This is a genomic window from Arthrobacter sp. GMC3 (assembly GCF_002929305.1).
Taxonomy (GTDB): domain Bacteria; phylum Actinomycetota; class Actinomycetes; order Actinomycetales; family Micrococcaceae; genus Specibacter.
In genome coordinates this window covers 57672-173014 of record NZ_PJIO01000003.1, presented here as the reverse complement: position 1 = coordinate 173014, position 115343 = coordinate 57672, and the positions used below count along the sequence as shown (strand labels likewise).

At 62.3% G+C, this 115343-nt stretch carries 107 protein-coding genes, 2 tRNA genes and 1 riboswitch (2 of these 110 cut by a window edge); of the genes, 89 read left to right on the top strand and 20 right to left on the bottom strand.

From position 1 onward, the window contains the following. Positions 1-41, top strand: partial view of a DsbA family protein gene (locus tag CXQ94_RS06915; protein WP_104087622.1) — the 3' end only. It extends 586 nt beyond the left edge of the window; 41 of the gene's 627 nt are visible here — the last part of the coding sequence; its start codon lies off the left edge, out of view; its stop codon occupies positions 39-41. Between the two features lie 315 nt (positions 42-356). On the opposite strand, the gene valS is transcribed toward CXQ94_RS06915, so the two are convergent. Then, entirely contained in the window at positions 357-2978 is a 2622-nt protein-coding gene (gene valS / locus CXQ94_RS06910; protein ID WP_104087619.1) for a valine--tRNA ligase, read from the bottom strand. A 112-nt stretch (positions 2979-3090) separates the two neighbouring features. Here valS and CXQ94_RS06905 point away from each other — a divergent pair, with 112 nt between their 5' ends. The 8 genes from CXQ94_RS06905 (at position 3091) to ndk (ending at position 11283) form a co-directional block, all read left to right on the top strand. Then, entirely contained in the window at positions 3091-3600 is a 510-nt protein-coding gene (locus CXQ94_RS06905; protein ID WP_104088450.1) for a MepB family protein, read from the top strand. A gap of 45 nt (positions 3601-3645) precedes the next feature. Then, positions 3646-3993: a DUF488 domain-containing protein gene (locus tag CXQ94_RS06900; RefSeq protein WP_104087616.1), complete on the top strand. Its 348-nt coding sequence runs from the start codon at positions 3646-3648 to the stop codon at positions 3991-3993. A gap of 9 nt (positions 3994-4002) precedes the next feature. Next, positions 4003-4761 carry an SDR family oxidoreductase gene (locus CXQ94_RS06895; protein WP_104087613.1) on the top strand — a complete coding sequence of 253 codons (759 nt, stop codon included), beginning with the start codon at positions 4003-4005 and terminating at the stop codon, positions 4759-4761. A gap of 118 nt (positions 4762-4879) precedes the next feature. Continuing rightward, entirely contained in the window at positions 4880-5329 is a 450-nt protein-coding gene (locus CXQ94_RS06890; protein WP_104087610.1) for a hypothetical protein, read from the top strand. 396 nt (positions 5330-5725) lie between these two features. Beyond that, entirely contained in the window at positions 5726-8998 is a 3273-nt protein-coding gene (gene ileS / locus CXQ94_RS06885; protein WP_104087607.1) for an isoleucine--tRNA ligase, read from the top strand. Further along, complete coding sequence (locus CXQ94_RS06880) at positions 8999-10381, top strand: folylpolyglutamate synthase/dihydrofolate synthase family protein (RefSeq protein ID WP_104087604.1); 1383 nt, start codon at positions 8999-9001, stop codon at positions 10379-10381. Between the two features lie 3 nt (positions 10382-10384). Beyond that, entirely contained in the window at positions 10385-10816 is a 432-nt protein-coding gene (locus CXQ94_RS06875) for a DUF4233 domain-containing protein (protein WP_104087601.1), read from the top strand. Positions 10817-10866: 50 nt separating this feature from the next. Beyond that, positions 10867-11283, top strand: a complete 417-nt coding sequence (gene ndk, locus CXQ94_RS06870; RefSeq protein ID WP_104087598.1) for a nucleoside-diphosphate kinase — start codon at positions 10867-10869, stop codon at positions 11281-11283. A gap of 77 nt (positions 11284-11360) precedes the next feature. On the opposite strand, the gene CXQ94_RS06865 is transcribed toward ndk, so the two are convergent. After that, the gene (locus CXQ94_RS06865; protein WP_104087595.1) at positions 11361-12011 is read right to left on the bottom strand and encodes a vitamin K epoxide reductase family protein; all 651 of its coding nucleotides are present in this window, start codon (positions 12009-12011) and stop codon (positions 11361-11363) included. A gap of 364 nt (positions 12012-12375) precedes the next feature. Here CXQ94_RS06865 and CXQ94_RS06860 point away from each other — a divergent pair, with 364 nt between their 5' ends. The 18 genes from CXQ94_RS06860 (at position 12376) to CXQ94_RS06775 (ending at position 30509) form a co-directional block, all read left to right on the top strand. Continuing rightward, a complete protein-coding gene (locus CXQ94_RS06860) occupies positions 12376-15603 on the top strand; it encodes an Rne/Rng family ribonuclease (protein WP_104087593.1) in 3228 nt (1075 codons plus the stop codon). Positions 15604-15715: 112 nt separating this feature from the next. Then, a riboswitch (TPP riboswitch) is annotated at positions 15716-15814 on the top strand. After that, entirely contained in the window at positions 15805-17364 is a 1560-nt protein-coding gene (gene thiD, locus CXQ94_RS06855) for a bifunctional hydroxymethylpyrimidine kinase/phosphomethylpyrimidine kinase (protein ID WP_104088447.1), read from the top strand. (Overlaps the previous riboswitch by 10 nt.) A gap of 321 nt (positions 17365-17685) precedes the next feature. Next, complete coding sequence (gene rplU, locus CXQ94_RS06850) at positions 17686-17994, top strand: 50S ribosomal protein L21 (protein WP_104087590.1); 309 nt, start codon at positions 17686-17688, stop codon at positions 17992-17994. A gap of 62 nt (positions 17995-18056) precedes the next feature. Then, on the top strand, positions 18057-18314 hold the full coding sequence (rpmA, locus tag CXQ94_RS06845) for a 50S ribosomal protein L27 (protein ID WP_082357843.1): 258 nt from the start codon (positions 18057-18059) through the stop codon (positions 18312-18314). Positions 18315-18481: 167 nt separating this feature from the next. Continuing rightward, positions 18482-20074 (top strand): GTPase ObgE, encoded by a 1593-nt coding sequence (obgE, locus tag CXQ94_RS06840; protein ID WP_104087587.1) that lies wholly within the window; start codon positions 18482-18484, stop codon positions 20072-20074. A 4-nt stretch (positions 20075-20078) separates the two neighbouring features. Next, positions 20079-21230 carry a glutamate 5-kinase gene (proB, locus tag CXQ94_RS06835; protein ID WP_104087585.1) on the top strand — a complete coding sequence of 384 codons (1152 nt, stop codon included), beginning with the start codon at positions 20079-20081 and terminating at the stop codon, positions 21228-21230. 20 nt (positions 21231-21250) lie between these two features. Continuing rightward, entirely contained in the window at positions 21251-22540 is a 1290-nt protein-coding gene (locus CXQ94_RS06830; RefSeq protein ID WP_104087583.1) for a glutamate-5-semialdehyde dehydrogenase, read from the top strand. Positions 22541-22664: 124 nt separating this feature from the next. Next, positions 22665-22913 (top strand): hypothetical protein, encoded by a 249-nt coding sequence (locus tag CXQ94_RS06825; RefSeq protein ID WP_181034105.1) that lies wholly within the window; start codon positions 22665-22667, stop codon positions 22911-22913. Positions 22914-22926: 13 nt separating this feature from the next. Then, entirely contained in the window at positions 22927-23580 is a 654-nt protein-coding gene (gene nadD, locus CXQ94_RS06820; RefSeq protein WP_104087580.1) for a nicotinate-nucleotide adenylyltransferase, read from the top strand. Between the two features lie 7 nt (positions 23581-23587). Next, positions 23588-25084, top strand: a complete 1497-nt coding sequence (locus CXQ94_RS06815) for a hypothetical protein (protein ID WP_104087577.1) — start codon at positions 23588-23590, stop codon at positions 25082-25084. A 25-nt stretch (positions 25085-25109) separates the two neighbouring features. After that, positions 25110-25565 carry a ribosome silencing factor gene (gene rsfS, locus CXQ94_RS06810; protein ID WP_104087574.1) on the top strand — a complete coding sequence of 152 codons (456 nt, stop codon included), beginning with the start codon at positions 25110-25112 and terminating at the stop codon, positions 25563-25565. A 33-nt stretch (positions 25566-25598) separates the two neighbouring features. Beyond that, on the top strand, positions 25599-26354 hold the full coding sequence (locus CXQ94_RS06805; RefSeq protein ID WP_104087567.1) for a histidine phosphatase family protein: 756 nt from the start codon (positions 25599-25601) through the stop codon (positions 26352-26354). 102 nt (positions 26355-26456) lie between these two features. Beyond that, positions 26457-26529: transfer RNA gene (locus CXQ94_RS06800), tRNA-Ala, on the top strand. 52 nt (positions 26530-26581) lie between these two features. Then, positions 26582-26657: transfer RNA gene (locus CXQ94_RS06795), tRNA-Ala, on the top strand. A gap of 111 nt (positions 26658-26768) precedes the next feature. Beyond that, positions 26769-27485: a FadR/GntR family transcriptional regulator gene (locus tag CXQ94_RS06790; RefSeq protein ID WP_258066819.1), complete on the top strand. Its 717-nt coding sequence runs from the start codon at positions 26769-26771 to the stop codon at positions 27483-27485. Further along, on the top strand, positions 27482-27877 hold the full coding sequence (locus tag CXQ94_RS06785; protein WP_104087564.1) for a YchJ family protein: 396 nt from the start codon (positions 27482-27484) through the stop codon (positions 27875-27877). The genes CXQ94_RS06790 and CXQ94_RS06785 overlap by 4 nt, the downstream gene beginning before the upstream one ends. 84 nt (positions 27878-27961) lie before the next feature. Continuing rightward, positions 27962-29137, top strand: a complete 1176-nt coding sequence (locus CXQ94_RS06780; protein ID WP_104087561.1) for a class I SAM-dependent methyltransferase — start codon at positions 27962-27964, stop codon at positions 29135-29137. Between the two features lie 109 nt (positions 29138-29246). Continuing rightward, positions 29247-30509 (top strand): ROK family protein, encoded by a 1263-nt coding sequence (locus CXQ94_RS06775; RefSeq protein WP_258066816.1) that lies wholly within the window; start codon positions 29247-29249, stop codon positions 30507-30509. 1 nt (position 30510) lies between these two features. Here the strand turns inward: CXQ94_RS06775 and CXQ94_RS06770 are convergent, their stop codons facing one another. Then, the gene (locus CXQ94_RS06770) at positions 30511-30708 is read right to left on the bottom strand and encodes a hypothetical protein (protein ID WP_104087557.1); all 198 of its coding nucleotides are present in this window, start codon (positions 30706-30708) and stop codon (positions 30511-30513) included. Between the two features lie 141 nt (positions 30709-30849). Here CXQ94_RS06770 and CXQ94_RS06765 point away from each other — a divergent pair, with 141 nt between their 5' ends. From CXQ94_RS06765 to CXQ94_RS06720, 10 genes are all read left to right on the top strand, one after another. Further along, positions 30850-31857 carry a MoxR family ATPase gene (locus CXQ94_RS06765; RefSeq protein ID WP_104087553.1) on the top strand — a complete coding sequence of 336 codons (1008 nt, stop codon included), beginning with the start codon at positions 30850-30852 and terminating at the stop codon, positions 31855-31857. A 7-nt stretch (positions 31858-31864) separates the two neighbouring features. Beyond that, positions 31865-32746 carry a DUF58 domain-containing protein gene (locus CXQ94_RS06760; RefSeq protein ID WP_258066815.1) on the top strand — a complete coding sequence of 294 codons (882 nt, stop codon included), beginning with the start codon at positions 31865-31867 and terminating at the stop codon, positions 32744-32746. Next, the gene (locus CXQ94_RS06755) at positions 32736-33224 is read left to right on the top strand and encodes a hypothetical protein (protein WP_104087549.1); all 489 of its coding nucleotides are present in this window, start codon (positions 32736-32738) and stop codon (positions 33222-33224) included. The genes CXQ94_RS06760 and CXQ94_RS06755 overlap by 11 nt, the downstream gene beginning before the upstream one ends. Then, the gene (locus CXQ94_RS06750) at positions 33215-34198 is read left to right on the top strand and encodes a VWA domain-containing protein (RefSeq protein WP_104087546.1); all 984 of its coding nucleotides are present in this window, start codon (positions 33215-33217) and stop codon (positions 34196-34198) included. Before CXQ94_RS06755 ends, CXQ94_RS06750 begins: the two co-directional genes overlap by 10 nt. Next, positions 34195-35214 (top strand): VWA domain-containing protein, encoded by a 1020-nt coding sequence (locus CXQ94_RS06745; RefSeq protein WP_104087543.1) that lies wholly within the window; start codon positions 34195-34197, stop codon positions 35212-35214. The genes CXQ94_RS06750 and CXQ94_RS06745 overlap by 4 nt, the downstream gene beginning before the upstream one ends. 5 nt (positions 35215-35219) lie before the next feature. Then, positions 35220-35954, top strand: coding sequence for a tetratricopeptide repeat protein (locus CXQ94_RS06740; protein WP_104087540.1), 735 nt, complete (start codon positions 35220-35222; stop codon positions 35952-35954). A gap of 363 nt (positions 35955-36317) precedes the next feature. Continuing rightward, complete coding sequence (locus tag CXQ94_RS06735; protein WP_104087537.1) at positions 36318-37289, top strand: methylenetetrahydrofolate reductase; 972 nt, start codon at positions 36318-36320, stop codon at positions 37287-37289. A 59-nt stretch (positions 37290-37348) separates the two neighbouring features. Further along, positions 37349-39664: a 5-methyltetrahydropteroyltriglutamate--homocysteine S-methyltransferase gene (gene metE, locus CXQ94_RS06730; protein WP_104087534.1), complete on the top strand. Its 2316-nt coding sequence runs from the start codon at positions 37349-37351 to the stop codon at positions 39662-39664. Positions 39665-39932: 268 nt separating this feature from the next. Then, positions 39933-41501, top strand: coding sequence for an HNH endonuclease (locus CXQ94_RS06725; protein ID WP_258066814.1), 1569 nt, complete (start codon positions 39933-39935; stop codon positions 41499-41501). Beyond that, complete coding sequence (locus CXQ94_RS06720; RefSeq protein ID WP_104087531.1) at positions 41498-42943, top strand: aldehyde dehydrogenase family protein; 1446 nt, start codon at positions 41498-41500, stop codon at positions 42941-42943. Before CXQ94_RS06725 ends, CXQ94_RS06720 begins: the two co-directional genes overlap by 4 nt. Here CXQ94_RS06720 and CXQ94_RS06715 read toward each other — a convergent pair. Both CXQ94_RS06715 and CXQ94_RS06710 read right to left on the bottom strand, forming a co-directional pair. Then, on the bottom strand, positions 42940-43386 hold the full coding sequence (locus CXQ94_RS06715; RefSeq protein ID WP_104087528.1) for an SRPBCC family protein: 447 nt from the start codon (positions 43384-43386) through the stop codon (positions 42940-42942). The genes CXQ94_RS06720 and CXQ94_RS06715 overlap by 4 nt on opposite strands. Beyond that, a complete protein-coding gene (locus tag CXQ94_RS06710; protein WP_104087525.1) occupies positions 43383-44315 on the bottom strand; it encodes a LysR family transcriptional regulator in 933 nt (310 codons plus the stop codon). Before CXQ94_RS06710 ends, CXQ94_RS06715 begins: the two co-directional genes overlap by 4 nt. Before the next feature lie 144 nt (positions 44316-44459). Between CXQ94_RS06710 and CXQ94_RS06705 the strand changes: the two genes are divergently transcribed. The 10 genes from CXQ94_RS06705 (at position 44460) to CXQ94_RS06660 (ending at position 53463) form a co-directional block, all read left to right on the top strand. Further along, a complete protein-coding gene (locus tag CXQ94_RS06705) occupies positions 44460-45044 on the top strand; it encodes a sugar O-acetyltransferase (protein WP_258066813.1) in 585 nt (194 codons plus the stop codon). Continuing rightward, positions 45041-45601: a TetR/AcrR family transcriptional regulator gene (locus CXQ94_RS06700; RefSeq protein ID WP_258066811.1), complete on the top strand. Its 561-nt coding sequence runs from the start codon at positions 45041-45043 to the stop codon at positions 45599-45601. Before CXQ94_RS06705 ends, CXQ94_RS06700 begins: the two co-directional genes overlap by 4 nt. Continuing rightward, complete coding sequence (locus CXQ94_RS06695) at positions 45598-46863, top strand: MFS transporter (protein ID WP_104087522.1); 1266 nt, start codon at positions 45598-45600, stop codon at positions 46861-46863. Before CXQ94_RS06700 ends, CXQ94_RS06695 begins: the two co-directional genes overlap by 4 nt. A gap of 322 nt (positions 46864-47185) precedes the next feature. Beyond that, positions 47186-47431, top strand: coding sequence for a glutaredoxin-like protein NrdH (gene nrdH / locus CXQ94_RS06690; protein ID WP_104087519.1), 246 nt, complete (start codon positions 47186-47188; stop codon positions 47429-47431). Positions 47432-47555: 124 nt separating this feature from the next. Further along, positions 47556-48032 carry a class Ib ribonucleoside-diphosphate reductase assembly flavoprotein NrdI gene (gene nrdI / locus CXQ94_RS06685; RefSeq protein ID WP_104088424.1) on the top strand — a complete coding sequence of 159 codons (477 nt, stop codon included), beginning with the start codon at positions 47556-47558 and terminating at the stop codon, positions 48030-48032. Between the two features lie 14 nt (positions 48033-48046). Further along, positions 48047-50167 carry a class 1b ribonucleoside-diphosphate reductase subunit alpha gene (gene nrdE, locus CXQ94_RS06680; RefSeq protein WP_104088421.1) on the top strand — a complete coding sequence of 707 codons (2121 nt, stop codon included), beginning with the start codon at positions 48047-48049 and terminating at the stop codon, positions 50165-50167. A 111-nt stretch (positions 50168-50278) separates the two neighbouring features. After that, complete coding sequence (gene nrdF, locus CXQ94_RS06675; protein WP_104087516.1) at positions 50279-51256, top strand: class 1b ribonucleoside-diphosphate reductase subunit beta; 978 nt, start codon at positions 50279-50281, stop codon at positions 51254-51256. 229 nt (positions 51257-51485) lie between these two features. Beyond that, positions 51486-51686, top strand: a complete 201-nt coding sequence (locus CXQ94_RS06670; protein WP_104087514.1) for a helix-turn-helix transcriptional regulator — start codon at positions 51486-51488, stop codon at positions 51684-51686. After that, complete coding sequence (locus CXQ94_RS06665; protein ID WP_104087511.1) at positions 51683-52879, top strand: type II toxin-antitoxin system HipA family toxin; 1197 nt, start codon at positions 51683-51685, stop codon at positions 52877-52879. The genes CXQ94_RS06670 and CXQ94_RS06665 overlap by 4 nt, the downstream gene beginning before the upstream one ends. Positions 52880-52911: 32 nt before the next feature. Beyond that, positions 52912-53463 (top strand): NUDIX domain-containing protein, encoded by a 552-nt coding sequence (locus CXQ94_RS06660; RefSeq protein WP_104087508.1) that lies wholly within the window; start codon positions 52912-52914, stop codon positions 53461-53463. A 20-nt stretch (positions 53464-53483) separates the two neighbouring features. Here the strand turns inward: CXQ94_RS06660 and CXQ94_RS06655 are convergent, their stop codons facing one another. Continuing rightward, on the bottom strand, positions 53484-55118 hold the full coding sequence (locus CXQ94_RS06655; protein WP_104087505.1) for an AMP-binding protein: 1635 nt from the start codon (positions 55116-55118) through the stop codon (positions 53484-53486). A 190-nt stretch (positions 55119-55308) separates the two neighbouring features. On the opposite strand from CXQ94_RS06655, the gene CXQ94_RS06650 reads away from it, so the two are divergent. From CXQ94_RS06650 to CXQ94_RS06640, 3 genes are read left to right on the top strand one after another with little or no spacing between them, the layout of a single operon-like run. Continuing rightward, positions 55309-55854 carry a DedA family protein gene (locus CXQ94_RS06650; protein WP_258066810.1) on the top strand — a complete coding sequence of 182 codons (546 nt, stop codon included), beginning with the start codon at positions 55309-55311 and terminating at the stop codon, positions 55852-55854. A gap of 19 nt (positions 55855-55873) precedes the next feature. Next, positions 55874-56692 (top strand): thioesterase family protein, encoded by an 819-nt coding sequence (locus tag CXQ94_RS06645; protein ID WP_104087502.1) that lies wholly within the window; start codon positions 55874-55876, stop codon positions 56690-56692. Continuing rightward, positions 56689-57402 carry a lipoate--protein ligase family protein gene (locus CXQ94_RS06640; protein ID WP_104087499.1) on the top strand — a complete coding sequence of 238 codons (714 nt, stop codon included), beginning with the start codon at positions 56689-56691 and terminating at the stop codon, positions 57400-57402. The genes CXQ94_RS06645 and CXQ94_RS06640 overlap by 4 nt, the downstream gene beginning before the upstream one ends. Here the strand turns inward: CXQ94_RS06640 and CXQ94_RS06635 are convergent. The 3 genes from CXQ94_RS06635 to CXQ94_RS06625 all read right to left on the bottom strand — a co-directional run bounded on the left by CXQ94_RS06635 (position 57395) and on the right by CXQ94_RS06625 (position 59475). After that, the gene (locus CXQ94_RS06635) at positions 57395-58003 is read right to left on the bottom strand and encodes an MBL fold metallo-hydrolase (RefSeq protein WP_104087496.1); all 609 of its coding nucleotides are present in this window, start codon (positions 58001-58003) and stop codon (positions 57395-57397) included. The genes CXQ94_RS06640 and CXQ94_RS06635 overlap by 8 nt on opposite strands. Further along, positions 58003-59088 carry an S-(hydroxymethyl)mycothiol dehydrogenase gene (locus tag CXQ94_RS06630; RefSeq protein ID WP_104087493.1) on the bottom strand — a complete coding sequence of 362 codons (1086 nt, stop codon included), beginning with the start codon at positions 59086-59088 and terminating at the stop codon, positions 58003-58005. The genes CXQ94_RS06635 and CXQ94_RS06630 overlap by 1 nt, the downstream gene beginning before the upstream one ends. Positions 59089-59217: 129 nt before the next feature. Further along, complete coding sequence (locus CXQ94_RS06625; RefSeq protein WP_104088415.1) at positions 59218-59475, bottom strand: mycoredoxin; 258 nt, start codon at positions 59473-59475, stop codon at positions 59218-59220. Between the two features lie 100 nt (positions 59476-59575). Here CXQ94_RS06625 and CXQ94_RS06620 point away from each other — a divergent pair, with 100 nt between their 5' ends. Then, entirely contained in the window at positions 59576-60301 is a 726-nt protein-coding gene (locus tag CXQ94_RS06620) for an SOS response-associated peptidase (RefSeq protein ID WP_104087490.1), read from the top strand. 10 nt (positions 60302-60311) lie between these two features. Here CXQ94_RS06620 and CXQ94_RS06615 read toward each other — a convergent pair whose 3' ends face one another. The 3 genes from CXQ94_RS06615 to CXQ94_RS06605 all read right to left on the bottom strand — a co-directional run bounded on the left by CXQ94_RS06615 (position 60312) and on the right by CXQ94_RS06605 (position 62881). Further along, on the bottom strand, positions 60312-60851 hold the full coding sequence (locus CXQ94_RS06615) for a hypothetical protein (protein ID WP_104087487.1): 540 nt from the start codon (positions 60849-60851) through the stop codon (positions 60312-60314). Between the two features lie 13 nt (positions 60852-60864). After that, entirely contained in the window at positions 60865-62145 is a 1281-nt protein-coding gene (locus CXQ94_RS06610) for an LCP family protein (protein WP_104087484.1), read from the bottom strand. A gap of 229 nt (positions 62146-62374) precedes the next feature. Continuing rightward, positions 62375-62881, bottom strand: coding sequence for a GNAT family N-acetyltransferase (locus CXQ94_RS06605; protein WP_104087482.1), 507 nt, complete (start codon positions 62879-62881; stop codon positions 62375-62377). Positions 62882-63157: 276 nt separating this feature from the next. Here CXQ94_RS06605 and CXQ94_RS06600 point away from each other — a divergent pair, with 276 nt between their 5' ends. The 9 genes from CXQ94_RS06600 to pdxS all read left to right on the top strand — a co-directional run bounded on the left by CXQ94_RS06600 (position 63158) and on the right by pdxS (position 74811). Then, positions 63158-63526 carry a DUF6504 family protein gene (locus CXQ94_RS06600; protein ID WP_219816994.1) on the top strand — a complete coding sequence of 123 codons (369 nt, stop codon included), beginning with the start codon at positions 63158-63160 and terminating at the stop codon, positions 63524-63526. Continuing rightward, on the top strand, positions 63516-66974 hold the full coding sequence (locus tag CXQ94_RS06595; protein ID WP_104087480.1) for a DNA polymerase III subunit alpha: 3459 nt from the start codon (positions 63516-63518) through the stop codon (positions 66972-66974). Before CXQ94_RS06600 ends, CXQ94_RS06595 begins: the two co-directional genes overlap by 11 nt. A gap of 94 nt (positions 66975-67068) precedes the next feature. Further along, positions 67069-67752: a hypothetical protein gene (locus tag CXQ94_RS06590; RefSeq protein ID WP_104087477.1), complete on the top strand. Its 684-nt coding sequence runs from the start codon at positions 67069-67071 to the stop codon at positions 67750-67752. Between the two features lie 99 nt (positions 67753-67851). After that, positions 67852-69804: a histidine kinase gene (locus CXQ94_RS06585; protein WP_146070243.1), complete on the top strand. Its 1953-nt coding sequence runs from the start codon at positions 67852-67854 to the stop codon at positions 69802-69804. Further along, complete coding sequence (locus CXQ94_RS06580) at positions 69792-70445, top strand: response regulator transcription factor (RefSeq protein WP_104088412.1); 654 nt, start codon at positions 69792-69794, stop codon at positions 70443-70445. Before CXQ94_RS06585 ends, CXQ94_RS06580 begins: the two co-directional genes overlap by 13 nt. A gap of 130 nt (positions 70446-70575) precedes the next feature. Beyond that, positions 70576-72606 carry a threonine--tRNA ligase gene (gene thrS / locus CXQ94_RS06575; RefSeq protein WP_104087471.1) on the top strand — a complete coding sequence of 677 codons (2031 nt, stop codon included), beginning with the start codon at positions 70576-70578 and terminating at the stop codon, positions 72604-72606. Between the two features lie 29 nt (positions 72607-72635). Further along, positions 72636-73166: an HIT domain-containing protein gene (locus tag CXQ94_RS06570; RefSeq protein ID WP_104088409.1), complete on the top strand. Its 531-nt coding sequence runs from the start codon at positions 72636-72638 to the stop codon at positions 73164-73166. Between the two features lie 9 nt (positions 73167-73175). Next, a complete protein-coding gene (gene pgsA, locus CXQ94_RS06565) occupies positions 73176-73802 on the top strand; it encodes a phosphatidylinositol phosphate synthase (protein WP_104087468.1) in 627 nt (208 codons plus the stop codon). A gap of 106 nt (positions 73803-73908) precedes the next feature. Continuing rightward, on the top strand, positions 73909-74811 hold the full coding sequence (pdxS, locus tag CXQ94_RS06560; RefSeq protein ID WP_104087465.1) for a pyridoxal 5'-phosphate synthase lyase subunit PdxS: 903 nt from the start codon (positions 73909-73911) through the stop codon (positions 74809-74811). Positions 74812-75297: 486 nt separating this feature from the next. Here pdxS and CXQ94_RS06555 read toward each other — a convergent pair whose 3' ends face one another. Next, positions 75298-75993 (bottom strand): GNAT family N-acetyltransferase, encoded by a 696-nt coding sequence (locus tag CXQ94_RS06555; RefSeq protein WP_104087462.1) that lies wholly within the window; start codon positions 75991-75993, stop codon positions 75298-75300. Between the two features lie 92 nt (positions 75994-76085). Further along, a complete protein-coding gene (gene asnB, locus CXQ94_RS06550; RefSeq protein WP_104087459.1) occupies positions 76086-78770 on the bottom strand; it encodes an asparagine synthase (glutamine-hydrolyzing) in 2685 nt (894 codons plus the stop codon). A gap of 140 nt (positions 78771-78910) precedes the next feature. On the opposite strand from asnB, the gene pdxT reads away from it, so the two are divergent. From pdxT to CXQ94_RS06505, 9 genes are all read left to right on the top strand, one after another. Then, positions 78911-79612: a pyridoxal 5'-phosphate synthase glutaminase subunit PdxT gene (gene pdxT, locus CXQ94_RS06545; RefSeq protein ID WP_104088406.1), complete on the top strand. Its 702-nt coding sequence runs from the start codon at positions 78911-78913 to the stop codon at positions 79610-79612. A 2-nt stretch (positions 79613-79614) separates the two neighbouring features. Then, entirely contained in the window at positions 79615-80370 is a 756-nt protein-coding gene (locus tag CXQ94_RS06540; protein ID WP_104087456.1) for a YebC/PmpR family DNA-binding transcriptional regulator, read from the top strand. Between the two features lie 3 nt (positions 80371-80373). Then, positions 80374-80961, top strand: coding sequence for a crossover junction endodeoxyribonuclease RuvC (gene ruvC / locus CXQ94_RS06535; RefSeq protein WP_104087454.1), 588 nt, complete (start codon positions 80374-80376; stop codon positions 80959-80961). Between the two features lie 77 nt (positions 80962-81038). Further along, a complete protein-coding gene (gene ruvA / locus CXQ94_RS06530; protein WP_104087451.1) occupies positions 81039-81671 on the top strand; it encodes a Holliday junction branch migration protein RuvA in 633 nt (210 codons plus the stop codon). Between the two features lie 3 nt (positions 81672-81674). Then, positions 81675-82796, top strand: coding sequence for a Holliday junction branch migration DNA helicase RuvB (gene ruvB / locus CXQ94_RS06525; protein WP_258066808.1), 1122 nt, complete (start codon positions 81675-81677; stop codon positions 82794-82796). A gap of 128 nt (positions 82797-82924) precedes the next feature. Next, the gene (yajC, locus tag CXQ94_RS06520; RefSeq protein ID WP_258066807.1) at positions 82925-83371 is read left to right on the top strand and encodes a preprotein translocase subunit YajC; all 447 of its coding nucleotides are present in this window, start codon (positions 82925-82927) and stop codon (positions 83369-83371) included. Positions 83372-83462: 91 nt separating this feature from the next. Beyond that, the gene (gene secD, locus CXQ94_RS06515) at positions 83463-85268 is read left to right on the top strand and encodes a protein translocase subunit SecD (RefSeq protein WP_104087449.1); all 1806 of its coding nucleotides are present in this window, start codon (positions 83463-83465) and stop codon (positions 85266-85268) included. Continuing rightward, positions 85268-86260 (top strand): protein translocase subunit SecF, encoded by a 993-nt coding sequence (gene secF / locus CXQ94_RS06510; RefSeq protein WP_104087446.1) that lies wholly within the window; start codon positions 85268-85270, stop codon positions 86258-86260. Before secD ends, secF begins: the two co-directional genes overlap by 1 nt. A gap of 275 nt (positions 86261-86535) precedes the next feature. Continuing rightward, a complete protein-coding gene (locus CXQ94_RS06505; RefSeq protein ID WP_258066872.1) occupies positions 86536-88797 on the top strand; it encodes a bifunctional (p)ppGpp synthetase/guanosine-3',5'-bis(diphosphate) 3'-pyrophosphohydrolase in 2262 nt (753 codons plus the stop codon). Here the strand turns inward: CXQ94_RS06505 and CXQ94_RS06500 are convergent. From CXQ94_RS06500 to CXQ94_RS06490, 3 genes are all read right to left on the bottom strand, one after another. Then, positions 88794-89378, bottom strand: coding sequence for a hypothetical protein (locus CXQ94_RS06500; protein ID WP_104087440.1), 585 nt, complete (start codon positions 89376-89378; stop codon positions 88794-88796). The genes CXQ94_RS06505 and CXQ94_RS06500 overlap by 4 nt on opposite strands. A gap of 97 nt (positions 89379-89475) precedes the next feature. Beyond that, on the bottom strand, positions 89476-90870 hold the full coding sequence (locus CXQ94_RS06495; protein ID WP_306418894.1) for a DUF349 domain-containing protein: 1395 nt from the start codon (positions 90868-90870) through the stop codon (positions 89476-89478). 198 nt (positions 90871-91068) lie between these two features. Beyond that, on the bottom strand, positions 91069-91869 hold the full coding sequence (locus CXQ94_RS06490) for a peptidylprolyl isomerase (protein ID WP_104088401.1): 801 nt from the start codon (positions 91867-91869) through the stop codon (positions 91069-91071). 283 nt (positions 91870-92152) lie between these two features. Here CXQ94_RS06490 and hisS point away from each other — a divergent pair, with 283 nt between their 5' ends. Both hisS and aspS read left to right on the top strand, forming a co-directional pair. After that, positions 92153-93502 (top strand): histidine--tRNA ligase, encoded by a 1350-nt coding sequence (hisS, locus tag CXQ94_RS06485; protein ID WP_104087434.1) that lies wholly within the window; start codon positions 92153-92155, stop codon positions 93500-93502. Between the two features lie 87 nt (positions 93503-93589). Then, positions 93590-95353 (top strand): aspartate--tRNA ligase, encoded by a 1764-nt coding sequence (gene aspS, locus CXQ94_RS06480; RefSeq protein ID WP_104087431.1) that lies wholly within the window; start codon positions 93590-93592, stop codon positions 95351-95353. Between the two features lie 110 nt (positions 95354-95463). Here the strand turns inward: aspS and CXQ94_RS06475 are convergent, their stop codons facing one another. Beyond that, complete coding sequence (locus CXQ94_RS06475; protein WP_146070242.1) at positions 95464-96756, bottom strand: hypothetical protein; 1293 nt, start codon at positions 96754-96756, stop codon at positions 95464-95466. A gap of 108 nt (positions 96757-96864) precedes the next feature. Between CXQ94_RS06475 and CXQ94_RS06470 the strand changes: the two genes are divergently transcribed. Continuing rightward, entirely contained in the window at positions 96865-97659 is a 795-nt protein-coding gene (locus CXQ94_RS06470; RefSeq protein WP_104088398.1) for a GNAT family N-acetyltransferase, read from the top strand. 3 nt (positions 97660-97662) lie between these two features. Here the strand turns inward: CXQ94_RS06470 and CXQ94_RS06465 are convergent, their stop codons facing one another. After that, entirely contained in the window at positions 97663-98268 is a 606-nt protein-coding gene (locus tag CXQ94_RS06465; RefSeq protein WP_104087425.1) for a Vms1/Ankzf1 family peptidyl-tRNA hydrolase, read from the bottom strand. Between the two features lie 32 nt (positions 98269-98300). Between CXQ94_RS06465 and CXQ94_RS06460 the strand changes: the two genes are divergently transcribed. From CXQ94_RS06460 to nusB, 14 genes are all read left to right on the top strand, one after another. Beyond that, complete coding sequence (locus CXQ94_RS06460) at positions 98301-99761, top strand: replication-associated recombination protein A (RefSeq protein WP_104087423.1); 1461 nt, start codon at positions 98301-98303, stop codon at positions 99759-99761. 202 nt (positions 99762-99963) lie between these two features. Further along, on the top strand, positions 99964-100590 hold the full coding sequence (gene rpsD, locus CXQ94_RS06455; RefSeq protein ID WP_104087420.1) for a 30S ribosomal protein S4: 627 nt from the start codon (positions 99964-99966) through the stop codon (positions 100588-100590). Between the two features lie 159 nt (positions 100591-100749). Beyond that, complete coding sequence (locus tag CXQ94_RS06450; RefSeq protein WP_104087419.1) at positions 100750-101124, top strand: DUF948 domain-containing protein; 375 nt, start codon at positions 100750-100752, stop codon at positions 101122-101124. A gap of 58 nt (positions 101125-101182) precedes the next feature. After that, positions 101183-101419, top strand: a complete 237-nt coding sequence (locus CXQ94_RS06445; protein WP_104087418.1) for a hypothetical protein — start codon at positions 101183-101185, stop codon at positions 101417-101419. Positions 101420-101460: 41 nt separating this feature from the next. After that, positions 101461-104139, top strand: coding sequence for an alanine--tRNA ligase (alaS, locus tag CXQ94_RS06440; protein WP_104087417.1), 2679 nt, complete (start codon positions 101461-101463; stop codon positions 104137-104139). 7 nt (positions 104140-104146) lie between these two features. Continuing rightward, positions 104147-104746 (top strand): Holliday junction resolvase RuvX, encoded by a 600-nt coding sequence (ruvX, locus tag CXQ94_RS06435; RefSeq protein ID WP_258066806.1) that lies wholly within the window; start codon positions 104147-104149, stop codon positions 104744-104746. Beyond that, on the top strand, positions 104739-106097 hold the full coding sequence (mltG, locus tag CXQ94_RS06430) for an endolytic transglycosylase MltG (protein ID WP_104087415.1): 1359 nt from the start codon (positions 104739-104741) through the stop codon (positions 106095-106097). Before ruvX ends, mltG begins: the two co-directional genes overlap by 8 nt. Then, the gene (locus CXQ94_RS06425; protein WP_258066805.1) at positions 106094-106987 is read left to right on the top strand and encodes a shikimate dehydrogenase; all 894 of its coding nucleotides are present in this window, start codon (positions 106094-106096) and stop codon (positions 106985-106987) included. The genes mltG and CXQ94_RS06425 overlap by 4 nt, the downstream gene beginning before the upstream one ends. Before the next feature lie 29 nt (positions 106988-107016). After that, a complete protein-coding gene (gene aroC / locus CXQ94_RS06420) occupies positions 107017-108216 on the top strand; it encodes a chorismate synthase (protein ID WP_104087413.1) in 1200 nt (399 codons plus the stop codon). A gap of 71 nt (positions 108217-108287) precedes the next feature. After that, a complete protein-coding gene (locus tag CXQ94_RS06415) occupies positions 108288-108794 on the top strand; it encodes a shikimate kinase (protein ID WP_258066804.1) in 507 nt (168 codons plus the stop codon). After that, positions 108791-109882, top strand: coding sequence for a 3-dehydroquinate synthase (gene aroB, locus CXQ94_RS06410; RefSeq protein WP_104087411.1), 1092 nt, complete (start codon positions 108791-108793; stop codon positions 109880-109882). Before CXQ94_RS06415 ends, aroB begins: the two co-directional genes overlap by 4 nt. Continuing rightward, entirely contained in the window at positions 109883-110383 is a 501-nt protein-coding gene (locus tag CXQ94_RS06405; protein WP_104087410.1) for a hypothetical protein, read from the top strand. A gap of 118 nt (positions 110384-110501) precedes the next feature. Next, positions 110502-111065 (top strand): elongation factor P, encoded by a 564-nt coding sequence (gene efp, locus CXQ94_RS06400; RefSeq protein ID WP_104087409.1) that lies wholly within the window; start codon positions 110502-110504, stop codon positions 111063-111065. Continuing rightward, positions 111065-111511: a transcription antitermination factor NusB gene (gene nusB, locus CXQ94_RS06395; RefSeq protein WP_104087408.1), complete on the top strand. Its 447-nt coding sequence runs from the start codon at positions 111065-111067 to the stop codon at positions 111509-111511. The genes efp and nusB overlap by 1 nt, the downstream gene beginning before the upstream one ends. Positions 111512-111599: 88 nt before the next feature. Here nusB and CXQ94_RS06390 read toward each other — a convergent pair whose 3' ends face one another. Then, a complete protein-coding gene (locus CXQ94_RS06390; protein ID WP_104087407.1) occupies positions 111600-113024 on the bottom strand; it encodes a PrsW family intramembrane metalloprotease in 1425 nt (474 codons plus the stop codon). 150 nt (positions 113025-113174) lie between these two features. Between CXQ94_RS06390 and pyrR the strand changes: the two genes are divergently transcribed. The 3 genes in view from pyrR to CXQ94_RS06375 are tightly spaced (each overlapping or abutting the next) and all read left to right on the top strand, a layout consistent with a single transcriptional unit that may run on beyond the window. Next, positions 113175-113825: a bifunctional pyr operon transcriptional regulator/uracil phosphoribosyltransferase PyrR gene (gene pyrR / locus CXQ94_RS06385; RefSeq protein ID WP_104087406.1), complete on the top strand. Its 651-nt coding sequence runs from the start codon at positions 113175-113177 to the stop codon at positions 113823-113825. Further along, positions 113822-114835 carry an aspartate carbamoyltransferase catalytic subunit gene (locus CXQ94_RS06380; RefSeq protein ID WP_104087405.1) on the top strand — a complete coding sequence of 338 codons (1014 nt, stop codon included), beginning with the start codon at positions 113822-113824 and terminating at the stop codon, positions 114833-114835. The genes pyrR and CXQ94_RS06380 overlap by 4 nt, the downstream gene beginning before the upstream one ends. After that, a protein-coding gene (locus CXQ94_RS06375; protein ID WP_104087404.1) for a dihydroorotase crosses the window boundary here: on the top strand, positions 114832-115343 show its 5' portion. The gene runs 814 nt beyond the window's last position; the window shows 512 of its 1326 coding nt (coding positions 1-512); it begins with the start codon at positions 114832-114834; its stop codon lies beyond the right edge, outside the window. The genes CXQ94_RS06380 and CXQ94_RS06375 overlap by 4 nt, the downstream gene beginning before the upstream one ends.

The window sequence follows — 115343 nt, the reverse complement described above, 5'->3', positions numbered from 1 at the left end:
AGATCAAGCGCAGCCGGACCGAAGACCCCCAATTCGGGTAGTCGTTACCGAAAAGCCCTGGTGCAAAAACTTTGCACCAGGGCTTGTTTCTGCCCGCGGTCAGGAGCATAATTTTCTTACCGGATCCTTCGGGAAAAGGCTAGAAGGCCCCAGAGATTCAGGAACATAACCGACTGATAATAATTGAGACAACGCCCCGGCGTACTGCTCGATAAATGATGTACCGGAGGCCGGTGACGCGGCAAACGACCTGAAACGCCATGGAGTCAACTAGAACCGTTGATCGTCACGCAGCGGCAAGAAAGTCGAAGCCCCACCGACGGCGAAACGCCGATGGGGCTTCCCCTTTGCCCGGATTACGTCTGTGCAGGCTCCTCAGCGGGTGCCAAGACCACGCCACTGACGCTCAATTCACCATCGCCTTCAGCAATGGTGATCTCCACGGCGTTTGCCGCAGCCCTTAGATCGCCCAAACCGGCCGTGAGCTGCGCGGCCTGCACCACTCCGGCAGTCACCGTTGCCGAAAGTACCTGGGTGCGTTGCTTGACCTTGGCCTCGGACTTGGCCTTGCGGATGCCGCCCAATGCATCACCAACGGTGGCCAGCATGGTGGTGTCGCCGTCGTGGACCTCCACAGCTGTGGGCCACGGTGCTCGGTGGACCGAGCCGGTCCGCCACCAGCTCCAGACTTCCTCCGTGGCGAACGGCAAGAAGGGGGCAAATAGGCGCAGCAGTGAATCCAATACAGTGGCCAGGGCGGCCAGCACGGAGGCCTGCTCGTCTTCGCCCGCGGCACCGTAGGCGCGGTCCTTGATAAGTTCCACGTAGTCATCGGTGAAGTGCCAGAAGAAGCTCTCGGTAATCTGCAGGGCCTTGGCATAGTCATACTTCTCAAACGCGCCAGTCGCCTGGCGAACAACCTCTGCCAACTGGGCCAAAACTGCACGGTCCAGCGGGTTCGTGACACTATCGGCAGACCCAGTCAAAACGTTGGCGTCAGTGGCGCCCAGGTTCAGCACGAACTTGGAGGCGTTGAGCAACTTGATGGCCAGGCGGCGGCCGATCTTCATCTGCGCAATCTCGTACGCCGTGTCGGCGCCTAGCTTGGCGGATGCTGCCCAGTAGCGGACGGCGTCGGCGCCGAAGTCGTTGAGAACGTCGGTGGGGACCACCACGTTGCCCTTGGACTTGGACATCTTCTTGCGGTCCGGGTCAAGGATCCAGCCGGAGATGGCCGCATGCTTCCACGGGGGACTGCCCTGCAAAGCGTCGGCACGCACGGCCGAGGAGAACAGCCACGTGCGGATAATGTCGTGGCCCTGCGGGCGCAGGTCGAAGGGGTAGACCTTGGCGAACAGGTCCTCATCCGTGCTCCAGCCGCCCACAATCTGCGGGGTCAGCGAGGAGGTGGCCCACGTGTCGAGCACATCGGCGTCGCCAATGAAGCCGCCAGCCACATTGCGCTGCTCTTCCGTGTAACCGGGCGCAGCATCCGCAGCCGGATCAACCGGCAGCATCTCTGAACTGGGCAGGATCGGGTGATCGTAATCCGGGTTCGCATCGGCATCCAGCGGGTACCAGACGGGCACGGGCACGCCGAAGAAGCGCTGGCGGGAAACGAGCCAGTCACCGTTCAGGCCGGAGATCCAGTTGTCGTAGCGTGAGCGCATGAAAGCGGGGTGGAAGTTGATTTCCGCGCCGCGGCTGATGAGCTGTTCGCGTCGGGCCTCGTCGCGGCCACCGTTGCTGATGTACCACTGGCGCGAGCTGACGATCTCCAAGGGCTTGTCACCCTTTTCGAAGAAGTTCACGGGGTGCATGATCTTCTTCGGCTCACCGTCGAGCAGTTCGGCGCCAACCAGCAGCTCAACCACTGCTTCCTTGGCACTGAACGCCGTCTTGCCGGCGATGGCAGCGTAGTTGGCGCGGCCTTCCTCGGTGGTGATCCACTCAGGGGTCTCGGCGATGATGCGGCCGTCGCGGCCCATGATGGCGCGGGTGGGCAGCTGCAGTTCACGCCACCAGGTCACATCTGTCAGGTCGCCGAAGGTGCAAACCATGGCCACGCCGGAGCCCTTGTCGGCCTTGGCCAGGGCATGGGCGCGAACCTCAACCTCAACCCCGAACAGCGGCGAGGTGACCTTCTTGCCGAACAACGGCTTGTAACGCTCATCATCCGGGTTGGCGACCAAGGCAGAGCAGGCGGCCAGGAGTTCCGGACGGGTAGTTTCAATGTAAATCTTTGTGCCATCTTCGGCGAAGAACGGGTAGCGGTAGTACGCACCCGCCACTTCGCGGTCTTCCAGCTCCGCCTGAGCAACGGCCGTGCGGAACGTGACATCCCACAAGGTGGGAGCCTCGGACATGTAAGCGTCACCGGCTTCCAAGTTAGCCAGGAAGCCGCGCTGGGAAACTGCGCGCGAGTGATCATCGATCGTGCGGTACGTTAGCGCCCAGTCAACTGACAGCCCCAAGGTCTGGAAGAGGTGTTCGAAGACTTTCTCGTCCTCGACAGCCAGCTCTTCACACAGCTCAATGAAGTTCTTCCGGGAGACGACGTCCCAGTCACGCTGGTTCTTGGCCGGCGTGGCGGGGGGACGGTAGCCCTCGACATAGGAATACGTCGGGTCGCAGCGCACGCCGTAGTAGTTCTGTACGCGACGTTCGGTGGGCAGACCGTTGTCATCCCAGCCCATCGGGTAGAACACGTTCTTGCCGTTCATGCGCTGGAAGCGTGCCAGCACATCGGTCTGGGTGTAGGAGAACATGTGTCCCACATGCAAGGACCCGGACGCCGTGGGCGGGGGAGTGTCGATCGAGTACACCTGCTCCCGGGTGGTCTCGCGGTCAAACTTGTAGGTTCCCTCTTCGAGCCAGCGCTTGGTCAGGGACTCTTCGAGGCCCTCCAGAGCGGGCTTGTCGGGAACGTTGCTTGTGGTGGGTGCGGGCGTGTCTGTGCCCTCAATGTTTTCAGCCATGAAGCGATTCTTTCATGAGATGCCGGGGGAAGCAGATTTTTCCCACTACAACGCTGCCTTGCTACGATGCACGCAACAATTACTCTCCGGCGCGAAGGTGGCAAACCCCCTCATGAATAGCACTGACCGATGGCCCAAGGGATTGCTGCAGGCGACGTCGGAAGTGTTTGAGCCAGCGGCCCTTCATTTTTCATCTCCGGTGCCTGAACCCGAAAGCGCGCAGTATGGCGCCTACGCATTTGCGGTGGGTGGGCGAGCCGCCCAGTTCCGGATGGCCAAGACCACGCCCACCAAGGCTGGGCAATTTGTTACCTTGTGGCAGCGGTCCACGGAAGGGCCGATCAGACCCTTCGATACCTCCGACGGCGTCGAGCTGTTCATCGTCCACGTCACCAACGGCGAACAGCGCGGACAGTTCGTGTTCCCCTCCGATATCCTGGCCCGGCGCGGGGTGCTCTCTGTTGCCGGTAAGGGCGGCAAACGTGCCATCCGGGTCTACGCGCCGTGGGTTGCCACCACCAGTGCGCAGGCGGTGAAGTCCCAGGAATGGCAGGTGGAGTACTTTCTGGAAATGGGTCCGACGTCTGATTTGGCTAGAATTCGCGCGCTGTATGGCGTCTGAATCTGACCCCTCCCGGCGGCCCTGATTCCGGACTACTATGCCCGTATGACCACAGTGCGGATCCTGCGTGTGTATGAACAGCCCGAGCCAGAAGAATTCCGGGTACTCGTTGACAGGCTGTGGCCACGGGGCATCACCAAGGACCAGGTGGATGTGTGGATGAAGGAAGTGGCTCCGAGCACCCAGGCCCGCAATTCCTTTGACCACCAGGCTGAGCGGTTCATCGCCTTTCAGCAGGAGTACCGGGCGGAACTGGCCGCCAACGACGCCGTCGAGAGGCTCCGGGACCTGCTGGAGGTCCACCCCAAAGTGGTCCTGCTCTACGGGGCCAAGGATCCGCTCATGAACCAAGCCGCGGTGCTCTTGGAGTTCCTGAACGCGTCGGGGCGCTAAATTAGATCCATGGTTGAAAACAATTCCAAACACGCAGTAGTCACAGGAGCCAGCACGGGCATTGGCGAGGCCACCGTACGCAAACTTCGCTCCGAGGGCTGGTCGGTGGTGGCGGTTGCCCGCCGTGTCGATCGCCTGGACCGTCTGGCCGAGGAGACCGGCGCCCTGGCCTTTGCTGCCGACGTTACCAAGGACGACGACGTCGAGGCTCTCGTTGCGTTTGTCGCCGACAACGGCGGCCTGGACACGCTAATTAACATCGCCGGGGGAGCCCGCGGCGCAGACACAGTGGGCTCGGCCCACAACGACGATTGGGAATGGATGTTCCAGGCCAACGTCATGGGCACCATGAAAATGACCAAGGGTTTCCTTCCCGCCCTGCGCGAACACCGCCGAGGCACCGTACTGAACCTGACCTCCACCGCCGGGCTCGTCGCCTACGAGGGAGGAGCCGGCTACAACGCCGCCAAGTTCGCCCAGCACGCGCTCACCAACGCCTTGCGTTTGGAAGAAGTAGAAAACAATCTGCGCGTCATCGAGGTGGCGCCGGGCCTGGTGCAGACCGAGGAATTTGCCTTGAACCGACTCGGCGGCGATCAGGCTGCCGCACAAAAGGTATACGCCGGCGTTGCCGACCCCCTCACCGCAGATGACGTTGCCGGGGTGGTTAGCTACGCCGTCGGACTTCCCCATCACATCAACTTGGACCAGATCGTGATCCGCCCCGTGGCCCAGGCCGCCAACCACAAACTCATCCGCAAAATTTAGGGATGACTATTGTCGGCCGGTCAGACCGGCCGACAGTATGTTGGTCACGGCTAGAACTTGAAGGACTAGCCTGAGCCTAAGCTCGGGGTCAGCATAAGCGGATGGGACAAGGAGAATCATGGACGCCGACAAGATTTTCAGACAACGAATTCTTGACGATCCACCAGGCCGGATCATGATCAACAGAGATAAGCTCTGGATCGGCGTCGGATGCTTAGCTAGTGCGTTTGAAATTGCGCAAGAGTTGGGCTTATACATCTACCAGATCGAAGGGTTCTCTTGCGATCGCAGGTTCCTTGTTCCGCAACTTGATGCGATAGTTCAGTTGAACGGAACTATGAACTATTCGGTCCCTGAATCCGGAGACTTAGGAGGCATTATTGCGGAATCCGAAGTTTTGCCCGATGCGCGGATTCTGACAATCAAATGGGATTCACCGGTTGGCACTTGGGAAAGCGTGATCGAGGCGAATACCCAGAAACTTCTATCCTTCGTGGACTCCTTGGAAGAGACAGATGCAAGCTTCTTCGAATTTACAATGATTGACGGGGAATCAGTGCGCGGATGACAGCTTTCGTCGTGCAAATCGATCGTGATCCGCCCCGTGGCCCAGGCCGCCAACCACAAGGTCATCCGCAAATAGGCGCCTGCAGCGGTACTGTTATGCGCCCCGCTGATACTGAGCGTGGCGCATAGCAGTGTTCTGCGCCACGGCCGCCATGACCGGGGCGCATAGCAAGTCCGCTCATCCAGTAGAATGGGCAGCAAAGCGTTGACCCGGCCATCACCGGTGAGCTTCCGGAAGAACCCGCCCCGATCAGGAGTGGCAGTAGAACCGGACGGGTAAGCCCGTCACAGCAGTTAATGAGCGGCCGCACCCGGCAACGGGGACGGTAAGCGAGGTGGTACCGCGGCGCAAGCCGTCCTTGCATCCTGACATGTTCGCCGACCACAGGATGATGTGATGACCCACTTCCCCAAGGCTTCCGCCGCCCATGGACTGCACGCCGAGTCCCACCATGTTCCCGCCTCCGTGAGTTTCCCGAAGGTGGAGGAACTCGTCCTTAAGTACTGGGACGAAGACGGCACCTTCCAGGCAAGCATCGACGCCCGCGACGCCGGGGTGGACGGTTCCAACGAATTCGTCTTCTACGACGGCCCGCCCTTCGCCAACGGCCTGCCCCATTACGGGCACCTGCTCACCGGCTACGCCAAGGACCTGGTGGCCCGCTACCAGACCCAGCGCGGCAAGCGCGTGGAACGCCGCTTCGGCTGGGACACCCACGGCCTGCCCGCCGAGCTGGAAGCCATGAAGCAGCTGGGCATGACGGACAAGGCCCAGATCGAGGCCATGGGCATCGACAAGTTCAACGACGCCTGCCGCTCCTCGGTCATGAAATACGCCGGCGAATGGCAGGAATACGTCACCCGCCAGGCCCGCTGGGTCGACTTCGAGAACGACTACAAGACGCTCAACGTCGAGTACATGGAATCCGTGCTGTGGGCTTTCAAGCAACTCCACACCAAGGGGCTGACCTACAACGGCTACCGTGTGCTGCCTTACTGCTGGAAGGATGAGACACCCCTCTCCAACCATGAGCTGCGCATGGACGACGACGTGTACAAGGACCGCCAGGACCAGACAGTCACCGTCACCTTCCCGATCCTCGTCGGCGAATCCGCCGTGTCGGCCGAGCTCGCAGGCGTCAGCGCCATCGCCTGGACCACCACGCCCTGGACCCTGCCCACCAACCAGGCCCTCGCCGTCGGGCCCGCCGTGAGCTACGCCGTCGTGCCGGTCGGGCCCAACGGCGCCACCGCGACCGCCGAGTGTTTCCTGCTGGCCGCCGACCTGGTCGGCGCCTACGCCAAGGACCTGGGGTACGACGACGCTGCTGCCGCGACCGCCGCCGTCACCGCCACCTACCAGGGTGCCGCGCTGGAAGGCCTGAAGTATGAGCCCCTGTGGGACTACTTCGCTGACGACGAAAAATACGGCACCGCCAAGTCCTGGCAGTTCCTGCTTGCCGACTACGTGACAACGACCGACGGTACAGGCATTGTCCACCAGGCCCCCGCCTACGGTGAAGAGGACCAGAAGGTTTGCGAGCAGTACGGCATCCCCGTGGTCCTCTCCGTTGATGAGGGCGCCAACTTCCTGCCGCTGTTTGAGGGCGGCCCGCTGAACGACATTGCCGGCGTGCAGGTCTTCGACGCGAACAAGACTATCACCAACGTGGTCCGCGACGCCGGCCGCCTGGTCCGCCAGGCCAGCTACGTCCACAGCTACCCGCATTGCTGGCGCTGCCGCACGCCCCTGATCTACCGTGCCATCTCCTCCTGGTACGTGGAAGTCACCGCGTTCAAGGACCGCATGACCGAACTGAACCAGGACATCAACTGGATCCCCGGCAACGTCAAGGACGGCCAGTTCGGCAAGTGGCTGGCCAACGCCCGCGACTGGTCCATCAGCCGCAACCGCTACTGGGGTTCGCCGATCCCGGTGTGGCAGTCCGATGACCCCGAATACCCGCGCACCGACGTGTACGGCTCGCTCGCGGAAATGCAGGCCGATTTCGGCCGCCTGCCGGTGAACAACGAGGGCGAAGTGGACCTCCACCGCCCCTTCATCGATGAGCTGACACGCCCCAACCCGGATGACCCCACCGGCAAGTCCACGATGCGCCGCGTCGAGGATGTCCTGGACGTCTGGTTCGATTCCGGCTCCATGCCGTACGCCCAGGTGCACTACCCGTTCGAGAATGAGGACTGGTTCGACACGCACAACCCGGCCGACTTCATCGTCGAGTACATCGGGCAGACCCGCGGCTGGTTCTACATGCTGCACATCCTCTCCACCGCGATCTTTGACCGCCCGGCCTTCCGGAATGTCATCAGCCACGGCATCGTGCTCGGCTCCGACGGACAGAAGATGTCCAAGTCGCTGAAGAACTACCCGGACGTCTCCGAGGTCCTGGACCGTGACGGTTCCGACGCCATGCGCTGGTTCCTGATGTCCAGCCCCATCCTGCGCGGTGGCAACCTGGTGGTCACCGAACAGGGCATCCGCGACGGCGTCCGCCAGGTCATCCTGCCCCTGTGGAACGTCTACAGCTTCTTCACCCTCTACGCCAACACGGCCAACGAAGGCAAGGGCTACGACGCGAAACTACGCTACGACGGCTACTCCGACACCCTGGACCAATACCTGCTGGCCAACACCGGCGACTTGGTCCGCGAGGTCGGTGCCAAGCTGGACGAGTACGACGTCTCCGGTGCCTGCGACTCCCTGCGCAGCTACTTTGACATGCTCACCAACTGGTACGTGCGCCGCAGCCGTGGCCGCTTCTTCGACGAGAACGCCGACGCGTTCGACGCGCTCTACACGGCCCTGGAAACGGTATGCCGCGTGGCCGCGCCGCTGTTGCCGCTTATCACCGAGGAAATCTGGCGCGGCCTGACCGGCGGGCGCTCGGTGCACCTGACCGACTGGCCAAACGCCGATCTCTTTGTTCCCAACACTGCTTTGGTGGAGCAGATGGATAGGATCCAGCAGATCTGCTCCACCGGTTCCAGCCTGCGCAAGGCCGCCAAGCTGCGCGTCCGGCTGCCCCTGCAGGAACTGACCGTGGTTGCCCCGAACGCGGCAGCACTGAATGGTGGCGCCGACGTGGTGGCCGAGGAATTGAACATTCGCGTCGTCCGCTTTGTTGACGCAGCAGATGCCTCCCCGGAAGAGTTTGGTATCTCCTCCAAGCTGGTGGTCAACGCCCGTGCGGCCGGCCCGCGCCTCGGCAAGAACGTGCAGCAAGCCATCAAGGGTTCCAAGAGCGGTGACTGGTCCGTCACCGACGGTGTGGTCACGGCCGGCGGCCTAGCCCTGGAGCCATCCGAGTACACCTTGGAAACAGTGGTTGCCGAGGCCTCCGACGGCGGTCAAACGGCCGTTGCCATGCTGCCGGGCGGCGGGTTCGTGGTGCTCAACACCGAGCTGACACCCGAGCTTGAGGCCGAGGGTGCAGCCCGTGACATGGTCCGTGCCATCCAGCAGGCCCGCAAAGACGCCGAACTCAATGTCAGCGACCGCATCCGCACCATCATCAGTGCCCCGCAGGACATTGTGGACGCCTTGCACGCCAACGCCGAGCTGGTCAAAAAAGAGACTTTGACGCTTAAGCTTGAACTTATCCCCGGTGACGTTGAAACCACCATCACAGTTGAACGGACAACCGCTTAAATGACGACCGAACACGACGAATTCTCCGTCGAGAGCGTGTATGCGGAGCTTCTTGGCCGCGCACCCGAAAACAAGATGGAACCCCGTCTTGCCCCGCTGTTCCGGGCCATGGACATTTTGGGTGAGCCCAACAAGGCCTTCCCCATCATTCACATCACCGGCACCAACGGCAAGACCTCCACGGCCCGGATGATCGAATCCGGTCTGCTGGCCCACGGTCTTCGAACCGGCCGCTACACCAGCCCGCACCTGAGCCGGGTTACCGAACGCATCAGTATTGACGGGGCTCCCGTTGAGGACGGCACCTTTGTTCGGATCTGGGACGAAATTCGCCCGTACCTGCAGATTGTGGACGCCGAGCTGGAGGCCGCCAACGACGTGCGCCTGACGTACTTCGAGGCACTAACCATCCTGGCCTTCGCGATCTTTGCCGACGAGCCGGTGGACGTGGCCGTCATGGAGGTTGGCCTGGGCGGGATCACCGACGCCACCAATGTGGGCGACGGCCAGGTGGCGGTCATCACCCCCATCTCCCTGGACCACACGGAACTGCTGGGGGACACCACGGCTCTCATTGCCGAAGAGAAGGCCGGCATCATCAAGGAGGGCGCCTTCCTGGTCAGTTCCGCCCAGCCCGCCGACGCCGCCCAGGTCATCCTGGACAAGGCGCGGGAAATGCATGCCCAGTTCCGTTTTGAGGGTGTGGAATTTGGGGTGGAGGCGCGCACCATCGCCGTGGGCGGCCAAATGATCACCCTGCAGGGGCTGGCCGGACGCTACCCGGACATCCTGCTTCCGTTGCACGGCGAACACCAGGCCGAGAATGCCGCCGTCGCCCTTGCCGCTTTGGAAGCTTTCCTTGGAGGCGGCGAGAAAGAACTGAACCTGGAGTTGGTTCAGGAAGGTTTCGGCAACGCCACATCGCCGGGCCGGTTGGAAGTCCTGCGCACCTCGCCCACCATTGTGGTCGATGCCGCACACAATCCGGCGGGCATCGCGGTCAGTGCCGTGGCCCTGCAGGAGTCATTCTCCTTCAGCAAGCTGGTGGTAGTGCTGGGTGTTCTGGCCGACAAGGACGCCGAGGGAATCCTGCGCTCACTCAAAGAAGCGTATGGGGATGAAGCCGCGGAAATTTGCCTGACGCAATCCAATTCGCCGCGGGCAATCCCGGCCGCCGAGTTGGCTGAAATCGCCTTGGAGCTGGGCTGGGATGAGGACGACGTTCACATCGCCGAGAAGCTCGACGACGCCATCGAATGGGCCGTGGAACGTGCGGACGCCAACAATGACCTGGCCGGTGGGGTCCTGATCACCGGTTCCATCACCGTTGTGGGCGAAGCCCGGATCCTGTTGGGCCGCCCTGGCGAAAAGGAAGAGGCCTAAACGATGGCGAAACTGACAAAGGCGCAACGCGAGTGGCGCCCCGGCATGCCCAAAAAGCTGCGGTCAACCAAAACGATGTTCGCCTCCACCGTTTTGCTGCTGGAAGCTTTCGTGGCGTTGTTCCTTGGCCTGGCCCTGTTCGGGCTCAACGGCAAAAACCCCGTGTATCTGGTGGTTGCGGTGGTCATGGCGGTACTGTTCGTTGCCGCCTGCGCGTTCATGGGTAAAAAATGGGGAGCGGCGTTCGGCTGGATTTTGCAACTGCTACTGATTGCCGGTGGTTTCTGGGAGCCATCGATGTTCATTGTGGGCATCCTGTTCGCCGTCTCCTGGTGGTACGCCTTGCACGCCGGTTCCCGAATTGACCGGGACAACCGGGAGCGGGCCCGCCAGCAAGCCGCCTGGGATGCCGCCCACCCCGAGGCCGAAGTCTAAACCCGTAGACTGGTCTAGGAAACCAATCCAAACGATTTAGTGGAGTATTTGTGAGCATTGAGCGCACCCTTGTCCTGGTCAAGCCCGACGGCGTGGCACGCAACCTTTCCGGGGGCATCCTGGCCCGCATCGAAGCCAAGGGCTACACCCTGGCCGAGTTGAAAAAGGTCAACGCGACCCGCGAACAGCTGGAAGCCCACTATGCCGAGCATGAGGGCAAGCCCTTCTACGAGCCGCTGGTGGAGTTCATGCTCTCCGGCCCGGTTGTGGCAGCCATCTTCGAGGGCCACCGCGTTATCGAGGGCTTCCGCGCTTTGGCCGGAACCACCGACCCCACCACGGCGGCACCGGGCACCATTCGTGGCGATCTGGGCCGCGACTGGGGCCTGAAGGTCCAGCAAAACCTGGTCCACGGCTCCGACTCCGTTGAGTCCGCCGAGCGCGAGATCGGCATCTGGTTCGCCTAAGCGCTAGCTAACAAAAAGTAAGGGCACCTCCCGTGTGGGAGGTGCCCTTACTTTTTGTTCCCTGGGGGCCAGGGGATTTAGGCGTTGGAGCCGATGATGACGTGCATGAACTTGAAGAAGATGGCGGCCAGAACCCCCACGTAGGCCAGTCCGACGATGACCCAGGCCCATTCGGTGAGGAACTTGGTCAGGGCGGCGGGAGCGGAGAAGACCCCGTGCTGGAGGTTTCGCACGGTGATCCAAATGAACAGCGGGATCATCACGGCCCACACGACCATGCAGTAGGGGCACAGGATCGCCAAAATGTACACAGCCTGGGTGAAGAACCAGCACACCAGGGCAAACCCTGCGGTGATCCCCACCTGCATGGCAATCCAATACCAGCGGCTCAAATTCGCTCCGGCCAGCAGCACCACTCCCGTGGTGATGATTATGACGAACGCGGCGACGCCGATGAACGGATTGGGGAAGCCGAAGATGGCAGCCTGCGGGGTTTTCATGACATCGCCGCAGGAAATCCAGGCGTTAATGTCGCAGCTGACCTTGGCATCTGGATTGGTATAGAGGTGGAGCCGTTCCAGCACCAGCGTGGCCGAGGCGAGCCAGCCGATGGCGCCGGCAATAATCAGGAACCAACCAAATGGTTTGGCCCGCACCATGGCGGGCAGCTTGGCTTCGGAGGGTGCGCTGGAGGCAGGCATGGTGGCCTTTTCTGTTCGGGAGCTCATCGTGTCCTGATTCTAGCGCGGCAAACTTGGCGCGCCGTGCCCAAAACGCCGCCGCAGAACAGGTGCGTATGAGACAATGAGGGTGGCTGATGGACGATCCACATGCGCCCTTCGGTCCAATGGCACGCCCACGGGACGGCCGGTGACGACGCTGAAAGTCATCCCAGCCATCCACCAGAACCGTTCCACGCAGATTTCGTTGCGAAGCGGCGCACCATTGGCTTTCTAGAGCTTGCGCACCCAGAAGTTGGTGCCGCCTGGAGAGTAATTAGACGACTTCCGTCAACGCCTGCGGGTGTTGACACATCTGCCGTAGTCGGCACCCGATGTGGGGGTGTTGCAACGGTGCGAAAGTACGCCCTCAATGGTTAATGAAATACCTGTCAGCGAATCATCCGAGAACACAGCTGCCTCCAGCACGACGGCGGCCCCCGCCAAGGTGAGCCGCTCACGTCGCGCCTCCTCCAAGGTCATGACCCCGGCCAGTACCGAAGCTGCCGCGTCCGAGACACTCATCCCCGCTGTTGAGGCGGCCCCGGCCAAGAAAGCACCCGTGCGCCGCAGCCGGGCCAAAAAGGCCGCCGAGCCAGAAGAGGCGACACTGTTGGACGCTCTAGTTGAGCCTGCGGCCGTATCTGCCGACGCTGCTGTCGAGGCACCGCCCGCGGCCCCCGTCAAGCGCGCACCGCGCCGCCGGGCCACTTCACCGGTGACCGCCCCGAAGGCCAGTGTTCCTGAAGCTGCCGTGTCGGCGGAAGCTGTGGCCGTTACTGAGGCGCCTGCCCCCGCCAAGAAGGCCCCCGCGCGTCGCCGCACAGCCAAGAAGACCGACGTGGTTCCCGAGCAGGAGCAGCTGGTTCCCGAGGTGGCCCCCGGTGCGGCCGTTGATGCCGTCGCCAGTGAAGCAGTCGCGCCCGCACCCAAAACTACTCGCAGCCGTCGCAAGCCGGCAGTGAAGGCAGCCCCGCCCGCCGGCGAACCCGCCGTTGCAGAGGCTCCCGCCCCGGCCGAGGAACTCAACCAGGAAACCGCCCCAGAGGCACCAGCCGTGTCGGATTCGCTTTTCCTGGCCCCGAACACCGGCATGTCAGCGCTATTCCTGGCCCCGGATCTCAGCCTGGCCGTCCCCGCCGCGACAGCTCCCTCAGTTGAGGGTGCCGACAGTCACGAGTCGGCGGAGTCGGATGAATCCTCCGGTGACCGCCGTGGCCGTGGCCGGAACCGTGGACGCCGCAGCGGCAACAAGGCCCCCGAATCCAGCGAGGCCCCGGCCCGGGACGTTCTGGGTGAGGACAGCGAAGACCACGACGACGACGGCGTAACCTCCCGTCGCCGTCGTCGCCGCCGCCGCGGAGACCAGGACTTGGAACTGACTGGCGGCACTGATGAAGACCCGCCCAACACAGTCACCAAGGTGCGTGCCCCGCGTACCCCCGCCGAAACCAGCACCTCCAGTGACAGGGTCACGAGCCTGCGCGGTTCTACCCGCCTGGAAGCGAAGAAGCAGCGCCGCCGCGACTCACGCGATTCCGGCCGCCGCCGCACCGTGATCACGGAGGCGGAATTCCTGGCCCGCCGTGAATCGGTGGACCGTGTCATGGTGGTGCGCCAAAATGACGAGCGGATCCAGATCGGCGTCCTGGAGGACGGCATTCTGGCAGAGCACTTCGTCTCCAAAACGCAGCAGGACTCGTTGATCGGCAACGTCTACCTGGGTAAGGTCCAAAACGTGCTGCCCAGCATGGAGGCCGCCTTCGTTGATATTGGACGCGGCCGCAACGCCGTGCTGTACGCCGGTGAAGTTGATTGGGACGGTGCCAACCTCAACGGCCAGCCCCGCCGTATCGAGAACGCACTGAAGTCGGGTGACTCAGTGCTGGTGCAGGTATCCAAGGACCCCGTGGGCCACAAGGGCGCCCGCCTGACCAGCCAGATCTCACTGCCCGGGCGCTACCTTGTGTACGTCCCCGGTGGTTCCATGACCGGAATTTCCCGCAAACTCCCCGACGTCGAGCGCAACCGTCTCAAGCGAGTCCTGAAGGATCACTTGCCGGAAAATGCCGGTGTCATTGTGCGTACCGCCGCCGAAGGTGCCAGCGAAGAGGAACTGACCAACGACATCAACCGGCTGCGTGCCCAGTGGGAAGGCATCAGCACGCGTGCCACCTCGCACAAGACGCTGGCCCCGGAGATGCTGTACGGGGAACCCGATCTGACCATCAAGGTGGTCCGTGATGTTTTCAACGAGGACTTCACCAAGCTCATCGTCTCCGGTGAGGAAGCGTGGGACACCATCGAGGCCTACGTAACCTATGTAGCCCCGGACCTGCTTGACCGCTTGGAAAAGTGGAGCAAGCCGGACGACATTTTTGCCGCGCACCGCATCGACGAGCAGATCTCCAAGGCACTTGAGCGCAAGGTCTTCCTGCCCTCCGGCGGCTCGCTCGTGATCGATCGCACCGAGGCCATGACAGTGGTCGACGTCAACACTGGCAAGTTCACCGGATCCGGCGGAAACCTCGAGGAAACGGTCACCAAGAATAACCTCGAAGCCGCCGAGGAAGTGGTCCGCCAGCTGCGCCTGCGCGACATTGGTGGCATCATCGTGATCGACTTCATCGACATGGTTCTGGAATCCAACCGTGACCTGGTGCTACGCCGCATGGTGGAGTGCTTGGGCCGCGACAGGACCAAGCACCAGGTGGCCGAGGTCACCAGTCTTGGCCTAGTCCAGATGACACGTAAGCGCATGGGCACCGGCCTGCTGGAAGTCTTCGGCGAGCAGTGTGAGGCGTGTGCGGGACGAGGCATGGTCACCCATGAGATCCCCGTTGAGCACCGCCGCGTCCACACGGTTGCTGCCGAATCGCACCAAGCCCACCAGGCCCATGCGGTCAAGACCGAGCACCGCGAGAGCGAGCGCACGGCCAACCGCTCCACGCGCAGCGAACGCAAGCGTAACCGCAACCGTTCACAGTCCGGGCAAGACGGCGAGAACACTGAGTTGGCCGAATCGGCCGACACGCACGTACCGCACGCACCCGTTGTTGACGAAGCGGCCGAAGCGGAGCGGGCCCACAAGGCCACCGAGGCCCGGGCCGCCCTGGCCAACATTGCCGCCGCGGCCGCTGCCGCGCATCACGATGTTGAGCCTGTCCCGGTTCAGGCACTGCCCACCAGCGTGGGCGACACAGCTACGCTGACCCTTGGCGGCGAGGCCATTGAGTTGCCGCGCGGCCACCACCACGACGCGGCCACGCAAGCCGACCATGCCGAACAGCTGGCCGAACTCGCCGTCGCCCTTGACCAACTGTCAGGGAATCACGGTGAGCACGGGGGCAGCCACGACGACAAAGAGCCGCACACCTCAAACCGCCCACGTTCACGGCGTGCACGGCGCAACCGCAGCGCCAGAAGCGCCCAGGGTGGGTCAGAGATGAGCGTGGAAACCTCGAGCGGCGCCACAGCCGGACAGGGCTCGGTGCAGCACAGCAGCGCCGCCGTCGTCATTGCCCCGCAGGTAGCAGCGGAAAAGAAGGAAGCCGCGCCCATCATCATGTTGGGTGTGGGCGTACCGGCCTCCGAGCTCTAACACAGGACTGCGAACTAGGTACCAGTAACTGCTCATTCAACGTATTTTCAGTTGGGCGAGAACAGTTACCGGTACCTAGTTTTCTTTAAGCGAAGAGTGCCGGGCTAGGGTGGAAACCGACACGGGGTGCCAGGACAATCGGTCCGGCTGAGAAAAGACCCGTTGAACCTGCCCGGTTAATTCCGGCGAAGGGATGTCCATTTGCGCTCCGAGACTTTAGCCCTGCCCACTTTGATCCCATCTCTGGCCCGACCCACCCACCCTCGGATACTGAGCATCGCCGGCTCCGATCCCTCGGGCGGGGCCGGCATCCAGGCCGACATCAAGGCCATCAGCGCCCACGGCGGCTATGCCATGACCGCCGTCACCGCCTTGACGGCACAAAACACGCAGGGCGTCCATGACGTCCACGTCCCGCCAGCGGCATTCCTCACACGCCAGCTGGAGGCCCTGAACGAGGACATCGCCATAGACGGCGTCAAGATTGGCATGCTGGCCAATGCCGCGGTGATCAAGGCGGTGGGGGACTGGTTGGCCAAAACCCGACCGGCCGTCGTCGTGCTTGACCCGGTCATGGTGGCGACCAGCGGTGACGCCCTCATGGACGACGACGGGCGCCTGGCCCTCCTTGGCCTGCTCGAGCACGCACACCTAGTCACACCAAATCTGCCCGAACTGGCAGTCTTGGTGGGGGAGCCGGAAGTCGAATCCTGGGAGGCGGCCTTACGCCAGGGCAAGAAACTTGCCGTTGAACGCAATGTTCGGGTGTTGGTCAAGGGAGGGCATCTGGTCTCCGACGTCTGCCCCGATGCACTTATCAGCCCGGATGGCTCGCTCGTGGAGTTCGCAGGGGAACGAATTGAAACCGCCAACACGCACGGCACGGGTTGCTCGTTGTCGGCGGCTGTGGCCACCTTGCAGGCGCAAACTGGCGACTGGGTGGAGAGCGTGGGCCGGGCCAAGACCTGGCTCACCCAGGCGCTGAACACCTCCGATTTACTCGCTGTGGGGCAAGGGCGGGGTCCACTCAATCACTTCCATGCACTGTGGGCCACCGCTGCGCCGGAGGCTGATGTGTTCAGCCGCGGCCTGTGGGACGACATTGCCGGACATCGGGCAGCCATCTTTGAACTGGACTTCATCAAGGAACTATTGGCCGGGACACTGCCGCAGGAACATTTTGTCTACTACTTGGCACAGGACGCCCACTATCTCGGCGCCTACTCGCGGGTCCTGGCACACGCCAGCGCCCTGGCACCCACCGAAGATGAACAGCGATTTTGGGCCAAGGGCGCACAGAACTGCCTGGCAGTGGAATTGGAACTGCATAAGGAATGGCTGGACACGCACCCATCGCAGGGCGATATGGGGCCAGTGACCAAGCACTACGTTGACCACCTGGCTGCGGCTGCCTTCGGTGGCAGCTACGGCGAGGTGGTGGCCGCCGTGTTGCCCTGCTATTGGTTGTACGCCGAGGTCGGCAAGGAGTTGCACTCCCAGTATTTGGCAGGCGAGGTGGCCGGGTCCGGGCCAGCGCAGGCCCATCCGTATGGGCGGTGGCTAGCCACGTATGCCGACGATGAGTTTGCCGAGGCCACCAGAACCGCCGTCGGTATTGCCGACGCCGCCGCCCGACGCGGCTCGGCGCAGGAACGCCAACGCATGAGGACAGCCTTCATTCACTCGGCCCAGTACGAAGTTGACTTCTTTGACGCGCCCCGCCTTCATGTCCGCAATACAGGGGAATTGACGCAGCAGTGATTAACACCACGGCTCCCAGTCGCACAAGACACGGCGCGCCGTGGCTATATGGGAAACTGTTGGTGCCAAAGCACGCTAAAGTGGTGGTGCACGGTTCCGTTGAGCGGGGTTGGAACGGGTGGATGAAAGTCCGCCATCACCTAATCCCAGTGGCACGGAATCAGTCTCATTTGCGGCCGGGGCAAGAGTTAGCGTATTCTTGATCTTCGGTGCTTACGCCAACACTTAGGGCAACCACTCCATGGTAGAACTCCATTGAGGTCCACGGCGTTGAGGCACATTAATTCTTTGTAATAAACGTCGAGAGAAGTGAGTTCCCCAGTGGTGTACGCGATTGTCCGCGCAGGCGGCCGTCAAGAAAAGGTTTCCGTCGGAGACTACGTGACCATGAACCGCGTCCCCGGTGGAGTTGGCAGCACGCTTGAGCTGCCCGCTTTGCTGTTGGTTGATGGTGAGAAAATCACCACCGCCGCAAAGGACCTGGCTAATGTAAAGGTTACGGCTGAGAAGTTGGAGGATCTTCGTGGACCGAAGATCGTCATCCAGAAGTTCAAGAACAAGACCGGCTACAAGAAGCGTCAGGGCCACCGTCAGGAACTGTCCAAGGTCAAGATCACCTCGATCGCGTAATTTACGCCTCGTACGTAGATCCTCTTATACAGTTACTTTTAGTCAAAAGGTAGGCATTTTCAATGGCACATAAAAAGGGTGCGAGTTCCACTCGCAACGGTCGTGATTCAAACGCTCAGTACTTGGGTGTAAAGCGCTTCGGCGGTCAGGTTGTCAAGGCAGGCGAAATCATCGTTCGCCAGCGCGGCACCCACTTCCACCCCGGTGAGGGCGTTGGTCGTGGCAAGGATGACACACTGTTCGCACTGGACGCAGGTGCTGTCGAATTCGGTCAGCGCCGCGGACGCCGCGTCGTGAACATCGTCGCAGCTGCGGTCTAATACCAAAGTTTTTGACAGTGGAGCGGGCCGCCTGGCCCGCTCCACTGTGTTTTAACAGCAGGGTGTTTTAGCAACAGGCCGGCACCAGGCCTTGGTCCCCTTCAGCGGACTAGAATAAGTGTGCAACTGCAGTGTGAATCAAAGTAGTACTAATCAAGGAGAATCCATTGGCCAGCTTTGTTGACCGGGTTGTATTGCACGTATCCGGCGGGACAGGCGGCCATGGCTGCGTCTCGGTAAAACGCGAAAAGTTCAAGCCCCTGGGTGGTCCCGACGGCGGTAAGGGCGGCGACGGCGGCAACGTCATCTTGCGCGTGAGCGCCCAAACCACCACACTCCTTGACTACCACCACGCCCCCCACCGCCACGGCACCAACGGTGGCCCCGGCATGGGTGACTGGCGTGACGGCAAGATCGGTGAAACCCTCATCCTCAACGTGCCCGACGGTACCGTTGTCAAGGACAAGGCCGGCAACGTCATTGCCGACCTGGTAGGCGAAGGAACCGAATTTGTTGCCGCGGCCGGCGGCCAGGGTGGCCTGGGTAACGCCGCCCTTTCCTCCCAGAAGCGCAAGGCCCCCGGCTTTGCCCTGCTCGGTGTTGAGGGTGACGAACGGGACATCGTCCTGGAACTGAAATCCATTGCCGACATCGCCCTGGTCGGTTTCCCGTCAGCTGGTAAGTCCTCGCTGATCGCCGCCATGTCTGCTGCACGGCCCAAGATTGCCGACTACCCCTTCACCACCTTGATCCCGAACCTTGGTGTGGTGCAATCAGGTGACGTCCGCTTCACCATTGCCGACGTTCCCGGCCTCATCGAAGGTGCCAGCGAAGGCAAGGGCCTGGGCCACAACTTCCTGCGCCACGTAGAGCGCTGCGCGGCCCTGGTGCACGTTCTGGACTGCGCCACCCTGGAAGCGGACCGCGACCCCATCAGCGACCTTGCCGTCATCGAGCGCGAGCTTGACCGCTACGCCGTGGACATGAGCTTTGCCGGGGCCGACGGCGAGGTTGTCCCCTTGAACGAGCGCCCCAAACTGGTGGCCCTGAACAAGGTGGATTCCCCCGACGGCCGCGACATGGCCGAATTTGTCAGGGGAGACCTCGAAGCCCGCGGCTACCGCGTCTTTGAAATCTCCGCCACCAGCCACGAGGGCCTGCGCCAGCTCGGCTATGCCATGGCCGAGATTGTCCAGAACGCCCGCGACCTCATCGCCAGCGCCCCGCTCAAGGCCACGCCTGTGGTGTTGCGCCCGCGCGCCGTGAACGAGACAGCCTTCACCATCCGCAAGGAAGAGAAGAACCTGGAGCCCTTGTACCGTGTCTTGGGTGAAAAGCCCGAGCGTTGGGTGCGTCAGACAGACTTCCAGAACGAGGAAGCAATTGGCTACCTTGCCGACCGCCTGGCCAAAGCTGGCGTGGAAGCGGGCCTGTTCAAGGCCGGTGCCACCCCCGGCGACACCGTCATCATTGGTGAAGACGGCGGCATGGTCTTCGACTGGGAGCCCACCATGATGGGCGGTGCCGAGCACCTGGCAGCACCGCGCGGCACGGACTTGCGCCTGCTGGACCTGGGCGATCGCCCCACCAGGGCACAGAAGCGTGAAGAGCAGCAGGACCGCCGCGACGCCAAGGCCGCTGCCCGTGCCGAACTCGAGTTGGAGCGCAAGGCCGGTATCTGGACCGAATCCACCAACCCCAAGCACAGCAAGGCTGCCGTCATTCAGGCAGAACTGGACGCTGAAGGTGGTGCGTCCTAGCAGGATGGTCTCACACGGGGAAACCGGTCTGGCCGCAGGCCGTTCGCGTTCTGCGATCGCCACTGCCGCAAGGATCGTAGTGAAGGTGGGCTCGTCGTCGTTGACGAGCGTGGCCGGCGGGATTTCGGTACCGGCACTGAACAGTTTGGTTCAGGTATTGGCCGAACGCCGGCTCGCAGGGACCGAGGTTATTTTGGTTTCCTCCGGCGCCATCGCCGCGGGCCTGCTGCCGCTGGGCCTGGCCCGGCGCCCCAAGGACCTGGCCACGCAACAGGCTGCCGCCAGCGTGGGCCAGGGACTACTCATGGCCCACTACAACCACGCATTCCTTGGCCACGGGGTCACAGTTTCCCAGGTGTTGCTGACGGCGGAGGACCTGACCCGCCGGCACCAGTACGTCAACGCCCACCGTGCCCTGGAGCGGCTGCTGCATCTCGGGGTGGTCCCGATTGTCAACGAAAATGACACCGTGGCCACCCATGAGATCCGTTTTGGTGACAACGACCGCCTGGCCGCCCTGGTGGCCCACCTGGTCAAGGCCGACGCCCTAGTGCTGCTCTCGGATGTGGACTCACTCTACGACGGCCCGCCGTCGGAAGGGGCACAACGGATCGCCAACGTTGATTCCCCCGAAGACCTTGAAGGCATTGTCATCGGAAGTGCCGGCAAGGCCGGAGTGGGCACCGGTGGCATGGCAACCAAGGTTCAAGCGGCGCTCATCGCCGCCGAGACCGGTATCCCGGCCCTAGTCACCTCCACCCAAAACGCCGCGGCCGCACTGGCCGGCGAGGACGTGGGAACCTGGTTCGGTATCAATGGCAATAAGCGCCCCGTCCGCATGCTGTGGCTGGCGCATCTAGCGGATATTCGCGGCAGGCTGGTGCTCGACGACGGCGCCATCCGGGCTGTGAGCGAACGGCACAAGTCGCTTCTGCCGGCTGGCATTGTCTCCGTCTCCGGTGACTTCGAGGCCGGGGATGCCGTGGAGATCGCCGATGCCACCGGCCACGTCATTGCCCACGGCCTGGTGAACTACCCCTGTGGCGACCTGCCGCAAATGCTGGGGCGCTCCACCAAGGACCTCGCCAAGGAACTGGGCCGCCAGTATGAACGCGAAGTGGTTCATGTTGACGACCTGGTCCTGCTGAACAACTAGGCGTGCCTTACACTTAAGCCATGACCGAGCAGATTGTTGAACAAAACGCAACGCAGGCGGCCGACGACGTTAACGCCATCCTGACACGGGCACGCCACGCCTCCCGCCGCATGGCCGGCGCCAACCGGGCGTGGAAAGACAAGGGCCTGCGAGCAATAGCCAAGGCGCTCGTGGCCGAGCAGGATTTCATCCTGGCTGCCAACGCCCGCGACGTGGCTGCCGGCAAGGTCAACGGCACCTCCGCGGCCATGCTTGACCGGCTCACCCTGACCAGCCAACGGGTCCTGGGGCTGGCAAGTGCGCTGGAGAACCTGGCTTCCCTGCCGGACCCGGTCGGCAATGTGGTGCGAGGACAGACTCTCCCCAACGGCCTGCGCATGCGACAGATCAACGTCCCCATGGGCGTGGTGGCAGCCATCTATGAGGCACGCCCCAACGTCACGGTCGACATCGCCGGACTGGCACTCAAAAGCGGAAACGCCGTGGTTCTGCGCGGCGGAACAGCCGCCGCCCACACCAACGAGGCCCTGCTAGGGGTGCTGCGCGACGCCCTTGATTCGGTCAGCCTGCCAGCTGACGCCGTACAGTCGGTAGACAAGTATGGCCGCGAAGGCGCCAACCTGCTCATGCGGGCTCGCGGCCAGGTGGACGTGCTGATTCCCCGCGGCGGGCGTGAACTCATCCAGACGGTGGTCAACAACTCCTCAGTGCCTGTCATTGAAACCGGCGAAGGCAATGTGCACATCTTCATTGACAGCAGCGCCAAAGAGGAAATGTGCGTTGAGATCTTGCTCAATTCCAAAACCCAGCGACCCAGCGTTTGCAACACGGTGGAAACACTCCTGGTACACAAGGATTCCACTGTCCTGCCCGCCGTCCTGAAGGCCTTGAACAACGCCGGTGTGAGACTTCACGTGGACGAGCGCGTTCTAGCGGTGCTCCCCGCAGGCATCACCGGCTTCCCCGCAACGGACGCCGACTGGGCCACCGAATACATGGACCTTGATTTGGCAGTGAAGATGGTCGATTCGCTTCCGGAGGCTATTGCACACATCCGCACGTGGAGTACCGGTCACACCGAGGCGATCCTGACGAATGATCTCGCCAACGCCGAGAAATTCATTGCCGACATTGATTCTGCGGCGGTCATTGTCAATGCCAGCACCCGATTCACCGACGGTGGCGAGCTTGGACTGGGCGCCGAGGTGGGCATTTCCACCCAGAAGCTGCATGCTCGCGGGCCCATGGGATTGACCGAACTGACTACCACAAAGTGGATTGTTCAAGGCGAAGGCCAGATCCGCTTCTGATTCCTGGCTGCGGGTCGGTGTGCCAGTCCAGGCAGATACCACGTACCATTAGAGGGAATCCAAGCCGTTTTTGGCCAGGTGGCAAATATTTTGTGCCCGGCCGTTTACCCATAGGGGAGAAATCATGCTGACCCAGCTCGCCGGCGTCGTCCTTGCCGAAGCAGCCGCACACGAAGAAGCAGCGCCGCTTATTGCGCCGCCGTTCGTCATTGGCGCGGTGATGCTGGCAACACTGTTGCTGTTGATGTTCATCTGCGTTTCCTTCATGAACCTGGGCAACCGCCACGCGGCCGTCGATTCCACCGATGATCCGCACAAGCAGCACACCAACAAGCACGGCCACCACGACGACTCGGCGTCCTCCCATCACTGATGCGACAATTCTGATGCCAGCCTTGGCTGGCACCAGAAAGCGTCTCCGTGTTGGAGTCATGGGTGGAACGTTTGATCCGATCCACCATGGTCACCTTGTTGCAGCCAGCGAAGTTGCGAGCGTTTTCAAACTTGACGAGGTCATTTTTGTCCCCACAGGGGAGCCGTGGCAGAAGGCGAAGCGGAAGGTCAGCGAGGCCGAACACCGGTACCTGATGACCGTCATTGCTACCGCAGCGAACCCCCGGTTCACTGTCAGCCGGGTGGACATTGACCGTCCCGGTCCCACCTTCACCATCGACACCTTGCGTGATCTAAAGCGGATGCGTCCGGAAGCTGAGCTGTTCTTCATTACCGGAGCAGATGCGTTATCCGCCATCATGTCCTGGAAAGACAACGATGAGTTGTGGGAATTGGCACACTTTGTTGGTGTGACGCGGCCGGGACATGTGCTCGACGACTTGGGTCGATCCGACGTAAGTTTGTTGGAGGTGCCTGCCATGGCAATCTCGTCGACAGATTGCCGGAAGCGTGTAAAGGAATTGAACCCCGTCTGGTACCTGGTCCCGGACGGCGTGGTGCAATACATAGCAAAGTATGGACTGTATGTTCAAGCAAATGGCGAAACGGACGCACGTGTCCTGCCGGTGAATTCTAGTACTGAATGAGTAAGTGATGAGCAAGGAAACGGACCCGGTCCGCAGTCGCAGAGAATTGCGGTCTGCCAAGCCGGAGCAAGCAACAGGCGCTGCGGGATATCCGTCAGTGCCGCTTGTGCCTGCCCCGGTGGCCCCCGCCACCGACAGGCATGGCCGGCGCACCTCCATTGCCGCACCGGCGCCAACACCGGCTCGTGATGTGCCAGCTGCGGTGCCTATCCCCGTTCAGGCCCCGGACGAGCCTGCCATAGCAGTAGCGCCTGCACCGCTTGGCCAAGCGGCCAGCGATGGTGTGGTGCGGGAGAGGTCCTCGCAAACACGTGCCCGCGACCGTGCCGCCCTGCGTGCCTACAAGGAACTCCTTGATTCCGGAGCGCCAGCGGCCGAGGAACTTCCCTCCCGCCGTGCCCTGCGCCAGGCGCAGCTGGAAGCCGAACGGGCACCCATCACCAGCGTCAACCCGGTGGTGCCACCAGCTTCGATCCCGCCCGTTAAGGCAACTACTCCGCCCGTCCAAGCACCTATTCCAGCCGTGGCTGAGCCCACGCACCCGGAACAGCCCCGTCAAGCCAAAGCCGTTGCGGCACCGTTGCCGCCCAAGCAGGCGCCCAGCACGCCCCCAAGGCCGAGCCCCTCAGCAGCCCCGAGCATCGCTTCGGCGCCAGAGTCCAGCCGGTCCCGGGCAGGCCGGCGCGTAGCGCCTTCACCGGTTGACGCAACAGCGCCCGAGGCTGAGAACGCCTCAGAGAACGCTGCGGTTGCAGCCCCGCAGGCTCCTGGTGCGCAACCGCCGTCGCCGGTTAACTATCCGCCGACCTCCGGACTTGTCCCCGGCGGTTCCTACCATCCCGTTTCTGCCGGACCACCCTCGCTGGCCAGCCAAACGCCGAGCACCGCCGAGCTGGCGGCATTGGCGGAACAACGCGCCCAGGCCGAACGGACAGCCATCTTGAACCAGCGCGCCGCGGCGCGCGAAAGACTGGCCCAGGAAAGCGCCAAGAGCCGGCGACCCGCCAGCGACCCCACGGCGACGAACAACCTTGCCATGGTCACGCCACTGGAATTCGTGGAAGTGCCAGGCCTGGACCGGCCCGTTCTGCGCCCGCCGGTGACCACCCACGTCCCGATCGTCCCGCGCGCGCCCCGGCAAGGACACCCGTCGCGAAACCCCCGCGCCGAACGCTTTGACGCGGCACTGTCCGCCAAGGCGGGCCATCGACCTGGCCCTGGTACCCGCCCACTCACGGGTGGGCGCAGCAACACGCTCAAGCGTGCCGTAGAGTTGGTCGCCGTCGTCCAAGCGGAGGAGCCGGCCCTGACAGAGGCCGTCACCAGGACGCAAATGCCACCCATCCCTGCCGAATACGCTCATGGGCTTGAACCCTTGGATGCAGTCACGGCCGGCTTGGGCAGAACCCAGCGCAACATGCTCATCCAATGGGGCAGCATCATTCTTGGCGGCGCGGCATTCGTCGTCGGCGCCGTCGTATTTATCACCGGGCTAGTTCGCTAGTGCCGGGTCTATCAAAGGAACGCTAGTGACCGCAACAGAACATTCCATCGACGTAGTTCGCGCAGCAGCGCGGGCCGCGTCAGAGAAATTGGCACAGGATCTGATTGCCCTTGACGTGAGCGAGCGTCTGGCCATCAGCGATATCTTCTTCATCGCCTCGGCGTCGACGGAGCGTCAGGTCAACGCCATCGTGGACGGCATCGAGGACGAACTGCACAAGTTCGGCATGCGCCCGGTCCGCCGCGAAGGACGATCAGGAGGCCGCTGGGTCCTGTTGGACTACGCCGACATTGTGGTGCACGTCCAGCACGAAGAAGACAGGATCTTCTACGCACTTGAGCGCCTCTACGCCGACTGCCCCGTCATTGACCTGCAGCTGCCCGAGTCGGACCCGTCCGTCAGGCGAGCCACTGCAGAAGATGCCGACGACGCCGAAGCAGTAGCTGCCGACGCGGCCGCTCAGGTTGCCGACGCAGAGTAGATCGCTCACGCGACGAGAGAAAGTTGCTAGACCATGATTGGTTCCGCTTCAGCCACGTCGTCAATTTTGCAGCCCGCCGGCTTACGCCGGCGGGTTATTTTTTGGCGGCACGGACGCACCTCCTGGAATGCGGCACGGCGTTTCCAGGGCCAAAGCGATATTCCCTTGGACGAGGTGGGCGAACTCCAGGCCGGGCGCGCGGCAAGACTATTAGCCGGAAAGCTGGCCGGTGGCCAGGGCACCCCTAATGCTGGTGTGAGGATTCTCTCATCGGATTTGTCCCGCGCACTAAGCACGGCCGGGGCGCTGGCCAAGCTGACCGGTGGCGAGGTTGTGGTGGATGCACGCTTGCGTGAAACGTTTGGCGGGCAGTGGGAGGGCCTGACTTTCGAGGAGATCGAAAAGTCCTTCCCCGTGGAGATTATGCAGTGGTCCAGGGACGAACCTCAGGTGCGAGCCGGCGGGGGAGAGACCCGGCTTGAAGTGGCCGAGCGTATGGTGGATGCCATTTTGGAGAGTGTTTCCACGCTGCCCGAAGGCGGCACCCTGGTGGTGACAACCCACGGCGGGGCTACCCGTGTGGCGCTGGCCAAGCTCATGGGCTTGCCCGAACACCTGTGGCAGACCTTGTCAGGGCTCTCCAATTGCCACTGGTCCGTTGTCGAGGCCGCCCATGCGCACTCGACGGCGGCCCGCGACTGGCATTGGCGGCTGACAGAACACAATGTCGGAACCCTGCCCCAGCCCTATGAATCGCCCGAGGACTTGGCCGAACCTGTGGAGGATTAACGCCCTGGGATTCCTCGATTTGGCACCGGGCCAAAACGTGTTCTAGGATAGACGAGTTGCTCCGGCCAAGACCGAAAGGTCAAGGGAAAAAGTAATGAGTTTGGGGCTGTGGCGCAGCTGGTAGCGCACCTGCATGGCATGCAGGGGGTCAGGGGTTCGAGTCCCCTCAGCTCCACGAAACACACCAGTGTTTTGTGGTGGTTTTAGAAAAAGAATAAAAATGTTTTGGGGCTGTGGCGCAGCTGGTAGCGCACCTGCATGGCATGCAGGGGGTCAGGGGTTCGAGTCCCCTCAGCTCCACCAAAACAAAAAGAAGTCCGTATCAAAGCCGCAAGGTTTGATACGGACTTCTTTTTTTATTTCCAGCACCCGAGCAAAGTCCGGCGCCGCGGCAAAGGATGCCAGAATGGAACTGTGCCTACCCCAGAAACCCCCATCCGCAGCTACGAGGCGGTGCTGCAAGCCATCGAAGCAGACCTCAAGGACGGCAGGATCAAGGTAGGGGACCGGCTGCCCGGTGAGCGGGCGCTGGCCCTCATGCACGGCATTTCCCGCGCCTCAGTGCGCGACGCCATCCGCATCCTTGACGTCATGGGCGTTGTGCGCACCGCCGTGGGGTCCGGTCCCAGCGCAGGTGCCGTAGTCATCGCCAACCCGTCGGCCGGACTCGGCTCCACCTTGCGCCTGCACATGGCCACGAGTCACTTTCCTGTCGCCGACATTGTGCAAACCCGCATCATGATTGAAAGCTGGGCCGCCAGGGAAGCCGCCGGAGCGGATCACGACGCCGGAAAGCTGGCACACCTCCACGAACTCCTCGCCGCCATGGACAGTAACGTGCTGGGCAGGGAAGCCTTCCACTCACTCGACGCGGAATTTCATGTGCTGCTGAGCTCGCTGGCAGGCAACGCCGTGGTCACCGCCATGATGGAATCGCTACGATTTGCGGTGCAAGGCTATGTCAGCGATTCCATCGACAGTGACGACATGTGGGAGGGCATCGTTCCGGTCCTACGCACCCAGCATGGGGAAATCATGGCCGCCGTTCTAGCGCACGACGGCGATGGCGCGGCGACGGCCCTCTCGAACCACATTGTGTGGTTCCACTCCCAGACAAGGCAACTCCCATGAACCCAACTCAACGCTGCCCCTGCCAAAGCGGCGACACTTTTGGCGCTTGCTGCGGACGTTTCCTGGGCGCCGTGGGCACCGCTTTCCCGCCCACGGCCCAGGCACTGATGAGATCACGCTTCACGGCCTTCGCCACCAACGACGCGGACTACCTGCTGGCTACCTGGCACCCGGAACATCGGCCTACGGAGCTGGAGTTGGATCCGGAGCAGCAGTGGTACCGGCTGGACATTCTCGACACCAAGGCCGGAGGCCCGCTGGACACCGACGGCGTGGTCACCTTTCGCGCCCACTACAGGTATCACGGAGCCAGGGAGAGCTTTACAGAGACGAGCAGTTTTGTGCGCACCGGACGGCAATGGCTCTACGTTGCGGCCCTCTCGCTAGGGTAAGCATGGGCCGCCGTTGCTTTGCCGTGTCCGGGCCCGGATAAGCTTGACGGGTGCCTCGCAGTCGGGGTTCGACGAAAGGGCACCATGAACGGCATACAGGACTCCGAACCCGGAACCCCGGACCTGGCAGGATTCGATTTTGCACAGTTGCGCCGTTTCCCGGACATTGAGGCCGAAAACCTCTTTGCCCACGACGCCACCGATGAGCTGATCCTCACGAGTGCCGGTTCGGCCCTTGCACGCATCTCCGACGGCGGTTCTCTGGCCATTGTGGGGGACCGGTACGGTGCGCTGACCCTGGGCTCGGCGGCGCTCCACGGACTCGCCGGGATCAGAGTGAACCAGGACGGCCTCTCCGGCGAGCTGGCCCTGGCCGCCAACGCCCAACGCCTAGGGCTCGAGGGAACGTTCAGCTCCCAGCCCCTCACCGCCGAGCTTTTCGCAGGTGCCAACGTAGTGCTCTGGCAACTGCCCCGCAGCCTGGATGAGCTGGCCGAAACGGCCGAGCTCATCAGCGCCAACGCAGCGCCCAACGTGCAGATCGTCGCCGGGGGACGTGTCAAGCACATGACATTGGCCATGAACACCGTCCTCGGGAACTACTTTGAGCAGGTCGTTCCGGGACGGGCCTGGCGGAAGTCCCGGCCACTGGTGGTGACCGGCCCACGAGCGGACGCGCCGGCGTCGAGCTTCCCGCGCAGCGAATTCAATCAAGCCCTAGGCCTGACCCTGTGCGCCCACGGTGCCACGTTTGCCGGCACCAAACTGGACATCGGCACCCGCTTCCTCCTGGACTTCGAACCGGACATGCTCCCAGGCGCCACCACCGCCATCGACCTTGGCTGCGGAAACGGTGCCATTGCCGCCGCTCTGGCAACGGCACGGCCGTCACTTTTGGTCACAGCAACAGACCAGTCGGCCTCGGCCGTTGCTTCCGCGACGGCGACGGCGCACGCCAATGGCCTGGGTGGGCGGGTTGCGGCCGTCCGTGACGACGCTATGGCGGGATTCGAGCCTGCATCGGCCGAACTCATTGTGCTCAACCCGCCCTTCCATGTGGGCGCCACGGTTCACGCTGGCATCGCCTTGAAACTCTTTGACGCCGCCGCGCGAGTACTGGCACCGGGCGGGGAGTTGTGGACTGTCTACAACCGGCACCTGGACTACCGGGCACAGCTGGAGCAGCGGGTTGGACCCACCACCATTAAGGGTCGCAACAGCAAATTCACGGTGGCCCTCTCACGCAAGGCAAAAAGCTAAGCCAGAACCGTCGTGGCGTACATGCGCCCGTCAGATGCCAGAGTAATGTATCAGCAGGCATACGCAGGATGTGCGGTGCCCAATCCCAGTCGAATTTTTCAAGGAGATCATGTTGGCTGTTCCCGAGGGTGGATTGCTGCAACGCCGTCGAGGCACCAACCTACCCAAGATGGGTGATTTCAACCAGGCCGTCATCCTTGATTCCATCCGCCGTTCCAAAGAGGGGCTGAGCCGGGTGGAATTGGCCGGCTCTGCCGGGCTGGCAGCACAGACTGTGTCGAATATTTGCCGCAGGCTCTTGGATTCCGAACTCATCATGGAAGCCGGCAAGGAAACGTCCGGTCCGGGCAAGCCACGAACTATTTTGCGGTTGAACCCCCAGGGCATGTATGCGATCGGGGTCCATATAGATCCGGCGCTGACAAGTTTCGCACTGGTGGACGCCGTGGGAACTGTTTTGGATTCCAAGGAAATACCAACAGACTTGGCCAACACCCCAGAGGTGGCCATCGTCGCCATGGGCGCAGAAATTAAGGCCATGATCGTCCGGGCGGACATTGATGAGCAGCGCATCGCCGGTGTGGGCGTTGCCACTCCCGGACCCGTTGATGTGGCGCGTGGAATGGTGGTCGAGCCCCCGCACATGCCCGGCTGGACCCGGGTGCCTTTGCGCGACATCTTGCACGAAACCACCGGTCTGCCGGTGGTGATGGACAAGGACGTGACGGCTTCTGCGGTAGCCGAGTCGTGGACAGGTTCCGCCTGCGCTGCGAACTTTATCTACATTTACATTGGCACGGGCATCGGTTCTGGACTGGTCATCGATGACCAGGTGGTTCGCGGCGCATCAGGAAACGTGGGAGAAATTGGCCACATCATGGTGGATCCCGACGGCCCGGAATGCGACTGCGGACGCCGGGGCTGCATCAAGGTGACCTGCATGCCTGAGACTCTCGTGGCCGAGGCACGGGAATTGGGCGTATTGGCGGCCGCTGACCCGCTGAACCCGACCCTGCTGCCTCAGGATGTCCGCGACCTTGCCGCGGCGGCTGCCAACGGTAACAGCGCCGCAGCAGGCATTCTTTCGCGCTCCGCCTACCGTATGGCCAGCGCCGCGTCGGTGCTGACCAACTTCTTGGATGTTGAAAGGGTGGTGTTCGGCGGACCGTTCTGGCCGGAACTTTCGGCAACCTATCTGGCGCAGGTGCCTGAGCTGCTGACACGCTTCAGTGTCACCACAAACGTCCATTCCGTGGACGTTGTCGGCACACGGGTGAATTCCGGCGAGGAAGCCTTTGGGGCCGCCTGCCTGGTCATGGAAAAAGCGTTCAGCCCCAATGCCGCCCAGCTGCTGCTGGACGCCAAGGCTTAACTCAATCCACGCTCTCCACCACCTTGCCGAAGGGGATTCGCTCATCCAGGTGTGCCTGCACGCCGTGGGGTAGGACAACGATTCGAACGCCAAAGTTTTGATCGGCCGCCGATTGCTGCAGTATGGGCTTGACGGTGTCGACGAAGGCCTCGTCCTTGCCCTGCAGGTACGTTTGGTATGCCTCTGGTAACTGATTCATGCTCACACCCTAACCCGGGTGCGGCGGCCTGGACAGGGCCAATGGGAAGTTCTCCCCATTGCGGTGCGGTAGCCGATGAAGTGGACTGGTGTGTAGGGTCTGCCGACCCGTATTTTTCTTGAGCCATGGAAAGGCCACTCCTTGTTGCAAACGAGCACGTCCCCTCGGATCGAACCCGGAGAACTCGCGAAGGTGCAGCAAATCGTTGCCAGCATCTCGGCCAGTTTCCAGGCCAAAGTTGTGGGCCAGGGCCGCTTGCGTGAAACTTTGCTGGTCTCTTTAATGACGGGTGGCCACGTGCTGCTCGAATCGGTTCCCGGCCTGGCGAAGACGACGGCGGCGCAAACTCTTGCCGACTCGATCAGCGCCGCGTTCCGCAGGATTCAGTGCACCCCGGACCTGCTCCCCAGCGACATTGTGGGGACACAGATCTACGACGCCGCTCAGGGCACGTTTGTGACGCAGCTGGGCCCGGTGCACGCCAACATCGTGTTGTTGGATGAGATTAACCGTTCCAGCGCCAAGACGCAGTCGGCCATGCTGGAGGCCATGCAGGAACGCCAAACCACCATTGGCGGGCAAAACTATGCCCTGCCTTCCCCTTTCCTGGTACTGGCCACGCAAAACCCGATCGAGCAAGAGGGCACCTACCAGCTGCCCGAGGCGCAGATGGACAGGTTTATGCTCAAGGACGTCCTGGACTACCCCAGCCCGGAGGAGGAGGCGGAGATGATTCGGCGCATCGATGCCGGCGTCTACGCCGCCGAGGCGACCCCCACCGCCGTCGCCGGTTTGGCGGAGGTGCGCATGATCCAGCGCACCGTCAAAAACGTCTACCTTGACCCCGCACTGGTGCAGTACATTGTGGGCCTGGTCTACGTCACCCGAAACGCCGAAAAGTACATCGACCCGGCACTGGCGTCCTTGATCGAATTTGGGGCCAGTCCCCGCGCCAGCATTGCCTTCTCCCAGGCCGCCCGTGCCTTGGCACTGCTATCCGGGCGTGACTACGTCATCCCGGAGGATGTTAAGGCCCTGGCGACCAGGGTCCTGCGCCACCGCATCATCCTCGGATTCGAGGCCGTTGCCCAAGGCATTGCCGTGGAAACCATCATCGAGGCCATCGTCGGCTCAGTTCAGACTCCGTAGGAAATTTGTGACCTCCCTTCTGATGGCGGTGAAGTCAAAGATGTACATCTTTGCCCACCGCAAAGCCCGCGGCATGCTCATCGGCGAGTACGCCTCAGTATTCCGCGGCCGCAGCCTGGACTTTGACGACCTTCGTTCCTACGTCCCGGGAGACGACGTCCGCGACATCGACTGGAAGGCCACGGCCCGCGTGGGGTCCCCTTTGGTCAAACGCTATGTTGCAACGCGGCGTCAGCAGGTTCTCTTTGTAGCGGACACGGGGCGGAACATGGCCGCCACGGCGCGCGGCGGGGAAACGAAGAAGGACCTTGCCGTCATGATTATGGGGGTGATCGGCTCCCTGGCTCTCGGACACGGCGACTCCGTCGCCCTGGTGCATGGAGATGCCCGGGCGCAGGAGGCGCTGCCAGCAAAGGGCACCGAGGGCCATCTTGAACGGTTGCTGCGGATCATCGATGCGGTGTCCCTGAAATCGGGGTCCAGCGATCTGGTGGCCGCCCTGGAGTATGCCGCCGCTCACTACAAGCAGCGGATGCTGCTGGTTGTCATCGCCGATGAGCTGGCAGTCCAGGAGCGGTGCGCGAAGGTCCTGCGCCGCCTAGGTGCCCAACATGAGATCCTGTGGGTGCAAATTGATGACGTCCAGCTCGCCGGTGCTCAGGCGCTTCGCGGCCCCGGCCAGGACGTGGCCGCGATGGACACCGTATTGACACTGTTGGCCCAGGATCCCGGTCTGGTCGGCGACTACGAAGCAGCCACTGCCGCGCGGGCACAAGCCTTGGCGGACCTCCTGCAGTCGGTGGGCATTGTCATGACCCGTATTGGGCACACCGAACAGGTAGTGGGCAACGTTTTTGCGCTGCTGGAAAGGCACCGACGTGCGCACTGAAGCCATAGTGACTCAGGGGGAATTCTTTGCTCCCGTGGGCTACTCCGTTCTCTGGCCGATACTGGGTGCTGCGCTCGTGGTTCTCAGCCTGGGCTGGGTCGGGTGGATCTGGATGTCCACCCGCCCGGGCAACCATGCCGAGGTCCCCGGGTTCGTTGCCCCCCGAAACCCCGACACCGTGCGCACCAAATACCTGACACTAATTTCTGCCGTGCAACACCAGTACGACGCCGGCCGGCTCGGTGGGCGGGCCGCTCACCAAGAACTAAGTGCGGCAGTGCGCTCCTTTGTCTATGAAATGACAGGGGTGCGGGCCCAGCGCATGACACTTGCCGAACTGCGCGAACGGCAACTGCCGTTGCTGGCCGACGCCGTGGCTAGCTTCTACCCCGCAGAATTTGCCACTCACCACCACGCCGAACCACAGCTGCATGTGGCCGCCGAGCTGGCAAGGAATGTGGTGCGCTCATGGCGTTGACATACTGGTGGGTACTCCTGGCGGGTGCCGCCGCCATGGCCGCGGTCCTGGTGTGGATTTGGCGGCATCCATGCCGGTCGGCGGACAGCACACCTATTGCCCATGCCGACAGGTTGACGGCGCTGCCGTCCTACCAGAAAGCACTGGCACATCAAAAGCGTTGGCTGGCTGTCGCCTTGGTCAGTGTGCTGGTCCTGGCAGCGTCCTTGCTCATGGCGGCGGCCCGACCCGTTTCCGAAAGTACCAACATTCCCGAACAGAAGAACCGTGACATCATGCTCTGCCTAGACGTTTCAGGATCCATGATCGACACGGACGAAGCTATCGTGGGGGTCTTTGCCGAAATGGTGACGGCGTTCAAGGGTGAACGGATTGGCCTGACAATATTTGATTCAAGTGCCGTCCAGGTTTTCCCGCTCACCGACGACTACGAGTTCGTGGCGGAACAGCTGAAAAACGCCAAGTCAGCCATGAGTGGATCGGCGGACAGCTTTGACTTTTTCGATGGCACCTATGAAGCCAATGGGTCCTCGCTCATCGGCGACGGCCTGCTCAGCTGCGTCAACGGCTTCCCCGGTGAGGGCGAAACCCAGCGCTCCCGTTCCGTCATTTTTGCCACGGACAACATGCTCTCCGGCAAGCCGATCTTCACCTTGCCCGAGGCAGCAGCGGTGGCTGCGAAGGCCAAGGTGCGTGTCTATGCGCTGAACCCCAACGACTTTGGCAGCCAGCAGAACCCGATGGAGGAAGCCCTTGAACTGAAGACCGCTGCCACCAGCACCGGAGGGCTCTACTATGCCTTGGACTCCGGGGAGGCAGTGAATTCGATAGTACACAAGGTACAGGCGACCGAGGCAGCGAAATTGCAGGGCGCTCCCGTCAAATCATTATCAGACCATCCGGGACTGCCCTTGGGATTGGCCCTGCTGGCGCTGTTTGGCCTGGGTGCGGCAGTGTGGAAGGTGCGCCAATGAGTTTCCTCCCGATCCTCCCGCCCTGGCTCTTTTGGCCCCTGGCGGCACTACTTCTGGGCGCCGTCGCGGTCCTTGCACTCAAGGGAGCCACCTCCCCAGCGGCCCGCCAGGCGCGCTGGCGCTTTGCCGCCGCCGTCCTGCTGGTGGTCATTGCCGGTGCCCGGCCCGGGATGGCCGGGGGCAACGCACCCGTGGCTTCGACGGAGCTGAATGTGTTCTTTGTGGTCGACACGTCGCCAAGTTCGGCGGCCGAGGACTACGACGGCGCAAAGGACCGCCTGACGGGGATGAAAAGCGACATCAACGCCATCGCCGCCGAACTGGTCGGTGCCCGTTTCTCGCTGATCTCCTTCGACAGCAAGGCCAAGACGGTCCTTCCGCTGACAACGGATGCCACGGCATTGCGGACCACGACGCAAGTTCTGAGCGTCCGCTCGGTGTACGCGTCCAAGGGCAGCAGCGTTAGCAGTGCCCGAGGAGAACTGGCGGACCGCTTGGCAGCCGCGGCAAAAACCCATCCGGAACGCCCGCGTCTGGTTTTCTACTTCGGCGACGGCGAACAAACGTCGGCGAAACCGGCGGAGCCCTTTGACAAGGGAATCGAGCTCATCGACGGCGGAGCCGTTCTTGGCTACGGCACAGCAGCCGGGGGCAGGATGCGCGAGGCTGGGATCGGTGGTGACGGCCCTGGGCCTTTCATCGTGGATAAGTCAACGGACGATTATCGGGCGGCGGTATCGAAGCTGGATGAAAAAACTCTGCAGAACATTGCCGCGCAGTTGGGCGTCCCCTACATCCACCGGGAGAACCCTTCGCACACTTCGACGCTCATGCAGGACGCATCGCCGCACGCGGCAAGCCACGTTGACGCTGCGGCCGGGGACAAGGCTGGAGCCGGAAGGCTGGAATGGTACTGGGTGTTTGCCCTAGCCGCCTTCGGCCTGGCCCTGTGGGAACTGCTGGTGTACGGGCGGGCTTACAGTGAACTGCGCCGCAAACGGGAAGCGTCATCATGAGAAGAATGAGCGAAATGGTCAGTGCGCCAGGGAACAAACGGCGTCGGATGCTGATGTGGTCCGCGCCTGTGTTGCTGATCGTGTTGGTGCTGGCACTAAAATTGCTCAGCCTGCCCGTTTTTGCCGGACAAGGGGCAAGCTCCTTTGCCGCCAACCAGGGCGACGGAACCATTCGCGCGGCTCACGGCATGGGGACCTTCAACGTTGTGGAACGCTACAAGGCCCCGTTTGCCCTCGGAGACGGGTTCGCTCTCAAGGGCGATTTTGAACAGGCAAGGGTGAACTTTGCGAAGGCGTTAGACCTTGCCCCACCGGCGGAGTCCTGCAAGGTCAGGGTAAACCTGGTCCTCAGCCTGGAGCAGTTGGGGGATGCGAAGACCAAGGCCGGGGATCCGGCGTCGGCCCGTACGTACTACGACGACGGCGCCGCCGTGGTGGCAGCGGCACCTCAGGGCTGTTTCCAGCCGCAAGGCGAAGGCAACCAAGATGGCGAAGGTGACAAACTCAAGGCCGCCTCCGAGAGGTTGGCGCAGAAACAGCAGCAGGGTGAGGATCCCGCACAGGGTGACGGTCAGCCAGGGGAGTCGCAGGCCCCCACGGAGGACCAGTCTCCCTCCCAGGACAAGATGGACAGGCTGGCGAAGCAGGGTTCGGACGCGCAGAAGGAACGCACCCAAAGCCAGAAACTCAAGGACGACTACGCCGAGGAAGCCCCCGAGGAGTACTCGAAGCCCTGGTAGCAAAATCAGCGACTAATTCGGTGAACACGCACCCTTGGGTTGTTTCATAGTTCGAATTGATGGTCATATTCGGTAAAACGGCGTAGTAATTCTGTATCGATTTTGCCTCACACGTATTTGTGCGCGTAGTGTGAGGAGCACGTTAGTTCCTCAACGTGTGTCAGCGACCCCGGCTCTTCTGGGGTGTGGGTGCCCCCATGTGGGCCTGACATTTGCTGGCGGAGCTCGTCCATAGCGAACCTCTTTTCATGATGGTTCCCTGCGACGACGCCCGCCCCCGCCTCAAGAAAATTTACCGTGCGCGCCAAGGGTGTTCTAGACGCTGCTGGCACGGGCCGGTAACCCATCGTCAAGGATCAGCAAATGTCCCCACCCAGCCTTATACAGGCGACACCTTCCAGCGGCGCCGGTGCGCCCATCGCCCTTTCCTATGAGCTCTTCCCTCCCCGCAATGAGACCGCCGCGGTATCCCTGTGGGACACCATCCGGGAGCTTGAATGCACCAATCCCGACTACGTTTCCGTCACCTACGGCGCCAATGGCAGCAACCGGGACACGGCCGTGGAACTCTTGAACCGGATACTCACGGAAACTTCACTGCGCCCCTTGGCGCATCTGACCTGTGTGGGAAATACCGCCGACGAGCTGGCGGACATCATTTCCGAACTCCTGGACCACGGGGTTCGTGGCATTCTGGCGTTGCGTGGAGACTTGCCCAACGACGCCCCGGCCGAGCCGAGAGCCGGGTCGCTGGCCTATGCCCAGGACTTGATTGAGCTGATTCGACGGGTTGAACAGCGACGGTCCGCCCTGTTGTGCGCCGGCAAGGTTGCCATCGGCGTTGCCGCCTACCCCACGAAGCATCCGGAATCACCGAGCGTCGAACATGACGTTGAGGTGTTGCTGGCCAAGCAGCGCTCAGGCGCCGATTTCGCCATCACGCAGGTGTTCTTCCACGCCTCCCAGTACAAGGACCTGGTCACCCGGGCCCGCCGTGCAGGGGTCAGCATCCCGATCATCCCCGGCGTTATGCCTCTCACCAGCCTGCGCCGCGTCCAACGCCTGGGTGATTTGACAGGCGTTGCGCCCGATCCCTCCCTCCTGGATGCCTTGGGGCGGGCCGATGATGCTGCGCAGAGCCGCCGTATTGGCGTTCAGGCCACCGTAGAGCTGGCCCGGGACGCCCTCGACGCCGGTGCACCCGGCATTCACCTGTACACCTTCAATGAACACGCCGCCGCGCTGGATGTGCTGGACAAACTCCAGTTACTTCGCCCCGGAAGGCCCCCCGTGGGTCGCCGCCTCGGCGCCACCAAACAACTTGTGCAGGCCTGAGTACTTTTCTCGCACCTGCTGTAGACATCACACATCAAAAAAACCGCAAAGGACTTTCCATGTCGAACACCCCCGCATTTCCCTCCGCTTCGCTACTTGGCTACCCGCGCATTGGTCGCCGTCGTGAATTGAAGAAGGCCATTGAGGCGTTCTGGGCCGGCAAAATCGATGAAGCCGCATTGGACACCGCCGCCAAGGAAATCCAGCTTGTCACGGCCCGCCGCCTCTCGGACCTGGGCTTGAACGAGGCAGCCGCGATCCCCGGCACGTTCTCCTACTACGACCAGGTTTTGGATGCCACCACGCACATCGGTGCCGTCCCCGCCCGCTTCGGCGATCTGCGCAACGCCGCCGGCGAGCTGGACATCAACGCCTACTTCACCCTGGCACGTGGCACTGTGGAGCAGCAGCCGCTGGAAATGACCAAGTGGTTCGACACCAACTACCACTACCTGGTGCCCGAAATTGGTCCGGAGACGAACTTCTCGCTCACCTCCAACCGGATTGTGGAGCAGTTTGAATTCGCCAAGGCCAACGGTTTCATCACCCGCCCCTACCTGGTGGGCCCCGTCACCTACCTGCTGCTGAGCAAGGCCTCGGATGAGGCCCCGGCCGGATTCTCCCCGCTGTCCCGCCTTGAGGACGTTCTGCCCGTCTACGTTGAACTGCTGGCACGCCTGGCCTCCGCCGGTGCCACCTGGGTCCAGCTGGATGAGCCTGCACTGGTTGCCGACCAGGATGTTCCCCTCGCCGAGATCCAGGCCGCAGTGGCCCGCAGCTACGAGGTCCTCACGGCTGCCAGCGAGCGCCCGGCCATCTTGGTCTCCACCCCGTTTGGTGCCTTGAGCGAGTTGCTTCCCACTTTGGCCGCCTCCAACATTGAGGCCTTGCACATTGATGCGTTCAAGGGTGCCCTCCCCGCTGCCGAGGAGCTGGCGTTGCTGGCTGGCAAGACCGTTGTTGCCGGTGTGGTTGATGGGCATAACATCTGGCGCAACGACTTGGCTGTTTCGGCCGCGAAGCTGGACGCTCTCAAGGCTGCCGGGGTTGCCGTGACGGTTTCCACCTCCACCTCAACCCAGCACGTCCCGCACGACGTCGCCGAAGAGACCCAGCTCTCCGACGAGTTGCGCAGCTGGTTGGCTTTCGCTGACCAGAAGGTGGCAGAAGTGGTGACGCTGTCCGCTCACCTGGGAGACCCGGCGTCGTCCGCGGCGGCTATTGCCGAGGCCTCAGCCATCATCGCTTCGCGCGCAGTTGCCTCCGGTGTTAAGCGCCCCGAGGTTCGCGACCGTCTGGCCGCCCTGACCCCGGCCGACTTCAACCGCTCCGAATATTCGGTCCGTGAAGCCGCACAGGAAGCAGCACTTGACCTGCCGCCGCTGCCCACCACCACCATCGGCTCCTTCCCACAGACCAGCGAGATCCGTTCGGCTCGTGCCCGCGCCAACAAGGGCGCCATCACCTCCGATGAGTACACCACGCTGATGAAGGATGAGATCAAGCGTGTTGTTGACCTGCAGGAAGAACTCGACTTCGACGTCTTGGTGCACGGCGAGCCCGAGCGCAACGACATGGTCCAGTACTTTGCCGAGAACCTCGAGGGCTTTGACGTCACGGTTCACGGCTGGGTCCAGTCCTACGGCAGCCGCTGCACTCGTCCCTCGATCCTGTGGGGCGATGTAACCCGCGAGAAGGCCATCACCGTGGAGTGGGCAGAATACGCCCAGTCACTGACGAACAAGCCGATGAAGGGCATGCTGACCGGACCGGTAACGATCCTTGCCTGGTCCTTTGTGCGTGACGATCAGCCCCTGGGTGACACGGCCAACCAGGTAGGCCTGGCCCTGCGCGATGAGATCACGGACCTGGAGGCAGCCGGCATCAAGATCATCCAGGTCGACGAGCCCGCACTGCGCGAGCTGCTGCCCCTGCGCAAGGCAGACCAGGCGGCCTACCTGGACTGGTCGGTGAACTCCTTCCGTCTGTCGACCGCCGGCGCCGTGGATGGAACCCAGATCCACACCCACCTGTGCTACTCCGAGTTCGGTGTCATCATCGACGCCATTGACGGCTTGGATGCCGATGTCACCTCCATCGAGGCCGCCCGCTCCCGCATGGACGTCGTCAACGACCTTGAAGCCCACGGCTTTGGCCGCGGCGTAGGCCCCGGCGTCTACGACATCCACAGCCCCCGCGTCCCCGGCCAGGCCGAGGTCTCCGAGTTGCTCGGCACGGCCGTCAAGCACGTTCCGGCCCGCCAGCTCTGGGTCAACCCGGACTGTGGCCTGAAGACCCGTGGTTACGCCGAAACCGAGGAATCCCTGCGCAACCTGGTCAACGCCACGAAGGAAGTACGCGCGCAGCTGGTCTAGTCCCCATCTGCTCCCTAACCTCGTTCCTCGGTTAGGGTCCCTCGCAGTTGTGGGCCCATCCACGCACTCCCGTCCGACGGCGGGTCTTGCCTCTCACCCGGGAGACAAGACCCGCCGTTCGGCGTTTAAGGGGTCTCCTCATCCCTCCACTGGCCCACCCAAACGCAAATTAGAACACATGTTCTAATTTGTATCTTGCGTCGAATTTGGTGGCGACTAGCGTTGGGAATCAGGGCATGAAAGCCGCAAGTGAGTCCTCTAGGGAGTAATGGTGAACGCACCGGAGTGGGTGGAAGGTGGGGGAAGTCCCGGGCTGCGAGCGCCGCTGCCCCAGGAGACAGGCCTGGCTGCACGCTTTGCACTCCGGTCCGCCACTGAGGCTGTAGAGCGCTCGCGGGAGTTCATAGACGGCCTATTGCTTAGCTTCGACGCCCCTGTGTTCGACGCCGTCGACGAAGAACTTGCTTCGGCGCAGACTTGCCTAGATCTGGTACCCAAGGGCGCTGCGCCCACTTTGGTGGATAGCAGTACGCGGGAACCCGCTCTGGCACACTCCGGGGCCGCCCTGATAGGGGCCATTAGGGAGTTGGAAAATGTTAAGAACGCGGCCGCAGCCGCGCAGGCCAAGGCCGAGGTCTTGTTTTCCATCGTGGAGCGGGCCCGCCAACTTCATGCTGGAGTTAGGGGAGAAGCGTTGGGAAAGGGGACGGCAGCCCAAATAGCCTTGGCACGACGCGAGTCCCCTTTTGCTGGCACCCGCCTCCTAACATCGGCGATCCGTGTGGTGCGCGAGTTCCCTCAGGTCTTGGCTGCATGTACATCAGGTGTTCTCAGCGAACATAGGGGGCATATCATCGCCACCGAGTCGGAGTTCCTCTCACCGGAGCAACGTGCACGCATTGACATGGAGCTGACAGCTGATCCAGAGGTCCTGGAGACCATGGGAAACAAACAGCTTGCCTCGGCAGTACGGGCCATGGCGTACAGGATGGAGCCAGCCGCTTTCCTGAAGAGAATAACCAAGGCGGAGTCACAACGTTGTGTCACCCTGCGCCCGGCGGCGGACGGGATGACATACCTATCGGCCATGCTGCCATTGCGGCAGGGGGTAGCTGCCTTGAAGTCCCTCACCCTTGCAGCTGACTCTGCCCGCGCCCAGGGGGACGGCAGAAGCAAAGGCCAGCTTATGGCCGACGCACTGGTACACCGGCTCGCCCACCACCTGCCATGCCCCAGTGCAGAGGGGCTTCAACCCGCGGGTAGCAGTGAACCACTTAGCGCCACAACAAGGGGTGACTGTCTCTCCACCCGGGAGGCGGAGATCCACTTGGACCTCATTATGACCGACCATTCCCTTTTTGACGGAGCGGCCGAGCCAGCAATTCTCACCGGCTACGATCCCATCCCGGCACCGGCGGCACAGCGGATGATCATGAACACGGCTGGGCAAGCGCAGGTATGGCTAAGACGCCTCTATACACACCCAGGCACGGGAGAGCTCGTAGCCATGGACTCCAAGGCCAGGCACTTCCCTGACGGCATGAAGAGATTCCTCTTCGACCAAGGCCAACTCTGCGCCACCCCGTGGTGTGATGCGCCCATACGGGAGTATGACCACATCAAGTCATTCGCCGCCGGGGGAACGAGCACACTAAGTAACGGCCAAGGACTATGCCAAGCGTGCAACCTCATCAAAGAAACACCCGGCTGGGCAAACGCCCCAGACGGTACACTCACCACACCAACAGGCCACCAGTACACCGCCCCCAAACCCGCACTCCCTGGAATGAGTCGTGACGGGAACAAACAGCACTCAAGGAGTAGATTGGGGCCATGAGCGCACAGGAAACGGACATCACAGCAACAAATAGCATTCCAGCAACGGTGGACGCCGCACGGCAACTCTTCACCACAGGGACCACCAAGCCCCTTGACTGGCGGCTCAGCCAACTCAAAGCCATGAACCGCATGCTGACAGAACACCGCGACGACTTCACTGCGGCGCTCGCAGCCGACCTCGGCAAACACCCGGCCGAAGCCTGGCTGACCGAAATCGGCTTCCTCACCGCCGAGATAGCCCATACGGTCAAACACCTGTCCTCATGGCTGGCTCCACGGAAAGTTCCCGTGCCACTGGCACTCATGCCAGCCAAAGCCGCAACAGTCCTGGAACCCCTGGGCCTTGTCCTTGTCATCGCACCCTGGAACTACCCCATTCAACTTCTGCTGGCACCTGTCATCGGTGCGCTCGCAGCCGGGAACGTCGTGGTGGCAAAACCCAGCGAGCTGGCCCCTGCCAGTTCCGCGGTTCTGGCCAAGCTCATTCCCCAGTATCTGGCGGGGGCGGTGAGCATCGTGGAGGGCGGCGTGCCGGAAACCACCACGCTGTTGGAACAACGCTTTGATCACATCTTTTACACCGGCAACGGGCGGGTGGGTCGGATTGTCATGGCTGCGGCTGCGAAAAATCTCACGCCAGTAACCCTGGAGCTCGGTGGAAAGTCACCGGTCTACATTGATGACACCGTGGATGCGCGTGCCGCCGCGGCCCGAATCGCGTGGGGCAAATTCATGAATGCCGGACAAACCTGTGTGGCGCCGGACTATGTCCTAGGAACAGATACTGCCCTGGCGCGCCTGGCCGACGAGCTTCCCGGGGCCATCGCGGATCTCTACGGACACGAGCCCGCCCATAGTTTGGCCTACGGGCGCATGGTCAATGACGGCGCCTTTTCCAGAGTGGCCGGCATGCTGGCGGTGGACTTGCAAGAGGACACCGGCTCGGCACTCATTGCCGGTGGTGCAACAGATGCCGCCACCCGGTACATCGAACCGACCGTCATGCACGTCGACGCCGAATCTGCCGTCATGGAAGGTGAGATATTTGGGCCCGTCCTACCGCTTGTGACGGTGGAATCGGCACAGGGGGCCATTGACTTCATCAACGCCAGGGACAAACCGTTGTCCCTTTATGTCTTCAGCGAAAACAAGGAGGTACGGCAGGCATTTACAGATCAAACGTCGTCGGGCGCGTTGAACTTCGGTGTGCCTGTGGCACACCTGAGCGTCCCGGGACTGCCCTTTGGTGGGGTGGGGGAGAGCGGTATGGGGAGTTATCACGGCAAGCATTCCATCGACACGTTCTCGCACCACAAGGCAATCCTGGAGAAGCCGCTTTCCCCGGACACTCTCTCCCTGATCTACCCGCCTTTTGGTGCCATCACCAAACAAATCATCAAGCGGTTCGTGGCGCCGGCTAAGAAGTTTCGGAAAGACTAGTCCGCCCGGCAAAGGTAGTCGTTGCGGGTAGCGATGAGTCGCTGGAGGTACTTGGCCAAAATAAGCCGCTCCACAAGCCTGCCCAGCGGCCCAAAGGGTGCAGTGAACGAGATGTCATCGGTCATCGTGGTGTAGCCATTCGCCGCGGTGAAGCTATGCTCGTGGCGGAAGTCCTTGAAAGGGCCCCTGGTCTGCTGATCGACGAAGGTGTGGGGCGCATCAAGCTCAGTAATCTGGCTCGTCATGCGGAACTTGATGCCAAAGTGGCGGGCCTGCCAGGTGACAGATTCGCCCAGACCAATTTCACCGGCCGTTACACCACCAATGGCGTCCTCCTTTGACGTCGCCATGGAGGCCACATGGTCGTCGATGTTCAGCGAACGGTGAAACAAAGTCTCCGCTGGCAGGGCGCTGGTGGATTTGAGCTGAAAGTGGACGCTCATGCTGTGTCCCTTACCGAACTGGTCCGGGTAAGTTCGTCCAAAATACCAGCCAGTTGGTCAACGAAAACCTCGATGCGGGCCGTGCGCTTGTCATTGATCAGCAGGGCAAAGATATTCCTGGCCAGCCGAATCTCGGGCACATCCAGCACCACCACGTTCTCTGGGCGGTGTGTCAGTGCCAGTTCCGGGACTAGGGCCGCGCCCAGGCCCACCGAGGCAAGCTGCAGGCTCGCATTGAAGTCGTCGCTGTAGGCCGCAACGCGGGGGTGCAGATTGCAGCTGGCAAAAAGCCGTTCAATGACGGTGGCGTCGCTGGTCCCGGGGTGATGCATGATCCAGGGCATGTCCGATAACTGTGATGCGGCAACTTCGGAGCCGGCCTGGATGCCCCAGGCCTTGGGGAGGACCACGCGAAAGTTGTCATCACCGATCCACTGCCGGTTGATGGTGTGAGGCCAAGCCAGTCCGGACTGACCCACTTGATACACCAGTGCCACATCAAGATCACCGCCGGTACGCAGGCCGGCGATAGTTTGCTGGGGTTCGCCCACCGAAACATGAAGGTTGATGCCCAGATCTGGCCATTGAGGACTGCGCAAGAGCCGGGGGAGGACATAGGTGGCCAGTGAAGGAAAGATGCCCAGGCGCAGTTCCTGGCTGGTGCCCTCCTGGGTGCGGGAACTGGCGGCCAGAAGGGCGTCGATGTCGGTGAGGACTTTGGCGCCGTGGCGGCTCATGACCAAGGCCGCGTCGGTGGGCTGAACACTGCGGGCTGAGCGGTGAAAGAGCTCGACGCCGGTGTCCCGCTCCAAGGCAGACATTTGCTGTGAAACGGCCGACGCCGTGTACCCCAACTGTGTTGCAGCCGCGGCAAATGATCCCCTGCGGACCACCTCCAGCAGGGTTTTCAGGTGGATCGGGTTGATCAAAACGGGCTCCTTTGCGGAACGGTTAGGTACTCCTGCAAGCATAGGCGGCCCAATACCCGGCCATACTCAGGCGTAAAAGATGAAGACACGCCTCCTATTGTGTACATTTGTACATAAAACTTTTCGTACCGATGGAAGAACCCTATGAACCAGACCCCTGAGCCCCACGACGGACGCAGCATGCGAGAGCGAATGGAAGCAGGCGACCTCTACATCGCCGATGACCCGGATCTGGCCAAAGCCGCCCAGCGGGGAATTCGTTTGGCGGATGAATACTCACGCACGTGGACGGCCAACCCGGAAGGAGCGAAGGAAATCCTTGCCGAACTGCTCGGCTCCTGCGCCCCTGATGTGGAAATCCGCCCGCCGCTCTACGTGGACTACGGCAGCTACATCACCATTGGAGCCGGCACCTTTATCAACTTCAACTTCACCGCGTTGGACGTAGCACCGATCACCATCGGAAAAGACGTCATGGTAGGGCCCAATGTGCAGCTTCTGACACCCACGCACCCAGTGGATCCCGTATTGCGCAGGGCTAAGTGGGAGGCGGCCCAGCCCATCACCATTGCAGACAATGTCTGGCTGGGTGGGGGAGTGGCGGTACTGCCCGGGGTCACCATAGGCGAAAACACTGTGGTGGGTACTGGTGCTGTGGTAACCCGTGATCTGCCAGCCAATGTGGTGGCAGTCGGGAACCCGGCCAGGATCGTGCGGGAAATACCGTGACCGGGGCCAGTCATCCCCTGCGCCGCCACGAACCCGACCGACGTGAGCGCCTTATTGATGTGACCCTTGATGTCATCGCTGAGCACGGTGTTGCAGGCACCACCCACCGAAAAGTGGCTCAAGCCGCAGGGGTGCCGCTGGGTTCGATGACCTACCACTTCAATGGCCTGGACGACCTCCTCGGTGCGGCGTTCACGAAACTAGCCAACACGACGGCCGACGGCTTCGAGGTGGCACTAGCGGGGGCGAGTGACAAGCAGCAGGCTTGTGACGCCGTCGTCGGCCTCATCACCGGCGATTTGCTCGGTGCGCGGCGCAACTCACTACTCACCTACGAGCTGTACGCCCTCGCTGCCCGGCGCCCTGAGCTGCGCGAAGTCACTGACGCCTGGATGGCACGAAGTCGGGTGGCGTTGGGGCGGCATTTTGATGAACGAACGACGATCATGCTGGACGCTTTGATTGAGGGACTTTCCCTCCATAGGGTGCTGGCGATTTCTCCGCTGTCCTACGAAACCGTCCGTGAGGCGGTCAATAGAATGGTTGGCACCGCATGACCTCTACACGTGAGCTGCGCCGGGCACGCTTCGCCGTGGCAGCATTGTTTTTCACCAATGGTGCCCTGTTCGCCAATTTGGTTCCACGCTACCCGGCCATCAAGGAAGCCCTGGGGCTATCGAATGCCGAGTTTGGTCTAGCCGTGGCGGCGTTCCCTGTCGGCGCACTGGCCGCCGGCCTAGCCTCCGGAATGCTGATCAGACGCTTCCGCTCGTCAAGGGTGGCCGTGGCAGGCACCGTCTTGACCGCCGTGGGCATCATGCTGGCAGGGGTGGCGCCTTCGGGCATCATCTTTGCCGCTGCACTTTGCCTAGGTGGAGCCATGGATGCCATCACCGACGTTGCCCAGAATTCACACGGGCTGCGTGTCCAGCGAATGTACGGCCGGTCCATTCTGAACTCCTTCCACGCCGTGTGGAGTGTGGGGGCGGTGGCTGGTGGACTCATGGGTGCCGGTGCAGCAGGGCTGGGCGTTCCCCTCGGCTTACACCTTGCGGTGTCCGGGGCACTCTTTGCCGCCGTCTCGCTGTCCTGCCTGCGCCTCTTGCTGGCCGGGCCGGAACCGAGAATGGTCGACGCCGTCAGCCTTGACGGGTCGGCAGCATCGAATAGCATTTCGGCGCGGCAGCCGTGGAGGCGGCACAAATACCTGATCCTGATGGCGTTAGTGGTGATCGCTGCAGGAAGTGCACTAGTGGAAGACGCCGGCAGCACCTGGTCCTCGGTGTACCTGTCGGTGAATTTGGACGCTCCGGCGGCCCTGGCCGGGCTGGGCTTCGTTTCGCTGGTGGGGGCTCAGTTTGTGGGCAGGACGTTGGGCGATAGACTCGTGGATCGCTTCGGCCAGCGAAAAGTGGCCCAAGCCGGTGGCCTGATTGTGAGCGTTGGTATGGGCCTTGCCCTATTGCTGCCCAGCGTGCCCGGGACTATTGCTGGCTTTGCCTCGGCCGGGCTGGGTGTGGCCACGTTGGTGCCCGCAGCTATGCATGCAGCCGACACTGTGCCGGGGCTGCCAGCCGGGACCGGTTTGACGGTGGTGAGTTGGCTGATGCGTGTGGCTTTTCTGCTCTCCCCACCCATCGTCGGAGCCCTTTCCGACGCGACCTCCTTGCGTGTGGGGCTGCTGGTGGTGCCGTTGGCGGGAATCTTGGTACTGGTCTTCTCCCCGGTCCTGGCCGGCCGTCCTGTGCGAAACGCCAGCACTACGGCCACTATGGCCGACACGCCGGAGCCGCCCGACACGCCGTCCTTAATTAAGTGAGGAAGTACTCCACAGGCTGTGGATAGCTAGGGGTTAAACCTTGGATTTTCGCCCTTTTAACTCTTTAAAGCTGTGGACTACCGGTGCATAAAATGACATACTTGTAATACATCATGTTGGGGTCGCTTCCGGCGGCGTGCACTACATGTAGTATCAAATACATCATTTCAAGCAATTCGGGCCAAGGCCTGAAACGCTGGCGAGGCCATAGCGGAAGCTGTCCGGCCCCTCCGACAGTGAGCGGCCCTGTGGGGTCGCAAAAAGCTAACTCGAAGCAGTGCTTCTACACAGAATTTTCTTCAGAAAAAAGGGGATCTCGATCATGACCGTTACGGTTTACACCAAACCTGCATGTGTTCAGTGCAATGCCACGTACCGGGCTTTGGACAAAAAGGGTGTCACCTACAAGAGCGTAGACATCTCCACCGATCCCGCCGCATTGGAACACGTACTGAGCCTCGGCTACCAGCAGGCCCCCGTGGTCATCACCGACGCAGATCACTGGTCGGGATTCCGCCCGGATAAGATCGCTGAGATCAATCAGGAATCGGCCTCGAACGTAGCCTGATACTCCCACGGGCCACGGGCCCAACGGATTACAGGACATCACGTGCCGCTAGTGCACGGGTGGGGCCAACGCTCACGGGGTTGGCCCCACAGCAGCAAGCGAGCCCGGTTAGGAAGCGATGAAAATGAACGTCATTGCGCCAACATCAGCTGCCAGTCAGGTTGCCGGGCGACGCACAACTAGCCGTTTGATCTACTTTTCCTCCACCTCCGATAACACCCATCGGTTTGTGGAGAAACTCAACATGGACGCGGCGCGGTTACCGGTCTACACCCATGAAGACACACTTATAGCTCAAGAACCCTATGTTTTGGTCCTTCCCACGTATGGCGGGGACTCCGGACACGGGGCAGTACCAAAGCAGGTCATCAAGTTCCTCAACATAGAGAGGAACCGGGACCTGATTCGTGGCGTCGTCGGCGCCGGAAACACGAACTTTGGTGAAACGTATTGTCTGGCCGGGGACATTATCTCGGTCAAATGCCAAGTACCGCATCTCTACCGTTTTGAACTCATGGGCACCTCTGAGGACGTGGCCCGCGTTCACGAAGGATTGGAAGAATTTTGGACACGATTGTCTCTGAACCAGGCTCAACTGTGAAGGCGTCCAAGGACATGCCTGCCGCGTGGGAGGGCCTGGGATACCACGAGCTGAACGCCATGCTCAACCTTTACAACTCCAAGGGTGAGATCCAGTTCGACGCCGACCGCGCCGCAGCCCGCCAGTACTTCTTGCAGCACGTGAATAACAACACCGTGTTCTTCCACGACCTGGAAGAAAAGCTGGACTACCTGGTGAAGAACGAGTACTACGAGCGCGAGACGCTTGACCAGTACACGATGAACTTCATCCGTGACCTGTACAACCATGCGTACAAGAAGAAGTTCCGCTTTGAAACCTTCCTGGGCGCGTTCAAGTTCTACACGTCCTACACGCTGAAGACCTTCGACGGAAACCGCTACCTGGAGCGCTACGAGGACCGTGTCTGCATGGTTGCCCTGCACCTGGCCCGCGGCGACGAGGCCTTGGCCATGAAGATGGTTGACGAAATCATCGGCGGACGCTTCCAGCCAGCCACCCCCACGTTCCTGAACGCTGGCAAGCGCCAGCGTGGCGAGCTGGTCTCCTGCTTCCTGCTGCGCATCGAAGACAACATGGAGTCCATTGGCCGCTCCATCAACTCCGCTTTGCAGTTGTCCAAGCGTGGCGGCGGTGTGGCGTTCGCGCTGACCAACATCCGCGAAGTGGGCGCCCCCATTAAGCAGATCGAGAACCAGTCCTCCGGCGTCATCCCCGTGATGAAGCTTCTCGAGGACAGCTTCTCCTACGCCAACCAGCTTGGCGCCCGCCAGGGTGCAGGGGCTGTGTACCTGCACGCCCACCACCCGGACATCAACCGCTTCCTGGACACCAAGCGCGAAAACGCTGATGAGAAGGTCCGCATCAAGACCCTTTCGCTCGGTGTTGTGGTGCCGGACATCACCTTTGAGCTGGCCAAGCGCGACGAGGACATGTACCTGTTCTCCCCGTACGACGTCGAAAAGGTCTACGGCGTTCCGTTCTCCGACATCTCGGTCACCGAGAAGTACTACGAGATGGTTGACGACGCCCGCATCAAGAAGACGAAGATCAAGGCGCGCGAGTTCTTCCAGACCCTCGCCGAGATCCAGTTCGAGTCCGGCTACCCGTACATCATGTTTGAAGACACGGTGAACCGCGCCAACCCGATCGATGGCAAGATCATCATGAGCAACCTGTGCTCCGAAATCCTTCAGGTTTCACAGCCCACCACGTACAACGATGACCTGTCCTACGACGAGACCGGCAAGGACATCTCCTGCAACCTTGGCTCGCTGAACATTGCCAAGGCCATGGATTCACCGGACTTCGGCAGCACCATCGAGACCTCTATCCGTACGCTGACGGCTGTCTCTGACATGTCCAACATCACCAGCGTGCCGTCCATTGCCAAGGGCAACGACCAGTCGCACGCCATCGGCTTGGGCCAGATGAACCTGCACGGTTACCTTGCTCGGGAGCGGGTCCACTACGGATCCGAAGAGGGCCTGGACTTCACCAACATTTACTTCTACACGGTGGTGTACCACTGCATCCGGGCGTCCAACCTGATCGCCATGGAGACAGGCACAACGTTTGCCGGCTTTGAGAAGTCCAAGTACTCCAGCGGCGAGTTCTTCGACAAGTACACCGACGGCGAATGGGTTCCCCAGACTGCCAAGGTTGTTGAGATGTTTGACGGCATCCACATCCCCACCCAGGAAGACTGGCGCGAGCTGAAGGCTTCCGTCATGGAGCACGGTATCTACAACCAGAATCTGCAGGCCGTCCCGCCCACAGGCTCCATCAGCTACATCAACAACTCCACGTCCTCGATCCACCCGGTGGCCTCGAAGATTGAGATCCGCAAGGAAGGCAAGCTGGGCCGCGTGTACTACCCGGCCCCGTACCTGACCAACGACAACCTGGAGTTCTACCAGGATGCCTACGAGCTTGGTTTCGAGAAGGTCATCGACACCTATGCTGCCGCCACGCAGCACGTGGACCAGGGCCTGTCCCTGACGCTGTTCTTCAAGGACACCGCCACCACGCGTGACATCAACAAGGCTCAGATCTATGCCTGGAAGAAGGGCATCAAGACCATTTACTACATCCGTCTCCGCCAGCTCGCGCTGGAAGGGACCGAGGTTGAGGGTTGCGTTTCTTGCATGCTTTAGCACCACACAACTGAAGAGTACGACGGCGGGTGCTTCCCGCCGTCGTACCTTCGGCTTAAGATTGATCTGGCCCGCGCGGCCACCAAGATTTTTACAAGGAGAGAAGCAGTCATGACACCGGAGAAGCTGAAGTTGGCGAGCCATGTAACGGCCATCAACTGGAATCGGATTGAGGACGAGAAGGACGTAGACGTCTGGAACCGCCTGGTCAACAACTTCTGGCTGCCGGAAAAAGTGCCGCTGTCCAACGACATCCAGTCCTGGGCCACGCTGACGCCGGACGAGCAACTGCTCACCATGCGCGTGTTCACGGGCCTGACTCTGCTGGACACCCTGCAGGGTACGGTGGGTGCGGTCTCGCTGATTCCGGACGCCATCACCCCGCACGAGGAAGCTGTCTACACGAACATCGCGTTCATGGAATCGGTGCACGCCAAGAGCTATTCCTCGATCTTCTCCACGCTGTGCTCCACGAAGGAAATCGACGAGGCTTTCCGCTGGTCGGTTGAGAACGTGAACCTGCAGAAGAAGGCTCAGATCATTGAGTCCTACTACTACGGCGACGATCCCCTCAAGCGCAAGATTGCCTCCACCCTGCTGGAATCCTTCTTGTTCTACTCGGGCTTCTACCTGCCCATGTACTGGTCTTCACGGGCCAAGCTGACAAACACCGCCGACCTGATCCGCCTGATCATTCGCGATGAGGCAGTTCATGGCTACTACATTGGCTACAAGTACCAGAAGGGTCTTGAGGGTCTCTCCGAAGAGCGCAAGGCGGAGCTGAAGGAATACACCTTCGAGCTCATGTTTGAGCTTTACGAGAACGAAGTCCAGTACACGCACGACCTCTACGACTCCGTTGGCCTGGCCGAGGACGTCAAGAAGTTCCTGCACTACAACGCCAACAAGGCGCTCATGAACCTAGGCTACGAGGCCATGTTCCCGGCCGCTGTGACGGATGTGAACCCGGCTATCTTGTCGGCGCTCTCACCGAACGCCGATGAGAACCACGACTTCTTCTCCGGCTCAGGCTCCTCCTACGTGATTGGCAAGGCCGTCAACACTGAGGATGACGACTGGGACTTCTAACTCCTTGCACTTGATGCGCGCAGTCCGACCAATTTGGTGGGGTTGCGCGCATTTTTTGTTAAGGCATAGTTGCTGATATCGGCAATATCTTACCGATCTGCCCCAAGTGCAACCCGTGAAGGTGGCATGAAGGTGTTTTCGGCAGAATATTGCCGAAAGTGCGTGGATGGTGCACAATTGCGACTAGTGATGCCGTAATCGGCATTATCTTGCCGCCTGGAGGAGTGTCGTGGATAGTATTTCAGCCGTAGCTGCCAGCATTCGCAGTGCGCGCAAGAATGCAGGCCTGACCCAGGAGGACCTAGCCAACCTCGCTGAAACCTCCGAGCGCACCATCCGGGCGATAGAAACGGGGACCGGCAACCCGTCCCTGCGAGCCGTGGTGGCTGCGGCCAACGTTCTGGGGCTTCGCCTGACGGTCGCCGAATGAGCCAGGATCTCCAGCACCTGAAGCTTGTTCGTGAAGCCGACGTCTACAAGGCCGGAACCTTGGCGGGTATGCTGCAGCGTACCGAACAAGGCGGCGTACGGTTCTCCTACAGGGACAGCTACCTTGCTAACAACAAGACACCCGTGGCGTTCTCCCTACCCCTTTCGGCAGTGGCGATCGAGACGCAGAACGGGGCATTGCCGCCGTTTTTCGCAGGCTTGCTGCCCGAGGGGCACCGGCTGACGGTCTTGAAGAATGCGGCCAAGACCAGTTTCGACGACGAGCTCTCGCTCCTGCTGGCTGTTGGGGCTGATGTGCCCGGCGATGTTCAGGTGGTTCCGGCAGGTGTTGCGCCGACCGAGCCCGAGCCGCTGGCCGACACCTCGCGTCCAGAGGAACTGGACTTCGCAGCGTTGTCGAATTCCGTAGACTTACACGGCCTGCCGGGTATTCAGGACAAAGCCAGCGCATCCATGCTCACCACACCTTTGGCCATGCGGGGAATGCGGTACTTGCTCAAGCTGGACCCGGCCGAGAATCCGCATCTTGTCGTCAATGAGGCTGCCCATTTGGCCGGAGCCAAGGGACTTAAGGTTCCGGTGGTGCGCGGCAAGGTCATTAGTGACCGAAACGGCCAGGCGGGTCTGCTGGTGGAACGCTTCGACCGGGCAAAGGGCGTGGGGGAGAGTTGGCTCCGATTGCCGTTGGAAGACGGGACTCAGGTTCTGGGCTTGCCGCCGGCGTCAAAGTACAGCGTTGCCGCCGAGGATGTTGCCCTGGCCTTGGCGCGGCAGTGTCAGGCTCCTGTGGTGGCTAAGCGCAACATATATTTGCAGTTTGTCTTCGCGTGGTTGAGCGGCAACGGAGACCTTCACGCCAAGAATCTTTCGGTCCTTGGCGGCTTGAGCGGTGCTTTCGTGATGGCCCCCATCTATGACGTGCCCTGCACACTCCTCTATGGCGATAACACTATGGCCTTGTCGATCACCGGAAAGTACAAGAACCTGAAGGCGAGGCATTGGGCGGAATTTGCTCAGTCCCTTGGCCTGCCCGAGAAGGCTGCGGCCGCTGCCAACAAACTGGCCCTGAACGCCGCCACGTCCATCTCGCTGGAGGACCTGCCATTTAGTGGTTCACCGCTCCGAGGTGCACAGCGGGAACTGCGATTCAGGCGCACGGAATTCATGGACTAGCATGCCTTTGCATTGTTGATACCGTTGACGCCATGGACCAGGACAATTCCCCCAAAGGATCGACCTCCGCGGCAGCCCGATTCATTCGTGATGCAGCTGCTGCTGTGCGTCCCGGGACCTTTCTCGGCCCGCGCGACCCCGGCGATGCCTGGGTTGACGGGGAACAAGGCAAGTTCTGGGGAAAGTTCGGCTCGGCCGGACTCCTGGTTTTCGACGTCGGCCGCGGAGTCTTGCTGCAGCATCGGGCCGTCTGGTCCCACCATGGTGGAACGTGGGGGCTGCCTGGCGGCGCCCTCCATCAAGGTGAAAGCGCAGTGGACGGAGCCCTGCGCGAAGCGTGGGAAGAGGCCGGAGTTCCGCGCGAAAACGTTGAGCTTCTCTTCACCTCCGTCTATGACGTGGGGTATTGGCGGTACACAACAGTTGCCGTTGCCGCCATCACGCCCTTTGAGGCGGTCATCAGCGACCCCGAGAGCCTAGCTCTTGAATGGGTACCGCTCGACGCCGTCGCAGCACTGCCACTGCACCCGGGGTTCGCCGCGGCCTGGCCGGAACTTAACAAGCGTCTGGAACTGGACGTCTAGCCCGATTCGATTGCCGAGTTTCAGGAACCCAAGCCGAGCAATTCCACCGTTGTTGCTCGCATATCCATCTTGCGCACCTTGCCCGTAACCGTCATGGGGAAGTCGTCCACTACCAGAACGTACCGCGGCACCTTATGACGGGAGAGGTGGCCCTCGCAATAGGCTGCCACGGCGGCCTGGTCAAGCGGTGCCGCGCCCGGTTTCATCATGATCCAAGCGCACAGTTCCTCACCGTATTTTTCATCGGGCACCCCCACGACCTGAACGTCGGCAATGTCTGGATGCTGGTACAGAAACTCCTCAATTTCGCGCGGGTACAAGTTCTCCCCGCCACGGATCACCATGTCTTTGATCCGCCCCACAATGTTGACGTAGCCGTCCTCGAACATGACCGCCAGATCGCCGGTGTGCATCCACCGCTCCGCGTCAATGGCGCCGGCCGTTTTCTCAGGATCGTTCCAGTACCCGAGCATGACCGAGTACCCGCGCGTACAAAATTCGCCGGGGGTGCCGCGCGGAACCGTGAGACCGGTGGCAGGATCCACAATCTTGACCTCAAGGTGCGGGTGCACACGGCCCACGGTCTCGGTCCGGTGCGCCACGTCGTCGTCGGTCTGGGTCTGCATGGACACCGGCGAGGTTTCCGTCATGCCGTAGGCGATGGACACCTGTGCCATGTGCATCTGCGTCATGCACCGCTTCATGACCTCCACAGGGCACGGGGAACCGGCCATGATGCCTGTCCGCAGGCTGGAGAGATCGTAGCTGGCAAAGTCGGGCAGATTCAGCTCTGCAATGAACATGGTGGGAACGCCATATAGCGCGGTGCAACGCTCCTGCTGAACAGCTGCCAGGGTGGCCGCCGCATCGAAGGACGCCGCGGGAATGATGATGGTTGCGCCGTGGGTGGTGGCCCCCAAATTGCCCATAACCATGCCAAAGCAGTGGTAGAACGGAACAGGCACGCAGAGCCTGTCCTGCTCTGTGAATTTGATGGTCTCGGTCACGAAGTAGCCGTTGTTCAGGATGTTGCGATGGCTCAGGGTCGCACCCTTGGGGTAGCCAGTAGTTCCCGAGGTGTACTGAATGTTGATGGGATCATTGGCGTCTAGCTGCTCCATGGCGCGTTCGACGGCGTCGGAGGAGATCGCCACTCCTCCCGCCACGAGTGCATCCCAGGATTCGCTGCCGATGTAGACAACGTCCACCAGCTCCTCGCATTCGGGGCGGACGGCGTCAATCATGGCTGCATAATCCGAGTTGCGAAACACGGGCAAGGCCACCAGCATGCGCATGCCCGACTGCTGAACGGCGTACTTGAGCTCGTGGGTCCGGTACGACGGGTTGACGTTCACCAGAATGGCCCCGATCTTGGCCGTGGCGTACTGGATGAGTACCCATTCGGGCACATTGGGCGCCCAAATGCCCACGCGGTCGCCCTTGACTACCCCGGCGGCGAGCAAACCGCGGGCCAGGGCATCGACGTCGTCGTTTAACTGCGCATAGTTCCACCTGCGACCGGAGGGAAGGTCCACAAGAGCTTCCCGATCCGGGAAGCGGCTAGCTGTCTTGGCAAAGTTGGCACCAATCGTCTCCGCCAGCAAGGGAGTGGAGGATGGGCCGGTGGTGTGGGAAGCCTGAACATCGTTGGTCATGCAACGATGTTAGCCCCCATCAGGGCTTCTGTGGGGTATCCCACAACTTTGGCCGTGCATACTGGACAGGGAGGGTTCTGGAGGCTCAGATTAGGGCAACCTCGCCTATCTTCGGTACGATTAGGCAAGACTAATAGCTCAGCATTCTGTGGCTAATTTATTTTGATTACCCAGGGGGTAGTACTCGCTCATGATGGACAGCATCCTCTCCCTCCCGTTTGCTTGGGCATTTCTGATCCTGTTCGTCATCGTCATGCTGCGCTCCAATGGCACTTACTGGGCCGGTCGTGGCATCGCCGCCGGTGGCCGTAAAACCAAAATGCAAAAGTACCTTGACTCCCCGGCCGTGCTTCGAGCCGAAAAAGTCATTGCCCGCTGGGGTGCACCGGCTGTCAGCGTCAGCTTTTTGACCATTGGGGTCCAGACGGCCATCAACATGGCGGCCGGCTTGGGTCGAATGCCCCTGCGCCGTTACATTCCCGCCACTATTGTTGGATCCATTGCCTGGGCCTGCATCTACGCCACCATCGGCATCGCAGCCTTCGAAGCCGCCCTGGCCGCAGCGGCGGGTTCACCGCTAGCCCTGATGGCTTTGGTGTTGTCCGTCGGAGCGGTTTTGCTTGGTGTCCACCTGTTCCGGGTGTCCCGCCGTCGCAAGCTGGACAAGAGCGCCTTGGATGACTGCCCCGTGATGAATCCTGCCCCCATCGTGGCGCCCTCGGTGACTAACCCCTAACTGACGTAGAGTCGTAGGCATGCAAGATACCACCACAAAAACTCACGTGGACGTGGAGTCCTACTACCGTCATCTGGGCGGGAACCGCTTTGCTTCCACCGGCCATGCCCAAGGCGCATGGAACACCCATGAGCAGCACATGGCCCCGGTCACCGGCATCATGGTGCGGGCATTAGAGGATTTTGCCCCGCGTGAAGGCATGCGACTTGCGCGCTTCAACTTTGACATCCTCGGATTGATCCCGGCGGGGGCGTTCACGATCGAAACCACCGTGTTGCGCCCGGGCAAGACCATCGAGTTGCTTCAAGCCGAGTTGGTGGCGGACGGCCGCCCCGCCGTCCGGGTCACGGCCTGGCGTCTTGCCACCTGCGATACCACCGCTGTGGAAGCCTATGAGGATGAACCTTTTGGGTCTTGGGAGGAGTCCGAGCCCTGGGACGGTATGACGATGTGGCCCGGCGGTTTCATCAAGACCCTCGAAGGCAGGGCGCTTCCCGGTCACAGGCCCGGCCGCGGACGCGTCTGGCTACACAGCGCCCACGCCATGGTCGACGGCGAACCCTCCTCGCCGCTGGTGACACTTTTGGGGCTTGTTGACTGCGCCAACGGGGTAGCTGCCCGCCTATCGCCAACACCAGGCGGATACATGTTTCCCAACGTCGATTTGACCCTGCACATCCACCGCGAACCGGTCGGCGACTGGCTGGGTTTGGACACGCGTGTCACGCTTTCCGGTGACGGCATCGGCCTGACCTCCTCGGTCCTCCATGACGTCAACGGCCCGTTTGGCCGTGCCGAACAGATCCTGACAGTGCGACCCCTGCCGCCGACCGCATGAGCCAGTTTCTGGCTCCACACCTGGCGGTCCACAGGCAGAGCGTGTCCCTGGGTGCCGAGGCCGACCTCAACCATGGTTTGGAGTTGCTGGCCCAGGTGAAGACCGGCCAAACCCCGGCCATGCTGCGCCTCTACCGCCCGGAACCCACGGTGGCGTTTGGCCAGCGTGACACGCGGCTGCCAGGCTTCGCGGCGGCAACCCGAGCCTCGGCGGACAGGGGTTTTGCGGCCACCGTGCGCAAGGCTGGGGGCCGTGCGGCGGCGTACCATCAAGGCACGCTGATCGTGGATCACATTCAACCCGACGCCGACGCCATGGTCCTGGCGAAGGCCCGTTTCGGCTTCTTCGGCGACTTGTTCACAGAGGCCCTGCGTTCCGTGGGCGTCGACGCGGGCGTGGGCGAAATTCCTGGCGAATACTGCCCCGGCGAGTACAGCGTCTTTGGCCGCAACGCCAGCGGTACCCCGGCTGTGAAACTGGTGGGGACCGCACAACGGGTGGTTGCCGGGGCCTGGCTATTTAGCTCGGTGATTGTGGTGGAGAACTCCGCCCCCATCCGGGAAGTCCTTGTCGACACCTACGACGCCCTGGGCCTGGCGTGGGATCCCGCCACCGCCGGTGCCGCCGAGGACCTGATCCCCGGCGTCACCGTTGACGCGGTGGAGGCAGCCGTTCTGGCTGCCTACGCGCGGCACACCTCACTTAGCTGATTCCCGGCGCCTCTGCCCCGATAGTGGTGGAATCGCCGTGGCCGGTTTTGACAAGCGTCTCCGCCGGAAGGCTCAGCAGCCGCTCTGTGATGGATTTGATGATGGTGGGGTAGTCGCTGAACGAGCGTCCGGTAGCCCCGGGGCCACCGTTGAACAAGGTATCGCCGGTGAAAACCGTACCCAGGGACTGGGCGTAAAAGCAGGTCGAACCGGGCGAGTGTCCGGGGGTGTGCAGGGCCACTAGGGTGGTACCTCCCACGGTAAAGCTGTCGCCGTCGTTGATCGGCCCGTCAGGGGTGTTTTCCGGGAAAATGGTCTCCCACAACATTTGGTCTGCCGGATTCATGAGCACGGGCGCCTTGGCAAGGTCCGCGAACTGCCGGGCGAAGCGAATGTGATCGTCGTGCCCATGAGTCAGCAGGACAGCCTTGACGGTTCGGGTCCCCACAGCCTGCGCAATGGCCTCCGGGTTATGGGCGGGGTCAATAACGTACACCTCGGCGTCGTCACCGACCAGCCAGACGTTGTTATCAACTTCCCAGGTTCCGCCGTCCAGGGAGAAAGTGCCGGAGGTGACCAGCCGCTCGATCCGAGCCGCCACTAGAGTTCCACCACCGAACGCAACACGGAGCCCTCCGCCATTTTCGCAAAGGCTGCTTCAATGTCGTCGATGGTAATGCGTTCACTGACAAAGGTGTCCAGGTCCAGCTTGCCCTGCTTGTACAGCTCCACCAGCATGGGGAAGTCGCGCGACGGCAGGCAATCCCCATACCAGGAGGATTTCAGGGAGCCGCCCCGGCCAAAGACGTCAAGCAGCGGCAGTTCCAGCTTCATTTCCGGCGTGGGCACCCCCACCAGGACCACTGTGCCAGCCAGGTCCCGGGCATAGAAGGCCTGCGTATAAGTTTCGGGACGTCCGACGGCGTCAATCACCACATCGGCACCGAACCCGTTGGTGAGGGCCTGGATTGCGGTTACTGCGTCCTCCACCGAGGAATCAACCGTGTGCGTTGCACCCAGGGCCTTGGCCGCGGCAAACTTCTTGGGGTCGCGGTCCACGGCAATGACGGTGGTGGCGCCGGCCAACGCGGCACCGGCAATGGCCGCGGCACCTACGCCGCCGCAACCAATCACGGCCACGGTGTCACCGCGCTTGACGCCGCCGGTGTTGATGGCGGCCCCCAAACCGGCCATGACGCCGCAGCCGAGCAGGCCCACGGCCGCCGGGTCGACGTCGTCGTCCACTTTGGTGCACTGCCCGGCCGCCACGAGCGTCTTTTCAATGAACGCGCCGATTCCCAGGGCGGGGGAGAGCACGGTGCCGTCCTCCAGCGTCATTTTCTGGGTGGCATTGGCTGTGTTGAAGCAGTACTGCGCCTGGCCCTTGGCGCATGCGCGGCAGCTGCCGCACACCGCGCGCCAGTTCAGGATTACCCGGTCGCCCGGGGTCACATTGGTGACATCGGGCCCCACGGCGCTGACCACGCCCGTGGCCTCATGGCCCAGCAGGAACGGGAAGTCATCGCTGATTCCGCCTTGTTTGTAGTGCAGGTCGGTATGGCAGACGCCGCTGGTGAGGATATCCACCAGGGCCTCGCCCGGGCCCGGGTCCGGGACAAGCACGGTCACCAGCGTGACGGGGGCGTCCTTGGAAAGCACTACGGCGCCTTGAACCTTATGAACCATTTTTACGCTCCTTGAAGTAACGAATTGCTTGCTACTTGTCTATCACGGAGTGCTTAAAAGCATGTCGCCGCACCAACACTTCCTGATCGGAGGTGGTGGTGCGGCGACGTACCAAAAAATGGGGGGAGCCTAGACGCCCAGTTTCGCCATGACGTCATTCAAGGACGGGTTGGTGGCCGAGGAGCCGTCCGGGTAAATGATGGTGGGAACCGTCTGGTTGCCGTCGTTGAGCTTCTCGACCAGCTCAGCTGTGCCGGGAGTGTCCTCAATGTTGATTTCGGTGTAACCGATCCCCTTGGCTTCAAGCTGCTTCTTCAGACGCTTGCAATATCCACACCAAACGGTGGAGAACATGGTGATGGTGCCGGCTTCGGGGGTGTATTCCACGTTTTTGCTCCTAGGCATAAGTTTTTTGGTTCCTTAGAGACAACGCTACCGGCTGACCCGGCTATTCCCACCTTTGTGGCAGCCGTGACAGCATGGAGGCATGTGCGGACGATACGTGATGGCCAAGGCGGTTGGCGACCTGGTAGCTGAGCTGGAGGCGGAGGCGGAAGCCAGCCTGGAGTTGCGGGCCTCCTACAACGTGGCACCCACCACGGATGTGCCGATCGTCCTGGAGCGCCTGGTCGACGGCGTGGTGCACCGGCAGGTCCACGTGGCCAAATGGGGTCTGGTGCCGCGGTGGGCCAAGGATGCCGCCGTGGGTGTGCGGGCATTCAATGCCAGAACTGAGACGGTCCTGGACAAGCCCACCTTCCGGGCAGCCATCAAATCCAAGCGCTGCGCCGTACCCGTGCAGGGGTACTACGAATGGAAGAAACTGCCGGACGGCAAGTCCAAGCAGCCCTACTTTGTGCACAGCGACGATGGCGCGCTGATCACCTTTGCCGGGTTGTATGAGTGGTGGAAAGATCCTGCAAAGCAGGACGGTGACGATGACCTGTGGCTGCTTTCTTGCAGTATCTTGACCATGCCGTCCCCGCCCGACGGCGAACTGGCCACCCTGCACGACCGCCTGCCTGTGCCGTTGACCAGGGAGGGAATGGTGCAGTGGCTCGATCCGGGCGCGGGAGACCCGGCGGCACTGCTTAATATGGTGCTGGCGCAAGCTTTTGGGATCGCAGCCCAATGGCAGTTGGACGCCGTTGGGCCCGAGGTTGGCAATGTCCGCAACGACAGCCCCGAGCTGATCATGCCACTCCACGGATAGTTGCGTAGAGCTAAACAACCGCGAAAAAACAGAGGGCCACGGCGGCGGCCGCCAGCGCCTCGTGACTGCCCACCGTTGCGCGGATCTTCCCGCCAACAGCGTCTTTGGGCATGGCAAATGTTCCCAAGAGCCACGCCGCAGCGGCAAAGACCAAGGCCACGGCCGCGAACATGTGCAACATGATGCTGCCCAGCTGCCCGCTGGGCCCCAAGGCGTGGGTGCCGGCAAGCGAGAAAGAGATCCACAGGGCGGTGCCGGCAAACAGCAACCTGTAGGCGGCCGCGCCCCGGCCGGAGCCAGACGCGGGAGTGGGTAGCTCCGCCTTGCGCGGTGCCACCAGACGCCACAGGAACCACAGCCCGCAACAAGCAATAGCCCAGATGGCGCCCGCCTCCGCTGGCCACTGCCAGACGATAAGTGCCGGTGCCACGGCTGCCACGGTGAGCGCCACGGCGTCGACCCTGGCGGGGAGTGGGCCCGCGCTGAGGAGCCGAGCGACGCCGGCAAGAATCGCGAGTGATAAAACGGCGGCCAGAATTACGGTGGTCATGGTGTGTCCGGCCTTACTTCACACACGGGATGGAGCCGCCCTGCAAGGCACCCGTCCAGTCGGAATAGGTGGATGGCGCAGTGCTGGGTGCGGGCGTTGCCGCGGTGTCTGGTGCGGACGTCTGTGGGGAGGCGGGTGCGGGGGTTCCGGCGGCGGGGGAGGCATCCGGCGTCGGAGTAGGAGAAGGTGCTGGCGAGAGAAGCTCCTGGACCGTGGCCTGAACATCGGCCACGTCGACGGTGTTGATTGACTCCCCCGACGGGGATGTACCGAATCCGGTGATGGGCAAGGTGGTGAAGGAGATGTTCCCACCGGTGATGGACCCCGCCTGCTGGATGAGCTCAATGAGATTCAGACCCGAATCCACCACGATGTTCTTGCTCACGGCGTTCAAAACCGATTCCATCTTGGGGATGTCGGTAAAGGTGCCCGCCTGCTTGAGCTGGTGGAGTAGGGATGCGATGAACGCCTGCTGGCGTCGTTCGCGATCGAGGTCGGAGAATTCATAGCTCGGATCGGTGGTGTCCCTGCGCTGGCGGACAAATGCCATGGCCTGCTTTGCATCGATTTGTTGCAGGCCCTGCTTGAAATCGGCGCCCGAGTAGGTGTCCTGCGTGGCTTTGTTCACGCAGACGGTGATGGGCGCAACGGCCTGGGCCACCTCATAGAATCCGGCCATGGTCACCTCCACAAAATGGTCAATGTACACACTGCCCAAAAAGGCCGAAACGGTCGCCAGTTCGGCCTTGCGGCCGGCGTCGCGCGCCTGCTGGTACGTGGCGTCGTTGTCGGGCTTCCCTGCGGCTATCAGGGCTGTTTGCTCGGCGGCCAGCCCGTAGCCGTAGGCTTCCTTGATCTTCGCCGCGAAGGACTGCCCCGGGATCCCCTCAATCTGAACGTAGTCGTCCCGAGGAATGGAGATGGCCGTTGCCTTTTGGCCGTTGGCGGGGATGTGGATCAGCATGAGGACGTTGGCGTTGTAACCGCCGATGCTCTGGTCCCCGGCGTCGAGGGCGTCATAGAGCGAGGCCGACAGCGGTTTTCCCTGTTCGTCGACACGGGAGTCCAGGCCCATCACCAAGATGTTGGTGTCCTTGCTCAGCTTGGGCACCCCGGCCAGGCCGCTAAGCGCATTGGAACGCTTGACGTTGTTGTTCGCTTGTACGGCAACAAATACAACATAACCGGTGACCGCCAAGGCGATGGCCGCCAGGGCCGCCAGGACGGATAAGGTGATGCGCCGACGACGTTTCCGCGCGATGTCACGGGAAACAAGTTGCTCGTACAAGCTCAAGGGTGTGCTCCTCGCCGCGTCCCCCAAGCCGCATTGTCCGTGCCGGCCTGTTGCCGACCCTCGACCATGCTCACATGCATCGCTGGGAAAATCGGCCCGCGGAGGGTGTTCCTTGGCAAAGTCCCAGCCGATTCACAGCCTGGGGCGGGTTTGTGGTGTCACAAAAAAATCCCGTGGGCGCGCCATTGCACTGACGCCCACGGGATTGAAATTGAGCCGCTGCTTGGCTTTAGTCTTCGTTCTCCTCGGGAGACCAGCGACGGAAGTCCAAGGATAGGTAGAGGGCAAGGGCTGCGGAGTTGGACTCCTTGACACGCAGGGCCACATCTTGCTGGCCTTCATTGAAAAGCGTGTCCATGGTGGCCAGCACAAGATCCTCGGCCAGGCCGCGGCGGCGGTGCTGGCGGTCGGTAATGAGCTCAATAATGAACGGGGCGTCGGGTGTGTCGTCGCCGATCGCGTGCTCAACCACCAGCACGGCCGCCACGATTTTGCCGTCCTCGTCCAAGGCAACATGGGAGGCGCTGTCGAGGAACTTCCCGTACTTCCCTGCCATGGAAGCCTTGATGTCCTCGATGGCGGCCTGCACGGAATCACCGGCGACACCTGGCTCATAGGCGGTGAAGTAGAGCTCGCCCAGACGGGGCAGATCGGACTCTTTAGCCGACCGGTACGTTGTTTTTAGTTCCCGTTCAAGGGGTGCGGTTCTAGCGATGAGGGTGACCATGTCAGTCATGGAACGCTCCTTAAAATCGTTGAGTCGCCAGCAGCGTAAGTTACGTCGATGACTATAAGGCCATGCTAGACGTCCCACGCCCTGACAGCTATCTGCATAACGCAATGTGGAGCTGACTAGTTCCCGCTCTTTGCGAAATTCTTCCCAATTGGCGGCTTTCTTGCCGCGTGATGTGAGCGTACACTTAAATCTCTTAGAATATATATTCTAATTAACCAATAGGCCTACGTACATAATGTGCGTTGAAGGGGCCGTGGGCGGAGGTGACGGGCGCGGATGGGCACCTTTAGCGACGGTATTGATGTGGTGCAAACCGCGGCAGGGACGCCCCTGCACCTTCTGTGGCAGGGGCGCTCCTACACGCTCGCCGCAGAGCCATTGCGCTGGTACGAACGGCGCAATTGGTGGGACGAGGAGCTCCGGGCACCCCTAGGAACCGGCGTGGGACTGGTTGACCGCGAGGTTTGGCGGGTCCAGGTACGCCGTGACGGCGCCCCGCCCGGGACAGCGCTCTTGACCTTGGACCTGGTGAAATACCTTCCGGCTGAGCGTTGGCGGGTCATCAAGGTCCATGACGCGATCCATGAAGCGAATGAACCGACTGCGGCAAATAATCCAGAGGAGGAACAAGGGTATGGTGCATAGCTTTGTGCACCTACATACTGCCTCCGCGTATAGCGCCCACTACGGTGTCTCCTGGCCCGAGGAGTTGGTGCAAGCAGCCGTTGCGGACGGTGCCGACGCCGTGGCGAACACCGACAGGGATGGCCTCTATGGGGCAATCAAACATGTCAAGGCGTGCATGGCTGCCGGGGTTGACCCCTTGCTGGGGGTGGATCTGGCAGTTTTGGAAGCGGTCGAGGGAGGTGCAGCAGGGCGGGGTGCGGGTCCGCAGGCCTTGGTGGAGTGCGGAAGAGTCGTTATCCTGGCCCATGGCGGGCAGAGCCTGGCCGCGGGTGCTGGCTATGCGGCGCTCTGCCGGCTGATCTCCTCCGCCCACGCCCGGCCCAGGGGACCGGTGGGGCTCACCCTGGACGAACTTGCGGCAGGGGTGCTCGATCCACACACCAAGGCGCCGGCGTTGACGGTTTTGCTGGGCCCTTTCTCGGACGTGGGCCGGGCCATGAATGGGCGCAGGTACTTACTGCCCCGCAGCAAATTCCGGGCCTGGAACGCCGCCATGCCTCCCGGCACCCTGGCGGTGGAGATACTGAGCCATCTCAGTGCACCCGGCACGCCACTGAGTACTACGCACGCAGTTCGCCTGCTGAAACTGGCCGAAGAGTTTGATGTTCCGGCGGTTCTCAGCAATGCCGTGAGGTACGGCAGTGCAGAGGATGCCCCTACCGCTGACGTTCTAGATGCGGCAAGGGCAATCGCACCGTTAAGGCACGTTGATGACCTGCAGCCCACGGGTCAGGGGTGGCTAAAGAGCGCCGAGCAAATGCGTAAGATTGCCCGGGAAATCCTCCATCAAGGCGGTTTTGGTACTGCCGAGCTGACCCAGCTGTGGACCAACACACACCAACTTGCCGACAAATGCCGGCTGGATCCCACCACGGATCTGGGCTGGAAAAAACCCACCACACCGGAAGCCTCGGTTCTGGGCCTGACCCAGGAACCAGCCGCCGAGTTGTGGCAGCGCACCAACGCCGGCCTGAGCCACCGCTTTCCGGGGCTCAGGGGCAAGGAACTTGAGGATGTCCGGGTCCGGCTCACCACCGAACTGGACACCATCAACGAGTTGGGCTTTGCCTCCTACTTTCTCACTGTCGCCGAAGTGTCCGAGATGATCCGCACCATGGGGGTGCGTCGGGCAGCGCGAGGTTCCGGGGCGTCGTCGTTGGTGAACTACTTGCTGGGGATCAGCGCCGTAGACCCCATCGCCAATGACCTTCTCTTTGAAAGGTTCCTCTCCCGGGACCGCTCCACCTTGCCGGATATTGACTTGGATGTGGAAAGCGCCCAACGCCACAATGTGTATCACCGCATTTTTGAGAAGTTTGGCTCCCAACGTGTGACCTTGATGAGCATGCAAAACGGTTACCGGGCCCGCGGCGCCGTGCGGGATGCCGGTCTGGCCCTGGGCATGGAGCAGGGGGAAATTGACGGGATTGCGAAGGACTTGTGGCGGTTCTCGGCCAGCTCCTTCAGGGAAGCCATGGCGGAGAAACCGGAACTGCGTGACTTTGCCGCGCGGGTGGAGAGGAACCGGATGGCAGGGATGGGGGAGGGCCAGCTCGATCTCCTGGTGGACTTAACCGAGCGGCTGGACAGGCTGCCCCGGCATATTTCCATGCACCCGTGCGGGGTGATCCTTGGAGATTCGCAGTTGTTGAACCGCACCCCCGTCCAGGCGAGCGGCATGGGACTGCCCATGAGCCAGTTCGACAAACACGATATGGACGCCATGGGCATGCTTAAACTGGACGTCCTTGGCGTGCGTATGCAAAGCGCCATGGCGTATGCGGTCCGTGAAATCATTCGCCTGCACCCCTCCAAATCCGATGTGGTGGAGGCAGGAAACCATCCTGTCGACGCTGCGGGAGAGGGGCCAGCCTATGTTGGCGAGGGCGGCCACATTGACCTTGATGCCATCCCGCTCGACGACGAACCCACCTTTGAGCTGATCCGCAGCACCCACACGCTTGGCTGCTTCCAGATTGAATCCCCTGGCCAGCGCGAACTTGTGGGGAAGATGGCGCCGCGCGAATTCAACGATTTGGTCATTGATATTTCCCTGTTCAGACCTGGGCCCATGAAGTCGAACATGGTCAAACCCTTCCTGGAAAACCGTGCAGGCTTTGCCCCCGCACGCTATGCCCACCCAGATCTCATACCTGCGCTACAAGAGACGCATGGGGTGACGGTGTTCCATGAACAGGTGCTGCACACCTTTCACATCATGACTAAATGCTCACTGTCGGAGGCCGACGAACACCGCCGCAGGCTTGGCAACCCGGCACAGGAACCGGCTGTGGAGAAAACCTTTCGAGACAAGTCCACCGCGAACGGCTACAGCCAGGCTGTCATCGAGGAAGTGTGGGAGACGCTGAAGGCCTTTGGCAGCTTTGGTTTTTGCAAAGCCCACGGCGCAGCCTTTGCCGTGCCCACCTACCAGTCGGCCTGGCTCAAGGCACACCACCCGGCAGAGTTCTTAGCAGGACTGTGGGAGCACGATCCTGGCATGTATCCGCGGCGCCTGCTGGTGACGGAGGCCAGACGCATGGGAATCCCCATCCTGCCCCTTGACATCAATGCCAGCACCGGCGAGTACCGGGCCGAACGAACCGTCGGGGACGTGATTGGCATCCGGCTGAGCCTAGCCGACATCTACGGGCTCTCCGGCGCCGAACTCAAGCGCATCGTGGCACACCAGCCCTATGACTCCCTGGCCGATCTGCGCGACAGGGGCAAGGTGTCCCGGCCCATCCTGAAACGGCTGGCCCAACTGGGTGCCCTGGACTCCCTGCAGCGCCAGGCCCAGGGCATCAGCGGCAACACGGCCAACCGGGCGGACCTGGTGGCCCACGTCAACAGCCTCCCCGCCGCCACGCCCAGCCGCCGGCAGATCATGGAGGGACAGCTGCACCTGCCGTTGGGGGAGCTGGAACTGGGCGGCCTCCCGGCGCTACTGCCAGCCCTCACCCCGGCCGAGACAGTGCGCACGGAACTGGACCTGCTCTCCCTGGATGCCAGCGCCCACCTCATGACCAGCTACGGACCGCTGCTGGCACGGCTGGGGGTGACGACGTCGGACAGGCTGCTGGGCCTGCGCAACAACAGCGAGGTTCTGGTGGCCGGAGTGCGGGTGGCGACCCAAACCCCGCCCATGCGAGGAGGCAAAAGGGTGGTGTTCATCAGCATCGACGACGGCACCGGCTGCGTCGATGCCACGTTTTTCACGGAGGCGCAGGACAAATCCGGGCCGCTGCTCTTTGGCACCCGCATGCTGCTCATCCGCGGGCTGACCCGGCGCACCGGCCCGCGCGGCATCAGTTTGCAGGCACTAGAGGCCTGGGACCTCTCCGCCACGGACACCCTGCCCCTGCCACCCGTGGCCGCGGCCTGGGGCCCAGCTGAACTGCACTGACGCGAAAATCCCGTACCTGCACGGATGCCCTGGCGGCTTGCACGGAGCATGCTCAAAAGTGTCCAATCCGATCATTCAGGGGTAAGGGAAAATCATGGCAAGCTCAACAGCACTCGCGGCACCAACACTCCGACAGCGAACGATTCTTGGCCGCTGGCCCACGGCCGTGGCCTTGGTCCTGGCGCCACTGCTCATCGCCGTCTCCGACGCCGCCTACGCACTGGCCACCGCCAATGGCGGCAGCGACACGACGGGCCCGGACACGGTGGCCCTGCTGCAGGCGCACCCCACACTAATCATGTGGGCCACTCAGGCAGCCCTCCTTGCCTGCCTGTGCATGGTCCCGGCGGCGTTCGCCTCCGGTCACCTTGCGCTCTCCCGGGCACCGAAGCTGGCCGTCACCGCCGCCTGGATCATGGGCCTTGGCTACATTGCCTACTTTGGGGTGGTGGCAACCACGTTCATGGACCTCGCGGCAGTGGCCCAGGGCACCGCACTGGATTCCTTCGCCGCAGCCATCGACGCCTCCCAGGATTCCGGGGCCTCGATCTGGATCTTCGGGTTGTTTGTGGTGGGCAATCTGGTCGGCACGCCCTTGCTGGGTGCGGCACTGTGGCGGGCCAAGGTGATCCCGGTCTGGGCCGCCTGGCTCATCATGGCGTGGCCGTTGTTCCACATCACGGGCTTGGCGGTGGGGGTCGAATGGTTTGAGGTGACGGGTGCGCTGTGTATGGCTGTGGGCTTCTTCCAGGTGGCCCGCAAGGTCCTGGGCAGCTGAACCATGCCCGGACCTGCCGTCCGCGTGGCGTCAATGCCGCACTTGTCAATGAGGCATTCGCCAGTGACGCCACGTGGGCGCATCTTCTACACTGGGCCCATGGCATGGCCACGGGTGGTCACCTGGATTGCCCCGTCACTCGCACTGTTCGCGGCAGCGGTGGCGGGCACCGTTGCGTTTGCAGCTGGCGTCGATGCCGGCTGGCTCGCCGCCACCTTGTTGTTGGGCCTGCCCGGGCTGGTGTTGGGCCCGCTCATCGCCAGAAGCCGCCCCCACGACGCGGCGGGGGCATTTTTGGCGGCTGCCGGGCTGGTCCTGGTGGTGGTGGGCGCGGGCAACGTCGTCATGGCGGCAGGCCTGGCATCTCCGCAGGATTTTGGCAGCACCGCCGTCCTGGTGGCCACTATGTCCCAGGGCATTTGGATGTTCCTGTACGTTCCGTGGGCCCTGGTGTTGCTGTGTTTCCCCGCGGGTCGCATCGAGGGGCGTACCCGGTGGATCGCAGCGGTGCTGGTGGCCACGGCCGCCGTCTTCACCCTGGTGGCGCCCTGGGCCGGCCCCTACGATGAGCCGGTCACGGAGCACTTCAGGATCCTGCCGCCGGCGGCCTGGGCGCCTGCCGTGGGCTACCCCCTCGTGGGCCTGTTCATGGTGTGCTTGCTGCTGTGCGCCGTCACCATGCTGCGCCGCTACCGGCACGGCGACGGCCGCACCCGCGGCCAGATCCGCTGGCTGGCCGTAGCCGCCGCAGTGGTCCCGGAAACGTTGCTCCTGTGCTGGATCGGTGGGCCAAGGGAAGGCGGGGGTTTGCTGTTAGGCATCGGCCTGAGCGCCATGTACACCGTGGTGCCTGCCGCCGTCGCCGTGGCACTGTTGCGGGCGGACGCGGTAGTTTCCGGCTCCCTGCCCGTCCGGGTGGCGGCAGGCTTCGCCGGTGCCGCCACGGTGGGTGGGCTTGCGGCCCTGGCCGGATTCCTTTTCAAGGGAAAGGAACCGCTGACCGCCGCCACCGTGGTGGCAGCCGCTGCCACGGTGCTGGTCCTGGTTTCGTGGCACCAGTTGAACCATGTGCTGGGACTGTGGCTTGATCCGGAAAACGAGCATGTCCTTTCGGCTATCGCCAAGCTGCAGTCACGCATTGCTGCGGGGGAGGCCGTCCCTGAGGAGTTGGCTGCCGTATTGGCCTCCGCGCTCGGGGATCCGGGATTGCAGGTGGGCCTGGTCCCGCTCACGGGCGACGGCGGCACAGAACTGTACGGGGTGGCCGGCCTGCCGAGCGAAGCGGGCCAAGCGGCCCCCATCATCTTGGGCCGGCAGGTCATCGGGGCGGTGCGCTCCTCCAATGGCGGCCCGCGCCGCGAAGCCCTGGCCGCGGCGGCGCCCATGGTCGAACTTGCCCGCCACCGGCAAGCACTGGCGGCCGCATTGGCGGAGGCCCAAGCGGGCCGCGAACGTATTGTGCGTGCCGCCCACGAGGAACGCCGCCGGTTGGAACGTGACCTGCACGACGGCGTCCAGCAGCAACTCGTGGCCCTGGGCCTGTCTCTGCGGCTGATCCAGCGGCACCTGCCCGCTGGGGCGTCCGATGCCGCTGCGGCACTGGACGAGGGCGTGGATGATCTGGCGGCCGCGATTGCGGAAATCCGCCGCATTGCCAGGGGACTGCAACCGGGCAGCCTTGACGACGGCCTGTCGTCGGCCCTGCGACAACTTGCCGGCCGCCCGGGTGCCCCCGTTGGCCTGGAACTGTCCGGCCCCCTCGAGGCAGCCCCGGAAATAGTGCGTGCCACTGTGTATTTCGTTGCCAGTGAGGCCGTGGTCAATGCGAGCAAACATGCCAGCGCCACTCGCGTCCAGCTCAGGGCCGAGGGTCACAGTGGCGGGGTCTGGTTGCATGTTAGCGACGACGGAGCAGGTGGGGCCGTGGCCCGGGCCGGCGGCGGGCTGGCCGGTCTGGCAGACCGGGTGGCCGCCCTGGGAGGCACGTTCTCGCTATTGAGTCCGCGCGGCGGTGGCACAGTAGTGGAGGCGTGGCTGCCATGCGACTTGTAATCGCCGAGGACTCCGCCCTGTTCCGCGACGGCTTGTCCAGGCTGTTGGAAGACACCGGACACAAGATCGTCGCCGCCGTGGCGGATGCAGACGCAGCCCAGAGCGCCGTCCGTGAGCACCAGCCGGACGTCGCCGTCCTGGACGTGCGCATGCCGCCGTCGAACCGGGACGACGGTGCCTTGGCGGCCGTCGTATTTCGGAAGGAATTCCCCACCTTGGGACTGGTCCTGCTTTCCCAGCGGATCGAAACACGGTACGCGGCAACGCTCGCCGTCGCAGGGTACTTTGGCTACCTGCTCAAGGACCGCGTCCTGGACGTCGCCGACTTCCTGGATGTGCTGGAGCGTGTCCGGGACGGTGGCACAGCCCTTGACCCGGATGTGGTCCAGGCCCTGCTGACGGCGGGGCGCAACGACAGCCGGCTGTCCGCGCTCAGTCCGAGGGAACGCGAGGTGCTCAAACTGATGGCTGAGGGGCGCAACAATGTTGGCATAGCGCGGCGGCTGGTGCTCACCGAACGCACAGTGGAAACACATGTGGGCAGCATCCTGGCCAAGCTTGGCCTCTATGGCGGGGAGACCGACCACCGCCGGGTACTCGCCGTCGTCACCTATCTTCAGGCCCTGCGTGACGGCCACTAGCGTCCCTGCCAGGGTTGGACTGGGTTGGTCGGGGGAGCTGGCATGCCGTGTTGGTTGCTGTGCCGGTGAACCGATACCATCAAAGAGGCTCACAGCAACCCCCGTATGTTGCTTAAACATGGAGCCGTACATGACAAATCAAGGAGTTACCGTGCCAGTGGATACACAGATCACCATTAATGTCGAGGGCGTTGCGACCACGGTGGCCACCGGCACCACCGGCGCGGAACTGTTCTTTGAACGTCGCGAGGTCGTTGTTGCCCGCGTTGACGGGGTCTTGAAGGACCTGGACCAGCCGCTGGACGATGGCGCCGTCGTTGAAGGTGTCACGATTGACTCCCCGGACGGGCTGAACGTGCTGCGCCACTCCACAGCCCACGTCATGGCTCAGGCCGTGCAGCAGCTGCGCCCCGACGCCAAGCTCGGCATCGGCCCGTACATCACCGACGGTTTCTACTTCGACTTCGACGTGACCGAGCCCTTCACGCCCGAGGATCTGAAGACCCTTGAGAAGATGATGCTCAAGATCGTCAACCAGAACCAAAAGTTCGCCCGTCGCGTGGTCTCCGAGGATGAGGCCCGCGAGGCCATGGCCAACGAGCCGTACAAGCTGGAACTTCTTGGCAAGGCCTCCGACGCCGACGCCGCAGGTGAAGGTGTCAACGTTGAGGTCGGCGCCGGCGACATCACGATCTACGACAACATCGACCGCAAGAGCGGCGACGTGTTGTGGTGTGATCTGTGCCGCGGCCCGCACCTGCAAAACACCAAGCTGATCTCCAACGCGTTCGCACTGACCCGCAGCTCCGCCGCCTACTGGCTGGGCAACCAGAACAACCAGCAGCTCCAGCGCATCTACGGCACGGCATGGCCCACCAAGGACGCGTTGAAGGCGTACCAGGAGCGTATCGCTGAGGCTGAACGCCGCGACCACCGCAAGCTCGGCGTCGAACTGGACCTGTTCTCCTTCCCCGACGAGCTGGGCTCCGGCCTGCCCGTTTTCCACCCCAAGGGCGGGATCATCCGCAAGGAGATGGAGGACTACTCCCGCAAGCGCCACGTTGAGGCCGGCTACGATTTTGTCTACACCCCGCACATCACCAAGGCAAACCTGTATGAGGTCTCCGGCCACCTCGACTGGTACCGGGACGGCATGTTCCCGCCCATGCACGTAGATGCGGAACTGAACGAGGATGGCACGGTGCGCAAGCCCGGCCAGGACTACTACCTCAAGCCCATGAACTGCCCCATGCACAACCTGATCTTCCGCTCTCGCGGACGGTCCTACCGTGAACTGCCGCTGCGCCTTTTCGAGTTCGGCTCGGTGTACCGCTACGAGAAGTCAGGTGTGGTGCACGGCCTGACCCGTGTGCGCGGCATGACACAGGATGACGCCCACATCTACTGCACCAAGGAGCAGATGAAGGATGAGCTCACCGAGACACTGAACTTTGTCCTGTCCCTGCTCAAGGACTATGGCCTGAACGACTTTTACCTGGAGCTCTCCACCAAGGATCCGGAAAAGTTTGTGGGAGAAGACGCAGTGTGGGAGGAGGCAACTCAAACTCTGGCCGACGTCGCACGCGAATCCGGGCTTGAGCTCGTGGCCGATCCCGGTGGTGCCGCGTTCTACGGCCCCAAGATCTCCGTGCAGGCCAAGGACGCGCTGGGCCGCACTTGGCAGATGTCCACCATCCAGCTGGACTTCAACCTGCCCGAGCGCTTTGAGCTTGAGTACCAGGCCGCCGACGGCACCCGCCAGCGTCCCGTCATGATCCACCGTGCCCTGTTCGGCTCCGTGGAACGCTTCATGGGTGTGCTGACCGAGCACTACGCAGGCGCATTCCCGGCCTGGCTCTCACCCGTTCAGGTAGTGGCTATCCCGGTCGCAGAGGCGTTCAACGACTACATGTTCGACGTCGTCGCCCAGCTGAAGAAGGCTGGCATCCGTGCCGAGGTGGACATCTCCAGCGACCGCTTCCCGAAGAAGATCCGTACCGCCAGCAAGGACAAGATCCCGTTCGTTCTGATCGCGGGCGGGGACGACGCCGACGCCAACGCGGTTTCCTTCCGCTTCCGCGACGGCAGCCAGGACAACGGCGTGCCCGTCGAAGAGGCTGTTGCCCGGATTGTTGAAGCAGTCAGGAACCGCACAGCGTGAGTGAACTCGGTGGGGCGTCCGGGCCGGTGATGGATGATTTTGAACTCCCAGGAGTTCCTGATGCGTTCCAACGGCTCTGGACGCCGCACCGGCTCGCCTACGTCAAAAGTGGTGAGCAAGTCACCGGCAGCCACGACTGCCCCTTCTGTGAGGCGCCGTCCCGCGACGACGAGCAGTCGCTGATTGTTTTCCGAGGCGAGCTTGCCTACGTCGTGCTGAACCTCTTCCCCTACAACCCCGGGCATCTTCTGGTGTGCCCCTACCGTCATGTCCCCGACTACACGGACCTGACGGTGGCCGAAACTGCCGAGTTTGCGGCACTGTCCCAGCAGGCCATGCGGGTTTTGCGGGCCGTTGCCAACCCTTCCGGGTTCAACCTGGGCATGAACCAAGGGGTGACAGGCGGTGCCGGCATTGCGGCCCACCTGCACCAACACATTGTCCCGCGCTGGGGTGGCGACGGAAATTTTCTGCCGATCATTGCCGGTACCAAGGCCATCACCCAGACGTTGGGCGACGTGCGCGAGCAAGTGGCCACCGCCTGGAACACCGTCGAATAGGGTTTATTGATGCTCAACAAGTACGCCCGCGCGCTCTTTGCGGCCATCTTCACCCCGGTTGCTGCGCTATTGGTGCGCCTGAAGGTTTCACCCGACGCCGTGACCATTATTGGCACGCTCGGCGTTGCCGCCGGCGCCCTGATCGGCTACCCCCTGGGTGAACTTTTTTGGGGCACCGTGGTCATCACCATCTTTGTTTTCTCCGATATTATTGACGGGCTGATGGCGCGCCTGCTGGGCCGCTCCGGCAAGTGGGGTGCGTTTCTTGACTCGACCCTAGATCGGGTGGGAGACGGCGCCGTTTTCGCGGGCATCGTCATCTGGTTCTACACCGGTGGAAACAACCACTTCATTGCCGCCATGGCGTTGACGTGCCTGGTTCTTGGTTCCATCGTCTCCTACGCGAAGGCGCGGGCCGAAGGCTTGGGCATGACCGCCAACGTCGGCATTGCCGAACGGTCCGACCGGCTCGTGGTTGTTTTGGTGGCGACCGGGCTGGTAGGCCTGGGAATTCCCCAAGCCGTGCTCGCCGTCGTACTGGTCCTGCTGGCGATTGCCAGCCTGGTGACCATCTTCCAACGGGTGGGCACGGTGCGTCGCCAGGCGCTGGCACAAGCGGTGCCGAACGGACAGTAACACTCGTTTTTCTCCCCTCTGGGCCCCGGAATAGAATGAGCGCACCCGTGAAACATGTCACGTTTTCGGGTTTCCACTAGTTCGTTCCTTCCCAGAGGGGTTTTTTGTGTCTACAAGCGATGTATCAGCGGTGACTGGCAGCAGCAGGGTAAAGCGCGGGATGGCCGAGATGCTCAAAGGTGGCGTTATTATGGACGTCGTCAACGTTGAGCAGGCCAAGATTGCCGAGGATGCCGGTGCCGTCGCCGTCATGGCCTTGGAACGAGTCCCTGCGGACATTCGCGCCCAGGGTGGAGTGTCCCGTGCCAGCGATCCCGACATGATTGACGCCATCATTGCCGCGGTGTCCATCCCCGTGATGGCCAAGGCTCGCATCGGGCATTTTGTCGAAGCCCAGGTTCTGCAGTCCTTGGGTGTTGACTATGTTGACGAGTCCGAGGTCCTGACCCCGGCCGACTACGAGCACCACATCGACAAGTGGAACTTCAAGGTTCCCTTCGTCTGTGGCGCCACCAACCTCGGCGAGGCCCTGCGCCGCATTAATGAGGGTGCCGCCATGATCCGTTCCAAGGGTGAGGCCGGCACAGGCGATGTCTCCAACGCCACCGGTCACATGCGCAAGATTCGCGCCCAGATCGCCAAACTGGCTGCACTGCCGGAAGACGAGCTGTACGTTGCCGCGAAGGAATTGGCAGCCCCGTACGAACTCGTCAAGGAGATTGCCGCGACCGGCAAGCTCCCCGTGGTCCTGTTCACCGCCGGTGGCATCGCCACCCCGGCCGACGCCGCCATGATGATGCAGCTTGGCGCCGACGGCGTCTTCGTTGGTTCCGGCATTTTCAAGTCCGGCAACCCGGCCCAGCGTGCGGCCGCCGTCGTGAAGGCCACCACCTTCTACGATGACCCCTCCGTCATTGCCGAGGTCTCCCGCGGCCTGGGCGAGGCCATGGTGGGCATCAACGTCGCCGACCTCCCCGAGCCGCACCGCCTGGCCGAGCGCGGCTGGTAGCCGGTACCAACGCCGTATCACTTTTGGTGGGTTTTCGTCAGACGCGGTATCACCTTTGGCGTGTTTTTCGGGAACGCGGTATCACTTCATGAGCAAGCAGGTGAGGGAGATTCATTTCTCCCTCACCTGTTTGCGTTGGTGGCCATTTTCGCAGCACCCGGACTCGAGGATTGTCCCCGTAGTCCAACCTTTTGCTGGACTGCTGATTTACCCGGCCAAGCCAGTGAAGAACGACGACGAACCCCTGCTGTGTGCCTGTCTGCTTTTACAACAAACCGCTCCAGACCCAGTACGGCACACAACCGCAGACGTTTGCCTCTCCGGCCGAAAACGCGAATGTGGCCGCGGTCAAGGAAACCGTGCGGGGATCACCGGGCAAGTTGCGCCGTTACCGTCCTGATACGGCGTCGCCCAAAAATGCGCCAAAAGTGATACGGCGTCGCCTTAAAGTGCGCCAAAAGTGATACGGCGTCGGGGGTGGGGCGGCTACCTGGGCAGGTGATACCACCACGTCTGGCCCTTGCCGATGAGTTCGAATCCGTAGTTCCTATAGAGCCGCTGTCCCTCTGGCGTGGCGTTGAGCAGCAAATGTTCGGCACCGGCGTCGAACGCGGTTTCCGAGAGTTTGTTCAGCAGCTGTGTCCCCAGGCCCTGACGGCGGTGTTCCGGGGCCACTTCCATGTCAAAGATGCCCGCCAGATTCTTCTTGCGCTCGTTGGGGGGCATGAAGACGTACGACTGCCCGGCCACTTCACCATCAACCCGGGCCGTGGCAAGCCACGCCTGACGGGGTTCCAGAACGCACACCGCACCGGCAGGGTTGTTGACGCTCACCCTGGAATCGCCGTCGACCGAATCCACGATCCGTTCCAAATCCAACGGAAGCGTCATCCACCAGGGCTGCCAACCGGGTTCGAAACGGTAGTCGGCCAGCATGGTGCCCTTAACGGCCGCATTGAGCCACACGCCCACCACGGTGGCGCCACGCCGTTCAGCCTCGGCAAGAGCCGGAAGCAGCCCCGTTTCATTAATTTCGGTCGGGAACATGCAGAGCATCTCCCGGGTCCGAGGCAGCCACACCCATTCCATCCGGTGCGTGCTAAATGATCGCCCGCCAGTAGCTTCGGCAACTGCCTTGAACCAGGCATGTTGCGTTCGCTGGCAGTCGGCAAGGGTGACCATGGTGAGTCTCGATTCTGGTGGTGCGGAGGGTGTTAACGATGTCAGGCGCGGCACAGGGATCACGCCCCGTGCCGCGCCTGCGCGCAATGTGACTATTTTTGGGTGAAGACCAGCGACATGGGTGTCGTTTCGGTCGTCTGGCCCTGCGGGTTGTCACGGAAGATGTCTTGCAGGACGGTCTTGGACAGCTTGGTGTCGTGGCCCAGGGCCACCACGCCAAGGTCGTTGGCGTCCATGATGGCTGTGCCGGCAAAGGTGGCGGCGTACTCAGCAGGCACCAGGTCCCGCACCAAGGCACTCAGGCGCGCTGCGACGCCGTCGGGGTCTAGGGGGGCGTACTTCACCGAGTGGGTGGAGGTGCCCACCTGGTAGCCGGCGGCGCCGTCGATCGCGTTGATGTTGTGACCCACAACCTCATAGAACACGCCCGATTTACCCTGCAACTTGCCCAAAACGCTACGGGCGGAGGCATACATGATGCGCGGCAGGCCCACCTCGTCGATGGCCAGCTGCATGGACCAGGGGCTGGCCAGACCAATACCGCCGGGGTTGCGGGTGACGAACTTGCTAAAGAAGCGGGCGGCGCCGCTCACCTTGATGTCCCAGACCGGGATGGAGCGGCCCTGTGTCATGGCCACGATCTTTTCCGAGACAAACAAGTACCACGGCGTGTCGGCGGTCGCAGCAAGGTGCTCGGCACCGGCGTCGGGAAGCCCGTCGAAGAAGCGCTTGATGTACGTCATCACGGCCGGGTCAAAATCGGTTTCCTTGTAGAAAACCTCTGTACGCAGCGGGTAGCGGCGGAACGTGCCGGCGTTATCCGGAACCGTGATGTCCAGGGACTTCTCGGCGTTGGGCACGTAGTCGCTCTTGCCAATAATCCCGGCTTTAACCTCGGGCTCGTCGAAGAATTCGCGCAGCCACAGCTCGGTGTTGATCAGGCGCCAGAAGACCATGGTGGACCCGGCGGACTTGCCGCTCAAGTATTCTTCGAACGCGTAAATGACGGCGTCCTGGTTCCAGTACGGGCGGGACCCGAAGGAGGAGGACAGGAAGATCTCGTAGATCTTTTCCTTCATCAACCCGAACCATTCGGCCTCGGGGGTGGTGAAGCCGATCTTGTTGCGACGGTTGCTGATCATCTCGGGCAGCAGATCGCGGGTGGCGTCACGCAGGATGCGCTTGTTCCAACCGCCCTTGATGATGGACTCATCGGAGAGGCTGAAGAGGAACTTCACCACTTCCTTGTCCAGGAACGGCACGCGGCCCTCCAAGGAGAAGCGCATGGTGTTTTTGTCCTCGTAGCGCAGCACTGCCGGCAGGGACTTGTGGAAGAGGTCGTCAATGAGACGCAGCTTCAAGTTGTCCGGGATGTTGGAGAACGTCTCAGACTTGTACTGGGCCGTGAACTTCTTGTTCAACAGGGGAGTGATCCCGGCGGCCTTCTTGAAGGTCAGGGCTCCCTGAATGCGGAAACGGGCCAGGCGGAACAGGATGTCCGAGCTGGAAACCAGTTCCTTGGCGAGCTTCGCGTTCTGGCCGTTCTTCTTGAGCTGGCGCAGGTACGCGAAGTAGTAAGGGATGTAGCCGGCCATCATCTCATCGGCACCCTGGCCGTCGAGGAGCACGGTGACGTGCTTGGAGGCTTCCCGCATCACCTGGTACTGGGCGTACGGGCCCGAGGAGATGATGGGCTCCTCCATGGTGCGCACAAAGTCCTCCAGGTCCTCAACAAATTCGGAGGCCTGCGGGCGGATCTTGTGGCTGATGACGTTGCCTTCGCAACGGGCAAGCACGGCGTCGGCGTACTTTTCCTCGTCATTGAGCGAGTTCGGGAACACCGCGGAGAACGTCTGCTGCTGGGCCCCGAGGGAGTCCGTGGCGGCCGCCTTTTCCTGCATCAGCTTGTTGATGGTAACCACGACGGCGGATGAGTCCAGTCCGCCTGACAGGGCGGTACCCACGGGGACCTCTGACTGCAGGCGCAGGCGGACACCCTCGGTGAACCGTTCCCGGTATTCGTCGATGACGGCCTTGGAGTAAGGGGTTTCAATCTTGGCCAGTTCAGCCAGTTCTTCCTTGAACCGGGTGTACGGGCTGATGGTGATGGTGCCGGCCGGGCCGGCCTCGGTGTCCACCGTGTTCAGCACCAGCTTCTCGCCGGGCATCAGCTTGTGCACGCCCTCGAAGAAGGTCTCGGCCTCTTCGTCGTGGATGCGGAACTGCAGGTAGCGGAACAGGATCCGCTCGTTGACGGCGGTGTCGATCTTGGCGGCAGCCAGCAGCGGCTTGATCTCCGAGCCGAACAACAGGGTGGGCGCTTCGGGTGTGCCGGAGGTTGCGTAATACAGCGGCTTGATGCCGAAGTGGTCGCGGGCCAAAACCAGGCGGTTGTTTTTCCGGTCGTGGATGGCGAAGCCAAACATGCCGTTGAACTTATCGAAGGCCGCGTCGCCCCATTCCTCGTAGGACTGGAGTACCACTTCGGTGTCGGACTTGGTGGAGAACGTCCGTCCCAAGGCCTCAAGTTCGGCGCGCAGGTCAAGGTAGTTGTAGACCTCGCCGTTGTAGATTAGAACCGTTTCGCCGTCGGCGCTGTACATGGGTTCCTGGCCGTGGGCCACATCGATGATGGACAGGCGACGGTGCGCCAATCCCACGTTGCCATGCGTGTAGATGCCCTCACCATCGGGGCCGCGGTGCACAATGCACGCGTTCATCTCCTGCAGGAGCGTTTCATCCGCTCCATAACCGTAGTAACCGGCGATTCCGCACATACTCGCTTACCTCATCTTTAGTACGTCAGTCCTCGGTCAATGCTACCGGCTTGTGGCTTGGCAGCCTGCCAAGCGTCGCGGCGCGTAAGAGATGTGCACTGTGTGAGATTCCGCCCACCTATGATGGAAAAGTGAGTGAGATCAACCCAGAAAACCAAGCGTCCAGTACACGCAAACAACCACTGATCGGCATTTTGGCCTTGCAGGGCGATGTCCGTGAACACGCCCGGGCCGTTGAGGCTTGTGGCGCTACCGCGGTCAGTGTCAGACGCCCGGGCGAACTCGCCGCAGTGGACGGGCTGATCCTCCCTGGCGGCGAATCGACCACCATCGACAAACTCACCCGCATCTTTGGCCTGCGCGAGCCGCTGCGGGAGCGAATTGCCGCCGGTCTGCCGATCTATGGGAGCTGCGCCGGCATGATCCTGCTCGCCGACGAGATAGCCGATCCCGCCAAGGACATGAACGGAACCGCCCAACAAACCCTTGGCGGCCTGGACATCACCGTCCGCCGCAATGCCTTTGGCCGGCAGGTAGATTCCTTTGAAACGTCACTGGACTTTACCGGCCTTGCACCAGCTGGAGAGGTCGAAACGCCCGTCCATGCCGTCTTCATCCGGGCGCCCTGGGTGGAACGGGTTGGCCCCTCGGTGACGGTACTGGCCAGTGTTGAAGTGCCCGGTGCGCAACACGCCGAGGCGCAAAACGCTAGAATCGTTCCAGAAGTCCGTGCGGTAGCCGTTCGTTCACAGCATTTGCTGGCCACCTCCTTCCACCCGGAAGTGACGGGTGAGCGCCGCATCCACGAACTGTTTATCCGAATGATTAAAGGAGAAGCGTAACCATGTCAGGCCACTCCAAATGGGCAACAACCAAGCACAAGAAGGCGATTCTTGACAGTCGTCGCGCCAAGTCGTTCGCCAAACTGATCAAGACCATTGAAGTTGCCGCCCGCGGTGGCGGAGCCGACCTTCAGGGCAATCCGGCCCTGGAACTGGCCGTCTCCAAGGCCAAGAAGACCTCGGTCCCGGCCGACAACATTGACCGTGCCATCAAGCGTGGCGCGGGCCTGCTTGGCGACGCCGTGGACTACCAGACCATCATGTACGAGGGCTACGGTCCGCAGGGCACCGCCATCCTGATCGAATGTTTGACGGACAACAAGAACCGCGCAGCCTCCGAGGTGCGCCTCGCTGTGGGCCGCAACGGCGGCAACATGGGAGATCCCGGGTCGGTCGCCTACATGTTTACCCGCAAGGGAATTGTTGGCCTCCCCAAGAACGGTCTCACCGAAGACGATCTGCTCATGGCCGTCCTGGATGCCGGCGCCGAAGAGGTCAAGGATGAGGGCGAGAACTTCGAGATCATCTGCGATACCGCCGACCTTCCGGCCGTGCGTGCGGCGTTGGCCGAAGCTGGCATTGAGTACGAATCCGACGAGGCTGGTTTTGTCCCGTCCATGCAGGTTGAACTCGACGTGGACAACGCCCGCAAGTTCATGAAGCTCTACGACGCCTTGGAAGATTTGGACGATGTCCAGAACATCTACTCCAACGCAGACATCAGCGCCGAAGTTCTTGCGGCGCTTGAAGAGGACTAGCAACTGCGTGTTCTCGGCGTCGACCCCGGCCTGACCCGTTGCGGTCTGGGCGTGGTCGACGTCGCCCCCAACCGTACGGCCACCCTGGTGGGCGTGGGCGTTGTGGGCAGTTCCCACGAATTACGCTTGGACGCCCGGCTGCTGGTGATCGCGGATGCGATCGACCAGTGGCTGGAGGCGTTTAAGCCCGATGTTTTGGCGATCGAACGGGTCTTTGCTCAAACAAATCTGAGCACAGTCATGGGCGTCGCCCAGGTCTCTGGCGTGGTCATGGTTGCAGCTGCCAGACGCGGAATCCCCGTGGCGATGCATACGCCGTCGGAAGTTAAGGCCGCCGTGACGGGTAATGGCCGGGCGGATAAGGCCTCGGTCACTGCCATGGTCACCCGCATTCTGCGCCTGCCCGAACCGCCCCGGCCCGCCGATGCGGCGGACGCCCTGGCCCTGGCCATCGCCCATGCCTGGCGCAGCGGAAACGCCTTCTCTCCGGAGAAGACGGGCACGACGTCGGCGCAACAGTTGTGGCGCGACGCAGAGACTAAGGCGAAGGTCACCAAGAACAAGGAAAAGCCAGGAACGAAGTGGAACTAGTTGTTCGTATGTATGTTCGATACACTGGGGTGTAGCTTGGTCGGTAGTTCGGTAGAGGCATGTCAGGAGCATTTGCAATGATCAGTTTTGTTCGCGGACCGGTGGCACACCTTTCCCTCGCCCAGGCCGTGATCGACGTCAACGGTGTCGGCATGTTGGTGCATGCCACCCCGAAGACGCTTGGCGGCCTCAGGGTGGGGGAGGAGGCGACCCTCACCACGTCCATGATCGTCCGCGAGGATTCGATGACACTGTACGGTTTCGCCGATGCGGGCGAACGCGAAGTATTCGAGGTCATGCTCAGTGTCAGTGGCATCGGTCCCAGGCTGGCACTGGCCATCCTTTCCGTCCTGGAACCCGAGAGCATCAGGATCGGCGTTGCCAACGGGGACGGCAAGGCATTTACCAAGGTACCTGGAGTGGGCCCCAAGGTCGCCGGACGCATAGTGCTCGAACTCAAGGGGAAGCTCGTGCCCACAGGAGTCGGGGTTTCGCCGGCGCCCGCTGCTGTCGCCATGGAATGGAAAGATCAGGTGGTGGCCGCCATGACAAGCCTGGGCTGGAATGAGAAGGACGCGCTCAAGAGCATCGATGCGGCGCTTGCCGCCGAGCCGGAGCTGGAGGAGAGCCACAACGTGGCCGCGATCCTGCGTGCAACCTTGCGCTGGCTGGGCCAGGACGGCGCCCGCCAGTCAAGCCGGGTGCGCTAGTCAATGGCCACCTCAAACGATGATGGCCTGCTGCCCGGGCAGATCACCCTGGGAGCCGGGGCCTCTCGTCCAGGCGCCGAGCTGGCACCCGCGCCCGAGCCCGAGGAGCGCGAACTTGAGGCCGCACTGCGTCCCAAGAACCTTGATGATTTTGTAGGTCAGGAGCGAGTTCGAAAACAACTCTCCCTGGTCCTGGCGGCCTCCAAGATTCGTGGCCGCAGCGCCGATCACGTACTGATGTCCGGCCCGCCGGGCCTCGGTAAGACCACTCTGGCCATGATTATCGCCGCCGAAATGAATGCGCCGCTGAGGATCAGTTCGGGCCCCGCCATTCAGCATGCGGGCGACCTTGCGGCCATCTTGTCCTCCTTGTCCGAGGGGGAGGTCCTGTTTCTGGATGAGATCCACAGGATGTCCCGCCCTGCAGAGGAGATGCTCTACATGGCCATGGAGGACTTCCGGGTCGACATCATTGTTGGCAAAGGGGCTGGTGCCACGGCGATTCCCCTGGAACTGCCGCCTTTTACCTTGGTAGGTGCCACCACCCGGGCTGGCCTGCTGCCGGGTCCGCTGCGCGACCGGTTCGGCTTCACCGGACACCTGGAGTTCTATTCGGTGGCTGAACTTGAACTGGTGTTGCGCCGTTCGGCCGGCATGCTCGATCTGAAGCTGACCAGTGCCGGCTTTGCCCAAATTGCCGGGCGATCACGCGGAACGCCCCGTATCGCCAACCGCCTCCTGCGACGCGTGCGCGACTGGGCCCTGGTGCACGGTGTTGAAACCATCGACGCAAGTACTGCCTCCGCAGCACTGGACATGTACGAAGTTGATGCCCGTGGCCTGGACCGCCTGGACCGGTCCGTACTCACGGCGTTGGTGAACAAGTTCAACGGCGGCCCCGTGGGCCTGTCCACCCTGGCCATTGCGGTAGGGGAGGAACCCGAAACGGTTGAAACCGTGGCCGAGCCGTTCCTGGTCCGCGAGGGCCTGCTCGGGCGGACACCCCGCGGCCGCATTGCCATGCCTGCCGCATGGGACCACCTTGGCCTGAAGATGCCAGGGAACGCTGTCGCTGCAGCCATGCTTCCATTCAATGATGAGGACTGCGACCCGCGCGACGTCTAAAGGAGCGGAAAATACCGATGGGGTGGGCTTTACACCTCATACCCAGCTTTACCCACTAGACTGATATGACATCCGGCACGTCTTCGCTGCCCGGCAACCACTGTTGATCACCATGATTGGAAATTGTTGTGACCCTGAGTAGTATCTTGGCCGAAGGTACGGCCCCCGCGTCCGGCGGTATTCAGCCCATGAATTTCATCCTTTTTGCCTTGTTCGGTGTCGTCATCTTCATGATGTTCCGCAAGCAGAAGAAGACCAAGGCTGCCGCAGAGGAGAAGCGTTCCAAACTTGCTCCCGGCGTTGACATCATGACGAACTTTGGCCTGTTCGGCCACGTCGTTGCCGTTGATGCAGAAAACAACAAGTTGCACCTGGAAGTATCTCCGGGTGTCACGGTGGCAGTTCACAGCCAGACCGTCGCCAAGATCATCGAGCCGGAGACGGAAGGCATCGACGCCACCGTCCCCGACGACGTCTCCTCACTCACGCTCGACCTGAGCAAGGACGACACCTCGAAGGAGTCGGCCGAGGAAACCTTGGCTCGCCTGAACAAAGACAACAACAAAGACAACTAGCCTTATTCGGGTTGGCGACTGCTGTGGCGCATGTACTGGCCCCAGCAGTTTTGCCATGTTCATTACCCGTGACCAATAGAAGGATCCCTTGATGGCACGTACCGGCCCAACGAAGGTCGCCCGCAGGACACTGTTCGCGCTTTTGGCGCTCATTATTGTTTGCATCATCACCATCGGCGCCGGCGTGCTCTCCGGTGCCACGTCTTGGGCCCCCAAACTCGGTTTGGACCTCGAGGGCGGCACGGAGATGATCCTCACGCCTAAGGCTGAAGGCACCACCTCAATTAGTGCCGACCAGTTGAACCAGGCCGTGTCCATCATCCGGCAGCGTGTTGACGGTTCGGGTGTATCTGAAGCCCAGATCACCACCGAGGGTGGCAAGAACGTGGTCGTGCAGATGCCTGGAACGCCGACCCAGCAGGAACGCGACCTCATCACGGCCTCGGCCAACATGAACTTCCGTGCCGTCATTGTCTCCAGCAACGCCCCGGCAGGTGCCGTGGCCAAGACCGCGCTGACCCCCGCGGACCAGCTCAGTACCTTTGTGGCCGCCAACGTGCTGACTCCGAACCCGGATCCCACGGCAAAACCTGCCAACGGCAGCGATCCGAACTGGATCACCGCGGCGCTCATGACGCAGTACGAGGAAACCAGCTGCATTGCCCCGGTGACAGAGCTTCCCACAAACTCCGATCCGGCCAAGCCCATCGTGGCCTGCGAGTCGGACACTGGTGCCAAGTACATCCTCGGACCGGTGGAGATCCCCGGAAAGTGGATCAAGACCGCTTCCTACGGTTTGCAGCCCGGCGCCCAGGGTGTCACCACCAACACGTGGGCGGTCCAGCTGACCTTGATCAGCCCTGAAGGATCCAATGCTTTCAAGGCCGTCACTCAGCGTCTGAACGCCAAGTACCTGGCCAACCCCAACGATCCCCAGTCGCGGTTTGCGATCGTCCTTGACGACAACGTTGTCTCGGCTCCGGCGTCGCAGGCGGTCATCACCGACGGCCAGTCCTCCATTACGGGGAACTTTACCGAAGCCAGCGCCAAGGCACTGGCAGACCAGTTGAAGTTTGGCGCCCTGCCCATCAGCTTCACAATCCAGTCAACGGAGACGATCTCCGCAACGCTGGGCCTGCAGCAGTTGGAGATGGGCCTGCTTGCCGGCTTGATTGGTTTGGCCCTTGTGGTCATCTACTCGTTGTTCCAGTACCGGGCACTTGGTTTTGTCACCATCTTGTCTCTGGTCATTGCAGGTGGCCTGACGTACTTGGCCATCGTGCTGCTGGGCTGGACCGAGAACTACCGGCTGTCCCTAGCCGGTGTGGCGGGCATCATTGTCTCCATCGGTCAGACTGCCGACTCGTTCATCGTCTACTTTGAACGTGTCAGAGACGAACTACGCGACGGGCGCGGCCTAGCGGCCGCAGTCGACAATGGCTGGCATCGTGCAAAGCGAACCATCCTGGCCTCCAAGGCCGTGAACATCCTGGCGTCCCTGGTGCTGTACTTTGTCTCTGTGGGCAACGTCAAGGGCTTTGCCTTCACTCTCGGCCTGACAGCTGTGGCCGACTTGATCGTGGTGTTCATGTTCACCCACCCGATGCTGTTGCTGCTGGCACGCACCAAGTTCTTTGGCGAGGGCCACCACTTCTCGGGTCTGGATCCCCGCCAGCTCGGTGCCATTCCGCTGTACCGTGGCGCAGGACGCTTCCGGTCCCCTGAGGACACACTTGCTGTTGCAACGGGCAAGAACGCGCGTGCCGCAGGCGAGGCCGAACGCAGGCAAACCATTGCCGAACGCCGTCTGGCCGCCAAGGAAGCCGAAATGGTGGGCAGTAGGGGAACCGGGGCCGTCAAGCCCAAGTCCGGCGATGACGCCAAGGAGAGCAAATAATGAAAAGTTTCGCCACATTCGGCAACGAGCTCTACACCGGCGAGCGGTCTTACCCGTTTGTTGCCAAGCGCAAGACCTGGTTCACTATCACCGGCGTGCTGATTGCGCTCTCGGTCCTGATCCCGATTCTTGTCGGAGGCTTCAACTTCGGCATCGAGTTCAAGGGCGGTTCGCAGTTCACGATCTCCAACGTTTCCAATACGAGCCCCGCAATCGGCCAAAGCGCCGTGGCAAAGGCTGTGCCCGGCGCGGATGCCATCGTGACGAACCTTGTTGGCAACACCATGCAGGTCCAGACCAACATGCTCAGCGACAAGGACACCGTCACGGTCGCTGACGCGCTCCAGACTGCCTACGGTGTGACCGTTAAGGATGTTACCTCGACGTTCGTTGGGCCTTCCTGGGGTGCCGACGTTTCGCGGCAGGCCATCATTGGATTCATAGTCTTTGTACTGTTGGCCACCGTCCTGATGGCCCTGTACTTCCGCACCTGGCGGATGTCAGTTGCGGCCGTCATCGGCCTGCTAGTGGTCATGATCGTCACGGCGGGAGTCTACGGTGCCTCGCAGTTTGAAGTCTCGCCGTCGGCCATCATCGGCTTCTTGACCATCTTGAGCTATTCGCTCTACGACACGGTGGTGGTGTTCGACAAGATCAGGGAAAACACGGCCGACATCACGTCCTCCACGCGGCGGACGTTCGGTGAGGAAGTCAACCTGGCGATCAACCAAACACTCGTCCGCTCCATCAACACCATGATGGTTGCCGTCCTGCCGGTTGGTTCCATCTTGTTCATCGGTTCGCTGCTGTTGGGTGCAGGCACACTCCAGGATCTGTCCCTGGCCCTGTTCATCGGCATCATCGTGAGCACCTTCTCCACGGTTTTTGTAGCCGCACCCATGTATGCCTGGTTGCGTCAGAACGAGCCGGCCCTGGTGAAGCAGGCCAAGAAGGTCCAGGCCCGCCGTGCCGCGGAGACAGTAGCCGCCTAGCATGTGGCAGTAGCAGTAATAGGGAAGGTCGGGATCTACGGATCCCGGCCTTCCTTTATTTGGTCACAAGCGCCTGGGCGCCGGGATTACACTAGGTAGATGCTTGAATCATGTGCCTCACAGGACCTTTTGATTAAAGGAACTGAGGGCACAAAGGGACCAGAGGGAGGTGATGCGTTGTGAGCGATCCAGCACCGTCGCATGAGGTTTTGGCGAACGATGATTCAGTGCAGGGCGCCGCAGGCGATCCGCCCAAGGAGCAGGCTCGCCGAGCCGTGGACGTGCGCCCCACCTTCCCGGGGCGCCGAGAGCGGACGAGGTCCCGGCTGGCGCGGCTGACGGGGTGGTCAACGGAAAGCTACTCACCTATTCTGGAGCCCCTGCTTCGGATAGTGCGGGCCAACAACCCCAAGGAAGACTTTGACCTCATTCAGCGCGCCTTCACGGTCGCCGAAAAGTACCATGAGGGTCAGAAGCGCAAGAGTGGCGACCCCTACATCACCCACCCGGTGGCCGTTGCCACCATCCTGGCCGAACTTGGCTTGAGTGGGGCGACCCTTGCCGCAGCCTTGCTCCATGACACGGTTGAGGACACGCCCTACACCTTAGATGAATTGCGTGCCGAGTTCGGCGACGAAATCGCCAAGCTCGTCGACGGCGTCACCAAACTGGACAAGGTGGAGTTTGGGGAGTCAGCCCAGGCCGAGACCGTCCGTAAAATGGTGATCGCCATGGCCCAGGACATTCGGGTGCTGGTCATTAAGCTGGCCGACAGATTGCACAACGCGCGGACCTGGAGGTTCGTTTCGGCGCAATCTTCTGGAAAAAAGGCCCGCGAAACTCTGGACATCTTTGCCCCGCTGGCCCACAGGCTGGGTATGAACACCATCAAGTGGGAATTGGAAGACCTCTCCTTCGCGGCCCTGTACCCCAAGGTCTACGAAGAACTGGTGCGGATGGTACAAGACCGCACACCCGAGCGGGAAAAGCACTTGAGCGTCATCCGGCGTCAAATCAATGAGGATTTGAAGACCGCCAAGATCAAGGCCGAAATCACCGGTCGTCCCAAGCACTACTATTCGGTGTACCAAAAAATGGTGGTGCGCGCCAAGGACTTCGACGACATCAATGACCTGATGGGCGTGCGAGTCCTGGTTGATACGGTGCGCGACTGTTATGCAACCCTGGGCGCCATCCATGCGCGCTGGAACCCGCTACCGGGCCGGTTCAAGGACTACATTGCGATGCCCAAATTCAATATGTACCAATCACTGCACACCACGGTGATCGGGCCCGACGGGAAACCGGTAGAAATTCAGATCCGCACCCATGAAATGCACCAGCGGGCGGAATACGGTGTGGCAGCCCACTGGAAGTACAAAACGGGCAATAAGGGCCCGGTGTCCGGCCAGGAGGACATGAACTGGCTGCGCACCCTGGTCGACTGGCAGCAGGAAACCTCGGATCCCAATGAGTTCTTGGATTCCCTGCGGTACGAGATGAACGCCCGCGAGGTGTTCGTCTATACGCCCAAGGGGCAGGTGATTTCGCTGCCGGCCGGTTCCACGCCCGTCGACTTCGCCTACGCCGTGCATACGGAGGTGGGCCACCGCACCATTGGTGCCCGTGTCAACGGCAAACTGGTGCCGCTCAACAGCGAGCTCGAACACGGCGACACCGTGGAGATCTTCACCTCGAAGGCTGAAGGGGCCGGCCCCAGCCAGGACTGGCAGAATTTTGTCAAAAGCCCCCGGGCCAGAAACAAGATTCGGCAGTGGTTTAGTAAAGAGCGCCGTGAGGAGTCCATAGAAAAGGGCAAGGAACTCCTCACCAAGGCCATGCGCAAGCAGAATCTGCCGCTGCAAAAAATGATGACCCATGACGCGTTAATGGCTGTCACCCAGCATTTCCGCTATGTCGACATTGCCGGGCTCTACGCCGCGGTGGGTGACGGACACACCTCGGCCCAGGCTGTTATGGAACGCCTCCGCGACGTGCTGGGCGTCAACGATGACATTGAGGACGTGGCCCCTCCTCTGGATACGCACGTTTCCAACACCCGTTCAAGGGTCTCGGACTCGGGGGTTATTGTTCATGGGGTTGGGGAAGTCTTGGTGAAATTGGCACGCTGCTGCACACCGGTGCCGCCGGACCCGATCGCCGGCTACGTCACCAAGGGATCAGGTGTGTCCGTGCACCGCAAGGATTGCCCCAACCTATTGCACCTGGAGAAGGAACCCGACAAGCTCGTGGACGTCGAATGGGCACCCACCCAGTCCGGGGTGTTCCTGGTGGAGATCCAGGTGGAGGCGCTGGACCGCAAGAGCCTGCTCTCGGACGTCACCAGGGTCCTTGCCGAAAGCCACGTGAACATCCTGGCCGCCAGCGTGAACACCTCACGTGACCGTGTGGCCCTGTCCCGCTTCGCCTTTGAAATGGGCGACCCGAAGTACCTGCACCACGTCCTGAACGCTGTGCGCCGCATTGACGGCGTCTACGACGTCTACCGGACCTCGGGGACACAACGCCGCGTCTAGGTTCCGCCTAGACCGAGCATATTTTCTACCAGCAGTTGCGCCCGTCTTTTGCCCGGTAGGTGAACGGTGTTTGCCAACGCTGTCCGGACACGGCCCAGCGGGCAGCCCAATTCGGGGTGGACTGCCATGGCAGCAAGCACGGCCCGGGCCGATGCAGGCTGTTCATGGATGGCCACGTCCACGGCGGTCCGCACGGCGGTGGTGACTAGCGCCCCGCCAAGGCGGACGACGTCGAACTCCTCAAGGTGTACCTCGTGCAGGACGCAACCGCTGCGTGGGGGCAGGGCCGTGCTGCGGTGACGGCTACTGATAGCCACCGAAATTATGGCCGGCGGGGGAGCACAGCCGTACACCCACGCCGCACAAAGACGGGCAAGGGCCGCCCGTGCGGCAAGTCCTGCAGGTATCTGGTGCGCTAGTGCGGCAGCGCGCAGGGCGGGGGATTCGGGCTCTGAGACCGCACGAAACGCCTCGCCGAACACCTTGACCACGACCCCATCCAGGGCCATGGCGGACAACTCGGAAACAGTGAACTCGCTTCCGGGCGTCAAAATCCCTGTAGGGGCTGGTGAAAAGACCATGCTTTCACCTTGCACCCAAGGTGGGGCGATAAAAAAGACCCCCGGGCGCGGATTGTGGACAACCCGCGCCCGAGGGCCCGAAAGTGCAAAAAACGTCTTAGCTGAAGTCTTCCGCTGCCTTGCGAATCTGCTCAAGCCACAGCTCGCGTGCTGCCAAGGCTTCGCTGGCCTTGGCGACCTTGCGGGCGTCCCCGGCCTTTTCTGCTTTGGCGAGATCCTCTTTCAAGGAGGCAATGGTGGCTTCCAGCTGGCTCAGGGCGCTGCTGGTGCGTGCCTTGGCTTCCGGGTCGCTGCGGCGCCAGTTGTCCTCATCGGCTGCCTTGACGGCATCCTCAACCTTGCGGAATGAGGCTTCAACCCGCTGCATGTCGGCCCTGGGTACCTTGCCAGCTTCCTCCCAGCGGTCACGAATGGACTGCAGGGACTTCTTCACGGAGGCGAGGTCTTTGATGGGCAGCAGTGACTGTGCCTCGGTGAGTAGCTCTTCCTTGACCACCAGATTGGCGCCAAACTCCTCGTCGATGGCGTCGTTGGCGCTTTGGCGGGCTTGGAAGAACTTGTCCTGAGCGGCACGGAAACGGTTCCACAGCGCGTCGTCATCCTTGCGGCTGGCACGCGGTGAGGCCTTCCACTGGTCCATCAGGCGGCGGTACTCGCCTGCGGCAAAGCCCCAGTCGGTGGATGTGGCAAGTTCCTCGGCGGCGGCAATCAAGGCTTCCTTGGCGTTTTTGGCCGAGGCATTGTTGTTATCCAGCTGCGAGAAGTAGGCGCGGCGGTGGCGGTCGAAAATGGTGCGTGCGCTACGGAAACGCTTCCACAGCTGCTCCTCGGTGGCCCGGCCAAGGCGCATGCCAGATTTCTGGGCCAGCTTCCACGCCTCGAAGAGCTCGTTCATGCGGGCGCTGCTCACCTTCCACAGAATGCTGGCAGGGTCCTCGCCGGCAATAGTTTCGGCTTCGGCAACAATGGCTTCACGGGCGGCAAGCTCAACCGAACGGGCGGCTTCATGGCTTGCACGCTCGTGAGCCTGCAACGCCTTGATGTTTTCCTCCAGGGCGTCAAGGCGGCCCAAGGCGGCGTTGACGTCGCCCACCGAGTTCCGCTCGCCCAGCTGCTCACGCAGGTGGGCGACCGTCTTGGTCATCTCTGTTGTGGCGGCCTTGGCATCAACGCGCTGCTCCAACAAAGCGATCGCGGCAGTGATGTCCTCAAACTTGCGGGCAAAGTACGCTAACGCGTCATCCTTGCTGGCGCCGGGGTACTGCCCGACAGGGAATTCCGCACCGTCGAGCAACAAGAAGACATGGCCGTCTTCCTCGGCGCGGCCAAACTTCGCGGCCTCTTCCAAATTCACTGCCGGGATCACTGCCGCCGGTGTTGGCGCCGGGGCTGCTGCGGGAGCCGCTGGGGCCTTGGGGCGGGCAGCAAACGCGGCCGGTGAGGGGGACGGAGTCGACGGCGCTACCGGCGTCGTCTCTTCCACCTCGCTCACAGGGACTTGTACGTCTGTAGCGTCCTGTCCAAGGTCAGTGATGGGCGTTGTTTCGTCGGATTCTTGACTGTGTGTCACCGCTAAAAGTCTTTCGCTGGAGGGAAATCTGGCAGGTCAATAAGCAAATCGATGTGGCCAGGATCGCGGGTGCATTTTCCCGGCGCGCAGGTGCGGCGCCGGGAAAGGTGGCCAATTCATTTAGTTCAGCGTAAACGAGTCTATCGTCACCGGTGTCTTAGGCGCACCGTCGGTGGCGCCGTTTGTGCCAGGGACAATGCCGCCGGCAGCAATGCCGGTGACGACGTCCAGGCCGCTGGTGACTTTTCCTACGATCGTGTACCCGCCGGTGTCCTGGGGCAGGACCGTGTCCTTGAAGGTGATGAAGAACTGGGTGCCGTTGCTGTAGGTGGAGGCTCCACGGGCCACGGCGATGGTCCCGGCCGGGTACTTGCCGTCGGTTGGGGAATTCTCAACCGGGCCCCACTGGTAATTAGGATCACCGTTTCCGTTCCCGTTCAGGGAACCGCACTGCAGAACACCAAAGTTGTCGGAATCGGCGAGCCTGTGGCAGTTCTTGCCGGCAAAGAAGTTCTCAGCCGCCAAGGACTTGAAGACTGCTGCCGCCTGCGGAGCGGCCGTTCCGTCGAGGCTGACGCCCAACGGCTGCCCGTTCAGGGTCAAGGTTCCGGTGAGGGTCTGCCCGGCCGCCGTGTCCGCGTTCGGAACCGTGGGGCTGTTGGTTTCCACAGTGGTGGGGCTGGCCGAGGCCGACGGCGATGGTGTGGAATCGGGTGCTTCGCTGGCGGCGTCGGTCTTGGAGCCGGCAAAGACTGTCAGCGCCAGCACGGCGGCAACGGCAACGGCGACCACTATGGCGCACACGGCGATCACGTTATCGCGCTTGCGCCGGGTTACCTGCGTTTGGTGCAGCTCCTGGTTGGCGCGCATCCGTGCGATGCGGGCTTTCGCCTCGCGGTCATCCTTTTTGCTGTTAGCCAACGTCCAGCTCTCCATCGTTTCTTCAAGGGGGTGGGCCCGGACAACCGTATTTGTTGCAGGCGCTCGTTAGGGGCAGCCAGAGAAACCTTATAAAATGGCAGCCGGATGTCAGTTTACCCACGTATGTGATTTAGGCAGTATTTGTTTTGCACATGAGTCGCTGACACCCTGAACAGCGCACCACTTACTTTTTTTGCAGGCACCCAGGTTTTGCAGAAGCCACGTTTATGTTGGCTTTTTCGAAAACGCTTCGGGTGCACCAATGTTTAGGAGAGCACCACCGATGGCACGCAACGCCTCCCTGTCAGGTTTCCCCGAGTGGCTTCCTCAGGAGCGGCTGGTGGAGCAGCATGTTCTTGACACGCTGCGCCGCACCTTCGAACTTCATGGATTCAGCTCCATTGAGACCCGCGCGGTGGAAACTGTCGGCCACCTTCTGCGTAAGGGTGAGATCGACAAAGAGGTGTACGCGCTGTCCCGTCTCCAGGACGACGACGGAAACGCCGCCGGACCCGGGGCCAAGGATGACCCCAATCAGCTGGCCCTGCACTTTGACTTGACGGTGCCCTTTGCCCGTTACGTTGTCGAAAACGCCGGTTACCTGTCCTTCCCCTTCCGCCGGTACCAGATTCAAAAGGTCTGGCGCGGGGAACGGCCCCAGGACGGGCGATTCCGTGAATTCACCCAGGCTGACATTGACGTAGTGGCCGACGGCGAGTTGCCCTTCCGCTATGACGTGGAACTTGCGCTGGTTATTGCCGAGGCGCTCTCTGCGCTGCCCATCCCGGCGTTCAAGCTGCGCATCAACAACCGCAAGCTGGCCGAAGGTTTCTACCGCGGAATCGGCCTTACGGACACGGCCGGTGTGCTGCGCAGCATCGACAAATTGGAAAAGATCGGTGCCGAGAAGGTTGCACAGCTGCTCAAGAACGAGCTGGGCGCCACCGACGAGCAAGCCGCGAAAGCGCTGGCCCTGGCCTCCATCCGCACCGAGGACACCTCCTTTGTTGGACTGGTGCGCGCCCTGGGCGTCACCGATGAGCTCATGGAAGAAGGGCTCAACGAGCTTGAGCAGGTTATTGCGGCGGCCGTCAAGAGTGCGCCCGGCTCTGTTGTGGCCGACTTGTCGATCGCCCGCGGCCTGGACTACTACACCGGAACCGTGTACGAGACGGTTTTGGTTGGGCACGAAGCATTGGGTTCCATCTGCTCAGGCGGACGCTACGACGCTCTGGCCTCCAAGGGCAACCGCAAGTTCCCCGGCGTCGGGCTGTCCATCGGTGTCACCCGCCTGGTTGCGCGAATCCTCAGCCAGGAGTTCGCCCAGGCCTCACGCAGCGTTCCCACAGCCGTTTTGGTGACGCTGGTTGATGAGGACAGCTGGGCTGACGCCCAGGACATCGCCGCCTCCTTGCGCGCCCGCGGAATCCCCACGGAGGTTGCGGCCAAGGCAGACAAGTTCGGCAAGCAGATCAAGTACGCGGACAAGCGCGGCATCCCCTACGTCTGGTTCACCGACGACGACGGTGCCCACCAGGTCAAGGACATCCGCACCGGCACGCAGGTAGCTGCCGACCCGGCCACCTGGATGCCGCCGGCCGAGGACCTCACCCCGCAAATCGTCCTCGCGTAGCTGACCGCTCAATCGCGGTAAACTTCTAGACAAACTCTTCTTGCGGCCCGGAACCATGGGCCGTTCATCACCATTGAAAGGAATGCTGTGCTGCGCACACATGACTTGGGCTCCTTGCGGGCTGAACATATTGGCCAGACTGTCACTCTCTCGGGGTGGGTTGCCCGCCGACGCGACCATGGCGGCGTGGCGTTCCTTGACTTGCGTGACGCTTCGGGTGTGGCCCAGATTGTGGTGCGTGAGGAAGCCGTATTCCACGCACTGCGCAACGAATATGTTTTGCAGATCACCGGCACGGTTTCCCGCCGTCCCGAGGGCAACGAGAACCCTGCCCTGGCCACAGGTGAGATTGAGGTGATGGCGGATGCCGTCGTCGTGCTCAACGAGGCTGCGCCGCTGCCGTTCCAGATTGATGAGCATGTTGAAGTTGGTGAGGAAGCGCGCCTGAAGCACCGCTACCTGGACCTGCGCCGTCCGGGCATGCAGCGCAACCTGCGCCTGCGCTCCGAGGCCAACCGTGTGGCACGCAACCTGCTGCACGAGCAGGGCTACACCGAGATCGAAACCCCCACGCTGACGCGCTCCACCCCCGAAGGTGCCCGCGACTTCGTGGTGCCTGCCCGTTTGGCTCCGGGTTCCTGGTACGCGCTTCCGCAGTCCCCGCAGTTGTTCAAGCAGCTGTTGCAGGTGGGTGGCTTCGAGAAGTACTACCAGATCGCCCGCTGCTACCGCGATGAGGACTTCCGTGCGGACCGCCAGCCGGAATTCACGCAGCTGGATATCGAGGCAAGCTTCGTTGACCAGGACGACATCATCGCCTTGGGCGAGAAGATTGTCTCGGCCCTGTGGCAGCTGATCGACGTCGAAATCCCGTTGCCGATCCAGCGCATGACCTACCGCGACGCCATGGCCCGCTACGGTTCCGACAAGCCCGATCTGCGCTTTGGCCTGGAATTGACCGAGATGACGGAGTTCTTCAAGGACACCGAATTTGGCGTTTTCAAGGCTCCCTACGTGGGCGCAGTGGTCATGCCCGGCGGTGCCTCACAGCCCCGCCGCCAGCTCGACGCCTGGCAGGAATGGGCCAAGCAGCGCGGCGCCAAGGGCCTGGCCTACGTACTGGTCAAGGAAGAGGGCGAGCTGACCGGCCCGGTTGCCAAGAACCTCACGGACACCGAGCGAGCCGGGCTGGCCGACGCCGTCGGTGCCAAGATCGGCGACTGCATCTTCTTCGCCGCCGGAGAGATTTCCCCGTCGCGCGCACTCCTGGGTGCCGCCCGTGTTGAAATCGGTCACCGCACCGGCCTGATCAACCCGGCCGACTGGGCCTTCGTATGGGTTGTTGACGCGCCCATGTTCGAGCCTGCTTCCGACGCCGTTGCCTCCGGTGACGTGGCCGTTGGGGCTGGCAAGTGGACCGCCGTGCACCATGCGTTCACCTCGCCCAAGCCCGAGTTCATGGACACTTTCGACACCGACCCGGAGTCGGCTCTGGCGTTTGCCTACGACATCGTGTGCAACGGCAACGAAATCGGTGGCGGTTCCATCCGTATCCACCGCAACGACGTCCAGAAGCGTGTCTTTGAGGTCATGGGCCTGAGTAACGAAGAAGCAGAAGAGAAGTTCGGCTTCCTGCTGGAAGGCTTCAAGTTCGGCGCCCCGCCGCATGGCGGCATCGCCATTGGCTGGGACCGTGCAGTCTCCCTGCTGGCCGGCGTGGATTCCATCCGCGACGTCATCGCGTTCCCGAAGTCCGGCGGCGGCTACGACCCCCTGACCCAGGCACCTGCCCCCATCACGGCGCAGCAGCGCAAGGAAGCCGGCGTTGACTTCAAGCCGGAAGCCAAGTAGCACCCGCTCCACCTGAAAATGCCGGCCTCCCGATACGGGGGGCCGGCATTTTTGTGCCGAGTGTACAGCTGATGCGACGTCCGGGGTGGGAAGTCGCATCAGCTGAACACTCACCGCGACTGAGGTGATCGCCCCTCGGTGGTGAGCCCCGAGAGAGCGGGCGCCAGCGCTGGAACTGCCCGGACGACGTCGGACTTGGCACCAAGTGCGCTGACTGTCCCGCCAACCGTGACCGAGTCAAGGGCGCCTTCGAGATCCATGGCTGGGACGCTCGGACCCTCGGTACGCACGTCGCCGCCAACGTTGAGCGTGCCGATTCGCCCACCCGGTTTGACGCTCAACGCGATGGCTGAGAGTGGCAATAGCACGCCCTTGACCAAGGATTCACCGGTGCCGCCTTCTGTGCGCAGATCTCCGCGAATCCTCAGCACCGGCAGGTCCCGGCTGACTTGCACGCCCATAGAACCGTCACCGTGCGTGATGATCGTCTCAAACACGGCCTCCTGCAGGGATCCGTCGTAGACGTTGAAACCGCGGGCACCCTGCCCAAAAGTTTCCACGGCAGCGTTGACGGTGAGCGTGCCGATGTCGCCAAAATTCACAAAGCCTATGCCGCTGGGGCCGTAGGAGGTGACGGCCGCATCGGCCGTCCAGTTGGTGACGGCACCCCAGTTGTCCAGCACCATGTCGTTCTGCCCGTACGTGGTGGTAGTCCCCACGTTCCGCACCTGGGCCACGTTGGCGCCGCTGATGACGAACACGCCGCCGCTGATCAAGTCCGGTGTCCCCGGGGCAATTCCACCGTCGGAATACACCTCGTTGGTGGTGAGTAGCTCCACCTCAACGGTTCCGCCGTCGGCCTTTCCTGAGCCATCCTGGTGCCCGCCAACAAACACGCCGCCGCCATGGACGGGCTCCTGCGCCGTCCCGGCGGATATGTTTTCTAGGCGGGCGGTGAGAACCACGGCAGGATCGGGCTGGCGGTTCCAGAGGGTAAACGCCCCTTGTAGGGCCTCCACGCCAAATCCCGTGGGGCGGTGGAAACGCCCGCGGGTGTCGGCGGCTGTGACGTGGACGCCATCGGCCACCACCCTGCCGGAGCGCACATTGCCGTCGGCGGCGAGGTAGACCTGGCCGGTAGTGGTGACGTTCTTCAGCGTCAGGGTGCCCAGATCCGTCACGGTGGTGTCGTTATAGATGGACACCTCGTGAGGAGAAGTGGTGATGGTGACATCCTGCACCGTGTTGTTGGTGGTCAGCCGCAGTCCCTTGGCGCCGAAAGTAAGCATCCCGCCACGCAGTGAGACTCCCGGTGGAAGAGTCACCGACGGCATGCCCCGAAGTGTCCCCGCCACATCAATGTTCAATGCCCCCGCCGCGAGTGCCTGAGTCAACTCGCTCACGCTTTCAACCCGATTCCAGACCATGTTTTTCCACCGTTCCAGTTCTCGATGCCGCTGTTGCAAAACACCATACCGCTGGCGGCTGGAAATTCTCCGTAGAATATGCCCATGAGTATTCCTGCAGTTACCGACTTGGACACCCTGGAAGGCCTCATGGACCTGGCCTGGCCGGCCCTGGAAACCTCGACGGCGCAGGGGTGGCTGCTGCGCTCGGCCGGATCGGTGACCCAACGTGCCAACTCGGTATGGCCGCAGACTTGCCCGGCCGATCTCTCAGGAGCCCTGACGGAGGCCACCAACTGGTATGCCGCCCGCCGCCAGCCGGTGATCTTCCAGCTCACGCATAGGCCAGAAAATGCGGCCCTTGAGGATTTCCTGGATGGCCACCACTATTCCCGTCAATCGGAGACCATCATCATGACCGCGGGCGCAGGTTCTCGGAGGCAAGTTGACCCCGAGCACCGTATTGTTCTTGACGACGCGCCGTCGCAGGAGTGGCTGGAGTTGTGGTGGAGCATTGACGGCAGGGGAGGCGCCCCCGAGAGGGCAATTGCCAGGAGCATCATGCTCGGTGCGCCATCCGTCTATGCCTCGGCCATCGACGAGCAGGGCCGAACGGTGGGCACCGGCAGGCTGGCCCTTCCGGGTACGGATGCAGGTCTCGGATGGGGTGGCATTTACAGCATGGCGGTGCACCCGGCCCTCCGCCGCCAAGGCGTTGCGGCCTCGATCGTGGACGCGCTGCTGGCTGCCGGATCGGACGCCGCTCGGAGCGACTATTGGCTGATGGTCACGGCCGCGAACACCGGGGCGCAGGAACTCTATGGGCGCGCCGGATTTGCCGAGCTTGGCCGCTACCACTACCGCCAGGCGCCACTTCGCCGCGCCCCCAGCGCCTGCTGAAAGTTACTGGGGCGGGTCGGTGATCCGGATCCGGACGGCACAAAAATCTGCGGCGGCTTTTTGCAGGACAGCCATATTGGGGTCGGCGACTGCCAGCGGAGCGAGGCGCGGCCGGTCGGCACAGGGGCGCAGCCCCTGTGCGGCCAGCACTGCCTCGACCAGCGGCTTGTCACCACCAGTGCCAACATATTCAAAACCCTGCCCGGCAAAGATTCGGGCAGCTTCCTGCGCCGCGCGATCAACAACGGCGGCCCCCGCGTCCGCACCCCTGGAACGCGCAGAGGACGTGCCCACCTTGCTGGCCAACAAAGTGCCAGCCACGGCAACTCCAACGCCGTAGCCACCGCGGCGCACCAAGACCAGGCCAAGGCGACGTTCCTGGGCGGCCACGGAAACCAGTCGCTCCAGCAAGTCCGTGCCACGTCCGGGGCGGCCATCGTCGGGCCAGGGTGGTGAGAGCAGCGCAACCGCACCATCGCGCATGCTCAGGAGCACGCCGTCGTCCGTGTCTTCTTGGGCATCCTTGCCACGATGGGCTGCGGCAAAGCGTTCCAGCCAGGCGGGCAGGCGGGCAGCGGGAACGAAGGCGGTGCGGGTGGCAGGGTTCACGCAGCAAGACTACCGGGGGTTAGCCTTGAGAGGTGAGTGACCTTTTTAGCAGCGCATTAGATGACGATGACGAGACGGACGACGCTGGCGCCCTCACCTTTGGCGGCGGGAAACAGCCGGCATCATCGCGCCCGCGCAGTCCGCTGGCGGTGCGGATGCGCCCGCGCACCCTGGAGGAAGTGGTGGGCCAGCAGCATCTGTTGGGTCCTGGCTCGCCCCTGCAGATGCTCGCGGCCGGCGGCAATGCCGGAGGTCCGGCGGGGCCGGCGTCGGTCATGCTGTGGGGGCCTCCGGGTACCGGAAAAACCACCTTGGCCCATGTCATTGCTCGCGGACCCGGACGCAAATTTGTTGAACTCTCCGCCATTACCGCCGGGGTGAAGGATGTGCGACGGGTCATGGATCAGGCCCTGACGGACCGTGATTTGCACGGGCGCACCACGGTGCTTTTCCTCGACGAAATCCACCGTTTCAACAAGGCGCAGCAGGACGCGCTGCTGCCCGGGGTGGAAAACCGGTGGGTGGTTCTCATCGCCGCGACCACCGAAAATCCGTCGTTCTCGGTGGTGTCGCCGCTTCTTTCGCGCTCCATTTTGCTCACGCTCAAGCCGCTGACCAATGACGATATTCAGGGCCTGCTGGAGCGTGCCCTGGTTGACCAGCGCGGACTCGACGGAGTGGTGACACTGACCGATGAGGCCCTTGACCACCTTGTTCGGCTGGCCAGCGGTGACGCCCGCCGCGCACTGACAACCCTCGAAGCTGCGGCAGGCGTGGCGCTCTCGGAGAACGGGGCCACAGGACCCCAAGGTGGCGGTGACCCTGTCCTGGTGGATCTTGCGGTCGCCGAACGGGCTATCGACGCGGCCGCCGTGCGCTACGACAGGGCCGGGGACCAGCACTATGACATCATCAGTGCCTTCATCAAGTCGGTCCGCGGCTCCGACGTCGACGCCGCCCTGCACTATCTGGCACGCATGCTCGAGGCAGGGGAGGACCCCCGTTTCATCAGCCGCCGCATCATGATTTCCGCCGCCGAAGATGTGGGTATGGCCGATCCCACGGCCCTGCAAACTGCTGTGGCCGCCGCCCAGGCGGTGGCGTTGATCGGCATGCCGGAAGCCCGGATCATCCTGGCCGAGGCCGTGGTGCATGTTGCCACGGCACCCAAATCAAATGCCGCCTATATGGGGATCAACGCCGCCATTGCAGATGTGCGCGCCGGCAAGGGAACCATGGTTCCGCCGCCCTTGCGCGACGCACACTATGCCGGTTCGGCCGGGCTGGGACATGGCAAAGGCTACATTTACGCCCACGATTCACCGCATTCGATCGCCACCCAGCAGTACCCGCCGGATGACCTGGTGGGCAAGAACTACTATGTGCCCACCGCCAACGGCGTGGAACGGGACCTTGGCGTGCGTGTGGAACGGCTGCGCTCCATCATCCGCGGCACAACAACCGGCTCCAAGGTTCCGGGGTCGGGAACGTAACGAAGCAGGTGGTAGAGTTGATGGCGCACTGGCAAGCCTTGGCTCCATGCCCAACACAAGTGATTATGAGCGCGTCCCTCGAGGCCGCGCTGATGAAATCTGTTGGATATGCCCAGGTGCTGTAGCTAAAAGGCCGCAATAGCCTCAACTCTCCATAATGGAGGCCAGGACACTATTTATTGCAAATATTGGAAGGACACAAGTGGCTAACAACACACGTGCCCGCCGGCAGGCCCGCCTTTCGCGGTCCCTCGGCATTGCTCTGACTCCGAAGGCAGCCAAGTACCTCGAGCGCCGTCCGTACGGCCCCGGTGAGCATGGTCGCGCCCGCAAGAAGCAGGACAGCGACTACGCGGTACGCTTGCGCGAAAAGCAGCGTCTGCGCGCCCAGTACGGCATCCGCGAAGCACAGATGACCCGTGCCTTCGAAGAAGCCAAGCACACCAAGGGCATGACCGGTGAAAACCTGGTTGAGATCTTGGAAACCCGTTTGGACGCCTTGGTTCTGCGTGCCGGCTTTGCCCGCACCACCGCCCAGGCTCGCCAGCTGGTTGTGCACCGCCACATCATGGTTGACGGCGCCCGCGTGGACCGTCCGTCATTCCGCGTTGCCGAGGGTCAGCTGATCCACGTGCACCCGCGCAGCCAGTCCATGACGCCGTTGCAGCTCGCTGCAGCCGGTGCTCACCGCGACGTGCTCCCCGCCGTTCCGGCATACCTTGACGTGAAGTTGGAAAGCCTCCAGGCCCGCCTGGTTCGCCGCCCGAAGCGCGCCGAGGTTCCCGTAACCTGTGAAGAGCAGCTGGTCGTTGAATTCTACTCACGCTAAATTTTTGGCATGAGTGGAGCCGGATCCGTACGGCTCAATAGCTACAAAGCAGCCCGTGGCACGCGCCGCGGGCTGCTTTGTAACTAAGGTGCCCCGCATTGTCGGTAGGCTTCCTGAGGGAAACAACAGTAAGAAATACCGAAACGAGGCGGCCCTTTCATGAGTGGTGGAGACATTGCGGGACTGATTGCAGCAGGCGTATTCGCCATTTTGGTTGCACTTTTGGCCGTACCCATTTTCAAGCTTGGCAAGGTTTTTGACGAAATTCGCGTCACCATCAAGCAAATCGGTGACGGCACGGTGCCCCTCATCGATGAGGTCACCACCACGGTTGCCACCACCAACACCCAGCTGACCAAGGTCGATGGGATCTCAAACAACATCTCCGACGCGACGGCCAACATCTCCGCTCTTTCGTCACTGTTTGCCGCCACACTAGGATCGCCGCTGATTAAGGTCGCCGCGTTCTCCTATGGCGTGCGTCAGGCCTTCAGTAGCCGCGGAAAATCAACGCGCGCCCGCCGCAGCCGTTAAAGTGTAAGAACATGCCCATGACGGTGCACCGCACCAGACCCCGGAGAGAAACTCGCCCATGAAGAAAATCTTTTGGCTTGGCGTTGGCATCACCATCGGCGTGGTGGTGGCCCGCAAGCTTGCCGCTGCAAAGGGTGCACTAGGCCCCGAGGGACTGAACCGGGCCGTGGGCTCGGCGAGCGACGCCGTCCACGACTTCGCCGATACTCTCCGGGAAAACATGGATCAGCGCGAAGCAGACCTGCGAGCCGCCCTGGGCCTGGACGCAGAAAAACCCAGCGCACCGCGCCACTAATCTTTTTTCACAACAGAACTACTGAAGGAGCCATCAGGCTAATGAAATCGCACGACATTGCAGACCGCTGGATCACGTTCTTTGCCGGCAAGGGGCACACCCCCGTACCCTCTGCGTCGTTGATCTCCTCCGACCCGTCGCTGCTTTTCACCGTGGCCGGCATGGTGCCCTTCATTCCCTACCTCACCGCGCGTGAAGTACCTCCCTACAAGCGCGCCACCAGCGTGCAAAAGTGCATCCGCACCGGTGACATTGACGAGGTCGGCAAGACCGTCCGTCACGGCACCTTCTTCCAAATGTGCGGCAACTTCTCCTTTGGCGACTACTTCAAGGAAACCGCCATTCCCTACGCCTGGGAACTGCTGACAAGTTCGGTGGCCGACGGTGGCTTTGGTCTGCCCCCCGAGAAGCTGTGGGTAACTGTCTACGAAGAAGACGACGAAGCCTTGGCAATCTGGCGCGATGAGGTCGGCTTCCCCGTGGAGCGCATCCAGCGCATTGGCAAGGAAGACAACTACTGGTCCACCGGCCAGCCCGGCCCGGCAGGCCCCTGCTCGGAAATCTTCTACGACCGCGGCCCCGAATACGGAGTCGACGGCGGCCCCATCGCCGACGAGACCCGGTACATCGAAATCTGGAACCTCGTGTTCATGCAGTACCAGATCGACAACGTCACCTCCAAGGTTGACTTCGATGTTGTGGGCGAGCTGCCCAACAAGAACATCGACACTGGCCTAGGCCTGGAACGCCTCGCCATGATTCTCCAAGGCGTGGAGAACATGTACGAGACGGATCAGGTCCGCCCTGTCCTGGACAAGGCCGCCGAACTGTCAGGGAAGAAGTACACCTCCACCGAGGACCCGGCCGATCCGCACCACGTTGATGATGTGCGCCTGCGCGTAGTGGCCGACCACATTCGCTCCTCACTGATGCTGATTTCCGACGGCGTCACCCCCTCCAACGAAGGCCGCGGCTACGTGCTGCGCCGCCTGATCCGCCGTGCCGTGCGTGCCATGCGCCTGCTCGGCGTGGAAACCGCCGTCTTGCCCGAACTGCTGCCGGTCTCCCGTGACGCCATGAAGGGCGCTTACCCGGTAGTCGAGACGGATTTCGCCCGGATTGCCCGGATTGCCTACGCGGAGGAGCGCTCCTTCCTGCGCACCATCGCCAGCGGCACCACGCGCCTGGAGGAGGCCGTGAAGGAATCGAAGGCGGCCAACACGAACCTCTCCGCCGCCGAGGCCTTCGCCCTGCATGACACCTACGGTTTCCCGATCGACCTGACCCTGGAAATGGCGGGCGAGGCCGGGCTTGCCGTGGACGAGGCCGGATTCCGTGCCCTCATGCTTGAGCAGCGCCAGCGCGCCCAGAAGGACGCCAAAGCCAAGAAGAGCGGCCACGCCGACCTCACCGTGTTCCACGAACTGCTGGCCAAGGGCGAGACGGTCTTCACCGGCTACACCGAGCTTGAGGGTCAGGGGCGTGTCCGGTCCATCCTCTCCAACGGTGCCGCCGTCAGCCACGCCTCCACAGGCGATGAAGTTCAGATCGTTCTGGACGCCACCCCGTTCTACGCCGAGGCTGGCGGGCAGGCAGCAGACACCGGCCTGATCACCGGAGACGGTTTCATTGTGGAAGTCTTGGATGTTCAGAAGCCCATCAAGGGTTTGAGCGTGCACAAGGCGATCGTGCGTGAGGGTGAACTGCCCGCTGACGCCCTGGTGCGCGCCGCCGTGGACCGGGAACGCCGTCATGCTGCCGAGCAGGCCCACACGGGCACACACATTGTCCATGCCGCCCTTCACCAGATCCTTGGCCCGGAAGCGCTTCAGCGAGGCTCCTACAACAAGGCCGGCTACCTGCGCTTTGACTTTGCCTGGGGTGAGGGCCTGAGCGCGGCAACCCGCTCCGAAATTGAGGAAGTCGCGAACATCGCCATTCGCAACAACTTCCGCGTGGACACCAAGGTCATGGATCTGGACGCCGCCAAGGCCTTGGGCGCCATGGCCCTGTTCGGTGAAAACTATGGTTCCGAGGTGCGCGTTGTGGAGATCGACGGCGCCTGGTCCCGTGAGCTGTGCGGTGGCACGCACGTGGAGAGCACCTCCCGAATTGGTTCGCTGACCCTGCTGGGTGAGCAGTCGGTAGGCTCGGGCAACCGTCGCGTGGAAGCCTTTGTTGGCATGGACGCGTTCCGCCACCTGGCCGCCGAGCGTGCCCTGGTCTCCTCACTCTCTGACATGCTCAAGGTGCCCTCCAACCTCCTGCCGGAGCGTGTGGCCGCAACCCTAGCCAAGCTCAAGACGGCCGAGAAGGAACTGGAGCGCCTGCGCAAGGAACAGCTTGGCGCGGCTGCCGCCACCTTGGCTGGCACCGCTGTGGAGGCGAATGGTATTCGTGTCATTGCGCACGACGCCGGTGACGTCAGCGGCGCCGATGACCTCCGGGCGCTGGCACTTGACCTGCGCGACCGGCTGGGCTCTGCGCCGTCGACCGTTGCAATCGCCGGTGCGAGCAACGGCCGCCCCGTGATCTTCATTGCCACCAACGACGCCGCCCGAAGCGCTGGCGTGTCCGCTGGAGCCCTGGTGAAGCTTGCCTCGGGTATCCTCGGCGGCGGCGGCGGTGGCAAGCCGGACATGGCCCAGGGTGGTGGCACAGACGTCAACGCCGTCCCCGCGGCCCTGGCAGCCGTCTCGGACGCCATCAAGAATCGCTAACCCGCCGGTGCCTTTGTATCCTCACGGCGTTAAACTCGGCGTGGATGTCGGCATGGTCCGGGTTGGCCTGGCCTGCTGTGACCGTGACGGCATCCTGGCCACGCCCATCAAGACGCTCTCGCGCGATGTGAAGAAAAACAGCGACATCCGCGTGGTGGTCAAGGAAGCGTCCGAGCGGAGCGCCGTTGAAGTGTTCGTGGGGCTCCCGCGCACACTTAAGGGTGCCGAAAAAACCTCCGCAGAGATGGCCAGAAGCTATGCTTCACTGCTGGTTCTGGCGTTGGAAGAGGCCGGATTACGGGTGCCCGTGCGCCTGATCGATGAGCGCTTGACAACGGTCAGTGCGCACCAGGCATTACACGCGGCTGGCATGGGGAGCAGGGAACACCGTAAAGTTATAGATCAGGTAGCTGCTGTTGGTATTTTGCAGCATGCCATTGATATGCAGAAGGCGCGCAACGCAAACGTTGGGGAACTAGTGCGTGCTCAGAGGCCGGACGTCCTACCTGACGCCCGGCGGTCCGGACAAGAAGAGAGTTCCGTCATCTCCACTTCAACACCAGTTGCGCAAGTTTCCACTTCCAGGAAGGAACGGCATCATGACTGATCCGTTCCCCAGCCGCGCCGCGGCGCGCCGTGCCGAACAGGCCCGCGCCCACACGCAGGACCCGGTGGATGACGGCGGGCAGGCGTGGGTGCATCACGATGACCACCGCGGTCGCACCCAGTACGACGAGCACCACGAACAGCCCCACCACGAGGACCACGGTTACGCCGAGGATCACGCCGTTCACGAGGAGCACCTTGACTACGAGGAGCACTCTTTCCATGATGAGCACCTCGAATACGAGGACCATCACGAGCCCTCGCGTCGTACCTCACGCGTCTCCAAGCGTGTCCGCAAACGCCGCCGCACGGTAGCGTTCTCAGTCATTTTTGTCATGTTCGCCGTCGTGGTGTTCTTTGTGGTGCAGTCCATTATGCCCAAATTGGGTGGCTTCACGGCGGCGGATTATCCCGGCCCGGGTACCGGTTCGGTGCAGGTCATGATCCCGGCAGGCTCTTCGGCCCGCTCCGTCGCCACCTTGCTGACAAGCAAGGACGTGGTGGCCAGCGAACAAGCATTCGTCGACGCCCTGACCGCCGCCAACGGCACCGGTTCACTTCAACCGGGAACCTTTGACATGCGCCTGCAGATGAAAGCCTCCGACGCCGTCACTGTGCTGCTGGCCAACGATGCCACCAAGGTCCACTACGCGGCAGTCCCGCAAAATCTGCGTATGGGTGAAACTCTTGACCTCCTGGCCAAGAGCACCGGGATCGCTGTTGGCGACTTTGAAAAGCTTGCCAACGCACCGGCAGAGTTTGGGCTTCCCGCGCAGGCGAAGAACCTTGAAGGTTATCTGGCGCCGGGGGAGTACCGCTTCCCCATTGAGCTTGATGCCAAGGGGATTCTGGCGCAAATGGTGGCCACCACCCAGAAGAACCTGGTTGCTGCCGGTGTGAACGAGCCAGCCGCACAGTACCGGATCCTGACCATTGCCAGCATCATCGAATTCGAGGGCAACGAGGCCAACTACGCGGAAATCTCCGGGGCCATTGAAAACCGCATCAATAACCCCAACGGCGAAACCCACGGGTACTTGCAGTCCGATGCGACCGTCGTTTACGGCTTGGGCATCAAGTCCTACAACCTGACCCAGGCCCAAAAGGACGATAAGTCCAACCTCTACAACACCTACGCCAACCCGGGCTTGCCTGTTGGCCCGATCGGATCTCCGGGAGCCAAGGCCATTGCGGCGGCGGCACATCCCCAGGCCAACCCGTACTACTTCTGGGTCACGGTGAACCTGAAGACCGGTGAAACCCTGTTCGCCACCACCTACGCCGAGCATCAGGCCAACGTGGCCAAGTATGTGGCCTGGTGTGCCGCTAATGCGGGGCAATGCGAGAAGTGAGTGAACGTTTGCGCGGAGCCGTGCTGGGGCACCCCATCGGGCATTCGAAGTCTCCTCAACTGCACAACGCCGCCTATGCCGCACTCGGGATCGACTACGGCTACCAGGCATTTGACGTAGAGGTACCGGGGTTGGAGGCCTTCTTCTCAAAGGTCCGCGAGGACCGGGACTGGTATGGCCTCTCGGTCACCATGCCACTGAAGAACGCGTCGGTGGACCTTGTCGATGAGCTGAGCCCTGTGGCACGGGCGCTAGGTGCTGTGAACACTGTGATCATCACCAACAACGACGGCGTTGCGCACCTGCGCGGTGACAACACCGACGTGGCCGGGATCGTCAACGCCCTGCTCCATGGCGGTGTGGGTGAACGCCCCCGGGCGGCGATTCTTGGCGGCGGCGGTACAGCCGTCTCCGCCGTCGCGGCACTGGGCGAACTTCAGGCGAGAGACGTGGACATATTTGTGCGCAATCCTGCCAAGGCGGCGGACACCCTGGAGGTAGCCACGCGACTTGAGGTGCCTGCCCAACTTTTGCCCTACGAGGACGCCGCGGCCACTCTGGCGGGCTACGACGTCGTAATTTCCACGCTTCCCCCGCACGGGGCAGACGCCCTGGCCCAGCAATTCGCTTCCCAGTCCGCCGCTCTCGATGGTGCTTGCCTGCTCGATGTTGCTTATGACCCCTGGCCCAGTGCCCTGGCTGCGGCCTGGGAGTCCAAAGGCGGTGCCGTGGTTCCGGGGATTGAGATGCTTTTGTATCAAGGCGTGGAACAGGTGAAATTGTTTGCACAGGCTGGCGGGCACCAGGACCGTGTCACCGGACGCGTCGGGGACATCATCAATGTGATGTGCGACGCACTTGGCTTGGCGCGACGACCCGCTAACAAATAGCACGAGTAGAACATGGCAGGATGGATAGTATGTTGCGTTGGTTGACCGCCGGAGAATCACATGGCCCGGCTCTTGTGGGAATTATTGAAGGCGTCCCGGCCGGGGTTGAGCTCACTAGCGCCCTGATCCAGGACGCCCTGGCACGGCGTCGGCTCGGCTACGGCCGCGGCGCCCGCATGAAGTTTGAGCAGGACGTGGTCACCATTTTGGGTGGCGTACGCCACGGCCTGACCCAGGGTGGCCCGGTGGCAATCCAGATTGCCAACTCCGAATGGCCCAAGTGGGAGCAGATCATGTCTGCTGACCCCGTGGACGCCGCCGAGTTGGCGGGTCAGGCCCGCAACGCGCCCCTGACCCGGCCGCGACCCGGCCACGCCGATTTCACCGGCATGCAAAAGTACGCCTTCTCCGAGGCTCGCCCGGTGCTGGAGCGCGCCAGTGCCCGCGAAACCGCCACCCGCGTGGCACTTGGCGTGGTGGCAGCGCAGATCCTGGCAGCAGTAGGGGTCCAGCTGGTTAGCCACACCGTTCAGATTGCCGGTGTGGCCGCACCCGAGGATGCCGCACTGCCGGTATTCTCCGACGTTGCCGCCCTTGACGCCGACCCCTTGCGCTGCTTCGACGCCGAAACCTCCGCCGCCATGGTGGCAGAGGTTGACGTGGCCCAAAAGCAGGGCGAAACCCTGGGCGGTGTGGTTGAGGTACTGGCCTACAACCTTCCGCCAGGATTGGGCAGCTACGTGCACTGGGACCGCCGCTTGGATTCCCGCCTGGCAGGGGCCCTGATGGGCATTCAGGCCATCAAGGGTGTGGAAGTTGGCGACGGCTTCGCCACGGCCGCCCGTCGCGGCTCGGCCGCACACGATGAGATCGTTCGTGACGGTGAGGGCAGGATTGTGCGCACCTCCAACCGTGCCGGCGGCATCGAAGGCGGCATGAGCATCGGCGACGTCCTGCGTGTCCGCGCAGCCATGAAGCCCATCGCCACGGTCCCGCGCGCCCTGAAAACCATTGACGTTGCCACGGGTGAGCCGGCCAAGGCCCACCACCAGCGTTCGGATGTTTGTGCCGTGCCTGCCGCCGGTGTAGTGGCCGAGGCCATGACCGCCCTGGTTCTTGCCGAGGCACTCGTGGAGAAGTTCGGCGGAGACTCCATGAATGAGACCAAGCGGAACATGGACAGCTACCTGGCAGCCATTCCGGCGAATCTGGACACGCTGGGGCACTGATGAATGCCGTGACGGAGGGGGCGGACACGCCGCACTATCGGCCTGTCCGCCCCATCGTCATGATTGGGCCTATGGCTGTAGGTAAATCGGTGATCGGCTCCGAGCTCGCCCGCGCCCTGGGTATCGAGTTCATCGACACGGACCAGCGCATTGTCGCCAAGCACGGGGCCATTCCGCGGATCTTTTCGGCCCGGGGAGAGCACCACTTCCGGCAGCTGGAGGCCCGCGCCGTAGCTCAGGTCCTTGACGCCGAAAAGCCAAAAACCGTGGTGCTTTCCCTCGGTGGTGGGGCCGTGCTGGACTCCGGGACCCAACAGCTTATGGCTAAGGCCACCGTCGTCTTCCTGCGGGCCACGGTTGACACCGTCCGCGAACGGATCCTGCGCAATACCGGACGGCCGCTGCTTGCCGCGGACCCCGTCGAGACCTGGTCACGGCTTGCAGCCGCCCGCGGCCCCGTTTATGCCCGTCTGGCCGATATCACCATCGATGTCAGCAACTCAAGTGTGCCGGAACTGGTCACCGAACTCATTGACCTGTTGGCAGAAGAATCAAGAAAAGAGTACCCCTCACAGTGAACAGCGAAAACACAGTCATCAAGGTCACCGGGTCTACCCCCACTGACAACTACGACGTCGTAGTGGGCCGTGGGTTGCTGGCGAACCTCCCTGCGTTGCTGGGGGAGCGCGTCAAGCGTGTCCTGGTGATTCATCCCCGTGCCTTGCGGTTGACCGGGGACACTGTTCGCGACGATCTTGAGGCTGCCGGATTCACCACCCTGACGGCCGAGATTCCCGACGCCGAAGAGGGCAAGCACATCCAGGTCGCGGCCTTTTGCTGGCAGGTCTTGGGACAAAACGACTTCACCCGCTCCGACGCCATCGTGGCGGTGGGCGGCGGTGCCGTCACCGATGTTGCCGGCTTCGTTGCCGCCACCTGGCTGCGCGGGGTCAAATTGATCAATATGCCCACCTCGCTGCTGGGCATGGTGGATGCCGCCGTCGGCGGAAAGAACGGCATCAACACCGCCGAGGGCAAGAACCTGGTGGGAACCTTCTACCCGCCGGCCGGTGTTCTGGTGGACCTTGACACCCTTGACACCCTGCCGCCCAACGAACTCATCTCCGGCATGGCCGAGGTGGTCAAGTGCGGTTTCATTGCGGACCCGGTCATTTTGGATCTTGTCGAGGCTAACCCTGAGGCCATCAAAGACCCCCGCTCTGATGTGTTGCGTGAACTCATTGAACGGGCCATCGCCGTCAAGGCCAAGGTGGTCTCCGTGGACCTCCATGAGTCCGGGCTGCGCGAGACGCTGAACTACGGCCACACCCTGGGCCACGCCATTGAACTGACCGAACGCTACTCGTGGCGCCACGGTGCCGCCGTATCGGTGGGCATGATGTTCGCCGCGGAGCTGGCCCGCAGTGTGGGTCGACTCAGCGATGCCGACGCCGACCGGCACCGGACGATTCTTGAGCAGCTGGGTCTGCCCCTGACGTACCGTAAGGACCGCTGGCAGGCGCTACTCGATGGCATGCGCAGGGACAAGAAGACCCGCGGTGACCTGCTGCGCTTCGTGGTGCTGGACGGCATCGGCAAGCCAGGAATTCTTGACGTCCCCGACACGTCACTACTTTTTGCCGCCTACCAGGAGATTGCTTCCTAGGTGGGACTGAAAGATTGGCCGTCCACGGGTTTCCCGGGCACCGCCCTGAACCCCTCCACCTTGCTGCCGGAGGTGGTCGATGAAGAAAAGTGCGAGCAGGCGCTGGAACTCTCCTCCGATGCGGCGGATCACATCTTTGTGCTACTGGCCCGCGGGCTCACCTCCGAGGCCGCCGAGATGGCAGCGGACGCCCGGCTGGCCGATCCACAATCGGTTCGCCTGCAGGTCCTTGATGCCGAGGTGCTGCGGGCAACCAGGCACTTTGACAGGGCCGAACGCCTGTTGAAGGCCCTGCTTCCGGAGGTGACCGGCACGTCCGTGGAGCCTTGGATTTTTCAACAGCTGGGGAAGGTCTACTTCAGCAGCGGCAGGTATAGTGCTGCGGCAAAGAGTTTTTCCACTGCACTAGAGCAGCGCGTTGCCGCCGGAGCCGATGCCAGCGCCATCTACTCCTCCACTGTTTCCCTGAAACGTGCACTGGACCTCGCCGAGAGTTCGTAGCGGGGTGCCGGACATGTGCCGGTAAGCACGTTTCGATGAGAAAAGTCGCTGTTGGATGGTGCCATGCGGTAATATGGTCAATGGATTTTTGATAACACTTATACGTAAGAGGCTACCTGTGGCAACGACTAACGACATCAAGAACGGCACCGTTCTCAAACTTGAGGGACAGCTGTGGAACATCATTGAGTTCCAGCACGTCAAGCCGGGCAAGGGCGGCGCCTTTGTTCGCACCAAGATGCGCAACATCCTCTCCGGCAAAGTAGTTGACAAGACGTTCAACGCTGGCCTGAAGATCGAGACGGCCACCGTAGACCGCTCCGATTACCAGTACCTGTACCAGGATGGCGAAGACTTCGTCTTCATGGACAACCAGAACTTTGACCAGCTCACCGTTATGGCCAAAACTGTCGGGGATGCCACGAACTTCCTGCTCGAGAACACCAACGTCACCATTGCGTTGCACGAAGGCACCCCGTTGTACATTGAACTTCCCCCGTCGGTGCAGCTTCGCATCACCTACACCGAGCCCGGCCTGCAGGGTGACCGTTCCTCCGCGGGCACCAAGCCCGCCACGGTGGAGACCGGCTTCGAGATCCAGGTTCCCCTCTTCGTGGAGAACAACACCCTCGTCAAGGTCGACACCCGCGACGGCAGCTACTTGGGACGTGTCAGCGAGTAGTGGCAACCGCTCAAACTAGCCCTACGGGCAAACCCAATTCGGCGCGCAGCAAGGCCCGCCGCCGCGCCCTGGACATTTTGTTCGAGGCCGAGCAGCGCGACGTCACCGCCCTCTCGGCAATGACGGCCCGCCGCATTGTTGCAGACCAGATCATCAACGTCTACACGGTCGATCTGGTTGAAGGCGTCACCGCCATGCAGGAAAGCATCGACGAGTACTTGCAAACGTACTCACAGGGCTGGACCCTGGAACGCATGCCCGCCGTCGACCGCATCATCTTGCGTATCGGCACCTGGGAGCTGTTGTACAACGACGACGTCCCCGACGCCGTTGCTGTCAGCGAAGCCGTCGAGATGGCCAAGACTCTGTCCACCGACGAGTCGCCGCAGTTCGTCAACGGACTGCTGGGCCGCCTCCAACAGGTCAAGCCCACACTGCTGGCCTGATAGTTCTTGTTACACACAGTTCTGGTTACACAAAAAATGACCCGCACCTGGATCTCGTATCCGGGTGCGGGTCTTTTTTAATACCTGCCTAGTACCGTGGGCCCATATTAGTGGGGCCCGTAATTGGTGGTCGCTGCATCTGCTGGGCCCGCCAGATTGCCGCGGCGTGCTGGGCCAAAAGCTGGCCACGGGTGGCGGTGGCCTGGTTTAACAACTCCAACTCCTGGACTTGTGCCGCGCCGAACCGTGTGGCGCTGGCGCTGCCCGGGGCGCCCTTGGCATCCACCAGCAGCCTGTTCCGGGTGAAAGCCAGGCGGGTGGCCAAGCGAATGAGTTCCTTCATAGCCGCCCCGGCCCCGAAGCTCTTGGCCCAGACCAGTGCACGACGCCGGCCGGAGCCCGTGGCGAGCATCGGAACCTCCTGTGGGCTGAACCAGCCGGACGGCACATAGTCGGAAAGCCTGGCCCGGGTGAGCTTCGCCTCGGAGCGCCGCAGGAAGATCACGGCAACGATGAACAAGACGAAGATGGGAACCTGAAGTACCAGGTACAGCACGAAGAAGTTTCCTCCAATGAAGGTCAGACCATTCCACAGTCCATGCAGCAACATGGCCGGAACCAATCCCACCACCCAGGCACCCAGGACCATGGCGGTGCCGCCGCGGCGTGCCGCGTAGCCAACGCAAATACCCAAGGCGCCGGTAAACATGACGTGGGCGAAGGGGGACATCAGCCCGCGCATCACAAAGATCCCGACAAGTGAACCGGCAGCGCCGTCGCTTTCTATCCAGGCGTTGCCAAAGTAGAGGATATTCTCGGTAAAGGCGAAGCCTGCGGCGATAATGCCGGCATAGACCAGGCCATCGATGGGACCGTCGAAGGTGCGCCGTCGCAGGAAGAACAGCAGCAGCACGCCGGCGCCCTTGCAGATTTCTTCTACCAGCGGGGCCTGGATCACGGCACCGATCATGTCCGGATCCGCAGAGGCGTTGCTGGCCATCAGCAGGGGCTGCACCCAACTGCCCAGGACCAAGGTGGTGATGACGGCCATGCCGGCACCCCAACAGAAACCAAGCAGCAAGGCCGTCTTGGGTTCAGGCTCCCACCGATCAATCCACATCAGGGTCAGCACGCAGATGGTCAAAGGAATGAGCGCGAGTGCACCGCAAATCAGAAAAACGCTGGCGCCAATGGACCAGGCGAAGACGGCAAGGGTTCCCAAGGTGACAAGGACCAGCACGCACAGCAAGATGATGTTTGTCACCTTCACGCCCGAGCCCTTGCGACGGTGAGTAACGGGTGGGGTGTGCATCCAGTACTCGTGCGCCGGAGCCATGGACGCGCCCGGCTGATTCTGCGGGGGAACGGTGCCCGGTGCCGCCGCCGGGGACAACGGAGCCTGAGCGTAGTGCGGCTGCTGTTGTGGGGCCCCGCCGCCCGGATTTTGCCATGGTTGGCTCGGCCAGTCGGGGGTGTTCCCTTGAGGGGGTGGCTGCTGCCAGGGTTCAGTCATACCACTAAGGGTAGGGCCAAGTGCGGGCCGCTCCAAGGTGCCGCGCGCGGGGACCGCGGGGCGGCATCAACGGGGTGCTGTGGTAGATTTGGCCCTGCAATCATCCTTTTAATTCCGTCCAGTGAGGCGGGGAAAGGGGGCCTTGAGGTTATGACTATTTCCTCCGCGCCTTTTGAGCCTGTGTCCAGTGACCCAGCATTTGTAGAACCGGTTCCGGCGGTGCAAAACGCGGTGGCTACCACCGCCGCATCCGCCCGGGTGGTTTTGACGGCCGCTGACATAGACCGGGCCTTAACACGCATCGCCCATGAAATTTTGGAAGCCAACAAGGGCCCGCAAAACCTGCTCTTGCTAGGCATCCCGCGCCGTGGCTACCCGCTCGCCCAGCGCCTTGCCGCCAAATTGGCCGCCACCGATCCGCGCATCGACGCCGCAGCCATCGTGGGGCAACTTGATGTCACCATGTTCCGTGACGATTTGGCGCACCAGCCTACGCGTGCGCCCCAACGCACCCAACTCCCGGTCTCCGGCATCGACAACAAGGTGATTGTCCTGGTGGACGACGTCCTGTACTCCGGACGCACCATCAGGGCTGCACTGGACGCACTAGTGGACCTGGGCCGACCGCAGGCCGTCCGCCTTGCCGTCCTGGTGGATCGTGGCCACCGGGAACTGCCCATCCGGGCCGATCACGTGGGGAAAAACCTACCCACCTCTTCCAGCGAAAAGGTCAGGGTCAGGCTCGCCGAGATCGACGGCGCGGACGTTACCGACGAAGTAGTTATTGAGGCCGGCGCATGAGGCATCTGCTCGGAACCGAACAGCTGAGCCGTGAAAACGCCTTGGCGATCCTCGACACGGCCCAGGAGATGGCCGCCGTGGGGGAGCGGGAAGTGAAGAAGCTTCCCGCCCTGCGTGGACGCACCGTGGTGAACCTTTTCTTTGAGGACTCCACCCGCACCCGGATCTCCTTCGAGGCCGCGGCAAAACGGCTTTCGGCAGACGTTATCAACTTCAGCGCGAAGGGTTCCTCGGTCTCCAAGGGCGAATCACTGAAGGACACGGCGCAAACCTTGCAGGCTATGGGGGCCGACGCCGTCGTGATCAGGCACTGGGCCTCCGGTGCCCCCGCGCGACTGGCCAGCTCCGGTTGGATCGACGCGGCCGTGATCAACGCCGGGGATGGCACTCACGCCCACCCCACCCAGGCCCTGCTGGACGCCTTTACGATGCGCGCGCACTGGTCCGCACTCCAGGGCGTCCCCTCGGTGGGGGCTGATCTGGCCGGCATGCGCGTGGTCATTGCCGGGGACGTGCTGCACTCCCGCGTAGCCCGCTCCAATGTTTGGCTACTGCGCACCCTGGGCGCCCACGTCACACTGGTGGCCCCGCCCACCCTGCTGCCGGTCGGCGTCGAGCATTGGCCTTGCGAGGTCAGCTACGACCTCGACGCCACCATCGAGGCAGGCGTAGACGCCGTCATGATGCTGCGTGTTCAGGCCGAACGCATGAATGCCTCCTTCTTCCCCTCAACCCGGGAGTACGCCCGCCGGTGGGGCTTTGACGACGGACGCCTGGCCAAGCTGGACGCGCTCAACCTCAAAGACACCATCATCATGCACCCGGGGCCGATGAACCGCGGACTGGAAATATCCTCCGCTGCCGCCGATTCCCCCCGCTCCACCGTCCTGGCCCAGGTCCGCAACGGTGTTTCGGTGCGCATGGCTACCTTGTACCTGCTGCTCTCCGGGGACCTCCGCGAGAACCCCGCCACTTCCACCAGCCTGCCCCCAGCAAAGGACTTCTCATGACTAACGCCAGTTACCTGATTCGCAGCGCGTCACTGCTGGGCAACACCACAGCGGACATCCTGGTTGCCGACGGCATCATCACCGCCGTGGGCGAAAACCTCACTGCGGACGTTGTGGGGGATGCCACCGTGATCGACGCCGCGGGCCTGGTGGCGCTGCCGGGCATGGTCGATTTGCACACCCATCTGCGCGAACCCGGCCGCGAAGATGCCGAAACCGTTGAGACCGGAACCCGGGCGGCCGCGCTGGGAGGCTTCACGGCCGTGCACGCCATGGCCAACAGCTCACCCGTGGCCGACACAGCCGGCGTCGTGGAGCAGGTCCACACGCTTGGTCGCGAATCCGGCTGGGTTGACGTCCGCCCCGTTGGTGCCGTCACGGTGGGCCTGGCCGGCAAGCAGCTTGCCGAACTGGGAGCCATGGCCGACTCCCGCGCCCGCGTCCGAGTGTTCTCCGACGACGGCATCTGTGTCAGCGACCCTGTCCTGATGCGTCGGGCCCTGGAGTA

Coding starts and splice junctions, on each gene's coding strand:
- CXQ94_RS06555 (WP_104087462.1), bottom strand. CDS start 75,993: ATGGTCACCCTTGCCGACTGCCAGCGAACGCAACATGCCTGGTTCAAG.
- pyrR (WP_104087406.1), top strand. CDS start 113,175: ATGACTATTTCCTCCGCGCCTTTTGAGCCTGTGTCCAGTGACCCAGCA.
- CXQ94_RS06775 (WP_258066816.1), top strand. CDS start 29,247: ATGTTGGCTGTTCCCGAGGGTGGATTGCTGCAACGCCGTCGAGGCACC.
- CXQ94_RS06865 (WP_104087595.1), bottom strand. CDS start 12,011: ATGAGCTCCCGAACAGAAAAGGCCACCATGCCTGCCTCCAGCGCACCC.
- alaS (WP_104087417.1), top strand. CDS start 101,461: ATGAAATCGCACGACATTGCAGACCGCTGGATCACGTTCTTTGCCGGC.
- CXQ94_RS06750 (WP_104087546.1), top strand. CDS start 33,215: ATGGCGTTGACATACTGGTGGGTACTCCTGGCGGGTGCCGCCGCCATG.
- CXQ94_RS06620 (WP_104087490.1), top strand. CDS start 59,576: ATGTGCGGACGATACGTGATGGCCAAGGCGGTTGGCGACCTGGTAGCT.
- ruvB (WP_258066808.1), top strand. CDS start 81,675: ATGGCCACCTCAAACGATGATGGCCTGCTGCCCGGGCAGATCACCCTG.
- CXQ94_RS06390 (WP_104087407.1), bottom strand. CDS start 113,024: ATGACTGAACCCTGGCAGCAGCCACCCCCTCAAGGGAACACCCCCGAC.
- CXQ94_RS06450 (WP_104087419.1), top strand. CDS start 100,750: ATGAGTGGTGGAGACATTGCGGGACTGATTGCAGCAGGCGTATTCGCC.
- CXQ94_RS06815 (WP_104087577.1), top strand. CDS start 23,588: ATGAGCAAGGAAACGGACCCGGTCCGCAGTCGCAGAGAATTGCGGTCT.
- CXQ94_RS06665 (WP_104087511.1), top strand. CDS start 51,683: ATGAGCCAGGATCTCCAGCACCTGAAGCTTGTTCGTGAAGCCGACGTC.
- CXQ94_RS06770 (WP_104087557.1), bottom strand. CDS start 30,708: ATGAATCAGTTACCAGAGGCATACCAAACGTACCTGCAGGGCAAGGAC.
- CXQ94_RS06740 (WP_104087540.1), top strand. CDS start 35,220: ATGAGCGAAATGGTCAGTGCGCCAGGGAACAAACGGCGTCGGATGCTG.
- CXQ94_RS06785 (WP_104087564.1), top strand. CDS start 27,482: ATGAACCCAACTCAACGCTGCCCCTGCCAAAGCGGCGACACTTTTGGC.
- rpmA (WP_082357843.1), top strand. CDS start 18,057: ATGGCACATAAAAAGGGTGCGAGTTCCACTCGCAACGGTCGTGATTCA.
- CXQ94_RS06645 (WP_104087502.1), top strand. CDS start 55,874: ATGCAAGATACCACCACAAAAACTCACGTGGACGTGGAGTCCTACTAC.
- secF (WP_104087446.1), top strand. CDS start 85,268: ATGAAAAGTTTCGCCACATTCGGCAACGAGCTCTACACCGGCGAGCGG.
- CXQ94_RS06445 (WP_104087418.1), top strand. CDS start 101,183: ATGAAGAAAATCTTTTGGCTTGGCGTTGGCATCACCATCGGCGTGGTG.
- CXQ94_RS06640 (WP_104087499.1), top strand. CDS start 56,689: ATGAGCCAGTTTCTGGCTCCACACCTGGCGGTCCACAGGCAGAGCGTG.
- ruvA (WP_104087451.1), top strand. CDS start 81,039: ATGATCAGTTTTGTTCGCGGACCGGTGGCACACCTTTCCCTCGCCCAG.
- CXQ94_RS06860 (WP_104087593.1), top strand. CDS start 12,376: ATGGTTAATGAAATACCTGTCAGCGAATCATCCGAGAACACAGCTGCC.
- metE (WP_104087534.1), top strand. CDS start 37,349: ATGTCGAACACCCCCGCATTTCCCTCCGCTTCGCTACTTGGCTACCCG.
- CXQ94_RS06600 (WP_219816994.1), top strand. CDS start 63,158: ATGGGCACCTTTAGCGACGGTATTGATGTGGTGCAAACCGCGGCAGGG.
- CXQ94_RS06380 (WP_104087405.1), top strand. CDS start 113,822: ATGAGGCATCTGCTCGGAACCGAACAGCTGAGCCGTGAAAACGCCTTG.
- CXQ94_RS06655 (WP_104087505.1), bottom strand. CDS start 55,118: ATGACCAACGATGTTCAGGCTTCCCACACCACCGGCCCATCCTCCACT.
- CXQ94_RS06415 (WP_258066804.1), top strand. CDS start 108,288: ATGGCTGTAGGTAAATCGGTGATCGGCTCCGAGCTCGCCCGCGCCCTG.
- CXQ94_RS06695 (WP_104087522.1), top strand. CDS start 45,598: ATGACCTCTACACGTGAGCTGCGCCGGGCACGCTTCGCCGTGGCAGCA.
- nrdH (WP_104087519.1), top strand. CDS start 47,186: ATGACCGTTACGGTTTACACCAAACCTGCATGTGTTCAGTGCAATGCC.
- CXQ94_RS06585 (WP_146070243.1), top strand. CDS start 67,852: ATGGCATGGCCACGGGTGGTCACCTGGATTGCCCCGTCACTCGCACTG.
- CXQ94_RS06715 (WP_104087528.1), bottom strand. CDS start 43,386: ATGAGCGTCCACTTTCAGCTCAAATCCACCAGCGCCCTGCCAGCGGAG.
- CXQ94_RS06605 (WP_104087482.1), bottom strand. CDS start 62,881: ATGACTGACATGGTCACCCTCATCGCTAGAACCGCACCCCTTGAACGG.
- CXQ94_RS06470 (WP_104088398.1), top strand. CDS start 96,865: ATGAGTATTCCTGCAGTTACCGACTTGGACACCCTGGAAGGCCTCATG.
- CXQ94_RS06570 (WP_104088409.1), top strand. CDS start 72,636: ATGGATGATTTTGAACTCCCAGGAGTTCCTGATGCGTTCCAACGGCTC.
- hisS (WP_104087434.1), top strand. CDS start 92,153: ATGGCACGCAACGCCTCCCTGTCAGGTTTCCCCGAGTGGCTTCCTCAG.
- CXQ94_RS06720 (WP_104087531.1), top strand. CDS start 41,498: ATGAGCGCACAGGAAACGGACATCACAGCAACAAATAGCATTCCAGCA.
- aroC (WP_104087413.1), top strand. CDS start 107,017: ATGTTGCGTTGGTTGACCGCCGGAGAATCACATGGCCCGGCTCTTGTG.
- CXQ94_RS06630 (WP_104087493.1), bottom strand. CDS start 59,088: ATGGTTCATAAGGTTCAAGGCGCCGTAGTGCTTTCCAAGGACGCCCCC.
- nrdE (WP_104088421.1), top strand. CDS start 48,047: ATGCCTGCCGCGTGGGAGGGCCTGGGATACCACGAGCTGAACGCCATG.
- CXQ94_RS06895 (WP_104087613.1), top strand. CDS start 4,003: ATGGTTGAAAACAATTCCAAACACGCAGTAGTCACAGGAGCCAGCACG.
- mltG (WP_104087415.1), top strand. CDS start 104,739: ATGACTGATCCGTTCCCCAGCCGCGCCGCGGCGCGCCGTGCCGAACAG.
- CXQ94_RS06540 (WP_104087456.1), top strand. CDS start 79,615: ATGTCAGGCCACTCCAAATGGGCAACAACCAAGCACAAGAAGGCGATT.
- CXQ94_RS06890 (WP_104087610.1), top strand. CDS start 4,880: ATGGACGCCGACAAGATTTTCAGACAACGAATTCTTGACGATCCACCA.
- CXQ94_RS06745 (WP_104087543.1), top strand. CDS start 34,195: ATGAGTTTCCTCCCGATCCTCCCGCCCTGGCTCTTTTGGCCCCTGGCG.
- nadD (WP_104087580.1), top strand. CDS start 22,927: ATGCCAGCCTTGGCTGGCACCAGAAAGCGTCTCCGTGTTGGAGTCATG.
- CXQ94_RS06615 (WP_104087487.1), bottom strand. CDS start 60,851: ATGACCACCGTAATTCTGGCCGCCGTTTTATCACTCGCGATTCTTGCC.
- valS (WP_104087619.1), bottom strand. CDS start 2,978: ATGGCTGAAAACATTGAGGGCACAGACACGCCCGCACCCACCACAAGC.
- nrdF (WP_104087516.1), top strand. CDS start 50,279: ATGACACCGGAGAAGCTGAAGTTGGCGAGCCATGTAACGGCCATCAAC.
- CXQ94_RS06905 (WP_104088450.1), top strand. CDS start 3,091: ATGAATAGCACTGACCGATGGCCCAAGGGATTGCTGCAGGCGACGTCG.
- asnB (WP_104087459.1), bottom strand. CDS start 78,770: ATGTGCGGAATCGCCGGTTACTACGGTTATGGAGCGGATGAAACGCTC.
- CXQ94_RS06805 (WP_104087567.1), top strand. CDS start 25,599: ATGATTGGTTCCGCTTCAGCCACGTCGTCAATTTTGCAGCCCGCCGGC.
- pgsA (WP_104087468.1), top strand. CDS start 73,176: ATGCTCAACAAGTACGCCCGCGCGCTCTTTGCGGCCATCTTCACCCCG.
- secD (WP_104087449.1), top strand. CDS start 83,463: ATGGCACGTACCGGCCCAACGAAGGTCGCCCGCAGGACACTGTTCGCG.
- CXQ94_RS06705 (WP_258066813.1), top strand. CDS start 44,460: ATGAACCAGACCCCTGAGCCCCACGACGGACGCAGCATGCGAGAGCGA.
- CXQ94_RS06500 (WP_104087440.1), bottom strand. CDS start 89,378: ATGGTCTTTTCACCAGCCCCTACAGGGATTTTGACGCCCGGAAGCGAG.
- CXQ94_RS06725 (WP_258066814.1), top strand. CDS start 39,933: ATGGTGAACGCACCGGAGTGGGTGGAAGGTGGGGGAAGTCCCGGGCTG.
- CXQ94_RS06650 (WP_258066810.1), top strand. CDS start 55,309: ATGATGGACAGCATCCTCTCCCTCCCGTTTGCTTGGGCATTTCTGATC.
- CXQ94_RS06825 (WP_181034105.1), top strand. CDS start 22,665: ATGCTGACCCAGCTCGCCGGCGTCGTCCTTGCCGAAGCAGCCGCACAC.
- CXQ94_RS06595 (WP_104087480.1), top strand. CDS start 63,516: ATGGTGCATAGCTTTGTGCACCTACATACTGCCTCCGCGTATAGCGCC.
- CXQ94_RS06735 (WP_104087537.1), top strand. CDS start 36,318: ATGTCCCCACCCAGCCTTATACAGGCGACACCTTCCAGCGGCGCCGGT.
- CXQ94_RS06900 (WP_104087616.1), top strand. CDS start 3,646: ATGACCACAGTGCGGATCCTGCGTGTGTATGAACAGCCCGAGCCAGAA.
- CXQ94_RS06875 (WP_104087601.1), top strand. CDS start 10,385: ATGGCGAAACTGACAAAGGCGCAACGCGAGTGGCGCCCCGGCATGCCC.
- nrdI (WP_104088424.1), top strand. CDS start 47,556: ATGAACGTCATTGCGCCAACATCAGCTGCCAGTCAGGTTGCCGGGCGA.
- CXQ94_RS06660 (WP_104087508.1), top strand. CDS start 52,912: ATGGACCAGGACAATTCCCCCAAAGGATCGACCTCCGCGGCAGCCCGA.
- ileS (WP_104087607.1), top strand. CDS start 5,726: ATGACCCACTTCCCCAAGGCTTCCGCCGCCCATGGACTGCACGCCGAG.
- CXQ94_RS06580 (WP_104088412.1), top strand. CDS start 69,792: ATGCGACTTGTAATCGCCGAGGACTCCGCCCTGTTCCGCGACGGCTTG.
- proB (WP_104087585.1), top strand. CDS start 20,079: ATGGTCTCACACGGGGAAACCGGTCTGGCCGCAGGCCGTTCGCGTTCT.
- thrS (WP_104087471.1), top strand. CDS start 70,576: ATGACAAATCAAGGAGTTACCGTGCCAGTGGATACACAGATCACCATT.
- CXQ94_RS06590 (WP_104087477.1), top strand. CDS start 67,069: ATGGCAAGCTCAACAGCACTCGCGGCACCAACACTCCGACAGCGAACG.
- CXQ94_RS06780 (WP_104087561.1), top strand. CDS start 27,962: ATGAACGGCATACAGGACTCCGAACCCGGAACCCCGGACCTGGCAGGA.
- CXQ94_RS06830 (WP_104087583.1), top strand. CDS start 21,251: ATGACCGAGCAGATTGTTGAACAAAACGCAACGCAGGCGGCCGACGAC.
- CXQ94_RS06880 (WP_104087604.1), top strand. CDS start 8,999: ATGACGACCGAACACGACGAATTCTCCGTCGAGAGCGTGTATGCGGAG.